The 114,207-nt window shown below is 69.9% G+C and carries 104 protein-coding genes and 1 pseudogene (2 of these 105 running past the window's edge); 47 read left to right on the top strand and 58 right to left on the bottom strand.

Going from position 1 to position 114,207, the window contains the following annotated elements; translation table 11 throughout:
- Positions 1–143: the start of a ferritin-like fold-containing protein gene (locus ACFOY2_RS33635; protein ID WP_379532140.1), read on the bottom strand. Its footprint begins 493 nt before the window's first position; only the first 143 of its 636 coding nucleotides appear in the window; the start codon lies at positions 141–143; the stop codon falls past the left edge of the window.
- A gap of 352 nt (positions 144–495) precedes the next feature.
- Between ACFOY2_RS33635 and ACFOY2_RS33640 the strand changes: the two genes are divergently transcribed.
- The 3 genes from ACFOY2_RS33640 (at position 496) to ACFOY2_RS33650 (ending at position 4,462) form a co-directional block, all read left to right on the top strand.
- Entirely contained in the window at positions 496–2,268 is a 1,773-nt protein-coding gene (locus ACFOY2_RS33640) for a DEAD/DEAH box helicase (protein WP_379532141.1), read from the top strand.
- Positions 2,269–2,646: 378 nt separating this feature from the next.
- Positions 2,647–3,537 carry an alpha/beta fold hydrolase gene (locus ACFOY2_RS33645; protein ID WP_379532142.1) on the top strand — a complete coding sequence of 297 codons (891 nt, stop codon included), beginning with the start codon at positions 2,647–2,649 and terminating at the stop codon, positions 3,535–3,537.
- Positions 3,538–3,550: 13 nt separating this feature from the next.
- Complete coding sequence (locus ACFOY2_RS33650; protein WP_379532143.1) at positions 3,551–4,462, top strand: oxygenase MpaB family protein; 912 nt, start codon at positions 3,551–3,553, stop codon at positions 4,460–4,462.
- On the opposite strand, the gene ACFOY2_RS33655 is transcribed toward ACFOY2_RS33650, so the two are convergent.
- The 4 genes from ACFOY2_RS33655 to ACFOY2_RS33670 form a co-directional block, all read right to left on the bottom strand.
- A complete protein-coding gene (locus tag ACFOY2_RS33655; RefSeq protein WP_379532144.1) occupies positions 4,413–5,597 on the bottom strand; it encodes an MFS transporter in 1,185 nt (394 codons plus the stop codon). The genes ACFOY2_RS33650 and ACFOY2_RS33655 overlap by 50 nt on opposite strands.
- Positions 5,598–5,625: 28 nt before the next feature.
- Complete coding sequence (locus tag ACFOY2_RS33660) at positions 5,626–6,522, bottom strand: RecB family exonuclease (RefSeq protein WP_379532145.1); 897 nt, start codon at positions 6,520–6,522, stop codon at positions 5,626–5,628.
- Positions 6,523–6,618: 96 nt separating this feature from the next.
- Positions 6,619–7,338 (bottom strand): MBL fold metallo-hydrolase, encoded by a 720-nt coding sequence (locus tag ACFOY2_RS33665; RefSeq protein WP_379532146.1) that lies wholly within the window; start codon positions 7,336–7,338, stop codon positions 6,619–6,621.
- Between the two features lie 40 nt (positions 7,339–7,378).
- The gene (locus tag ACFOY2_RS33670; protein ID WP_379532147.1) at positions 7,379–8,005 is read right to left on the bottom strand and encodes a DUF6758 family protein; all 627 of its coding nucleotides are present in this window, start codon (positions 8,003–8,005) and stop codon (positions 7,379–7,381) included.
- A gap of 89 nt (positions 8,006–8,094) precedes the next feature.
- Between ACFOY2_RS33670 and ACFOY2_RS33675 the strand changes: the two genes are divergently transcribed.
- Complete coding sequence (locus tag ACFOY2_RS33675) at positions 8,095–8,475, top strand: NUDIX hydrolase (RefSeq protein ID WP_379532243.1); 381 nt, start codon at positions 8,095–8,097, stop codon at positions 8,473–8,475.
- Positions 8,476–8,495: 20 nt separating this feature from the next.
- Here the strand turns inward: ACFOY2_RS33675 and ACFOY2_RS33680 are convergent, their stop codons facing one another.
- Both ACFOY2_RS33680 and ACFOY2_RS33685 read right to left on the bottom strand, forming a co-directional pair.
- Complete coding sequence (locus tag ACFOY2_RS33680) at positions 8,496–11,354, bottom strand: hypothetical protein (protein WP_379532148.1); 2,859 nt, start codon at positions 11,352–11,354, stop codon at positions 8,496–8,498.
- Positions 11,355–11,761: 407 nt separating this feature from the next.
- Positions 11,762–12,748: a CPBP family intramembrane glutamic endopeptidase gene (locus tag ACFOY2_RS33685; protein WP_379532149.1), complete on the bottom strand. Its 987-nt coding sequence runs from the start codon at positions 12,746–12,748 to the stop codon at positions 11,762–11,764.
- Positions 12,749–12,847: 99 nt separating this feature from the next.
- On the opposite strand from ACFOY2_RS33685, the gene ACFOY2_RS33690 reads away from it, so the two are divergent.
- Positions 12,848–13,546 carry a hypothetical protein gene (locus ACFOY2_RS33690; protein WP_379532150.1) on the top strand — a complete coding sequence of 233 codons (699 nt, stop codon included), beginning with the start codon at positions 12,848–12,850 and terminating at the stop codon, positions 13,544–13,546.
- The gene (locus tag ACFOY2_RS33695) at positions 13,543–14,088 is read left to right on the top strand and encodes a DUF6529 family protein (RefSeq protein WP_379532151.1); all 546 of its coding nucleotides are present in this window, start codon (positions 13,543–13,545) and stop codon (positions 14,086–14,088) included. Before ACFOY2_RS33690 ends, ACFOY2_RS33695 begins: the two co-directional genes overlap by 4 nt.
- On the opposite strand, the gene ACFOY2_RS33700 is transcribed toward ACFOY2_RS33695, so the two are convergent.
- Both ACFOY2_RS33700 and ACFOY2_RS33705 read right to left on the bottom strand, forming a co-directional pair.
- On the bottom strand, positions 14,078–15,010 hold the full coding sequence (locus ACFOY2_RS33700; RefSeq protein WP_379532152.1) for an HpcH/HpaI aldolase/citrate lyase family protein: 933 nt from the start codon (positions 15,008–15,010) through the stop codon (positions 14,078–14,080). The two genes, ACFOY2_RS33695 and ACFOY2_RS33700, sit on opposite strands and share 11 nt — an antisense overlap.
- Before the next feature lie 48 nt (positions 15,011–15,058).
- Positions 15,059–16,195, bottom strand: coding sequence for an Mrp/NBP35 family ATP-binding protein (locus tag ACFOY2_RS33705; RefSeq protein WP_379532153.1), 1,137 nt, complete (start codon positions 16,193–16,195; stop codon positions 15,059–15,061).
- A gap of 160 nt (positions 16,196–16,355) precedes the next feature.
- Here ACFOY2_RS33705 and ACFOY2_RS33710 point away from each other — a divergent pair, with 160 nt between their 5' ends.
- On the top strand, positions 16,356–16,820 hold the full coding sequence (locus ACFOY2_RS33710; protein WP_379532154.1) for a MarR family winged helix-turn-helix transcriptional regulator: 465 nt from the start codon (positions 16,356–16,358) through the stop codon (positions 16,818–16,820).
- Here the strand turns inward: ACFOY2_RS33710 and ACFOY2_RS33715 are convergent.
- Both ACFOY2_RS33715 and ACFOY2_RS33720 read right to left on the bottom strand, forming a co-directional pair.
- A complete protein-coding gene (locus ACFOY2_RS33715; protein ID WP_379532155.1) occupies positions 16,804–17,271 on the bottom strand; it encodes a DUF1003 domain-containing protein in 468 nt (155 codons plus the stop codon). The two genes, ACFOY2_RS33710 and ACFOY2_RS33715, sit on opposite strands and share 17 nt — an antisense overlap.
- Positions 17,261–18,469 (bottom strand): magnesium transporter MgtE N-terminal domain-containing protein, encoded by a 1,209-nt coding sequence (locus ACFOY2_RS33720; RefSeq protein WP_379532156.1) that lies wholly within the window; start codon positions 18,467–18,469, stop codon positions 17,261–17,263. Before ACFOY2_RS33720 ends, ACFOY2_RS33715 begins: the two co-directional genes overlap by 11 nt.
- A gap of 96 nt (positions 18,470–18,565) precedes the next feature.
- Here ACFOY2_RS33720 and ACFOY2_RS33725 point away from each other — a divergent pair, with 96 nt between their 5' ends.
- Positions 18,566–19,519 (top strand): EamA family transporter, encoded by a 954-nt coding sequence (locus tag ACFOY2_RS33725; RefSeq protein ID WP_379532157.1) that lies wholly within the window; start codon positions 18,566–18,568, stop codon positions 19,517–19,519.
- Here the strand turns inward: ACFOY2_RS33725 and ACFOY2_RS33730 are convergent.
- Positions 19,503–19,871: a hypothetical protein gene (locus ACFOY2_RS33730; protein ID WP_379532158.1), complete on the bottom strand. Its 369-nt coding sequence runs from the start codon at positions 19,869–19,871 to the stop codon at positions 19,503–19,505. The two genes, ACFOY2_RS33725 and ACFOY2_RS33730, sit on opposite strands and share 17 nt — an antisense overlap.
- Positions 19,872–19,887: 16 nt before the next feature.
- Positions 19,888–20,244 carry a sec-independent translocase gene (locus ACFOY2_RS33735; RefSeq protein ID WP_379532159.1) on the bottom strand — a complete coding sequence of 119 codons (357 nt, stop codon included), beginning with the start codon at positions 20,242–20,244 and terminating at the stop codon, positions 19,888–19,890.
- Positions 20,245–20,441: 197 nt separating this feature from the next.
- Here ACFOY2_RS33735 and ACFOY2_RS33740 point away from each other — a divergent pair, with 197 nt between their 5' ends.
- Complete coding sequence (locus ACFOY2_RS33740) at positions 20,442–20,591, top strand: hypothetical protein (protein ID WP_379532160.1); 150 nt, start codon at positions 20,442–20,444, stop codon at positions 20,589–20,591.
- Here ACFOY2_RS33740 and ACFOY2_RS33745 read toward each other — a convergent pair.
- The 4 genes and pseudogenes from ACFOY2_RS33745 to sigE all read right to left on the bottom strand — a co-directional run bounded on the left by ACFOY2_RS33745 (position 20,588) and on the right by sigE (position 23,682).
- A complete protein-coding gene (locus tag ACFOY2_RS33745) occupies positions 20,588–22,363 on the bottom strand; it encodes a S1C family serine protease (protein WP_379532161.1) in 1,776 nt (591 codons plus the stop codon). The two genes, ACFOY2_RS33740 and ACFOY2_RS33745, sit on opposite strands and share 4 nt — an antisense overlap.
- A 160-nt stretch (positions 22,364–22,523) precedes the next feature.
- Positions 22,524–22,928, bottom strand: coding sequence for an anti-sigma factor (locus ACFOY2_RS33750; protein WP_379532246.1), 405 nt, complete (start codon positions 22,926–22,928; stop codon positions 22,524–22,526).
- A 27-nt stretch (positions 22,929–22,955) separates the two neighbouring features.
- Positions 22,956–23,066: pseudogene (locus tag ACFOY2_RS33755) on the bottom strand (zf-HC2 domain-containing protein); the annotation flags it as partial.
- Positions 23,050–23,682, bottom strand: a complete 633-nt coding sequence (gene sigE, locus ACFOY2_RS33760) for an RNA polymerase sigma factor SigE (protein ID WP_379532162.1) — start codon at positions 23,680–23,682, stop codon at positions 23,050–23,052. The pseudogene ACFOY2_RS33755 and the gene sigE, both read right to left, overlap by 17 nt.
- 205 nt (positions 23,683–23,887) lie before the next feature.
- Here sigE and ACFOY2_RS33765 point away from each other — a divergent pair, with 205 nt between their 5' ends.
- The gene (locus ACFOY2_RS33765; RefSeq protein ID WP_379532163.1) at positions 23,888–24,526 is read left to right on the top strand and encodes an O-methyltransferase; all 639 of its coding nucleotides are present in this window, start codon (positions 23,888–23,890) and stop codon (positions 24,524–24,526) included.
- 33 nt (positions 24,527–24,559) lie between these two features.
- Here the strand turns inward: ACFOY2_RS33765 and ACFOY2_RS33770 are convergent, their stop codons facing one another.
- Both ACFOY2_RS33770 and ACFOY2_RS33775 read right to left on the bottom strand, forming a co-directional pair.
- On the bottom strand, positions 24,560–25,969 hold the full coding sequence (locus ACFOY2_RS33770; RefSeq protein WP_379532164.1) for a leucyl aminopeptidase: 1,410 nt from the start codon (positions 25,967–25,969) through the stop codon (positions 24,560–24,562).
- Between the two features lie 80 nt (positions 25,970–26,049).
- Positions 26,050–26,217, bottom strand: a complete 168-nt coding sequence (locus ACFOY2_RS33775) for a DUF3117 domain-containing protein (protein WP_020545024.1) — start codon at positions 26,215–26,217, stop codon at positions 26,050–26,052.
- Between the two features lie 181 nt (positions 26,218–26,398).
- Between ACFOY2_RS33775 and ACFOY2_RS33780 the strand changes: the two genes are divergently transcribed.
- From ACFOY2_RS33780 to ACFOY2_RS33790, 3 genes are read left to right on the top strand one after another with little or no spacing between them, the layout of a single operon-like run.
- Entirely contained in the window at positions 26,399–27,175 is a 777-nt protein-coding gene (locus ACFOY2_RS33780) for a PaaX family transcriptional regulator (protein WP_379532165.1), read from the top strand.
- Complete coding sequence (locus tag ACFOY2_RS33785; protein ID WP_379532166.1) at positions 27,172–27,948, top strand: enoyl-CoA hydratase-related protein; 777 nt, start codon at positions 27,172–27,174, stop codon at positions 27,946–27,948. Before ACFOY2_RS33780 ends, ACFOY2_RS33785 begins: the two co-directional genes overlap by 4 nt.
- 26 nt (positions 27,949–27,974) lie before the next feature.
- Positions 27,975–30,224: a polysaccharide lyase 8 family protein gene (locus tag ACFOY2_RS33790; protein ID WP_379532167.1), complete on the top strand. Its 2,250-nt coding sequence runs from the start codon at positions 27,975–27,977 to the stop codon at positions 30,222–30,224.
- Here ACFOY2_RS33790 and ACFOY2_RS33795 read toward each other — a convergent pair.
- The 6 genes from ACFOY2_RS33795 to ACFOY2_RS33820 form a co-directional block, all read right to left on the bottom strand.
- Complete coding sequence (locus ACFOY2_RS33795; RefSeq protein WP_379532244.1) at positions 30,184–30,702, bottom strand: DNA-3-methyladenine glycosylase I; 519 nt, start codon at positions 30,700–30,702, stop codon at positions 30,184–30,186. The genes ACFOY2_RS33790 and ACFOY2_RS33795 overlap by 41 nt on opposite strands.
- Before the next feature lie 29 nt (positions 30,703–30,731).
- A complete protein-coding gene (locus tag ACFOY2_RS33800) occupies positions 30,732–31,403 on the bottom strand; it encodes a hypothetical protein (RefSeq protein ID WP_379532168.1) in 672 nt (223 codons plus the stop codon).
- Positions 31,404–31,517: 114 nt separating this feature from the next.
- Positions 31,518–32,102, bottom strand: coding sequence for an LOG family protein (locus tag ACFOY2_RS33805; RefSeq protein WP_379532169.1), 585 nt, complete (start codon positions 32,100–32,102; stop codon positions 31,518–31,520).
- Positions 32,103–32,113: 11 nt separating this feature from the next.
- On the bottom strand, positions 32,114–32,911 hold the full coding sequence (locus tag ACFOY2_RS33810; RefSeq protein ID WP_379532170.1) for an LOG family protein: 798 nt from the start codon (positions 32,909–32,911) through the stop codon (positions 32,114–32,116).
- Between the two features lie 210 nt (positions 32,912–33,121).
- Positions 33,122–34,177 (bottom strand): succinyl-diaminopimelate desuccinylase, encoded by a 1,056-nt coding sequence (gene dapE, locus ACFOY2_RS33815; RefSeq protein ID WP_379532171.1) that lies wholly within the window; start codon positions 34,175–34,177, stop codon positions 33,122–33,124.
- Positions 34,177–35,010: a 2,3,4,5-tetrahydropyridine-2,6-dicarboxylate N-succinyltransferase gene (locus ACFOY2_RS33820; protein ID WP_379532172.1), complete on the bottom strand. Its 834-nt coding sequence runs from the start codon at positions 35,008–35,010 to the stop codon at positions 34,177–34,179. The genes dapE and ACFOY2_RS33820 overlap by 1 nt, the downstream gene beginning before the upstream one ends.
- Here ACFOY2_RS33820 and ACFOY2_RS33825 point away from each other — a divergent pair.
- Entirely contained in the window at positions 35,009–35,863 is an 855-nt protein-coding gene (locus tag ACFOY2_RS33825) for a hypothetical protein (RefSeq protein ID WP_379532173.1), read from the top strand. The two genes, ACFOY2_RS33820 and ACFOY2_RS33825, sit on opposite strands and share 2 nt — an antisense overlap.
- An 11-nt stretch (positions 35,864–35,874) precedes the next feature.
- Here the strand turns inward: ACFOY2_RS33825 and ACFOY2_RS33830 are convergent, their stop codons facing one another.
- From ACFOY2_RS33830 to fdxA, 3 genes are all read right to left on the bottom strand, one after another.
- The gene (locus ACFOY2_RS33830) at positions 35,875–36,534 is read right to left on the bottom strand and encodes a DUF4178 domain-containing protein (RefSeq protein WP_379532174.1); all 660 of its coding nucleotides are present in this window, start codon (positions 36,532–36,534) and stop codon (positions 35,875–35,877) included.
- 92 nt (positions 36,535–36,626) lie between these two features.
- On the bottom strand, positions 36,627–37,697 hold the full coding sequence (gene dapC / locus ACFOY2_RS33835) for a succinyldiaminopimelate transaminase (protein ID WP_379532175.1): 1,071 nt from the start codon (positions 37,695–37,697) through the stop codon (positions 36,627–36,629).
- Positions 37,698–37,801: 104 nt separating this feature from the next.
- The gene (gene fdxA / locus ACFOY2_RS33840) at positions 37,802–38,128 is read right to left on the bottom strand and encodes a ferredoxin (RefSeq protein ID WP_127936365.1); all 327 of its coding nucleotides are present in this window, start codon (positions 38,126–38,128) and stop codon (positions 37,802–37,804) included.
- Positions 38,129–38,233: 105 nt separating this feature from the next.
- Here fdxA and ACFOY2_RS33845 point away from each other — a divergent pair, with 105 nt between their 5' ends.
- From ACFOY2_RS33845 to ACFOY2_RS33870, 6 genes are all read left to right on the top strand, one after another.
- Positions 38,234–38,464: a putative acetyltransferase gene (locus ACFOY2_RS33845; protein WP_379532176.1), complete on the top strand. Its 231-nt coding sequence runs from the start codon at positions 38,234–38,236 to the stop codon at positions 38,462–38,464.
- A 17-nt stretch (positions 38,465–38,481) separates the two neighbouring features.
- A complete protein-coding gene (locus ACFOY2_RS33850; protein ID WP_379532177.1) occupies positions 38,482–39,555 on the top strand; it encodes an ABC transporter substrate-binding protein in 1,074 nt (357 codons plus the stop codon).
- A 101-nt stretch (positions 39,556–39,656) separates the two neighbouring features.
- Positions 39,657–40,433, top strand: a complete 777-nt coding sequence (locus ACFOY2_RS33855) for a class I SAM-dependent methyltransferase (RefSeq protein ID WP_379532178.1) — start codon at positions 39,657–39,659, stop codon at positions 40,431–40,433.
- Between the two features lie 112 nt (positions 40,434–40,545).
- Positions 40,546–42,663 (top strand): hypothetical protein, encoded by a 2,118-nt coding sequence (locus ACFOY2_RS33860; RefSeq protein ID WP_379532179.1) that lies wholly within the window; start codon positions 40,546–40,548, stop codon positions 42,661–42,663.
- 6 nt (positions 42,664–42,669) lie between these two features.
- Positions 42,670–44,487 carry a UvrD-helicase domain-containing protein gene (locus ACFOY2_RS33865; RefSeq protein ID WP_379532180.1) on the top strand — a complete coding sequence of 606 codons (1,818 nt, stop codon included), beginning with the start codon at positions 42,670–42,672 and terminating at the stop codon, positions 44,485–44,487.
- Positions 44,488–44,534: 47 nt separating this feature from the next.
- Entirely contained in the window at positions 44,535–46,379 is a 1,845-nt protein-coding gene (locus tag ACFOY2_RS33870; protein ID WP_379532181.1) for a sigma factor-like helix-turn-helix DNA-binding protein, read from the top strand.
- Here the strand turns inward: ACFOY2_RS33870 and ACFOY2_RS33875 are convergent.
- Positions 46,376–47,860 carry an alpha/beta fold hydrolase gene (locus ACFOY2_RS33875; protein ID WP_379532182.1) on the bottom strand — a complete coding sequence of 495 codons (1,485 nt, stop codon included), beginning with the start codon at positions 47,858–47,860 and terminating at the stop codon, positions 46,376–46,378. The two genes, ACFOY2_RS33870 and ACFOY2_RS33875, sit on opposite strands and share 4 nt — an antisense overlap.
- Positions 47,861–47,986: 126 nt before the next feature.
- On the opposite strand from ACFOY2_RS33875, the gene cysS reads away from it, so the two are divergent.
- The 3 genes from cysS to ACFOY2_RS33890 all read left to right on the top strand — a co-directional run bounded on the left by cysS (position 47,987) and on the right by ACFOY2_RS33890 (position 53,251).
- Positions 47,987–49,345 (top strand): cysteine--tRNA ligase, encoded by a 1,359-nt coding sequence (cysS, locus tag ACFOY2_RS33880; RefSeq protein ID WP_379532183.1) that lies wholly within the window; start codon positions 47,987–47,989, stop codon positions 49,343–49,345.
- A 273-nt stretch (positions 49,346–49,618) separates the two neighbouring features.
- Entirely contained in the window at positions 49,619–52,114 is a 2,496-nt protein-coding gene (locus ACFOY2_RS33885) for a penicillin acylase family protein (RefSeq protein WP_379532245.1), read from the top strand.
- A gap of 303 nt (positions 52,115–52,417) precedes the next feature.
- Entirely contained in the window at positions 52,418–53,251 is an 834-nt protein-coding gene (locus tag ACFOY2_RS33890) for a hypothetical protein (RefSeq protein ID WP_379532184.1), read from the top strand.
- Between the two features lie 95 nt (positions 53,252–53,346).
- Here ACFOY2_RS33890 and ACFOY2_RS33895 read toward each other — a convergent pair whose 3' ends face one another.
- Positions 53,347–53,940: a hypothetical protein gene (locus ACFOY2_RS33895; protein WP_379532185.1), complete on the bottom strand. Its 594-nt coding sequence runs from the start codon at positions 53,938–53,940 to the stop codon at positions 53,347–53,349.
- Between the two features lie 415 nt (positions 53,941–54,355).
- Complete coding sequence (locus ACFOY2_RS33900; RefSeq protein WP_379532186.1) at positions 54,356–54,778, bottom strand: hypothetical protein; 423 nt, start codon at positions 54,776–54,778, stop codon at positions 54,356–54,358.
- Positions 54,779–54,853: 75 nt separating this feature from the next.
- Here ACFOY2_RS33900 and ACFOY2_RS33905 point away from each other — a divergent pair, with 75 nt between their 5' ends.
- Positions 54,854–55,780 carry a hypothetical protein gene (locus ACFOY2_RS33905; protein WP_379532187.1) on the top strand — a complete coding sequence of 309 codons (927 nt, stop codon included), beginning with the start codon at positions 54,854–54,856 and terminating at the stop codon, positions 55,778–55,780.
- A 231-nt stretch (positions 55,781–56,011) separates the two neighbouring features.
- Here ACFOY2_RS33905 and ACFOY2_RS33910 read toward each other — a convergent pair whose 3' ends face one another.
- Genes ACFOY2_RS33910 through mshB form a run of 3 tightly spaced genes read right to left on the bottom strand, consistent with a single transcriptional unit; the run spans position 56,012 to position 57,850 of the window.
- On the bottom strand, positions 56,012–56,506 hold the full coding sequence (locus tag ACFOY2_RS33910) for a flavin reductase family protein (protein WP_379532188.1): 495 nt from the start codon (positions 56,504–56,506) through the stop codon (positions 56,012–56,014).
- A gap of 10 nt (positions 56,507–56,516) precedes the next feature.
- Positions 56,517–56,933: a DUF6113 family protein gene (locus tag ACFOY2_RS33915; protein ID WP_379532189.1), complete on the bottom strand. Its 417-nt coding sequence runs from the start codon at positions 56,931–56,933 to the stop codon at positions 56,517–56,519.
- Positions 56,934–56,944: 11 nt separating this feature from the next.
- A complete protein-coding gene (mshB, locus tag ACFOY2_RS33920; RefSeq protein WP_379532190.1) occupies positions 56,945–57,850 on the bottom strand; it encodes an N-acetyl-1-D-myo-inositol-2-amino-2-deoxy-alpha-D-glucopyranoside deacetylase in 906 nt (301 codons plus the stop codon).
- A gap of 33 nt (positions 57,851–57,883) precedes the next feature.
- Between mshB and ACFOY2_RS33925 the strand changes: the two genes are divergently transcribed.
- On the top strand, positions 57,884–59,959 hold the full coding sequence (locus tag ACFOY2_RS33925; RefSeq protein ID WP_379532191.1) for a S9 family peptidase: 2,076 nt from the start codon (positions 57,884–57,886) through the stop codon (positions 59,957–59,959).
- Positions 59,960–60,173: 214 nt separating this feature from the next.
- Positions 60,174–61,619: an alpha/beta fold hydrolase gene (locus ACFOY2_RS33930; RefSeq protein WP_379532192.1), complete on the top strand. Its 1,446-nt coding sequence runs from the start codon at positions 60,174–60,176 to the stop codon at positions 61,617–61,619.
- Positions 61,620–61,730: 111 nt separating this feature from the next.
- Here the strand turns inward: ACFOY2_RS33930 and ACFOY2_RS33935 are convergent, their stop codons facing one another.
- Entirely contained in the window at positions 61,731–63,491 is a 1,761-nt protein-coding gene (locus ACFOY2_RS33935; RefSeq protein ID WP_379532193.1) for an ABC transporter ATP-binding protein, read from the bottom strand.
- 150 nt (positions 63,492–63,641) lie between these two features.
- Positions 63,642–65,330 carry an ABC transporter transmembrane domain-containing protein gene (locus ACFOY2_RS33940; RefSeq protein ID WP_379532194.1) on the bottom strand — a complete coding sequence of 563 codons (1,689 nt, stop codon included), beginning with the start codon at positions 65,328–65,330 and terminating at the stop codon, positions 63,642–63,644.
- 529 nt (positions 65,331–65,859) lie between these two features.
- Here ACFOY2_RS33940 and ACFOY2_RS33945 point away from each other — a divergent pair.
- From ACFOY2_RS33945 to ACFOY2_RS33970, 6 genes are all read left to right on the top strand, one after another.
- Positions 65,860–69,354 carry a nitrate reductase subunit alpha gene (locus tag ACFOY2_RS33945; protein WP_379532195.1) on the top strand — a complete coding sequence of 1,165 codons (3,495 nt, stop codon included), beginning with the start codon at positions 65,860–65,862 and terminating at the stop codon, positions 69,352–69,354.
- The gene (narH, locus tag ACFOY2_RS33950) at positions 69,354–70,955 is read left to right on the top strand and encodes a nitrate reductase subunit beta (RefSeq protein ID WP_379532196.1); all 1,602 of its coding nucleotides are present in this window, start codon (positions 69,354–69,356) and stop codon (positions 70,953–70,955) included. Before ACFOY2_RS33945 ends, narH begins: the two co-directional genes overlap by 1 nt.
- On the top strand, positions 70,952–71,515 hold the full coding sequence (gene narJ, locus ACFOY2_RS33955) for a nitrate reductase molybdenum cofactor assembly chaperone (RefSeq protein WP_379532197.1): 564 nt from the start codon (positions 70,952–70,954) through the stop codon (positions 71,513–71,515). The genes narH and narJ overlap by 4 nt, the downstream gene beginning before the upstream one ends.
- A complete protein-coding gene (gene narI, locus ACFOY2_RS33960; protein WP_379532198.1) occupies positions 71,512–72,243 on the top strand; it encodes a respiratory nitrate reductase subunit gamma in 732 nt (243 codons plus the stop codon). Before narJ ends, narI begins: the two co-directional genes overlap by 4 nt.
- Positions 72,240–72,860 carry a phosphotransferase gene (locus ACFOY2_RS33965; protein WP_379532199.1) on the top strand — a complete coding sequence of 207 codons (621 nt, stop codon included), beginning with the start codon at positions 72,240–72,242 and terminating at the stop codon, positions 72,858–72,860. The genes narI and ACFOY2_RS33965 overlap by 4 nt, the downstream gene beginning before the upstream one ends.
- Before the next feature lie 69 nt (positions 72,861–72,929).
- Positions 72,930–73,724, top strand: coding sequence for an SDR family oxidoreductase (locus ACFOY2_RS33970; protein ID WP_379532200.1), 795 nt, complete (start codon positions 72,930–72,932; stop codon positions 73,722–73,724).
- 88 nt (positions 73,725–73,812) lie between these two features.
- Here the strand turns inward: ACFOY2_RS33970 and ACFOY2_RS33975 are convergent, their stop codons facing one another.
- From ACFOY2_RS33975 to ACFOY2_RS33985, 3 genes are read right to left on the bottom strand one after another with little or no spacing between them, the layout of a single operon-like run.
- Positions 73,813–74,475 (bottom strand): phosphotransferase, encoded by a 663-nt coding sequence (locus ACFOY2_RS33975; protein ID WP_379532201.1) that lies wholly within the window; start codon positions 74,473–74,475, stop codon positions 73,813–73,815.
- Between the two features lie 10 nt (positions 74,476–74,485).
- Positions 74,486–75,058 (bottom strand): DUF305 domain-containing protein, encoded by a 573-nt coding sequence (locus ACFOY2_RS33980; RefSeq protein ID WP_379532202.1) that lies wholly within the window; start codon positions 75,056–75,058, stop codon positions 74,486–74,488.
- An 8-nt stretch (positions 75,059–75,066) separates the two neighbouring features.
- Entirely contained in the window at positions 75,067–75,927 is an 861-nt protein-coding gene (locus ACFOY2_RS33985; RefSeq protein WP_379532203.1) for a DUF1996 domain-containing protein, read from the bottom strand.
- Positions 75,928–76,168: 241 nt separating this feature from the next.
- Here ACFOY2_RS33985 and ACFOY2_RS33990 point away from each other — a divergent pair, with 241 nt between their 5' ends.
- Positions 76,169–77,431: a serine hydrolase domain-containing protein gene (locus ACFOY2_RS33990; RefSeq protein ID WP_379532204.1), complete on the top strand. Its 1,263-nt coding sequence runs from the start codon at positions 76,169–76,171 to the stop codon at positions 77,429–77,431.
- 14 nt (positions 77,432–77,445) lie between these two features.
- On the opposite strand, the gene ACFOY2_RS33995 is transcribed toward ACFOY2_RS33990, so the two are convergent.
- The 3 genes from ACFOY2_RS33995 to ACFOY2_RS34005 all read right to left on the bottom strand — a co-directional run bounded on the left by ACFOY2_RS33995 (position 77,446) and on the right by ACFOY2_RS34005 (position 80,101).
- Positions 77,446–77,946: a hypothetical protein gene (locus ACFOY2_RS33995; RefSeq protein WP_379532205.1), complete on the bottom strand. Its 501-nt coding sequence runs from the start codon at positions 77,944–77,946 to the stop codon at positions 77,446–77,448.
- A 253-nt stretch (positions 77,947–78,199) separates the two neighbouring features.
- Entirely contained in the window at positions 78,200–78,724 is a 525-nt protein-coding gene (locus ACFOY2_RS34000) for an NUDIX domain-containing protein (RefSeq protein WP_379532206.1), read from the bottom strand.
- 39 nt (positions 78,725–78,763) lie between these two features.
- Positions 78,764–80,101 (bottom strand): transcriptional regulator, encoded by a 1,338-nt coding sequence (locus tag ACFOY2_RS34005; RefSeq protein ID WP_379532207.1) that lies wholly within the window; start codon positions 80,099–80,101, stop codon positions 78,764–78,766.
- A gap of 183 nt (positions 80,102–80,284) precedes the next feature.
- Here ACFOY2_RS34005 and ACFOY2_RS34010 point away from each other — a divergent pair, with 183 nt between their 5' ends.
- From ACFOY2_RS34010 to ACFOY2_RS34020, 3 genes are all read left to right on the top strand, one after another.
- Positions 80,285–80,635 carry a hypothetical protein gene (locus tag ACFOY2_RS34010; protein ID WP_379532208.1) on the top strand — a complete coding sequence of 117 codons (351 nt, stop codon included), beginning with the start codon at positions 80,285–80,287 and terminating at the stop codon, positions 80,633–80,635.
- A 107-nt stretch (positions 80,636–80,742) separates the two neighbouring features.
- Entirely contained in the window at positions 80,743–81,081 is a 339-nt protein-coding gene (locus ACFOY2_RS34015; RefSeq protein ID WP_379532209.1) for a hypothetical protein, read from the top strand.
- A 104-nt stretch (positions 81,082–81,185) separates the two neighbouring features.
- Positions 81,186–82,340: an RtcB family protein gene (locus tag ACFOY2_RS34020; RefSeq protein ID WP_379532210.1), complete on the top strand. Its 1,155-nt coding sequence runs from the start codon at positions 81,186–81,188 to the stop codon at positions 82,338–82,340.
- On the opposite strand, the gene ACFOY2_RS34025 is transcribed toward ACFOY2_RS34020, so the two are convergent.
- Both ACFOY2_RS34025 and ACFOY2_RS34030 read right to left on the bottom strand, forming a co-directional pair.
- Positions 82,324–83,106: an SDR family NAD(P)-dependent oxidoreductase gene (locus tag ACFOY2_RS34025; protein ID WP_379532211.1), complete on the bottom strand. Its 783-nt coding sequence runs from the start codon at positions 83,104–83,106 to the stop codon at positions 82,324–82,326. The genes ACFOY2_RS34020 and ACFOY2_RS34025 overlap by 17 nt on opposite strands.
- Positions 83,103–84,518, bottom strand: coding sequence for a DHA2 family efflux MFS transporter permease subunit (locus tag ACFOY2_RS34030; RefSeq protein ID WP_379532212.1), 1,416 nt, complete (start codon positions 84,516–84,518; stop codon positions 83,103–83,105). The genes ACFOY2_RS34025 and ACFOY2_RS34030 overlap by 4 nt, the downstream gene beginning before the upstream one ends.
- 79 nt (positions 84,519–84,597) lie before the next feature.
- Between ACFOY2_RS34030 and ACFOY2_RS34035 the strand changes: the two genes are divergently transcribed.
- The 3 genes from ACFOY2_RS34035 to ACFOY2_RS34045 are packed head-to-tail and all read left to right on the top strand — an operon-like array spanning position 84,598 to position 85,941.
- Positions 84,598–85,230, top strand: a complete 633-nt coding sequence (locus ACFOY2_RS34035) for a TetR/AcrR family transcriptional regulator (protein WP_379532213.1) — start codon at positions 84,598–84,600, stop codon at positions 85,228–85,230.
- Between the two features lie 58 nt (positions 85,231–85,288).
- The gene (locus ACFOY2_RS34040; protein ID WP_357822656.1) at positions 85,289–85,537 is read left to right on the top strand and encodes a hypothetical protein; all 249 of its coding nucleotides are present in this window, start codon (positions 85,289–85,291) and stop codon (positions 85,535–85,537) included.
- Complete coding sequence (locus ACFOY2_RS34045; protein WP_357822657.1) at positions 85,534–85,941, top strand: hypothetical protein; 408 nt, start codon at positions 85,534–85,536, stop codon at positions 85,939–85,941. The genes ACFOY2_RS34040 and ACFOY2_RS34045 overlap by 4 nt, the downstream gene beginning before the upstream one ends.
- Before the next feature lie 41 nt (positions 85,942–85,982).
- Here the strand turns inward: ACFOY2_RS34045 and ACFOY2_RS34050 are convergent, their stop codons facing one another.
- Both ACFOY2_RS34050 and ACFOY2_RS34055 read right to left on the bottom strand, forming a co-directional pair.
- A complete protein-coding gene (locus ACFOY2_RS34050) occupies positions 85,983–86,228 on the bottom strand; it encodes a hypothetical protein (protein WP_379532214.1) in 246 nt (81 codons plus the stop codon).
- 224 nt (positions 86,229–86,452) lie between these two features.
- Positions 86,453–87,955 carry an ATP-binding protein gene (locus ACFOY2_RS34055; protein ID WP_379532215.1) on the bottom strand — a complete coding sequence of 501 codons (1,503 nt, stop codon included), beginning with the start codon at positions 87,953–87,955 and terminating at the stop codon, positions 86,453–86,455.
- Between the two features lie 309 nt (positions 87,956–88,264).
- On the opposite strand from ACFOY2_RS34055, the gene ACFOY2_RS34060 reads away from it, so the two are divergent.
- On the top strand, positions 88,265–89,659 hold the full coding sequence (locus tag ACFOY2_RS34060; protein ID WP_379532216.1) for a DNRLRE domain-containing protein: 1,395 nt from the start codon (positions 88,265–88,267) through the stop codon (positions 89,657–89,659).
- A gap of 47 nt (positions 89,660–89,706) precedes the next feature.
- Here the strand turns inward: ACFOY2_RS34060 and ACFOY2_RS34065 are convergent, their stop codons facing one another.
- The 3 genes from ACFOY2_RS34065 to ACFOY2_RS34075 are packed head-to-tail and all read right to left on the bottom strand — an operon-like array spanning position 89,707 to position 93,109.
- Entirely contained in the window at positions 89,707–90,447 is a 741-nt protein-coding gene (locus tag ACFOY2_RS34065; protein ID WP_379532217.1) for a succinate dehydrogenase/fumarate reductase iron-sulfur subunit, read from the bottom strand.
- Positions 90,444–92,369, bottom strand: a complete 1,926-nt coding sequence (locus ACFOY2_RS34070; protein ID WP_379532218.1) for a fumarate reductase/succinate dehydrogenase flavoprotein subunit — start codon at positions 92,367–92,369, stop codon at positions 90,444–90,446. The genes ACFOY2_RS34065 and ACFOY2_RS34070 overlap by 4 nt, the downstream gene beginning before the upstream one ends.
- Complete coding sequence (locus ACFOY2_RS34075; protein WP_379532219.1) at positions 92,366–93,109, bottom strand: succinate dehydrogenase cytochrome b subunit; 744 nt, start codon at positions 93,107–93,109, stop codon at positions 92,366–92,368. The genes ACFOY2_RS34070 and ACFOY2_RS34075 overlap by 4 nt, the downstream gene beginning before the upstream one ends.
- Before the next feature lie 134 nt (positions 93,110–93,243).
- Here ACFOY2_RS34075 and ACFOY2_RS34080 point away from each other — a divergent pair, with 134 nt between their 5' ends.
- The 7 genes from ACFOY2_RS34080 to ACFOY2_RS34110 all read left to right on the top strand — a co-directional run bounded on the left by ACFOY2_RS34080 (position 93,244) and on the right by ACFOY2_RS34110 (position 100,574).
- Complete coding sequence (locus ACFOY2_RS34080; protein ID WP_379532220.1) at positions 93,244–94,173, top strand: LysR family transcriptional regulator; 930 nt, start codon at positions 93,244–93,246, stop codon at positions 94,171–94,173.
- 31 nt (positions 94,174–94,204) lie between these two features.
- Positions 94,205–95,338, top strand: coding sequence for a PP2C family protein-serine/threonine phosphatase (locus ACFOY2_RS34085; protein WP_379532221.1), 1,134 nt, complete (start codon positions 94,205–94,207; stop codon positions 95,336–95,338).
- Positions 95,335–96,480, top strand: coding sequence for a sensor histidine kinase (locus ACFOY2_RS34090; protein ID WP_379532222.1), 1,146 nt, complete (start codon positions 95,335–95,337; stop codon positions 96,478–96,480). Before ACFOY2_RS34085 ends, ACFOY2_RS34090 begins: the two co-directional genes overlap by 4 nt.
- Positions 96,473–96,922, top strand: coding sequence for a response regulator (locus tag ACFOY2_RS34095; protein ID WP_379532223.1), 450 nt, complete (start codon positions 96,473–96,475; stop codon positions 96,920–96,922). The genes ACFOY2_RS34090 and ACFOY2_RS34095 overlap by 8 nt, the downstream gene beginning before the upstream one ends.
- A gap of 191 nt (positions 96,923–97,113) precedes the next feature.
- Positions 97,114–97,902 carry a hypothetical protein gene (locus ACFOY2_RS34100; RefSeq protein ID WP_357822680.1) on the top strand — a complete coding sequence of 263 codons (789 nt, stop codon included), beginning with the start codon at positions 97,114–97,116 and terminating at the stop codon, positions 97,900–97,902.
- 12 nt (positions 97,903–97,914) lie between these two features.
- Positions 97,915–99,816, top strand: coding sequence for a fumarate reductase/succinate dehydrogenase flavoprotein subunit (locus ACFOY2_RS34105; protein ID WP_379532224.1), 1,902 nt, complete (start codon positions 97,915–97,917; stop codon positions 99,814–99,816).
- The gene (locus ACFOY2_RS34110; protein WP_379532225.1) at positions 99,813–100,574 is read left to right on the top strand and encodes a succinate dehydrogenase/fumarate reductase iron-sulfur subunit; all 762 of its coding nucleotides are present in this window, start codon (positions 99,813–99,815) and stop codon (positions 100,572–100,574) included. The genes ACFOY2_RS34105 and ACFOY2_RS34110 overlap by 4 nt, the downstream gene beginning before the upstream one ends.
- A 47-nt stretch (positions 100,575–100,621) precedes the next feature.
- Here ACFOY2_RS34110 and ACFOY2_RS34115 read toward each other — a convergent pair whose 3' ends face one another.
- The 9 genes from ACFOY2_RS34115 to ACFOY2_RS34155 all read right to left on the bottom strand — a co-directional run.
- Positions 100,622–101,944: a hypothetical protein gene (locus ACFOY2_RS34115; RefSeq protein WP_379532226.1), complete on the bottom strand. Its 1,323-nt coding sequence runs from the start codon at positions 101,942–101,944 to the stop codon at positions 100,622–100,624.
- A 74-nt stretch (positions 101,945–102,018) separates the two neighbouring features.
- Complete coding sequence (locus tag ACFOY2_RS34120) at positions 102,019–103,731, bottom strand: hypothetical protein (RefSeq protein WP_379532227.1); 1,713 nt, start codon at positions 103,729–103,731, stop codon at positions 102,019–102,021.
- Positions 103,732–103,853: 122 nt separating this feature from the next.
- Positions 103,854–104,249: a (deoxy)nucleoside triphosphate pyrophosphohydrolase gene (locus ACFOY2_RS34125; RefSeq protein ID WP_379532228.1), complete on the bottom strand. Its 396-nt coding sequence runs from the start codon at positions 104,247–104,249 to the stop codon at positions 103,854–103,856.
- A gap of 13 nt (positions 104,250–104,262) precedes the next feature.
- Positions 104,263–105,357 carry a C40 family peptidase gene (locus ACFOY2_RS34130; protein WP_379532229.1) on the bottom strand — a complete coding sequence of 365 codons (1,095 nt, stop codon included), beginning with the start codon at positions 105,355–105,357 and terminating at the stop codon, positions 104,263–104,265.
- Complete coding sequence (locus ACFOY2_RS34135; RefSeq protein WP_379532230.1) at positions 105,357–105,977, bottom strand: hypothetical protein; 621 nt, start codon at positions 105,975–105,977, stop codon at positions 105,357–105,359. Before ACFOY2_RS34135 ends, ACFOY2_RS34130 begins: the two co-directional genes overlap by 1 nt.
- 2 nt (positions 105,978–105,979) lie before the next feature.
- Positions 105,980–108,244 (bottom strand): type IV secretion system protein, encoded by a 2,265-nt coding sequence (locus tag ACFOY2_RS34140; RefSeq protein ID WP_379532231.1) that lies wholly within the window; start codon positions 108,242–108,244, stop codon positions 105,980–105,982.
- Positions 108,241–110,718, bottom strand: a complete 2,478-nt coding sequence (locus tag ACFOY2_RS34145) for an ATP-binding protein (RefSeq protein ID WP_379532232.1) — start codon at positions 110,716–110,718, stop codon at positions 108,241–108,243. Before ACFOY2_RS34145 ends, ACFOY2_RS34140 begins: the two co-directional genes overlap by 4 nt.
- 47 nt (positions 110,719–110,765) lie before the next feature.
- Complete coding sequence (locus tag ACFOY2_RS34150) at positions 110,766–114,044, bottom strand: TcpE family conjugal transfer membrane protein (protein WP_379532233.1); 3,279 nt, start codon at positions 114,042–114,044, stop codon at positions 110,766–110,768.
- Between the two features lie 54 nt (positions 114,045–114,098).
- Positions 114,099–114,207, bottom strand: the end of a protein-coding gene (locus ACFOY2_RS34155; RefSeq protein ID WP_357822721.1) for a hypothetical protein. Its footprint extends 143 nt past the window's final position; the window shows 109 of its 252 coding nt (coding positions 144–252); its start codon lies off the right edge, out of view — the gene reads right to left on this strand; the stop codon is at positions 114,099–114,101.

Genomic DNA, 114,207 nt, shown 5'->3' on the forward strand with positions numbered 1-114,207 from the left:
GTCACGGCCAGCTCGCTCAGCGCGGCGCGGTCGCCCAGCGAGGGCGCCAGCGTGACGGCGTCCTCGGTCATCCGCGCGTAGGCGCTGAGCTCCGCGTAGGCCAGCACGCCGAGCAGGTCGACGACTCCTGGAGACTCCTTCATGAAAGGCAGCGTACTTCGGGGAATCTTCGGGAACATACGCAAGCTCGGCCAGCGTTGTGGTATCGAGTACACTGCTCTGTGAAAGTGCGACCGCACTGCGTAAATTCGGGGGAATCCCCCGAATAACCCCCGATTCCCCGGGTGGGCGGTCGCTGATGACGCGAGAGGGCTGGCTCTACCGCGAGGACCCACGACACGGGGGCTGTTTTCCGCCCGTCGGTCCCGGCAGGCCCGCCTTCATTTGAGACTGAGGCAGGCCACGCTGACGACTTTCCGAGACCTCGGAGTCACACCAGAGATCGCCGATGCCCTTGAGACCGAGGGCATCGTCACACCGTTCCCCATCCAAGAGATGGCACTCCCGCTCGCCCTGGGCGGCCAGGACCTGATCGGCCAGGCACGCACGGGCACGGGCAAGACCTACGCGTTCGGCATCGCCATGCTGCAGAGCATCGGCAAGCCGCGCAAGAACCGCAAGAAGCCCCGCGGGCTCGTCGTCGTGCCGACCCGTGAGCTGGCCGTGCAGGTGAGCGAGGACCTCGTCACCGCCGCGGGCAAGCTCGGGTCGCGCGTCCTGACCGTTTACGGCGGCCGGGCGTACGAGCCCCAGATCGAGGCGCTCAAGGCCGGCGTCGACGTCATCGTCGGCACCCCCGGCCGTCTGCTCGACCTGATCAAGCAGAAGCACCTCGACCTGAGCCAGGTCACGAGTCTCGTGCTCGACGAGGCCGACCGCATGCTCGACCTGGGTTTCCTGCCCGACATCGAGCGCATCTTCAAGCTGATCCCCGCGCAGCGGCAGACGATGTTGTTCTCGGCGACCATGCCGGGCGAGATCGTCGCGCTGTCGCGCAAGTACCTCAACCGTCCGACCCACGTTCGCGCCGAGCATGACAGCGGCGAGGGCGAGACCACGCCGCAGGTGCGCCAGCTCGTGTGGCGGGCCCACCGGATGGACAAGATCGAGATCGTCGGGCGGCTGCTGCAGGCCAACGGCCGCGGGCTCACCATGGTCTTCTGCGAGACCAAGCGGGCCTGCGACATGGTCGCCGAGCAGCTCGACACGCGTGGCTTCGCGGTCGCGGCCGTGCACGGCGACCTCGGCCAGGGCCAGCGCGAGCAGGCGCTGCGCGCCTTCCGCAACGGCAAGATCGACGTGCTGGTGGCCACCGACGTGGCGGCCCGCGGCATCGACATCGACGACGTCACCCACGTGGTCAACTACGACTGCCCCACCGACGACAAGACCTACGTGCACCGCATCGGCCGCACCGGCCGGGCCGGGCGCACGGGCATCGCGGTCACGTTCGTGGAGTGGGAGGAGCTGACCCGCTGGAAGATGATCAACCAGATGCTCGGGCTGGAGTTCGCCGAGCCCGAGGAGACCTACTCCACCTCTCCCCACGTCTACTCCGAGCTGGACATCCCCGAGGGCACCAAGGGCGTCCTGCCGCACGCCAACCGGTCACGTGCCGGGCTGTCGGCCGAGCGCATCGAGGACCTCGGAGAGACCGGCCGGGTCCGCGGACGCGGTGGCCGTCGCCGTGACGAGCGCGACGAACGCCCCGCCCGCACACCGCGCCAGCGCCGTCGCACCCGTGGCGGCAGGGAGCTGGCCGACAACGCACCCGCAGAGACGCCGGAGGTCGAGCTCGTGGATGCCAAGGCGGAGGAGACTCCCGCGATCTTCACACCCGACGAGATCCAGGCGGCCGCCGCCGAGCCCAGGCGCACCCGTACGCGCAGGGGAGCGGCGTCGTCGGCCATCGAGCAGGCGCTCACCGAGGCCCCTGAGGCACCGGTCAAGACCACCCGCTCTCGACGCACCGCCGACACCGAGGAGGCGCCCATCAAGACCGCCCGCACGCGCAGGACCGTCGCCGAGCCGGTGACCGCGCACGAGCCCGAGGTCGCGGCCGTGGCCGAGCCGGCCTTCACCACGCCGCCGGCCCCGGTCCGCACGGAGTCCGAGCGCATCGTCCCGGCCAGCCCGTTCGCGGTGATCTTCCAGTCGCCCGACCTGGCCACGGACGACGACGACATCGCCCCGTCCGCCGCCAGCGAGCGCCGCCAGCAGCGGCGCCAGTCACGCGGTGGGGGCGGCAACCGGCGCCGAACCGGCTGACATCCTCATCGACGCAGGCGCGCGCCCGAGCCGGGTGCGCGCCTTCCGTATGTCAGGGGCCCGCCGGGACGCGCGACACCCTCTCAACCGGCACCGCGGCCCCATCCTGCCCACGTCCAGCAGGCGTCACAAAGAAGCGCGCGAGCCGTACGCGCTCCTGACGAGCCGCCACAGCGCACCACCCCATCCCGGCACCCCGCCGAGCACGCCAGGACCGCAGGAGCCCGCTCAGCGCCGTCCATGAGGCCCTTGGAGGCCCGCCCGCCGCCCTTCCGGGGGCCCGTGGCCCTCGTCGGGCCCGACAACTCCTCATAACTCGCCCCTGCGTCATGGCCTTGCCGGTGTCGAGGCGCTGACCTCTGGGTATTGTTGCCCCACGTGAGTACGCCGCGATTCCTCGATCTGCCTCCTGGCGTCGCACCACAGAGAATCGAAACGCCACAGGGCACGTTCGCGGCCCTGGAGGCGCTTCCGGTCAGTGGTGTGGTTGAGCGCTGGCCCGCCCTCCTCGTCCCCGGCGTGACGGGCAGCAAAGAGGACTTCATCGCGGTCCTGATGACGCTGGCCCAGTCGGGCCGCCGGGTGGTGGCCGTCGACCTGCGCGGCCAGTTCGAGACGCCCGGCCCCGAGGACCCCGACGCCTACACCTGCGCCGCTCTGGGCGCCGACGTCGACCTGCTCGCCCAGGTGATCGGCGGCGGCGACCCCGTCCACCTGGTCGGCCACTCCTTCGGCGGGCTGGTGGCCAGGGAGGCGGCCGTCGACGGACGCACCAAGTTCGCCTCGCTGACGCTGATGAGCTCCGGGCCCGCGGCCATCAAGGGCAGGCGGGCCCGCAACGGCAGGAAGATCATGGAAGAGGTGCCCGAGCTGGGTCTCGAGCACGTGTGGCACCACAGGCTCGAGCCCGAGGCGCTGGCCAACGACGTCTCCGACGACATCATGGTCTTCCTGCACAAGCGCCTGATCACCAACTCCCCCATCGGTCTGACCCGCATGGCCGAGCAGGTGCTCACCATGCACGACCGCACCGACGAGCTGCGCCAGATCGAGGTGCCCACGCTGGTGTTGTACGGGGAGCACGACGACGGCTGGCCGCCCCAGACGCAGTCGGAGATGGCGGCCAGGCTCGGGGCGGAGTGCGTGGTCGTGCCGGGCGCGGTCCACTCCCCGGCCGTCGAGGCGCCGGAGACGACGGCGGCGGCGCTCGTGCGCTTCTGGAACACGGCTGAGAAGCACTATTTGGACCTTAGATCCACCATGATGTAACTGTTCGCTTACCATGGATGGCATGGAGCACATCGTCGTCCAGCCTCCCGAGAGTGTGACCTGGCAGGTGCACCTCGACCGGTCGATGTGGATCGGCGGCGTCCGCGGCCTCATGCTTCAGGCGCTGCACCCGCTGGCCATGCGCGGCGTCTGGCAGAACTCCAACTTCCAGGAGGACCCGTTCGGACGGCTGCGCCGCACCGCCGACTTCGTGGGGCGGGTGACGTTCGGCAGCCCCGAGGAGGCCGGCGAGATCGGCCGCCGGGTGCGCGGCATCCACAAGGCGCTGCGCATCCACGACCCCGACACCGGCAGGACGCACCGGGTCGACGATCCCGAGCTGCTGCTGTGGGTGCACTGCGCGGAGGTGTCGTCATACCTGGAGGTGGCCAGGCGCGGCGGGCTCGGCCTCACCGAACGCCAGGCCGACCGGTACCTGGACGAGCAGCGCAAGAGCGCCTCCTACGTCGGACTGCACCCCGACGACGTGCCCGGCTCGTGCGCGGAGATGGACGCCTACTTCAAGCGGGTACGCCCCGGCCTGCGGGTGACCGAGGAGGCGGCGGCCACCGTGCGGTTCCTGCTGTGGCCGAGGCTGCCGAGGGAGTTGCGGCTGCTGTCGCCGGGCAAGCCCGCCTACTTCCCGTTCGGCGCGCTGTGCTACTACTCGCTGCCCGACTGGGCCAGGGGGATGTACCGCGCGCTGCCCGAGGTGCCCAGAGCGAGCGTCACCGCGGCGCTGAAGGCGTTCAGGCTGGGCATGAACGCGCTGCCCGAGAACGTGCACGACCACGCGTTCATGCCGGCCACGCGGGCGATGTTGCGGGCGTCCAGAGAGCGTCTGGGCGCGGCCGGATACGACGTCGGCAAGGGGCTCAGGGGCCTGACCGATCCCCGCCGCCGGCCGAAGGCGCGGGCCGCCTGACGGGCAGCAGCGCGCCCGAGGCCAGCACGACGACCGAAACGCCGATCATGATGAGCGCGCTGCCCCGCATGCCGGTGCCGTCGAACAGCACGCCCAGCAGGGACGAGGCCGCTGCGGCCCCCACGTACCTGGAGGACTGGAAGAACCCCACCGCGACCCCGGTGTCGCGGCCGTCGGCGTGCACGAAGACCAGCGAGTTCAACCCGAACTGGCTGAACGCCGACGCCACCCCCAGCAGCGCGGCGGCCACCGGCGCGAGGCCGACGGGCCCGACCGCGAGCAGCACGCAGGAGCCGGCGAGCAGCAGCGCCGCGCTCAGCAGCAGCACGACCCGCATGCCCGCGCGGGCGGCCAGGGCCATGGCGACGGGCGTCGTGACGATCGCCAGGGCGGCCATGGGCAGCACGAGCAGGCCCGCGATGTGCGCGGGCAGGCCGGCCGAGCGCTGCGCCCACAGCGGCAGCACGAAGAACGCCGAGTAGAAGATCACGTTGACGAGCGAGAACTGGGCGCAGGTCGCCAGCAACTGGGGCCTCAGGCGGGGCAGCAGGGCCTGGCCGCGCGCGTCCACGCGCACCCTGGGCAGCCAGCGCAGCGCCACGGCGAACGCGACCGCCGCGAGCGGGACGTTCACCAGGAAGATCGCCCGCCAGCCCCACAACGACACCAGGAACCCGCTGAGCACCGGCCCCGCGGCGGCGCTCGCGGTCAGCACCATCGAGATCATCGCGATGACGCGCGGCGGCGGCCTGCCGTCCTCGCCGGGCATCGCGGCCTGCACGATCGCCATGCCCGCGGGCATCGTCGCGCAGCTCCCGAACGCCTGCAGCAGCCGCACGACCAGCAGCGCCGGGTACGACGGCGCCAGCGCGGCCAGCACGCCCGTGACCGCCATCGTCACCAGCCCTGCGCAGAACACCCGCCTCGGCCCGAACCTGTCGGCCAGTGTCCCCATGACCGGCGGTACCAGGATGCCGGTCAGGTAGAACCCCGCGGCCAGCCAGGTCACGGCGGCGATCCCGACATGGAACTCGGCCTCGATGTGGGCCAGCGCCACGGCGATCATGGATGAGTTGAGGGGATTGAACAGCGCCCCCAACGCCACCGCCGCCGGTAACCGGCCCACATGCTTCACATATGGACCATAACCGCGCTTTACCGACCTAGTCCGATAACGCATCCCACGGTTGACGTTCGGGACCGGCCGCCTGCCCCTGCGGGCAGTGGCGGCGGAAGTCGCACCACGAGCAGATGGGGCCGGGGCTGGGCGCGAACAGCTCGTCGATCTCGCCGGGCACCGCCGCGGGGGCCCGCTCGGCGGACTGCCCGCGCTCGGGCGCGGCCACCGCCGCCCGGTAGCGCTCGTCGGCCTCCGACGCCTCCATCGCCATCTCCTCGGCCCGCGCCAGGTGGCGGGCCAGGGACTCGTCGGTGTGCCGCCACTCAAGGATCTCGCCGGTGGGCAGATGGTGGAGCTCGACCGTGTGGCAGGGCGTGCGCATCATCGTGGAGGCGGCGATGGCGTAGACGGCCAGGGCGAGCGAGGAGCGGGCGTCGTCCTGGGAGAGCGGCCGGCGCCCGGTCTTGTAGTCGACCACGACCAGTTCGTCGCCGCGCCGGTCGAGCCGGTCGATGCGGCCCGACAGGGCGATGACCTTGGTGCGCGTGGCGACCGTGCGCTCGACGCCGACCGGGTCGTCAGCCGGATCCAGAGTCGCGACATATCCGGACACGAGGTCGCGGGCGCGGCCGAGCCACCGCGCCGACTGCTCGGCGTCCCTGAACCCCTCGGTGATCCACCCGTTCGTGACCAGGATGGACGCCGTCAGCGGGGTCCTGCGCTCGTACGGCTCCCGCCACCACCCGGCCAGCGCGTTGTGCACACTCGCCCCGACGCTGTTGTGCGCCCAGGCGGGCCCCTTGGCCGGCTGCGGCCGGTCCAGATAGGTGAACCGGTAGCGGCGGCGGCAGTCGAGCCAGGTGTTCAACCGCGACGGCGTGCACGAATACAGCCGCCGCGGCATCCCCTCCAGCGGAAGCTGACCCCGCACTGCGTTCATGTGACCTCACTCCGTAAAGGCGGGCTCGATCGCCGAACCCTGCCCCGCCGACGTGCGGCGGGGTGGAGAAACGGCAGTGGCGTGCGGAAGACGCGGCTAGTCGTCGTTCGGGTTGAGCCTGATGCCGGAGATCTTGGTGCCGTCGGTCAGAGGGCCCTCGGCCTCGGCGTCGTCACTGTCGGAGCGCGTCAGCGAACCGGACACCCAGTCGTCGAAGTGCGGCTCCAGGTCGCCGACCGTGACCTCGTCGCCGTGGACGGCCAGCACCCGCGTGTCGGCCGGCAGCGTGAACAGCCGGCCGCCGATCGAGGTGAGCTGGTCGGGCAGGGCAGGATATTCGCCGCCGAGCTTGCCGGGGCCGTCGGCCTGCAGGGCCTTGCCGGTGAAGACGGCGGAGAGCGCCTCGCAGTAGAGCGACACGCCGCCGGGCGAGACGCCGGGCGTCTCCATGACGTCGAGCTGGACGTCGGCGACCTCGAAGATGCCGTCGTCCTCCATGTCGATGTCGGGCCAGGTCTCCGACCAGGTCTCCCGCCACAGCGGCTTGTCCTTGGGGTGCAGGGCGACCACGGCCTCGTCTCTGCTGGCCACCTCGATGGCGGCCCCGACGTGGTCGGGCAGCCCCGCCGTGCAGATGACGGCCAGCACTTCGCGCTCGCCCACCTGCTCCAGGATCTTGTCGGCGTCACGCGCCGGGTCGATCACGATCACCTCGTCATCGTCGCCAATGATCCAGGTGTTGTTCTCGACCTTGTGCTCGGTGCCGTCGATCTCCACGACACCATCGGTCACCACTCGCTCGATACGCGCTGTCACGCCTCCGAACTCTAGCCCGTTCCCATGAGAGCGCGAATCGCTAATCCTCCAGCCTGGGTGAGAACGCCCCGAACGGCACGTCCAGCTCATGGTCGCGGGCGTCGAGCAGGGAGAGCTCGGCCAGCGCGATCATGCAGCCGGCGTCGGCGGGCCAGCAGATCGTCCACAGCCAGTTTCCCATCGCCTCACCGGCGTAGACGGCCCGGTCGTCGGGCGCGTCCACGCACCACAGCGCCGTGGGATGGCCAAGAACGTCGATCTTGGCGTTCGGGGGGCCTGAGTCGAATCCCTCGCCCGGGTCGGGCCCGTCGAGCCCGGCCAGGGCCGCGCCGATCCCGACGCCCGGCTCCTCGGCGATGACGAGCAGGTCGGCCGGCCCTTCCAGCAGTGAGGGCCCGGTCAGCGCGACCAGGCTGGCGCGGGCGCCGCTGCGCTGGTCGCCCACCTCCCCGAACCCGGTCACCAGCCAGCCGGTGGGCAGCGGCCATGGCAGCCACACGGGTACCACGGAGCTCTTGCGCATCGCCTCCAGCGCGGTGGAGGTCGGCGGCCACGGCGGTTGATACGGCAGGACGTCACCGTGCGTATCGCATCGATACGCACTCGACCAGGCGCTCGGCGCGTGAAGCGGGCCAAAGCACCGTGGACAGGTTGGAGCCGCTCTCACAACTACCCACGGTGCTTTCTCCGGCGCGGCCCCGTCAAGGCCGCTTCTCGTTGTCCCGTCGTAATCTTGGTCATGTGCGCGTAAATTGTGTGGGCGCGATCATCTTCGACGCCTCTGACCGGCTTCTCCTCATCAAGCGGGGCCATCCACCTGCAATGGGCCTGTGGTCCATCCCCGGGGGCCGCCTGGAACCGGGCGAGACGGACCTCCAGGGGCTGCGACGCGAGGTCCTTGAGGAGACCGGGCTGCGCGTGCAGGTGGGGCGCCTGGCCGGCACGGTGGACCGTCCAGGGCCTGCTGGAGTCACGTACGTGATCCGCGATTACCTCGCCAGAATCTCGTCCGGGGTACCCGTCGCCGGGGACGACGCCGCCGACGTGCGCTGGTGCGACATGGACGAGCTGGTACGGCTGCCGCTGGCGGAGGGCCTGCTCGAAGCGCTCGGCGAGTGGGGCGTGCTGCCGGGCTGAGCGGGTGGCCAGGCCACCCGCTACCGGTTCGCGGTGAGGCTGGAGGTCCAGAGGATCAGGTGGTCGGCGTTGTACGTCGTCGACCGCCCGAGTGCCACGACCTCCGATCCCGACACCGCGACCGCCGACAGCCACTGCGCCCCCTGGCCCGCCAGCCGGTCCTTGGTCAGCGTCATCCGGTTCCACGACAGGCCGTCCTGCGAGGTCCATGCCGCGCTGTCGCCCTCGCCCTGCACGCCGTGCCAGCCGACGGCCACCAGGCCCTCATCGGCCGCCGCCAGGTCGTACACCGAGGCCGCCTGGTCGGCCGGCAGCCAGGCCGTCTCCCAGGTCGTGCCGTCGTCGGCGGAGACGGCCGCGAAGGCGCGCCGGGAGCCGCCCGCGATGGCGGTGCCGATGGCCACCAGCTTGTCCTGATAAGTCATGACGCGGCGGAACCCTGCCGACGTGGCGTCCTGCGGGGCCACCCGCCTGCGCGCGCTCCAGTTCACCCCGTCCTCGGAGTGCCAGACCACGCTGCTCTCCTGGTCGGCGCCGCCGGAGCCGCCCACCGCCAGGTAGCCGTCTCCGGTGGCGACCACGTCGTGGACGCGCACGCCAGAGCCGCCCTGCGGCAGCTTCTTCGACCTGGTGAACTTGCGCAGGTCCGGCGTGAACCACAGGGCGGCGGCGGGCACGCCCGACTGGTCCCTGGTCTCCCCGGCCAGCACGTAACCCTCCTTGCCCGCCGTGACCGCATGGGTCTCCACATACGGATGGTCGGGGTCGTGTGCCAGGTCGCCGGAGACGTTCACCCGCTTCCAGCTCTCGCCGTCCTCCGAGGTGACCAGGAGCGGGTCGGTGAGCGCCGCGCTCGTCTCCGTGCCGCCGACGGCCAGCCAGCCGCGGCTGCCGTGGGCCACGTCCTCCAGTGTCTGCCTGCCGGGTCCGCCGAGGCTCATGGACTTCCAGCTCTGCCAGTTCTTGATCGTCCACAGCCCGGCGTCGCCCGAGGCCGAGCCGACGGCGACGTACCGGCCGCCGTAGCTGGTCAGCGCGGCGGTCTCGCGGGCGATGCGCGTCAGGCCCTCGACCCCGCCGAGCCGCACGCGCGCGGCGGCCCCGCGCGGCGGCGCGGCCATCAGCACGAGCTGGTTGTCGACGTCGGAGGCCGCCTGGTCGCCGCCGGCGAACAGGGTGCCGCCGTCGGAGATCGTGAAGCCGCGCAGCGTGGCGCCCGGCAGGTTGCCGAGGTCGGCCCGTTTGCCCCAGCCGCGCCCGTCCTTCGTGGTCAGCACCGAGTAGAGGCCGAGCCCGGCCTGCGTGATCGCCGCGACGCCCGACTGGTAGGAGATCAGCGACTCGACGCCGACGCTCTGGCCGCTCAGGTTGCCGATGGAGCCGCACTGCGACCACTGCGCGCCCGTCGGCGAGCAGTAGACGCGCACGTTCCCCTCGATCGTCCGCTGCCGCGTCGGCACCAGCACGAACTGCTTGGGCAGGACGGCCAGCGTCCCTGCGCGCGGCTCGGCCTCGGGGAGCTGGAAATCGGTCGCCCGCCAGGTGCGCCCGCCGTCCGACGAGCGCAGCACGCGTGATCCCGCGCCCTCGTCGGGCTGCCCGACGGCCACGGCGGTGTCGCCCTTGGCCACGACCGCCTTGATCTCGCGTACCTCAAGGTTCCTGGCCTCGACGCGCTCCCAGGTCCTGCCGTCGCCCGAGCGCCAGAGCGCCGGGCCCGAGCCGCCGTCGCCCGTCGCGCGTCCCGCGGCGACGAACCCGGACGCCGTCCTGGCGATGTCGTTGATCTGGTCGCCGGCCCTGAACGCGGCCAGCCCGGACGCCTCCACGGCCGTCCAGGTGAACCCGTCGTCGCTCGTCCACAGGCCGCGCTCGCCCGAGACGCCGTCGCCGCCGCTGGCCAGCCAGCGGCCCGCGCCGCCGACGACCCGCTGGACCGTGGGCGTGGAGGCGCCGTTCACCTGGCCGAGCTGCCAGGTCTTGCCCCCGTCGGGGGAGAACAGGAAGAGCGGGCGCGGGGTGGGGCTCGTGGTGTCGCTGCCGACCGCCACGACCGCGCGGCCCACCGAGGTCATGTCGTTGAGCTTCTGGTTGGTGCCGTCGCCCGCGGCGGGGACGGTGAACAGCTCGTCTCCCGAACGTCCGGTGCCCGCCTCCAGGCGCAGGCCGGGACCGTCGCCGTCGCTCCACTGCCACACGAGCACGCCCGCGGCCACCAGGATCACGACGGCGACGACGGCGACCACGGGGGCGGGCCTGCTGCGCGCGCGTACGGGCGTCGACCGGCGGACCGCGGACGGGGCCGGGCCTCTGTGGTGCCTGCCGCCCGACCCGCCGGGGCGCGGCGTGCCCGAGGCGACCAGGAGGTCGGGTCTCGTGGGGCGGCCGGCCGGTGGGCGGCCGACGCGCCGCACCTCCGGCTCCTCGCTTTCGTCAGGCTCGTCGTCCTGCGGCTGGTCCGGGTTCTCAAGGGGGTACACCAGGCGGTACGGAGGCGTCCGCCGAGACGCGGCCTCGCGTTCGCCGGCCTGTGGCTCCTCCCGGGACGTCTCTTCCGGTTCGGGGTCGGCGGGTTCGAGACGCGGGCTCTCCGTCGCGGGCGGCTGCGGATCCGATGTCCAGGGCCGCCGGGTCTCCGGCTCCTCCGCCGGTGGCTGGGGGCGATGGTTCCCCGGCGCGTCGTCCGATGGGGGCTCCGGCGGCGGCTCGGGGCGGAGGGGGCTGCCGGCGACGAGCTTGTCGGGCCGGTTGACGATGCGGCGGGGCCGCCGGCGCGGCTCGACCTCGGGCTCGGCCGTCGGCGAACTGTAGGGCATGCGTCCCTTGGACGGCGGCTCCTGCGGCTCGCCGTCCGTGATCGGAGCGGCGAACGGCGGCATGCCCCAAGGGGAGGTCAGCGGTAAACCTCTCGCCCGATCGTCGGTGGGACCGGGTGGGGAGTGCCGGATCTTGGGCTCTTCAGGGGATTGCGGCTCTGACGCGCCCTCGGGACGGGGGTCGTCGTCACCCGGCGGTCGCCGCGGCGGTTCGCTGGGGCCGGAGGCCACGCGTCGTACCTCCTAGTCGAACTCGTCGTACGGGAACGGCCTCAGAAGGGGGATCGTTCCAGCAAAGTCGATCACATTGGTGCGCTCATCCGAACGAAGTATCACATGCGCGCACCACTACCCCGCCGGACAGAAATGATCACCTCCGGGAACCTCGCCGACCCACAGGTCCAGAGCAGCACGCCCGGGCCGGAATAGCGAGACCTCTCTAGTGAGATTCCTGGCACCTTGCGCCTGATTTATCCCGAAATAGTGGGTATTTTGTGCCTTTTAGCTACATAGCTCACACCAAACGCGTACACCCCGAGTTGCACGACGGTCCCCGCCAACGCCTGCCACGGGACGGGCACCTTCCCCTGGTTCAGGGCGTCATCGAGGTTACCCGCGGCGGCGCTCAGCCCGAAGGCCATCATGTTGTTCATCACGTGCAGCGCGATCGGGGCCTCCAGGCCACCGGTCCGCACCGCCAGCCAGGCCATGACGGCCCCGAACGCGAACACGTCCAGCAACCCCACCCACGAGTACCCGTGCAGCGACGCGAACAGCACGGACCCGATGAGGATGGCCCAGATCGGATTGCGCACGTGCGTCCCGAGGGCCTGCATGAACCAGCCGCGGAAGACGTACTCCTCGGCCGCCGCCTGGAACGGCACCAGCAACACGATCGCGACCAGCGCGGGCAGGAACCCCGCCCACCCACGCCACTCGAACAGGGCGCCGCTCTCGCCCGACATCGACAGGGCCAGCGCCTGCGCGCCCTGGCCGAGCGCCAGCGCCAGCACGGCCAGCCCGGCGCAGATCAGCATCCAGCGCCAGCGCAGCCGCCCGGCCACGGACGACAGCGTGCCCGGTCTGCGCCGCTGGATCAGCGCGGCCGTGCCGAACACCAGCAGCAGCACGGGCGCGATCGACAACAGCACCACGACCAGCCCGAACACCGGGTTGCCGAACAACTGCCCGGTGGGCTCCAGCGGCGCGGGGATGCCGAGGATGTAGGCCACGACGATGCCCGCGTACACCACGACGACGCCGATGACGAAGAACCCGACCGCGATGATCAGCGTGCCCACGACGGCCCGCCACGGCTGGGCGGCCTCGGTGCGGGCGAGATGGTCGTAACGCGCCCCGCGGGGCACCGGGAGGAACCAGGACCGAGGTTGTGGCTGGTAGGGGTAGCCCGGCGGTGGCGTCCCATAGGGAAGATGTGGCCCTGCGTTCTCCTGCATCCATCCATTCTGTCCGCCCGATGCGCAATAGTTCACAGACGGTGGCCCTCTTTAGGCGGATGCTCTTATTCGTAGGCATTTCGACCCTGGGAGCTGTCCATGGCAAGGCTGGGACCTGTCATCACCCTCACGGCGGGCGCGGTGCTCGCCGCGGGGCTGGGTGTGGCCAGCATCAACGCGGCACCGGCGGCGAACACCCCGCCCGCCGGCAACGCGGCGCAGGAGAGCGCCGCGGCGCCGTCCCCATCGCGAGAGGAGCCGGAGAAGACAGAGCCGCAGAGGGTGGAGCCGAAGCCGACGGAGAAGGCCGACTACGGTGGCCGGGTCAAGGGCAACGGCGCGCTCATCGCGGTGTCCATCAGGAACGGCAAGGCCGTCGGCTACTTCTGCGACGGCAGGGCCGAAGCCTGGTTCAAGGGCAGCGAGTCGGCGGGCGAGCTGAACCTGCGGGGCGTCGCGGGCGGCGGCTCCAAGGTCACGGCCCGGCTCGGCGGCGGCCAGGCCAAGGGCTCGGTCTCGGTCGGCGGCAAGAAGTGGAACTTCGTCGCCTCCACGGTGGCCAAGCCGTCGGGCCTGTACCGGGCCACCGCGCTCGTCCGAGGCGCCAAGCTGCGCGCGGGCTGGATCGTGATCAAGAACCCAGACGGCGGCTACGACCAGGTCGGCGCCGCCTTCGCCGGAGAGGAGCAGTTCGACGTCCCGCGACTGGACAACGAGCGGCCCACCTCCCCCGTGACGGTTGACGACACCACCGTCTACCCGAAGGACGTCGACGGCTTCATCGAGGAGATGCAATGACCGCCGTGAACCGGCACGCCTCCCGCGGCCTGCCCCCCTTGCTCGTGCCGCTGCTGGCCGGAGGGCTGGTGGTGCTCGCGCTCGGCGTCTATGGGCGGGTGCACACGCCCACCGGCTTCGCCGTGGGCGTGGCCGGTTTCTCCGCCGCGCTGCCGATGAAGGCGTGGCTGACGACGGGCGCGTTCGTGCTGGCGATCGTCCAGGTCGTCTCGGCCCTGTCGATGTGGGGCAGGCTCGGGATCACCATCCCGCCCGGCGTGCACCGCTGGTCGGGGCGGCTGGCGTTCCTGCTGACGATCCCGGTCGCCTTCCACTGCCTTTACGCCCTGGGCCTGCAGTACGACGTGCCCCGCGTGCTCGCCCACTCGCTGCTCGGCTGCTTCTTCTACGGCGTGTTCACCGCGAAGATGCTGGCCCTGCCCAGGCGGGACGCCCCGGGCTGGACGCTGCCCTTGCTCGGCGGGCTGGCGTTCACCGGGCTCGTCGGGCTCTGGCTGACGTCGTCGTTCTGGTTCTTCACCGTCATCGGCATCAAGGTGTGAACCGCTTCGTCCGCGTGAGCCCGGCCGCCCGCCCCTTGGCCGCGACGACGAGCGCCATCTTCCTGGAGGCCTCGTCGATCATCTCGTCGCCCAGCATGACCGCGCCGCGCTTCTCGACGGTGGTGTAGTAGTCGTACGCCTCCAGGATGAGCTCGGCGTGGTCGTAGTCGTCCTGCGCCGGTGAGAACACCTCGTTGGCCGCGTCGACCTGAGAGGGGTGCAGCACCCACTTGCCGTCGAACCCGAGCGCCGCCGCCCGCCTGGCGACCCGCGTGAAGCCTTCGACGTCCTTGATCTGCAGGTAGGGCCCGTCGATCACCTGCAGGTCGTGCATCCTGGCCGCCATGAGCAGCCGCATCAGGATGTAGTGGTAGGCGTCGCCCTCCAGGTAGCCGGGCGGCTGCTCGCCGACGACGAGCGTGCGCATGTTGATCGAGGCCATGAAGTCGGCCGGGCCGAACACCAGCGTCTCCAGCCTCGGCGACGACCCGGCGATGGCGTCGGCGTTCACCAGGCCGCGGGCGTTCTCGATCTGCGCCTCGATGCCGATGCGCCCCACCTCGTACCCCATGGTCTTCTCGATCTGCGTGAGCAGCGTGTCGAGCCAGATGACCTCGGTGGGGTCCTGCACCTTGGGCAGCATGAGGCAGTCGAGGAACTCCCCCGCCCCCTCGACGATCTCGATCACGTCACGGTAGGTCCACTGCGTCGTGAGGTCGTTGACCCTGACCACCCGCGTCTTGCCGGTCCACTCGCCCTCGCGCAGCGCGGCCACGACGTTCTTGCGCGCCTCCTCCTTGGCCAGGGGCGCGACGGAGTCCTCCAGGTCGAGGAAGACCTCGTCGACGGGCAGGGTCTGGGCCTTGGCCAGGAACCGCGGGTTGCTGCCGGGGACGGCCAGCACCGAACGACGTGAGCGCATGCGCACACGCTAGCGGACCCCGCCCGGCCGGCCGGGCGGGGTGGCAGGTCAGCTGCGGGGGGCCAGGCCGAGTTGCAGGCCCTTGAGGCTGGAGGAGCGCTTGCTGAGAGCGGCCGCGATCTTGCGGAGCTCGGCCGCGCCGGGAGAGTCGGGCTCGGTGATCACCAGCGGCTTGCCTTCGTCGCCGCCCTCACGCAGCCGCAGGTCGATGGGGACCTGGCCGAGGAGCGGCACGCGCGCCCCCAGCGTTCGGGTCAGCGCGTCGGCCACGATCTGGCCGCCGCCCTCGCCGAACACGGCGACGCGCTCGTCGCAGTGGGGGCACGGCAGCCAGGACATGTTCTCGATGACCCCGGCGATCTGCTGGTGGGTCTGGGCGGCGATCGAGCCGGCCCGCTCGGCCACCTCGGCGGCGGCCATCTGCGGCGTGGTGACCACGAGGATCTCCGCCGACGGCAGCCGCTGCGCCACCGAGATCGCGATGTCGCCGGTGCCCGGGGGCAGGTCGAGCAGGAGGACGTCGAGGTCGCCCCAGTAGACGTCGGCCAGGAACTGGTGGAGCGCCCGGTCGAGCATCGGCCCGCGCCACACCACCGGCGTGTTGCCCTCGGGCTTGAACATGCCGACCGAGATGACCTTGATGTCGTGGGCCACCGGCGGCATGATCATGTCCTCGACCTTGGTGGGCCGCTCGGCGGCGCCCAGCATGCGAGGAACGCTGTGGCCGTAGATGTCGGCGTCGACGATGCCGACCTTCATACCGCTCGCGGCCATGGCGGCGGCCAGGTTGACCGTCACCGACGACTTGCCGACCCCGCCCTTGCCGCTGGCCACCGCGAACACGCGCGTCAGCGACCCCGGCTGGTTGAAGGGGATCTCCTTCTCGGGCCCTCGGTTGCCGCGCAGCTTGGTCTGCAGGGTCTTGCGCTGCTCGGTGCTCATGACGTCGAGCTCGATCTGGACGCCGCTCACGCCGTCGATCTTGCCCACGGCGTTCCTGACGTCGCGGGTGATGGTGTCCTTCATCGGACATCCGGACACGGTGAGGTAGACGCCCACGCGCACCGCCCCGTCGGGAGCGATCTCGATGCTCTTGACCATGTCGAGGTCCGTGATCGGGCGACGGATCTCGGGGTCGATGACGGTGGCCAGGGCGGCCGTCACCTGTTCCTGGGTTGGTGCCATCGAAGTCTCGGCACGAGCGAGTGCCGGCCCTCCTTTGTCGGTATATGTGCGGCAGGCGCTGGACGCCAGCGAGGATGCCCCTTCATGGTATGAACCAGAGGGCTCGCTGGATTAATCCACTTTGTTAGATGTCCGTGCAACAACGTCTTAAGGTTACTCCGTGACTCTTCTGCGCGACGAGGGCCTGACCGTCGAGGAGCTGACGGTCTGGCGGATGCTGCAGCGCGCCCAGGTCCGCATCACCCGCCATCTGGAGGCGGAACTGCTCGTCGCCCACGACCTGCCGCTGGCCTCCTACGAGGTGCTCATGCAGCTCGCCGAGGCGCCCGAGCGGCGGCTGCGCATGAATGATCTGGCCGACCGCGTCCTGCTCTCCCGCAGCGGCCTGACCAGGCTCATCGACCGGTTGCAGCGCGACGGACTGGTCACCCGGCAGGCCTGCCCCGACGACGCGCGCGGCCTGTTCGCCGTGCTGACGGAGGCCGGCGCGGCCCGCCTGACCGAGGCGACCCCCGTCTACCTGCGCGGCATCAGGACGCAGTTCCTCGACATGCTGGACGCCGGGGAGATCGGGCAGGTGCGGGCGATGCTCGCCCGGCTGGTCGGCCTCACCGCCGCTCCCTGATCTCCTCCAGCAGGTGGGCGAGCTCTGATCGCAGGTAGTCGCGGGTGGCCACGTCGTTCAGCGCCAGGCGCAGACCGGCGATCTCGCGGGTCAGGTACTCGATCTCGGCCTGGTTCTGGTCGGCGCTCTCGCGGTCCTGCTCGTACTGGATGCGGTCGCGGTCGCCCTGCCGGTTCTGGGCCAGCAGGATGAGCGGCGCGGCGTAGCTGGCCTGCAGCGACAACATCAGCGTCAGGAAGATGAACGGGTAGGGGTCGAACTTGAGCGACGCCGGCACCGCCACATTCCAGATCACCCAGACCGACACGAACACGGTCATGTAAACGATGAACCGCCCCGTCCCGAGGAAGCGGGCGATCTGCTCGGAAAGACGGCCGAACGCCTCGGGATCGTAGTGGGGGCGCAGGGAGCGGCGCAGGGCCCGGGGCTCGTCCAGCCGTTCACTGGTCATGGTCGGCCCTCTCACGCCAGTCTTCGGGCAGCAGGTGATCGAGTACGTCGTCGACCGTGACCGCGCCGACGAGCCGGCCGAGCTCGTCCACGACCGGGGCGGCGACGAGGTTGTAGTTGGCCAGGTAGTAGGTGACCTCGCGCAGCGTGAAGTCCGGCCTGATCGGGTCGATCGAAGGGTCGAGCACGGCGCCGAGCATCGTGGACGGCGGCTCGCGCAGCAGCCGCTGGAAGTGCGAGACCCCGAGGTAGGTGCCCGTCGGCGTCTCCGTGGGCGGCCTGCTCACGTAGACCTGGGCCGCGATGGCGGGCGGCAGGTCCTGCTGCCTGATGTGCGCCAGCGCCTCGGCCACCGTGGCGCTGGGCGGCAGGATCACCGGCTCGCTGGTCATCACGCCGCCCGCGCTGGTCTCGGGGTAGGTCAGCAGGCGCCGCACCGGGGCCGCCTCGCCGGGCTCCATCAGGGCCAGCAGTTCGGCCGCCTGCTCCTCCGGCAGGTCGTGCAGCAGGTCGGCGGCGTCGTCGGGGCCCATCTCCTCCAGCACGTCGGCCGCCCGCTCGGGCTTCAAGGTGCCGAGGATGCCGATCTGGTCGTCGGGCGGCAGTTCCTCCAGGATGTCGGCCAGGCGGTCGTCGTTCAGCGCGTGGGCGATCTCCAGGCGGCGTTTGCTCGGCAGCTCGTGCAGGGCGCTGGCCATGTCGGCGGCCCGCATCGACTCGAACGCGGCGATCAGCCCGGCCGCCCCCTGGTCCTTCTGCAGCTTGTCGAACCCCGACACCTCGTTCCAGTCCACGATCCTGGGCTCGCGCCGCCGGCCCTTGTAGATTGCGACCTTGGTGATCTCCCAGGCGGACGGCTTGATCTCCTCCATTGCCACGTCGTAGACGGTCATGGGCTCGTCGTCGACATACACCTGAAGGTCGAGCATCTCGCCGACCACGAGCGTCTCGGTGGGCCGCTGTTCGAACCTGCGCATGTTGAGACGTCCCGTGAAGACCACGGAACCCGCCTCGATGCGGCGCACGCGGGTGATCGGCAGGAACACCCGGCGGCGCGGCTGCACCTCCACCACCAGGCCGTGCACGTTGGGTCTGCGGGCGATGCGCAGGCCGACCACGACATCCCTGACCCGGCCGATCTGGTCGCCCGCAGGGTCGAAGACCGGGGTCCCCGGCAGCCGGGCCACGAAGATCTGCACGTGGCCAGGCTAACAGTGGTACCCCGTTGCGCCAGGGACGCCGTACATGTCAGTATCAAACCCGCTTAACGGTAATTACTCGCCAGGTGGTGTTCGATGAGATATGCCGGGCTCGCGCTCGCGTTCGTGTCGTCGTGGTGTTTCGCGTTCTCGGGGCCGATGGCCAAATACCTCATCGCGGCGGGGCTGGCGCCGATCGAGGCCGTCTGGACGCGCATGGCGGGCGCGGGGCTGCTGCTCCTGGCCGTGCTCGCCGTCGTACGGCCGCAGGCGCTGCGCATCCCCCGGTCCAGGCTGCCGTTCTTCGGGCTGTACGCGATCATGGCGGTGGCGGGGGTGCAGGCGCTCTACTTCGTCGCGATCACCCGGCTGCCGGTGGGGATCGCGCTGCTGCTGGAGTTCATGGCGCCGGTGATGGTGGTGGCCTGGGTGCGGATCGTCCGCAAGGTACGGCTGGCGCGGGCCGCCTACGTGGGCGCGGTCGTCGCCGTCGTGGGCCTCGCGATCGTCGTCGAGGCGTGGCAGGGGCTGCGACTGGACGCGCTGGGGCTGCTGCTTGGGCTGGCGGCCGGGGCGTGCTGCGCCGGATATTTCCTGATGAACGATAGTTTCGGCGACGACGTGGACCCGCTCGGGCTCATCGCCTGGGGCCTGGCCGGAGCGGCCGTGGTGCTGATCCCGTTCGCCCGCCCGTGGAACATCCCCTGGGACGCCTTCACCGTCTCGGCGACGCCCTCGGCCGGCGGCCAGACACTGCCCGTGGTGGCGGCCTACCTGTGGATGGTGCTGATCGCCACCGTGGCCGCCTACATCATGGGCGTGAACGCCGTCCGGCGCCTGTCGGCCGCGGTGGGCGCCACCGTGGCGTCGCTGGAGGTCATCGGCGGCGCGATCGTGGCCTGGGCGCTGGTCGGCGAGACGCTCGGCCTCTTCCAGATCGTGGGCGGCCTGATCGTGCTCTCCGGCGCGCTGCTCGCCCAGACCGCCACCGCCACCCCCCAGCAGGTGGCGGCCCCCGACCTCGGAGAGACCGTCAGCGCTCAGGCGTGAGGCGCACGACGACGGACTCGCGGGCCCAGCGCTCGGTGAGGTGCTCGCTGTCGGGGGCGTTCAGCCGCTCCTTGGCCAGCACCGCCACGGCCTCGGCCGCCGCCGCCTGATCGACGACCGCGACCTCGGCCTCGAACTCCGTCAGCCTGGCGCCGTTGTCCTTGCTGCGCAGGGTGACGTGGACCCGGTCGAGGGCGTCGAGGCCGGGCAACTGCTGCTCCCCGCCCCCTGACACCAGGTAGATCGCGCCGTCGTGCCAGGCATGCCAGGCCAGGCGCGGACGGTCGAGGGTGACCCAGAGGACGCCCGACTTCTTCGCGCCCTCCTCGATGGCCGCTGTGTTGTCGCTCACAACCCCGACTGTAGTGTCAGGTCGCCTCGGAGTCGTAGGGCGGCAGCTGGCCGTAACCGAGCTCGTCCACCGGCTCGGGCGTGGAGGGGGCCGTCGTGGCCGGCTCCAGCGGCTTCTTGTTCCAGTCGTCCTCGAGGTCGTCGAGGAGGTGCTTGCGCACGAAATTGCGCGGATTCAGGTCGGCCGGATCGAAGTTCGAGAACTCCGGCCCCAGCCCCGCACGCAGGTCGTCGCGCGCGTTGTTGGCCATCCGGCGCAGGTTGCGCAGCGTCCGCCCGGCCTGTGAGGCGGCCTGAGGCAGTTTGTCGGGACCGAAGACGAGGAGCGCGATGACGATCAGCGCCCCGACCTCCATCCACCCGAGTCCGAACACCGTGAGCTCCTACCGCAGTCCAGCCCTTCCGAGAACACCCCCGGCCTATCCACAGACTAAAGGCTCCGGGGGTAAGCTCGGTCGTCCCCCCTAGGACATATCACCAACAACCCAGCAAACGCCATATCTCACACATGAACGCGAGCCCCCGGCCAACGCCGCCAGAATCCAGGCCCGGGGGTAAACGGGGAGCGCCGGTGGCTGACAAGTCAGCCAAGACGCCGGTGCCCGTGCGCCGTTACGGCGGGCCGGCGGTGAGGCTGGTGACCGTCCCCCTGGAGGGCCGGCGACGCACGGCGGCGGGTGGAGCCCACCGTGCGAAGCCGTACAAGAAACTTGATCTTTAAGATGGAGAAGGCGCCGGCGTATCGTCGGCGACCACGGTCACTGTGGCGCTGCGTTCCTGGTTGGAGCGTTGATACTTGATGGTGATCTTGGACCCGGGCGCCTTGCTGCGGATCAGCGCGATCAGCTCGTTGCCGTCCTGCAGCGCCAGCCCGTCGATCTCCAGGATCACGTCCCCCGCCTTCAGCCCCGCCTTCCCCGCGGGCCCGTTGGCGTCCACCGGCTGCTGCCCCTGCGACGGCTCCGAGGCGATGCGGACCCCCTGCCCCCTGTACTCCTTGTCCAGCACGATCCCGATCTTGGACCGCCTGGCCTTGCCGGTGCTGATCAGGTCCTCGGCCACACGCCGGGTCTGGTTGACCGGGATCGCGAAGCCCAGCCCGATGCTGCCGCTCTGGCTGTTCATCGAACGGCTGAGTGTGGCGATGGCCGAGTTCACCCCGATGACCTCGCCCCGGCCGTTCACCAGTGGTCCGCCCGAGTTGCCCGGGTTGATGGCGGCGTCGGTCTGGATGGCGCTGATGTAGGCGGGCTCCTCGCTGCTGGTGCCGGTGTCGTCGCCGGCGATGACCGGCCGGTTGAGCGAGCTGACGATGCCGGTCGTGACCGTGCCCGTCAGGCCCAGCGGCGAGCCGATGGCGATGACAGGGTCGCCGACCACGACCTGGTCGGAGTTGCCGAGGGTGATCTCCGGGGTTCCGAACGTCTCCTCCGGCTTGATCACGGCCAGGTCGGAGCCGGGGTCGCGGCCCACGATGCGGGCCGAGGTGGTCTTGCGGTTGTTGAACATGACCCGGATCTCGCCCGAACTGGCGGCCGCGGCGACCACGTGGTTGTTGGTCACCACGTAGCCGTTCTTGATCAGGAAGCCGGACCCTGTGGCGCCCTCACTGGCGCTGCCGGCCTCGATGGAGACCACGCTGGGCAGCACCCGCGCGGCCACACCCGGCACCGAGTCGGGCGCGCGGCTGGCGGCGCCGGTCGGCACCGGCCCGAGCGAGTAGGAGGGGTCGGTGGCGTTGCCGGAGGACCTGGTGAGCAGGTACGTGCCGACGCTCCCCAGCGTGGACGCCACGACGGCGATGATCAGGGCGACCGCGACCATGGCGCCGGTGCCCGGGCCGCGTCGCTGCGTCTGCCCCTGCATGCCGGGAGGAGGCGGCGGAGCCCAGCCCGAGCCCATGCCGAACGCCTGTCGCGGCGGCGGCGGCGGTGGGGGGCCTCCGAACGACGGCGGCCCCCCGAAGGTCGGCGCTCCGAAAGAGCGCGTCCCCCCGTCAGGGGAACCGAAGGACGGGCTCTCGAAAGAGCCGGTGGAAGATCCCGGGCCGCCGCCGAACGGCGGGCCCTCATAGGGGCGAGCTCCGCTGTCAGGGGAACCGAACGAGAGGGTCTCGTACGTACGGGTCCCGGAATCGGGAGCCCCGGGACCGGAATCGGGCCCGTTGAAAGACGGCGCGAAAGACGGCCCGGACGGTGGCGGCGCGGACGGCCCGGGCACGGACGGCGCGAAAGCGGGCGCGGACGGGGGGCGCTGCGGCCCTGTCTGGCCCTCGGGGCCCGGTGGGCCGTAGGAAGCGGACACCTCGTACGGGGGCGCGCCCGATCCCGTGGGACGGCCCGACGGATCGCCCCACGGCGTGCCGAACGAGGCGGGCGGTTCGGGCCGCCGCCCCTCGGGCGAATCGTCTACGGGCAGGAAGTCCGGCCGCCCCTGTGGCTCGGGGGAGTCCGACGGCGTGCGTCCTTCGTTGGGGCGCGTCTCGTCGGTCATCTAAGTCTCACCACTCCTTGGCTCGGCCACCGCAATCCTGACTCTTGCGGCATACGAGGGTTATAAGGGTTTGGTCACGAATGACAATTCCCGAACCCAGATCGTATGCCCCGCACGCCCTCGACTACGCCAACCCAAGCATCCCTGGCATATGCGGACGTCAAGGTGTGGCAGTCGCAGGGGAGATCGTCGGCGATGGGTGGGCCCGCTCGAACAGCTCGACCGGCGGCGCCGGGTTGTTCTGCCCGATGCCGGTGGCCGCGAAGAAGGTGCCGAGCGCGACGGCCGCGGAGACCACCCCGACCGCGACGTAGGCCGAGCGCCGCCGGCTACCTCGGCCAGGGCCCGAGGCCCCACCAGCGGCGTCCCTGCGCGGGCGGTTGTCCAAGGGAGCGATGCTGTGTGGCCCAGGTATGGGCACTCCCCCGAACGTGCGCGACGGGAAAGGGCGCTCCCTCGGGGGCAGCGGCCCGCCCGGCTCCGCCATCCGGAGCAGGGACATCGTCAGGTCGGCCGGCATGGCCGGGGTCTCCAGCGAGCGCAGGCGCGACTTCAGCGCGCGCACCGACTCGACTTCTCTCCGGCAGTCAGCACAGAAAGTCAGATGGGCGAGCGCACGATCGCGTTCGGTGTGGTTGAGCTCCCCGTCCACAAGCGCGGAGACGCGTTCTCCAAGATGAGCCACTTTAGACTTCCTCCCCACGGGTCACGGTCGGGGGGAGTTGAGAATTACGGGGGGCTCGATGATCGAGCGCCTCCCGCAACTGCGCCCGGCCACGGTGAATCCGGCTTCGGACCGTACCCAGCTTGACGCCGAGCGTGGCCGCGATCTCCTCGTATGACAGGCCCTCGATGTCGCACAGCACGATCGCGGCCCGGAACTCGGGGGCGAGTGCGTCGAGGGCAGCCTGGATGTCGGGCTCCAGATGGGCGTCGTCGAGCGCCTGCGCCGGCGACGGCTCGCGACCGCGCAACCGCTCGGCGGCGTCGTCGGCCAGCCCCTCGAACCTGATGCGCTGCTTGCGCCGCGCCATGTCGAGGAACAGGTTGGTCGTGATCCGGTGCAGCCATCCCTCGAACGTGCCGGGGGTGTAGCTCGACAACGACCTGAAAACCCGGACGAAGACCTCCTGGGTGAGGTCTTCGGCATCGTGGACATTGCCGGTCAGCCGGTACGCGAGCCGATACACGCGGGCGGAGTGAGTCCGCACCACTTCCTCCCACGAGGGAGGCGTCCAGTCAGACGACACGGGAGTATCTGCCTGGTGGTCGCTTTCGTCCACCAGAACTCCTCTCTTTGGGACCACCGCTACCGCCATAGTGCCTGGTTTCGTCCCTTCGTGCGCACTGCCTGCCTTCCGGACCGGCAAAGCCCGTTTAAACCTGCAACGCCTTCGGGGGCTCCTGAGTTCCCGTCCCGGCGCGTCTCCCCTAGGCTGCGATCGGTGCCAATCGCGCGTATACCTTTTGTGACCATTGGCATCATTGCTGAGTAACCAGGACGAAAGTGGGGGGAGGAGGCCGATGACCAGTCCGGTGGAGGCCACTCTGGCCTATGCGGAGCAGTTCCATCACGAGGATGAGATCCTGCACGTGGCGCGGCAGCGCGGGCTGGAGATGGGTGCGACGCCCATGCTCCCCGGCGGCGGCGCGGCATTGTGCTTCCTCGCCACCGCCGTCAACGCCAAGTCCGTGGTCGAGATCGGCACCGGCTGCGGCGTCTCGGGTCTGTGGCTGCTGCGCGGCATGCGCGCCGACGGCACCCTGACCAGCGTCGACGTCGAGCCGGAGCACCAGCGGCTGGCCAGACAGGCGTTCGCGGAGGCCGGGTTCTCCGGCGGGCGGGTGCGGCTGATCTCGGGGCGCGCGCTCGACGTGCTGCCACGGCTGTCCGACGGCGGCTACGACATGGTCTTCGCCGACGGCGCCAAGCAGGAGTACGCCGACTACCTGGCCGAGGCCGTGCGCCTGCTGCGGGTGGGCGGCATCGTGGCCTTCGGCAACATGCTCTGGCACGACCGCGTGGCCGACCCGGCGCAGCGCGACCCCGACACGGTCGCGCTGCGCGAGGTGGGCAAGCTGGTGCAGTCGGACGACCGGCTGCGCTCGGTGCTCATCCCCTTGGGCGACGGCCTCCTGGCCGCCATCAAGGTCGCCGTCTGACGGGCTTTGGAGCCTGAGCGGCAGGCGGCGGGTCTAGCCGCGGGTGAGCCACTCCAGCAGCAGGCGGACGCCGAAGCCGGTGGCGCCCTTGCTGAGCACGCCGTCGTCCACCGTGCTGCGCCCGACCCCGGCGATGTCGAGGTGCGCCCACGGCCGCCGCCCCGCGAACTCCCGCAGGAACAGCGCCGCGGTGATCGACCCCGCCCCGAACCGGGAACCTGCCTCGACGTTGGCCAGGTCGGCGATGGACGACTCCAGCGCCGGCGTGTAGTCCTCGATCAGCGGCATCCGCCACAGCCGGTCGTCGGTGGCCTGCCCCGCCTCGACGAGCTGCTTGGCCAGCGTGTCGTCGGAGGCGTAGACGGCGCCCACGTTGCGCCCGAGCGCCACGGTGATCGCCCCGGTGAGGGTGGCCAGGTCCACGACGGCGTCGGGGTCGAGGACGGCGTCGGCGTAGGCGAGGGCGTCGGCCAGCACGAGCCGGCCCTCGGCGTCGGTGTTGAGCACCTCGACCGTGCGCCCGCCGTAGTGCGTGATGACGTCGCTGGGCCGCTGGGCGGTGCCCGACGGCATGTTCTCCGCGGCGGCGACCAGCCCGGTGACGCGTATGGGGGCTCCCAGCTCGGCCAGCGCGCCGAGCACCGCGATCACCACGGCGCCGCCCGCCATGTCGGTCTTCTGGGTCTTCATGTTGGCGGTCGGCTTGAGCGACAGCCCGCCCGAGTCGAACGTGATGCCCTTGCCCACCAGCACGATGTGCCGATCGACCGGCTCGGCGGGCGTGTAGGAGAGCTGGATGAGCCGAGGCGGGCTGGCCGAGCCGCGCCCGACGGCCAGGATGCCGCCGAACCCGTCGGCCTGCAGTTGCTCTTCGTCCCACACCCGCATGGGCACGCCGCGCTCGGCGGCCCGTTCCGCGAGCCAGGCCGGGTTCTTGACGGAGGAGGGGGTGTTGGCCAGGTCGCGGGCCAGCGACACCGCCCGCGCCACGATCCGGGCCCGCTCCACCTGCGCCTCGTCGGCGCCGGCGAAGGCCAGCGTCCGCACGGCCTTCTTGCCCGCTTTGCCGATCTTGTAGGTGTATGCGGCAAGCAGCGCGGCCTCGGCGAAGGCCTCCTGGTCGCCCTCGGGCACGACCACGGTCAGCGTGTCCCTGCCCTTGGCCTTGCGGGTCAGGGCGGAGGCGGCCTTGCGCAGGGCACGCGGAGAGCCGTCGCCCACGCCGTACAGCAGCACCCTGCCCACGCCGCCGCCCCTGGCCACCGGGACCTCGACGATCTCCCCCGCCTCGCCCTTGGCCTCATAGTGGGCCAGCACGTCGGGCGCGGGCAGGTGCAGCCCGGCCGCGTATGACGGCGTGAGGTCGGAGGTGTAGGGGACGGCAAGCAGCTCGGCGTCGTCGGGAACCTCGGCGACCACCGACACAGTGGTCTCAATCGGCACGCGGAATCTCTCCTCTAACGTCAGCGACCCTGGCGCGGGGCAACGCCAGGGTCGTGGAACAAAAGGTGTCTTTCGGGGGCTCAGCCGACGACGTTCTTCAACGCCTCGCCCAGCGCCTTCGCCTCGTCGGCGGAGATCTCCACGACGAGCCGGCCGCCACCTTCCAGGGGGACCCGCATGACAATGCCCCGCCCTTCCTTGGTGACCTCAAGCGGACCATCGCCGGTCCGCGGCTTCATCGCCGCCATGCGTGCATCCCTTCCTGCCTTGGGCTCCCGCGGCCCGCGATTTCCGACCGCCCGTGGGGGGTGGTCGGCGCATTCACGTCTTCTGTGATGTCCCATTCTCCCGCATCGAGAGCGCTCATGGGTAACGATCTCCTCCCAGAATGCGTTGTCGGCGCAGGCGATGACGTCCAAACTGGACTGCGTGCACGCTCGCGCCGCTCTGTTCGACCTCTATGGAGACCACCTGCGCTCGCGCGGTGGGCAGGCGTCCGTGGCCGCGCTCGTCCGACTCATGAAACCCCTGGAAATAGCCCCTCCGGCGGTGCGGACCGCGGTGTCGCGGATGGTGCGGCAGGGCTGGCTGCGTCCGCTCAGGCTTCCGCAGGGCCCCGGCTACGGGGTGACGCCGAAATGTGTCAGGCGGCTTGATGAGGCCGCACTGAGAATTTACCGAGCTGGGACGCTGACCTGGCACGGCCGCTGGCATGTGATCGTCTTCGGGCCGGTCAAGGAGCGCCCGCGCAGGGAGCGGCTGCGGGCCGATCTGACGTTCCTCGGCTACGCCTCGCTCTCGGAGACCACGTGGATCGGCCCGCGCTCCTCGATCGAGCTGGACAACCTGCTGGAGGGCGAGGGCGTGCGGGCCGACAGGTTCGACGCCGCCCTTGAGGGCGATCCACGCGAGCTGGTCACGCGGGCATGGGATCTGGCCGCCATCGGCGAGGCGTATGAGCACTGGCACGCGGAAGCTGTCACGCTGATCAGCACGCTGCCGGAAAGGGCGGCCGCCGACCAGGTCTTCGCCACCAGAAGCCGGCTCGTGCACGGCTGGCGCAACTTCCTGTTCCGCGACCCCGGCCTGCCGCCCGAACTGCTGCCCGCGGGGTGGCCGGGCGAGAAGGCCAGGGCCTACTTCGAGCAGGAGGCCACCCGGCTGCTGCCCGCAGCCGCCGCGTTCGTCGAAAGGGAGTTGATTTGATCCGCTATGACGTGGCCGACGCCGTCGCCACCATCACCCTCGACCGCCCCGACGCGATGAACTCGCTCACCGCCGAGCTCAAGGACGCCCTCCTTGAGACGCTGCGCAAGGCGGCGGGCGACCGGGGCGTCAGGGCCGTCCTGCTCACCGGCTCGGGGCGGGCCTTCTGCGCCGGCCAGGACCTGCGCGAGCACGCCGACAACCTGGAGGCGGGCCTGGGCCTGGCCGACACCGTGCGCGCCCACTACAACCCGATCGTGGAGCTGATCGCCACCATGGCCAAGCCGGTCGTGGCCGCGGTCAACGGCGTCGCGGCCGGCGCGGGCGCGTCCCTGGCCTTCGCCTGCGACCTGCGGATCGCCTCGGAGAAGGCCAAGTTCGCGCTGGCGTTCGCGGGCATCGGCCTGGCGCCCGACTCCGGCGCGTCGTGGACGCTGCAGCGCCTGATCGGACGGGGCCGCGCCGCCGAGCTGATGCTGCTCGGCGAGCCGCTCGACGCCGCCCGCGCGCTGGAGCTGGGCCTGGTGACACGGGTGGTCCCCGCCGACGACGTGCTGAAGACCGCCCAGGAGCTGACGGTACGCCTCGCGCACGGCCCGACCCTGGCCTACGCGGCCACCAAACGGGCGCTGGCCTACTCCGCGACGAACGCGCTGCCCGACGCGCTGGCCATGGAAGCCGACCTTCAGGACCAATGCGTCGCAACCCGCGACCATCTCGATGCCACCAGAGCCTTCCTGGCCAAAGAACGCCCGGTATTCAACGCGGAGTGAGGCCGGCATGGGGTACTGCTAGCCGCATGCACGCCTCCGACGCCCTGGGCGCCGCCTCCTTCGACGCCCTTCGGACGACCGCCGTGGAGTTGCTCACCGGCGGCGCGATCGACGTCCGCGACCCGGTCTACGCCAGACCGCTGGCCGCGCTGAGCGGCACGGCCGCCGCCTGGCTGGCCGGCCTGGAGCCCGGCGTGCTCTGGCCCGATCTGCCGCTCGAAGACCGGCCGGGCAACGTCACGGGCAGCTACGGCCGCCTGCGGCTGATCGCCACGGCCTGGGCCACGCCGGGCGCGGCGCAGCACGGCGACGACGCGGTGGCGGCCAAGGTGATCGAGGCGCTCGACGTGCTCCACGAGCGTCACTACAACGAGCGCCTGCCGGAGACGGGCAACTGGTGGTTCTGGGAGATCGGCACGCCCGCCGAGCTGTCCCGCGCGTGCGTGCTGCTCGGCGACCGGCTCGACGGCGGCAGGCTGGGGGCGTACCTGGCGGCGATCGACCGGTTCTGCCCCGACGCCGACCGCCGCGCGGGCTATCCCGAGGCGGGCGAGAGCGGCGCGAACCGGGCCGACAAGGCCGCCATCGTGGCCTTCCGCGGCGTGGCCGGGCGCAGCGCGGAAAAGCTGGCGCTGGCCCGCGACGGACTGTCCGACGTGCGCGGCGGCGGCCGGCAGAGCGTGTTCGCCTACGTCGGCTCCGGCGACGGGTTCTACCCCGACGGGTCGTTCATCCAGCACGGCGACGTGGCCTACACGGGCTCGTACGGCCTGTCCCTGCTCATCGCGGTCTCCCAGACGCTGGCGCTGCTGGAGGGCTCGCCCTGGCAGGTGAACGACCCGGGGCGGCGGGTGGTCCTGGACGCGGTCGAGCGCTCCTTCTCCCCTTTCCTCCACGACGGCCTGCTGATGGACACGGTCAGGGGGCGGGCGGCCACGCGGCAGACCTTCTCCGACAGCGTGGCCGGGCACGCCGCGACCGGCGCGGTGCTGCTGCTCGCGCAGGGCGCCCCCGAGCCGTATTCCAGCCGGTTCAAGGAGCTGGCCAAGGGGTGGATCGAGCGCGGCACCACCCGCCCCTACCTGGATCACGCGGACGTGCCCGAGACGCGGCGGGCGGTCGCCGTCCTGGACGACAAGACGGTCGAGGCCGCGTCCGGGCCCGTCGGGCACTTCGTGTTCCCCTCGATGGACCGGGTGGTGCACCGGCGGCCGGCCTGGTCGTTCGCGATCAGCTTGTCCTCCCGCCGCATCGCCGCCTACGAGGCCATCAACGGCGAGAACCCGCACGGCTGGTACACCGGCGACGGCATGACCTACCTCTACACGAGCGACCTCGGCCAGTTCGGCCACGACTTCTGGCCCACGGTCGACCCGTACCGGCTGCCCGGCATCACGGCCGACGACAGGAGGCGCGAGGACCTGTCCTTCCGCGCCTACAGACCGGCCAACGCGATGGCCGGCGGCGCGGTGCTGGAGGGGCGCTTCGGGGCCGCCGCCATGGAGCTGATCGGCGACGGCTGCAGCCTGCGGGCGCGAAAGTCGTGGTTCTGCCTCGACTCCTCCGTGGTGGCGCTCGGCAGCGGCATCAACGCCCACGACGGCCGGCGCGTCGTGACCGTGGTGGAGAACCGGGCCACGGACGCGGACCCGTACCTCGGGGAGGGCTGGGCGTACCTGCCGGGGGTCGGCGGCTACGTGCTGGACGGCGCGTGCAGCCTCGTGGAGACCCGTACGGGCCGCTGGCGCGACATCAACGCGGGCGACGACACCGCCGGTGCGTCCGAGCCCGTCACGCGGCGCTACGCGACGCTCTGGCTCGACCACGGCCGCGACCCCGTCGACGCCTCCTACGCCTACGTGGTGCTGCCGAACGCCACACGCGACCGCACGCGGGCCTTTCGCGGGTCACGCCCGGTGCGAGTGGTCGCCAACACCGCCACGGTCCAGGCCGTGCGGGCGCGCGGGCTGATCGCGGCCGTGTTCTGGGAGGCGGGCGAGGCGGGCGAGCTGCGCGTGGACGCGCCCTGCGTGGTGCTGATGCGGCGCACCAAGGACCGGATCATCCTGGCCGTGGCCGATCCGAGCAGGACCGTGGACGTCGTCACGCTCACGCTCGACCGGCCCGCGCGCGGGATCACCCTGCTGGAGGACACCGTCTCGGCGCGTACGGGGCCGCGGCCCACCCTGACGTTCAAGCTCGGCGGCTCGCTCGGGCGCACCCACACGGCCGAGCTCAGCGTGTACGGGCCACGCAGCCCTCAATATGGTCGTTGACCAGGCCGATGGCCTGCATCAACGCATAAGCCGTGGTCGGGCCGACGAACCTGAAGCCGTGCCCCTTCAGCTCCTTGGCCAGCGCCTTCGAGCCGGGCGTGATGGCGGGCACGTCGGCCATCGTCGCGGGCACGGGCGCGTCGGGGTCGGCGTAGCGCCACACCAGCTCCGACAGGCCGCCGGGCAGGTCCTGGGCGACTCTGGCGTTGCCGATCGCGGCCTCGATCTTGGCCCGGTTGCGGACGATGCCCGTGTCGTCGAGCAGCCGCTCCACGTCGTGCTCGGTGTAGGCGGCGACCTTGGCGATCGAGAAGCCGTCGAAGGCGGCGCGGAAGTTCTCCCGCTTGCGCAGGATCGTCAGCCAGGACAGGCCAGACTGGAACGCCTCCAGCGCGACGCGTTCGAAGACCTCGTCGTCGCCTCTGAGCGGGCGGCCCCACTCCTGGTCGTGGTAGGCGAGGTACATCGGGTCGGCCATGCCGGGCCAGGTGCAGCGGATCGGCTCGGTCACGGGCGCTCATCCCCTTCCTTGACCAGGGGGGCGCCGACGGGTTCTGCCGCGTCCTCGGACTCCTTGGAACCCTTCTCGGACTCCTTGGACTCGGGCTCCTTCGCGTCCTCGGGCTCTTCTGGCTTCTCGGCCTCTTCCGGCTCGTCGTCCTGGGTCTCCTGCGCCGCCACGCGGGTCGGCCGGACCCGCCACTCCGGCTCCTCCGGCCCGTGGCTCAGCTCCTCGGCCGCGTCCCACGCCACCGTGGCCCCGCTGGCCGTCAAGGGGTCGCCCTGCTCCGACAGCTCCCGGGGCGCGGCCGGCGCCTCGGGCTCGTGGTCGGTACGCAGGCCGGAGCCCGGCGCCGCGTAGACCTCCTGGCGCGCGTACAGCCGGCTCGACATCAGCTCGGAGACCCGCTGCTCCAGCACCGCGATCCGGGTGTCGCGCGCGCTGATCGCGTTGGCCGCCCTGCGCAGCGTCTCATCGACGCTCTGCGTGTGGTAGCCGACGAGATTGACCGGCAGTTGGAGCGCCATGAAGTCGACCGCCGTGAGCTGCCCTGCCTCGGGCAGGTTGAGAGGCGGCACATCCGGCGGGAACTCGGTCAGCTCACCGCCCCTACCGAGAGAGACCAACACCACGCAGCCCAGGATGGCGATCGCGGCGATGGCGAGTATGAGCAGCACATTGGCATCGTACTCATACCATCAAGGCACGAGGTGCCGTAGCCACACAGGCCGGTGCGTCTGCCAACGTTGCGGGCACGGCGACCGCGCTGGTCACAGCGTGTGCGGGAGTCGTCATCCTGCGGCTTCGCCGAGTTCGGCGACGCTGGGCCTGACCGGCTGGGCGCGGGCTTCGAGGTGGGCCAGGGCCTCATCGACGGTGGTGGTCCAGGAGATCGCGTCGAAGACGTCCGCCCGGGTGAAACCCTGGTCGTACATGGTGCCGACCAGCGTCTTCAGCGGCTCGTACAGGCCCCAGGGGTCGAGGATCACCAGGGGGCGGTCGTGGATGCCGAGCACCCGCGCGGTCCAGATCTCGAAGAGCTCCTCCAGCGTGCCGATGCCCCCGGGCAGCACGAGGAAGGCGTCGGAGCGGGCGTCCATGACGCCCTTGCGCTCGCGCATGTCCTGGGTGACGACCAGTTCGTCCGACTCCTCGTCGGCGATCTCGATGTCCACCAGGACCTGCGGGATCACGCCTATCGTGCGCCCGCCGGCCGCGCGGGCGGCCGAGGTGACGGCCCCCATGCAGGAGACGGTGGCGCCGCCGCTCACCAGCGTGTGGCCCCGCTTGGCGAGCTCGGCGCCCACGTTCGCGGCAAGGTCGAGGTATTTCCTGTCGATGTTCATGCTGGAGGCGCAGAAGACGCAGATGTTCACATCGAGGAAGCCTATTGGGGCTCGGCGATCTGGGCGGCGGCCGCCTCCAGTTCCTCCTCGCGCTGCTGGGAGCGGGCCCGGTCGGCGTCGAGGATGATGCGCACGGCCTCGTCCACGTCGTCGGTGACGGTGATCAGGTCGAGGTCCTTCGCCGCGATCTTGCCGGTGTCGAGCAGCGTGCTCTTGATCCAGTCGAGCAGGCCGCCCCAGAACTCCGAGCCCATCAGCACGACGGGGAAGGAGGTGACCTTGTGGGTCTGGACCAGCGTGAGCGCCTCGAACAGCTCGTCGAGGGTGCCGAAGCCGCCGGGCAGCGCGATGAAGCCGCACGAGTACTTGACGAACATCGTCTTGCGGACGAAGAAGTAGCGGAACTCGATGCCGAGCTCGACGTAGTCGTTCATGCTCTGCTCGAACGGCAGCTCGATGCCGAGCCCGACCGACACCGAGCCGTCCACGTCGCACGCGCCGCGGTTGGCGGACTCCATGACGCCAGGACCGCCGCCCGTGATCACGGCGTAGCCCGCCTCGGCCAGCGCCCTGCCGAGTTTGCGGCCCGTCTGGTAGTCGGGGGAGTCCTCCCGCGTGCGGGCCGAGCCGAACACCGTCACCGCCGGCGGCAGCTCGGCGAGCTGGCCGAACCCCTCCACGAACTCCGCCTGGATGCGCAGCACCCGCCACGGGTCCATGTGGACCCAGTCGGACGACCCCTGGCGGGCGAGCAGGCGCTGATCGTGGGTGGAGGTGGGGACGAGGCGGCCGCGCACCACCGCCTGCCCTTGGCGGCGTTCCGGACGTGTCTGTTCCATGCGAGTCACGCTAGCCCCCTTGTGTCGCGGACGACCCCAGCAGCACCCTCGAACACCGAAACCCCTGCTCACAGGGCCGATCGGGCCCGCCAAAAAAACTTGAAAAAGTGGGGGAACCGAATTTCGACCCCCTTGCGTCTAACTGGCGAGGGTGCTGCTCGGGACTGAAAGTGGTCTTCCCCGCCAAATGGCCGGCGAGGAAGGCCACTTTCATATTGTGAGCCAGTCCAGCATCGCCCGCTCGCTCTCGACGATTTTCGACAGCGACACGTACTCCCCCTGCTGGTGCGCCAGGTTCGGATCGCCCGGCCCGTAGTTCACGGCGGGGACGCCCAGCGCGGAGAAGCGGGCGACGTCCGTCCAGCCCAGCTTGGCGCGTGGGGTGCCGCCCACGGCCTCGGTGAACGCCGCCGCCACCGGGTGCGTCAGCCCCGGCCTTGCCGCGGGCGCCGCGTCCACGAAGGCCACCTCGAAGCCGTCGAAGACCTCGCGTACGTGCTGCTGCGCCCCCTCGATCGACAGGTCGGGCGCGAAGCGGTAGTTGACGGTCACCACGCACTCGTCCGGGATGACGTTGCCCGCCACGCCGCCGCGCACGCCGACCGCGTTCAGCCCCTCGTGGTATTCGAGCCCGTCGACCACCGGCCGGCGCGCCTCGTAGGCGTTCAGCCTGGCCAGCACCGGCTCGATCCCGTGGATGGCGTTGACCCCGAACCACGAGCGCGCGCTGTGCGCCCGCTTGCCCCGCACGGTGACCTCGGCGCGCAGCGTGCCCTGGCAGCCGCCCTCGATCACGCCGTCGGTGGGCTCCATGAGCACCGCGAAGTCGGCGGCCAGCCAGTCGGGGTGGTCCCTGGCGACGCGGTTGAGGCCGTTGCGCTCGGCTTCGACCTCCTCGCAGTCGTAGAAGACGTACGTGACGTCCTTGCCCGGCGCGGGCACGATGGCGGCCAGCTTGAGCGCCACGGCGACGCCGGCCTTCATGTCGGAGGTGCCGCAGCCGTACAGCAGGTCGCCCTCCACCCGGCTGGGCAGGTTGCCCGCGAGGGGGACGGTGTCGAGGTGGCCGGCGATGAGCACCCGCTCCGAGCGGCCCTGCTGCGTGCGGGCGATGACCGTCTCTCCCGATCTGTCCACCTTCAGGTGCGGCAGTGCGGACAGAGCGCGTTCGACCTCGTCGGCCAGCGCCCGCTCATCTCCGCTCACCGACTCGATGTCCACGATCGCGGCGGTCAGCGCGCGTACGTCCTGTGTCAGGTCCAGCATCAGGCATTCACTCCGTGTTCTCGCAGCACCTCGTTGAGCGCCGCCTTGTCGTGCCGTTGTTCGGGCTCCAGGCGCTTGATCACCAGCACGCAGGGCAGGCCGAACGTGCCGCCGGGGAACTCCTTCTGCCGGGTGCCCCCGACGGCCACGCACCAGTCGGGCACCTGGCCCCTGGCCAGTTCCTCTCCCGTCTGGGCGTCGATGACCGGGATCGAGGCCGAAAGGATCGTTCCGGCTCCGACGACCGCGCCGCGCCCTACTCGGGCGCCCTCGACGATCATCGAGCGGCTGCCGATGTACGCCTCGTCCTCCACGACGACGGGGACCGCGTTGGGCGGCTCCAGCACGCCGCCGATGCCCACCCCGCCCGACAGATGCACATTTTTCCCGATTTGGGCGCATGAACCGACCGTCGCCCAGGTGTCCACCATCGTGCCGGAATCCACGTACGCGCCGATGTTCGTGAACGACGGCATCAACACCACCCCAGGCGCCAGGTACGAACCCCAGCGCGCGATCGCGCCCGGCACCACCCGCACCCCGTCGAAGGAGCTCTTCAGCGGGTGCCTGTCGTGGTGCTGGAAGTCGCCCACCTGCGAGCGGGTCAGGCCGAGCACCTTGAAGCTGAGCAGGATGGCCCGTTTGACGCGCTCGTCCACGACCACCTCGCCGCCGACCAGCCGCGCGGCCCTGGCCTGCCCCTTGTCGATCAGGTCCACCGCCGTCATGACCTGGTGGCGCGCCTCGGCATCGGCCGGCGACAGCTCGGCGCGGCGCTCCCACAACTCGTCCACCACCGGGGACACCGGTGAAGAGGTGCTCACGTGACTCATGGCCACGGAGCCTATCCGGCCAGGTAGGTTCTTCAGGGTGCGCCTGCGCTTCTCCCGTGGAGTCATCACCATCGCGATCATCGTCGTCGTGCTGGCCGTCGGCGTTTCCGTGGTTCTGGTCAACCTGCTCAAGCGCGCCAAGCCGCTGGCCGTGCCCGAAGCCCACTGCACGGTGCGCACACCCGAGGGCACCCGCGGTCTCGACCCGGAGCAGGCCCAGGTCTCGGCCACCATCGCCGCCGTGGCCGCCCGCCGCAAGCTGCCGGAACGGGCCGTGGTCATCGCCTACGCCACGGGAATCCAGGAGTCGAAGCTCTACAACCTCGAAGGCGGCGACCGCGACTCGCTCGGGGTGTTCCAGCAGCGGCCGTCGCAGGGCTGGGGCACCAAGAAGCAGATCATGGACCCGGTCTACGCCACCAACAAGTTCTTCGCCGCCCTGGTCAAGGTGAAGAACTACCAGAAGATCCCGCTGGCGGAGGCGGCCCAGGCCGTGCAGCGCTCCGCCGGCGGTTACGCGTACGCGCCGCACGAAGAAGAGGCAAAGATCCTGGCCGCCGCCTTCACCGGGCGTGTCCCCCAGGCCGTCCACTGCTGGTACCCACCGGGGGCGACCCCCGCGCCGCAGCCCCAGGCGTCGGAGGCCCGCAAGCAGCTCGCGCGGGCGCTCGGGAGCACGGCCATCACCACCAAGAAGCGGGGGTGGCTGGTGGCCGCCTGGTCGGTGGCCTACGCGCAGAAGTACTCGCTGCGCCAGGTGGGTTACGCGGGAGCCACGTGGTCGAACGACATCGAGCTGGAGGGGTGGCAGGCGGGCGGCAAGGCCGGAACCTCCAAGGTCGAGCTCTCCTGATCGGGCCCGGGCTAGGAGGCGCGGCGGACGATGGAGATGGAGCCGGGCGGCAGGGGCTGGGCGTGGCTGGCGGTCCAGGCGTTGCCCTGGATGCGTTCGAAGGACAGCAGCCGCCCGTCCGAGGCGCGGTAGTCGGCGAAGTCCAGGAGCCCCCGGTCGGGGTTGCCGGTGTCGCCCTCGCTGCGGAAGGCGGCCGTGCCGCGTTCGACGGGGAAGAACTCCACGCCCTCCATGATCAGCATGCTCTTGGCGGGCACCATCCCCTGGGTGGGCACCTCCGTCCAGAGCTGCACCTCCAGGTGCGGCGGGTCGTCGGCGTGGAGCTCGACGGACAGCCACTGGTAGCGGCGGGAGGCGTCACGGAGCAGGTATTCGGTCCACTGCATCCCCTGCCAGGAGATGTACATGGCGCCGAGCACGCGCGCCGGCGACCCGTGCACTTCGATCCGGTCCCCCACCTTGATCGTGCGTGGGTCGGTGTAGTCGGTGCCTGCATGCGCCGCCGGGCCGCTCACCGGCGCCGGCAGCGGGGTCTCGACCGGAGTGACCTCAGCCGGTGGCGCGCTCGGACGGCCCTTCCTGTCGGAGCGCAGGGTGGCCAGGAGGACCCCCAGCAACAACAGGACGGTGGCGATGCTCAGCCCGAGTACGACCATGGAGGTCATGCTCATCGATCAGCTCGCTCCACTCGCGGTCTGCCTCGGCAAAAGCCCTTATCAATTTATGCGTGTCAAGCCGGATTGCCCCGCTCTGAGCGGCGATCCTACTGGAGGCGGCGCACCGCCGCATCGATCCGCTCATCAGTGGCGGTAACCGCGATGCGGATGTGCTGCCCACCTGCTGATCCGTAGAACTCGCCCGGCGCGACCAAAATCCCGATTTCGGAGAGCTTGCTTACCTGATCCCAGGTGCCCTGCCCGTTCGACGCCCAGAAGTACAGCCCGGCCGTCGAGTGGTCGATGGCCCATCCCGCCTTCTCCAGCGCGGGACGCAGCGCGGCACGGCGGGCGGCGTAGCGCTCCCGCTGCCGGTCGGCGTGCTCGTCGTCGCCGAGCGCGACCGTCATGGCCGCCTGTACGGGCTGGGGCATGAGCATGCCCGCGTGCTTGCGGATCTCCAGCAGCCGCTTGACCAGGGCGGGGTCGCCCGTCACGAACCCGGCCCTGTAACCGGCCAGGTTGGAGCGCTTGGAGAGCGAGTGGACCGCGAGCAGCCCCTCGTGGGAGCCGCCGCAGACATCGGGGTGGAGGATCGAGATCGGCCGCTCTTCCCAGCCGAGCTCGATGTAGCACTCGTCGGAGGCCACGATCGTGCCGCGTTCGCGCGCCCAGGCCACCACCTTGCGCAGGTGGTCGGCGGGCAGCACCCGGCCCGTCGGGTTGCCGGGAGAATTGACCCAGATGAGGTCGACGCGCTCGGGGCCGGCCGCCAGTGTGCTGTCGGAGGCCGTGCCCACCGCCCCGGCCAGCCTGGCGCCCACGTCGTAGGTGGGATAGGCCAGCTCGGGGAAGATCACGCGCTTGGCGCCCAGGTAGGTGGGCAGCCACGCGACGAACTCCTTGGAGCCGATCAGCGGGAGCACGTCCCGCTGGTCGACGGTGACGCCGTGCCTGCGCCCCAGCCACCCCGCCGCCGCCTCCCGCAGCGCCGCGGTGCCGTGGGTCAAGGGGTAGCCGGGGCTGTTGGCCGCCTGCGTCAGCGCGTCCTGGACGACCTGCGGCACGGGGTCGACGGGCGTTCCGACCGAGAGGTCGACGATGCCGTCGGGGTGTGCCAGCGCGCGTTCCTTGTACGGCTCAAGCCGGTCCCAGGGGAAATCAGGCAGGGTGTTCACAGTTCTCCAGGGTTTCGCATCAGCCGTGCCGGGCGCGGGCGCACGCCGGGCGTACGGGGCGCATCCGGCCTGGATGCCCCCCGTGCGCGGCGTGGCAGGACGCGCTAGTGGTCTTCGCCCTGCGGAGGCAGGACGGACACCACCGGGTGGTCCTTGTCTATCTTGCCCACCTTCGAGGCGCCACCAGGCGAGCCGAGTTCCTCGAAGAACTCAACGTTCGCCTTGTAGAAGTCCTTCCACTGCTCAGGAAGGTCATCTTCGTAGAAAATCGCCTCGACGGGGCATACAGGCTCACACGCGCCGCAGTCCACGCACTCGTCGGGGTGGATGTAAAGCATGCGCTCGCCCTCGTAGATGCAATCGACGGGGCACTCCTCGATGCACGCCTTGTCCAGGACGTCCACGCAAGGCTGCGCGATGACGTAGGTCACCTCGAGCTCCTTCTTCTCCGCACCATGGCATGAGTCTGACCGCGGTTTGCTACGCCCTAGTATTGCCGTGCTTGCCTGCTGGCCGAAACGGAGGGTGGCAAACTCATGGCCGGACGCCTGGTTGTCGCCATCACAAGTCAGGACATAGGCGCACGCATCACCACCCGCAGGCGCGTTCCTGAAGGCTTTCGCGACACGGTCGGCATCCTCGTGTCGTGGGAGGACGGTCTTCTCAAAATTCAGAAAAGGGACGGCACAGTGGTGGAGATCCGGGAGGAGAGCCTGGTCGCCGCCAAAGTCGTTCCGGCCGCGCCTCCTCGACCTGGGCGGATGTAACAGTAAGTATTCATTCCGTGACTGTACGTACCTGCGCCGCCGCAGCAGCCATCATCGCCAGCGCCGGATGCGGCGCGTCGTCCACGGAGTCCACCGCGACCCAGGCCGCCAAGGACCTGCCGCCGATCAACACCGGGGCCGCGTCGCTGCGGGCCGGGTTCGGCACGATGGACCGGCTCGTCGAGGCCGCCAAACACGAAGGCGCGCTCAACGTGATCGCGCTGCCCCGCCAGTGGGTCAACTACGGCGAGGTCATCGACACCTTCGCCGACAAGTACGGGCTCAAGGTCAACGAGCTCGAACCGGGCGCCAGCAGCAAGCGCGAACTCGACGTCGCCACGCAGCTCAAGCCCGACGTGTTCGACCTGACCATGGACATGGCCGTCTACGGGGCCGACCGCTTCGCCCCGTACAAGGTGCAGGGCTGGCAGGACCTTCCCGACGACGTCAAGGACCCGGCCGGCGCCTGGTACGCCGCCTACGGCGGCTACATGTCCATCGGGTACGACCCGCGCGAGGTCAAAGCGCCGGCCTCCTTCGCCGACCTGCTCCAACCCGGCTACCGCGTCGCGCTCGACGGCGACCCGCTGCGTTCCGCGGGGGCGTTCGACGGCGTGATGGCCGCCTCCATGCGCTCGGGCGTGCCGCGTCCCGAGCAGGGGGTCGAGCTGTTCGCCAAGCTCAAGCAGGCCGGCCGGTTCACCGAGCCGGCCAAGGCCAACACGATCGTGGCCTGGGACCACCTGAACGCCGCCCGCGGCGCCCAGCACCCCGACGCGTGGAAGGTGGCGATCCCCCGCGAGACCCCGCTCGGCGGCTACCACGTGCAGGCGATCAACAAGGCGGCCCCGCACCCGGCCGCGGCCAGGCTCTGGCAGGAGTTCGTGTTCTCCGACGAGGGCCAGAACCTGCTCCAGAAGGGGTACGCCCGGCCGGCGCGCGGCGAGGCCATGCTCATGAAGGGCACGCTCGACGCCGAGCAGGCCGCGAAAATGCCCAAGGCGCCCGGCCCGCCGGTGCTGCTGACGATTCCGCAGGCAGACGCGGCGAAGGCGTACCTGAAGCAGGAATGGACGAAGAGTGTGGGATGAGTCCGATGTGACTTGATATGTCGTAGGGACGTTCAGGCTCTAAAGTGAACGGACAGCACGGCCACGGGGGCCCGATGTCTGACGAATGAGAGCTGATCGTCTTGCGATACGACACACCGAGCTTGGAGCGGTGGAACAGTCGTGCCTACGACAGCAGCTTCGGCTACGTCTCCACGCAGGGCGCGCCGCTGGTCGACCTGCTGGATCCGCGCCCTGGAGAGCGCGTGCTCGACCTCGGCTGCGGCACCGGGGTGCTGACCGCCCAGGTCGCCTTCAGGGGCGCGGAAGTCCTCGGCATCGACGGCTCGTCCGCGATGATCGAGAAGGCGCTGGCGCAGTACCCCGGGATCAACTTCATCGTCGGCGACGGGCACGACTTCAACATCGTCAACCCCTACGACGCGGTCTTCTCCAACGCGGCCCTGCACTGGATGAGCCGCGAGCCCAGCACCGTGATCGCCAACGTGCGCGAAGCGCTCAAGCCCGGCGGGCGCTTCGTCGCCGAGATGGGCGGCGCGGGCAACTGCGCGGAGCTGACCGCCGCGATGCTGACCGCCTGGCGCGAGCACGGCCTGCGCGAGCCGGAGCTGCCGTGGTACTTCCCCACGCCCGCCGAGTACGCCAGGCGTCTTGAGCAGGAAGGCTTCGTGGTCCGGCTGCTCGAATACTTCGACCGGCCGACCCCCCTCGACGAGTGCCCCGGCGGGGCCGCCGACTGGGTGCGCATGTTCGCGGCCTCGGTGCTCGAAGGGCTGCCCGCGGAGATCGTGCAACCCCTGCTGAGGCGGGTGAACGAGTTGGCCGCGCCGGCACTTCGCAGGGAGACTGGCTGGATGGCCGACTACGTGCGTCTACGCTTTGCCGCAGTCCGGCGTTGATGCGTCGTGCATGATGCGTAGGGCTGATTTGCCGGACTATGGTCTGTTCCGTGGGCGGCGAGATTATGGCTGCACCGCTGCGGCGGCGTGAGGGGCTGGTGAACGGAACGGGATGAACTTCTGCCTGAGCGACCTCGTACCACCGTTGAGGTGGAGCGACGCGTCCACGATCACGCTACTCACCGGGCAGCCGGATCTGCCGGATGCGTGGTGGCGCAGCCTGCCCATGCCGCGCGTCCTGGCGACGATCGGCCCCGAGTCGCTGGGCGAGCTGCTGACGGAGATCGCCCTGGAGCACTGGCCCGCCGCGTCGGTGGGCGACGTCCTGCCGGCGCTGCACGTGCTCGATCCCGAGGAGGCCGACGAGCCCGCCGTCGCGATCGCGCTCGACCGTGCCGGGTCGTGGGCGGGGCTGCTCGCGCTGACCGGCAGGGAGCTGGTGGACCAGCCCTTCATTCAGGCTCGGCCGGTGCTCAACACGCTGTTCGCCGCAGTCCTGGTACGTCTTTCGCACCCGCCGCACCAGGAGGCCGCCGCCGAACCCGTCGTAGGCGCGCACCCGCGCGTCGCCGCCGAGGCTGAGCCCGTCCGTCGCGAGCCCGAGCCCGCCCCGGCGGCTGAGGAGCCCGTCCAAGAGGCGGTCGCGGCGGAGCGTGCGGCTGAACCCGCCGACGAAGGCGAGGCGCCCGAGGAAGCCGCGCCGGTCCTGAACGCCGACGCCGTGGAGGAGACCCACGAGCCCGAGTCCGTGCCGGACGCCGCCGAGAAGGCCGCACCGAAGGCGGCGGCAGAAGAGGCGGCGCTGAAGGCCGAGGGCCTCGACGAACCGGCCGAAGCGGACCACGTGGACGCCGAGCAGGTCGCCGAGGTCCCAGAAGTCGAAGGGGCGGACGCCGAGGCTCCAGAAGTCAGAGGGGCGGACGCCGAGGCCGAGCCGGCAGAAGCCGAGCACGCCGAAGTGGGCGTTCCCGAAGCGGAGCACGCCGACGCGGGGGTTCCCGAAGCGGAACGTGCTGAAGGGGAACACGCCGAAGCGGCGGACGCCGAGGCGCAGCACGCTGAAGCGGATCGCGGCGCGGAGGCCCCTGACGCGGAGCACGCCGCCCAGCAGGCCGAGGATCAGCAGGTCCAGGAAGAGCACGACGAGCCTGCTGAGCAGCAGGAGCCGGTGGCCGCGTCCGCCGGTGACTCCGCGTCCCAGGACCACCAGCTCACCGACCTCATCGAGGCCGCGTTCGCCGGTCTGGACGACAAGAGCTGGGCCGTGGCCCAGAACCGCGTCTTCACCGACGAGCCCTCCGCCGTGGACCAGCTCGCCAAGCTGTTCGCCGTCCCCCCGGCCGAGATCTCCGCCACCGAGGACGAGCTGCGCGCCCGCCTGGAGGAGTGGCTGGCCAGCGACGAGGCGGCCCCGTACCGCGCCCACCTGGACGAGTTGGGCAGGAAGCTGGGCCCGGCGGTCCCCAAGGATCAGCTCATAGGCGCGGCCGACTGGCACAACGTGGAGATCCGCGCCCTGGAGGTGCCCGCCTGGCAGTTCGTCCTGGCGACCCTCCAGCCCTCGCCCCCGCCCCAAGCTCAGCCGCAGTCGGCGTTCGGCCCGCTGCCGGGGCCCCCGCCCCCGCCGCCCGGTCCCCCGCAGTTCCAGGCGTTCACGCCGTCCGAGCCTCCGGCGCACGAGGCGAACGGCGGTTCCGAGGAGCCGCAGGGCTACCAGCCGCTGAAGGACGTCTCCCAGACCAGTCGCTGCTTCAGGCAGCCGGACGGCCGGTGGTGGCTGCGCATCGACGTGACCGCCGAGCAACTGGCGGGCGGCGAGTGCGCGCTGCCGACGGGGTTCGCCTCGTACCTGGGCCTGTCGCCCGGTGAGGGCAGGGCTGTCAGGAGCGCCGCGGGCGAGCTGACCATGACGTGGCACGGCAGGCCGGTGCTCGAGTCCATCGAACGCCTCCTCGTGGACGTCGGCGCCCGGGAGGGCGGCCACCTGTTCCTGACCCTGTCGGACGAGGGCGTGCTGCGCGCCAGGCATCTCCCGGTCGCCGCCCAGGGGGCCGAGAAGATCACCAAGGCGTTGCGCCTGGTCGGCTACACGGCTCCGGGAGGCACCCGAGATCAGGCCGCCCGGGTGATCGCCACCCGGATAGGGATGACGGGACCGGTCAACCTGCCCGACCTGCTCAACAGGCTCCGCGAACGCGGTGACCGCGACCTGCTCGAACTCTTGGACTGAGCCCCGGTGCCGCGGCTCGCGATCGGCCCTGAGTTTCCCGGGGAGCTCAGCGCACTGGCCCAGCCGGTGCGCAGGGACGCCGTGGTCGCGCTGCGCCGGTTCCTGCTGAACGTGTCGGGCGCTCCGCACCCGGAGAAGGTGCGGGGCGGCCGCGATCCCAGGGTCGCCACGCTGCGCCTGGCGGACGGGCACCGCGGGGTGGTGGTGCGGCAGCGGGACGTGTTCTGGTTGCGGACGGTCCTGCCCGACCCGGACGCCTGGACGTACGCCCAGCGCCACAGGTTCGGCGTCAACCCGGTGATCGGCGTCGTCGAGGAGTGGGACGCCGAGTCTCTGGAGCGCGTCGAGCCCGCGTTACGCCGGTCGGTCAGGTCGCAGGGCCTGTTCGAGGCGATCTGCGACGGCGACCTGATCGCGCTCGGCATCGACGTGCGCGCGCTGCCGCTGTTCCGGCTGATCACGACCGAGGCCGACGTGGCCGCGCTCGAACCTCTGCTGCCGCCCACCCAGCATGTCCCGCTCGCCGTGCTGGCCCGCGGCGGCACGCTGGCGGAGGCGTGGCGGGAGCTGGACGGCTGGCGCGCCTCCGAGGAGGAGACGGGGCCGTTCAACCCCGACGACCTGTACGCGGCGTTGCGGCGCAGCCCCGACCGCGCGGTGTTCGTGGCCGACAAGGTGGCGCTGGACCGGGTGCTGGAGGCGCCTGGCTGGTGCACGTTCCCGCATCCGCCGCAGCACCGGCTGGCCAGGGCCGTCCGCTACGAGCGCCCTGTGCTGGTGCTGGGCGGGGCCGGCACCGGCAAGACGATCACGGCCCTGTACCGGGCGGCCCACCTGGCCGAGCGCGGTTCCGGTCCTGTGCTGCTCGTGACGTTCTCGCAGGGGCTGGCCGAGGATCTGTCCGCGCGGCTGGATCTGCTCATCCAGGACGACGTGCTGCGCAAGCGGGTCGAGGTCGTCAACGCGGAACGCCTGGCGATGCGGATCGTGACCGACGCGGAGGGCCGCCGTCCGACGCTGGTGGGCCCGGGGGCGCGGTCGCTGGCCGAGTTGACCGACGACGCGTTGCGGCTGCTGTCCCTCACGACGGGTGACCTGCTCGACGACGTGGAGCCGGGGCGCAAGCCGTACCGTCACATCGTCGTGGACGAGGCGCAGGACATCAGCCCGGCGCAGTGGCGGCTGCTGCGGGCGGCGGTGCCGCACGCGCACGACGATCTGTTCATCGTGGGCGATCCGCACCAGCGGATCACCGACACGCGGGTGGCGCTCGGCGCGCTCGGCATCCCCACCAGCCAGCACACGCTCAGGCTCTCTTACCGCCTGTCGCAGGAGATGCTGTCCTTCGTGGTACGGCTGCGCGGCGGCCCCGCAGCCGGTCTGGTCAAGGGCATGACCGACATGTACGGCTTCCACTCGACGCACAACGGCGAGCGGCCGACGGTCAGGGAGTACGACACGCCGGAGGCGGAACTGGCCGGGCTGCGCAGCACGGTCGAGTCGTGGCTGGCGGACGACGTCCCGGCGGGCGAGATCGCCGTCGCCGCCCGCAACCAGCGGTTCGTCCGTGCGGCCAGGGCGGCGTTGAGCGGCCTGGACGTGCGGACCTCAACGTTTCAGCAGCTCAAGGGGCTGGAGTTCGAGCGGGTGGCGCTCGTCGGCGTGGCGGAGGGCGTGGTGCCCGAACCGCCGCCCGAGGATCCGCACGCACGGGCTCGTGCCCTGCAACGCGAACGGAGCATACTGTTCGTCGCCTGCACCAGGGCGCGTGCGATGCTCTATATCTCCCATTCCGGAAGAGGCAGCCCATTTTTGTCACTCTGATCACATAGTCTGAACTGCGGAATTTTCCCATTGCCGGTTGGACCTCAATGAACCTCAGCCTGAGCGACCTCGCTCCCCCCCTGCGCTGGACCTCCCCTGGTCAGATCGCGCCGATCGTGGAGGAGCCACAGTTGCCCGAGGCCTGGTGGCAGGCGATTCCCCTCGACCGCGCGTGCGCCATCGTCGGCGCGCAGACGGTGGCAGGCCACCTGGCCGACCTCACCGTGGCCTGCTGGGGCCATCTGATGCTGGGCGACGTCCTGCCGCTCCTGCGTTTCTCCGACCCCGCGGAGTCGGAGAAGACGCCGGAGACGCTCGGCAAGGACGTGGTGCAGAAGCTGTTCATCGGCGTCTTCGAGCGGCTGCTCGAACCCGCGCCGGAGGCCGCGCCCGCCCCGTCCAGACCGGACAGGCCGCTGCCCGAGCTGATCGACGAGCTGTTCGGCGCGATGGACGAGCGGCAGCGGGCCATCGCGCGCGACCGGCTGTACGCGACGCAGCGCGCCACGCTGGACGAGCTGGCGCAGCGCTTCTCGGTGACGCGCGAGCGGATCAGGCAGATCGAACGCGACCTGCGCGACCACGTGGAAGCCTGGCTCGGCAAGCCCGAGGCGGGCGCCCTGGCCGCGCACGTCACCTGGCTGCGCGGCCGGCTGGGCTCCGCGGTGCCCGCCGACGACCTGCAGGCGGCCGTGCCGTGGCACGGCGCCGACCTGCGTTCGCTGGGAATTCCCGCGTGGCGGTTCGTGCGGACGCTGCTGACCGGCTACGAGCAGTCCGACGGCTGGCTCGTCGCGGGCGGGGCCGACGAGCTGAGGGAGAAGACCCGCCAGCTCTTCGCCGACGGACCGCGCCCGCTCGGCGAGGCGGTGACCATGGTCGCCCAGCTCGGCGTGCGCGAGGACGTCGCCGAGCGGTGGATCCTGGCCGTGCCGCAGCTCCGCGTGCTGGGCACGCACGTGGTGCCGTGGCCGCGCAGCATCAACGAGAAGGCCGAGGCGGTGCTGGCGGTGGCGGGCTCGCCGCTGTCACCCGAGGAGATCCAGGAACGCATCGGCGAGGACTACAGCCTGGTCGGCATCCGCAACCAGCTCACCGCCGACGACCGCTTCCTGCGGCTCGACAGGAACAAGTACGGCCTGACCAGGTGGGGTGGCGACGAGTACCTGGGGATCAGGGAGATGATCGCCAGGGAGATCGAGCGGGCCGGCGGCGAGGCCTCGGTGAGCACGATCGTGACGAACCTGACCTCCCGCTACGACGTGAGCGAGAGCTCGGTGCGGGCCTACTCCGGCGGGCCGGGGTTCGAACGGACCCAACGGGGCTGGATCAGGGTGGCGGGCACCTCGCCGAGCGGGGAGGCCGAGCCGTACCAGCCGCGCAAGGACGTGTCGGAGACCCGCCGCAGCTTCCGCTCCCGCGACGGGCGCTGGTGGCACCGGGTGGACATCAACGCCGAGCACCTGCGCGGCTCCGGGTCGCCGCTGCCCACGGGGTTCGCGGCGTACCTGGGGATGGCGCCGGGCGGGCAGCTCACCGCCTCGACGCCGTCCGGCGACGTGGTGATCAGTTGGCACAACCAGCCCACCATGGGGTCGATCAGGAACATACTCGCCGATTTCAAGGCGAACGACGGCGACCACGTGTTCCTGACCGTTTCGGACGCAGGCGAGCTGCTGACCCGCTACCTGCCCGCCGCGCCCGCCGGGATGCCGCCCGTGAACCGGGCGCTGTACCTGCTCGGCTACACCGCTCCGGTGAACTCCGAACTGGAGGGGCTGCGGCTGATCGGGGCCAGGATCGGGCTGTCCGAAGTGGCCTCGAGCGAGGAGGTGCTGGCGCGGCTGCGGGAGCGCGGCGACAGGGACATCCTGGGCTTCCTGGGCGCCTAGTTCTCTGCCGGGCAGGTGGTGCCCGGCTTGGGCAGGGTCAGGTCGGTCAGATATGCGGTGGCGTGCGCGATCGGGCACTTCTTCCCCAGCAGGTACAACGCATGGCCGGGCGCGTCATAGGCGACGGTCACCGACCCGGGGATCATCTTGGTGAAGGTGTCGGTCCACGCGTAGTCGCCCCACGTGCTGCCGACCCCTAGGACCGGCGGCAGGCCGCGGGTCGGCAGCGGGCGGGACGGGTTGACGACCTTCAGCGGCCAGCCGGCGCATCCCAGCGCGTCCTGCGAGGGTGCTCCCCCGAAGTTCGGCGAGAGCTCGCGCGCCTGGGCGCGAAACTTCTGGAGCTGGGCGTAGCCGGTGTACCCGCGGTCGTCCCCGCAGCTCATCGCCAGGACTCCGGGCATGGCCCAGACTCGCGAGTTGCCGAGGATGAAATCGGCGAACCCGGACCCGTCCCCGCGCCTGGCCTTGTTCACCGACTCGGCGAAGGCCAGCCACAGCGAGTTGTCCGGTCCCGGGTCGTTCATGAAGCCCAAGTTCCGCAGTTGCCATCCGGTGAGCTCGCCCTTGCCGAGCTCGGATGAGGTGACCGGGATCGGCTTGCGGTCGGCGTCCCGGGTGAGCTTGCGCCAGACGGCCGCGGCGTCCTGTCCGTGCAGCGCGCAGGCGGGGGTGGCCGCACACCAAGTAGTAAACTTCGAGAACACCCGTTCCCTGCCGGGCAGCGTCCGCAGGGCCTGGTCGGGCCACCCGAGGACCTGATTGACCACCCCGTCGACGTACATGGCGCGGATGCGCTGCGGGAACAGCCGGGCATAGGCGGCGGCAGTCACTCCTCCGTAGGAGTTGGCCATGAAGCTCAGCCGGTCCTCGCCCAGGGCCGCGCGAACCGCCTCCAGGTCCCTGGCCACCGACAGGGAGTCCAAGTGGGCGAACAGACCCGTCTTGTCCGCTTTCTGGCAGGCGTTGAAGGCCTTGGTCATCACCGTGGCCTGGGCCGTGTACTCCTTGCGGTTACGGGGGTCGCGCAGTGTTGTCGCCGACTGCATGCAGGATGGCGGCACCTGATTCAGCCACACCCTGGCGCGAGAGTCGTAGGCGACGATGTCGAACCTGCGCCGCAGTTCGGTGAGGCCGGGCGCGGCGCGCTTCAGATCCTCGATCCCGTCGGCCCCCGGACCGCCGGGCATGCCCATCACGCTGCCGATCCGGCGCGCGGGCTCGGTGGCCGGGAGCCGGGCCAGGTCCAGCTTGATCTTCGGGCCGTCCGGCGCGGCCCAGTCGACGGGCACCTCGATCCCGGCGCACCGCATGCCCGTGAGCGCGCCCTGACCCGCGCAGTCCCGCCAGGTCAGTCCCGTGTCCCGGCCGGCGTCCGCCGCCAGAGCCGGTCCCGCCAGGGGCGGCTCGGCCAGAGCCGTGACCACCGCACCTATGATCAGCCAACTGGTCCTACCGCGCGACTGCTTCGTCTTCATCATGGTGATCACGATGGCGAACCAGGATGGCCCGCCACCACCGGGACGTCCTCCGTCCCTGCTTCGGGATATCCCGGGGGCGGCCCCGGCCTCCCCGGCGGTGACCGCCCCTCGGGCTAGGATCGGGAGATGTTGCGGATCTACGACACGCGCGCCAGGCAGGTCGAGGAGATCGCCGCCGGGCGGGCACTTCGGATGTACGTGTGTGGGCCGACGGTCTACCGCTACGCGCACGTGGGCAATCTCCGTACCTACCTGCTGTCCGACTTGACCAGGCGGGTGCTGGAGCGGCGGCGGACGCGCATGCTGGTCTGCCAGAACATCACCGACGTGGGCCACCTGGCCGACGACGGCGGTGAGGACAAGGTGCTCGCCCAGGCGCGGGCCGAGGGGCGGTCCGTGGCGGAGCTGGCGCGGTTCTACGAGGACGCCTTCGTCCGCGACACCGCCGCGCTCAATCTGCGGCCGCCGGAGCACATGCCTCGGGCGAGCGAGCACATCGACCTGATGATCGAGCTGATCGCCAAGCTGGTCGAGCAGGGGAACGCGTACACGGTTCCGGATGGGTCGGTGTACTTCGACGTACGCACATTTCCGACTTATGGCGAAATTTCTGGAAATCGCCTGGATTCTCTGAAGCCTGCCCATCGCATCGACGCCGTCGACCCACGTAAACGTTTCCACGCCGACTGGGCCCTGTGGAAGCCCGGTACCGGCGAGCTGAGCTGGGACGCCCCCTGGGGACAGGGCTTCCCCGGGTGGCACGTGGAGTGCTCGGCCATGTCGCTGCGCTTCCTCGGGTCGCGCTTCGAGCTCCACACCGGCGGCATCGACCTGCGCTTCCCCCACCACGAGGACGAACGCGCCCAGTCCGACGCCGCCGCGGGCCACGAGGTGGTGCGGCACTGGGTGCACGGGGAACACCTGCTGTTCGACGGGCGCAAGATGGCCAAGTCCACGGGGAACGTGGTGCTGCTGTCCGACGTGACCTCGGCCGGTCTCGACCCGCTGGCGGTACGGATGGCCTTCCTCGAACACCGCTACCGCCAGCAGATGAACCTGACCTGGGACACCCTGCGCGCCGCCGACCGCACGGTGCGGCGCTGGCGGACCCGGGTGGCCGAGTGGTCGGAGTCGCCCAGCGCGCCCATGGCCCTCGACTACGTCAAACGGGTGGAAGCGGCCTTCGACGACGACCTCGACACGCCGTCCGCCCTGCGTGTCCTGCGCGAACTCGAACGGGACGACGGCGTGGCGCCCGGCGCCAAGTTCGAGACGTTCCTTCATGTGGATCAGGTTCTGGGGCTGGATCTGTCCACGGACATCGGAAAGGCCCGGGTGCTGCCGGCCGGGGCCGGGGAACTGCTGGAGGCGCGGGCACGGGCGCGCGAGGCCGAGGACTGGACGGCCGCGGACCGGCTCAGGGACGAGCTGGCCGAGATGGGGGTCCGGGTGTCGGACACCGCCGAGGGACAATCCTGGCAGTAGGGCGCCGCATGCACCCGTCCCCGTGACGTCGCCAAGGACGCCCCACCGCGTGGCAATCCGGGACCTGGCGGCAAACCCCTCCCCCATCCCAATACGGCCTATGAAGGACCTGGGCGAGGTCGTCGTTCTCGCCCGTGATCACATTCCTCCAAGTCCCCTCCCAAGCTGCTGAAGGCGTCCGGAGGAGTGATCGCGGGCTGCCAGACTTAGTTGCCGTTGCGGGCGTAATGCGAGATTTAGGCGGTGGAGGTGTCGGTGAGGCCCTATGCGTGGATGCCGTGGCCGTTGCGGTGGTTCGCTCGGGTGTTGACCGTTGTCCTCGCACTGGCCCTCGTGCTGACAGGAGTCGTCGTCTACACGGTGCGGAAGTCGTTCCCGCAGGTGGACGGATCGCTACGACTGCCCGGATTGAGCGGGAACGTGGAGATTTATCGTGATAAATCCGGAATCCCGCACATCTATGCTGACACCGCCAAAGACCTCTTCATGGCCCAAGGCTTCGTCCACGCCCAGGACCGCTTCTACGAGATGGACGTCCGCCGCCACACCACCGCGGGACGCCTCTCGGAGCTGTTCGGCAAGACCACCCTCTCCAACGACAAAGCGCTCAGAACCATGGGCTGGCGCAAGGTCGCGGAGCAGGAGCTGCCCGAGCTGGCCCAGGAGACCAAGGACTACCTGGACGCGTACGCCAAGGGCGTGAACGCCTGGCTCAGCGCCAACCAGCGGGCCTCCGACCGCAGCCTCGAATACTCCATCCTCAAGCTCCAGAACGGCGACTACCGGCCGGAGCCGTGGACCGCCGTCGACTCCCTGTCCTGGTTGAAGGCGATGGCGTGGGACCTGCGTTCCAACATGGGGGACGAGATCGACCGCGCCCTCTCCCTCACCAAGCTCCCCAAGGAGCGGGTCGACCAGCTCTACCCCGGCTACCCGTACGACCGCCACGCCCCGATCGTCACCGAGGGCGCGATCGACCAGAACCGCTTCGACCAGCGCGCCGCGCCGAGGCTGGGCCCCGGCAGGGGCGAAAGGGCGCTCACGCAGGCGGCCAGGACGCTGGACGCCATCCCGAACACCATGGGCACCGACGACCGCGACGGCATCGGATCGAACTCGTGGGTGGTCTCCGGCGAGCACACCGCCAGCGGCAAGCCGCTGCTCGCCAACGACCCGCACCTGTCCCCGCAGCTGCCGTCCATCTGGTACCAGGCGGGGTTGCACTGCCGGAAGATCACGGAAGATTGCGGGTACGACGTCACGGGGTTCACCTTCTCCGGCTTCCCCGGCGTGATCATCGGAGCGACGGACAAGATCTCGTGGGGCTTCACGAACCTGGGGCCCGACGTGGCCGACCTCTTCCTTGAGCAGGTGGAGGGGGACACGTACCTGTACAAGGGCGAGCAGGTGAAGCTGGAGACCAGGCAGGAGCAGATCAAGGTGGCCGGGGGCGCCACGGTCACGCTCACCGTCAAGAGCACGCGGCACGGCCCGCTGATCAACGAGGTCATCGAGGACGCCAAGCCCAGCGGCGAGGCGAACGCGGTGGCCCTGCAGTGGACCGCGCTGACGCCCGGCAGGACGGCCGACGCCGTGTTCGCGCTGAACAAGGCGGCTGACTGGCAGGAGTTCAAGGCCGCGGCGGCGCTGTTCGACGTACCAGCCCAGAACCTGGTTTATGCCGACACCACGGGCAAGATCGGATACCAGGCGCCCGGTCGCATCCCCGTACGCGAGAAGGGCGACGGCACGTACCCGGTGCCGGGCTGGACGGGCGAGTACGACTGGAATCTCGCCCCCATCCCCTACGACCAACTGCCCTCGGTGGAGGATCCGGCGGAGGGGTTCATCGTCACGGCCAACAACGCCGTCATCGACCCCGAACGCTACCGGCCGCTGCTGACCAAGGACTGGGCGCACGGCTACCGTTCAGAACGCATCCGCGACCTCCTCAGGGCCGCGATCGAGAAGGGGCCGATCGACGCGACGACCATGTCCCGGATCCAGCAGGACACCCGCAACGGCTTCGCGGAGACGCTCGTTCCCGCGCTGATGGGGGTGGACCTGGCCGGGCCGAGCACGCGGGCCAGGGAACTGCTGAAGACATGGGACGGCACGCAGGGCCTCGACTCCGCCCCCGCCGCCTACTTCAACGCGGTGTGGCGTCAGCTGCTCGCGCTGACCTTCCACGACGAGTTGCCGCAGGCCGCCTGGCCCAGTGGCGGGGACCGCTGGTACGAGGTCGTCAGGCGGCTGCTCACCCTTCCTGACGACCCCTTCTGGGATGACGTGACCACGAAGAACCGCAAGGAGACCCGCGACGACATCCTCCGCCAGGCGATGGCCTCGGCGCACCAGGAGCTGGCGGAACGGCTCGGGGACGACGTCAAGGCATGGCGTTGGGGGGACCTGCACCAGTTGGAGCTGGTCAACGGCTCACTGGGGACGTCGGGCATCGGACCGGTGGAGGCCCTGTTCAACCGGGGGCCGCTCGCGGTGCCGGGGAGCAAGGACGCGGTGAACGCCACCGGCTGGAACGTTCAGAGGGGGTACGGGATCAACGCCGTACCGTCGATGCGCATGATCGCCGACCTCTCGGACACGGACAAGTCCCAGTGGATCAACCTGACGGGCGCCTCCGGGCACGCCTTCCACGACAACTACTGGGATCAGTCCGAGGCGTGGGCGAAGGGCAGCCTGCTGCCGATGCACACCAAACAGGAGTCGATCAAGAAGGCCGCCACGCACACCCTCAAACTCACGCCATGACGCTGAAACAACGTCCGACCTGGCCGTACGGGCGTCGAACGTGACATGAGTCGGGTGGGAATCCGGGCCGAAGCATGCACCGGACCGCCCCGGCTTGTCCCTGCGGCGACCTCCTTTTACCGCCGCCCCGGCGTTCCTCAAGCCATCACGCTCATGTACTGATCGTGTTCAGAATCCAAGACGGGCCGGGGCGGCGCACGAGACGGTCACCGGCCGATCTCGGCCCACTACAACCACGGTCGTATTCGCGATCCAAACCTCAGGCTGACGCCTTCCCCCCACCCCACCTGCCAACATGACCGCATGAACCGCCTCTGGTATCTCATCGGAGTCCTGCTGGTGCTGGCGGGCCTCGTCCACCTGGGCGTCCTCGTCGTGGGCGGCGGGCCTTGGGAGGGGGCCGTGTCGTGGCGCAAGCCGTTCACGTTCGGCGTGTCGTTCGGCCTGAGCGTCCTGACGCTGACCTGGGTGGCTCAGTCCGTACGCGTGCGCGGCCGCGCCATCCTCGTCGGCGCCTTCGCCCTGGCGTCCACGGTGGAGGTGGCGCTGATCACCGTACAGGCGTGGAGAGGCGTCCCCTCCCATTTCAACATGGAGACCGCCGTCGACACGGCCATCGCACGCACCCTGGCGGCGGGCGGAGGCGTCCTGATCGCCATCGCGATCACCATGACGATCGCCGCGTTCCGTCCCAACCCCGACCTCACCCCCAGCCACCGCCTGGCCGTCCGCGCGGGCTTCGCCACGTTACTGGTTGCTATGGCCTTCGGCGCGGTCATGATCGCCCGCGGAGTCGTCGAGGTCGTGACAGGCAACCAGCAGCTCGCCTACACGGTGGCCACCACCCTCAAACCGGCCCACGCCGTCTTCATGCACGGCGTCCTGCTCCTGCCGGCCCTGTCCTGGTTCGTCGCCCGCGCCGTGCCCACGGAAGACCTCCGCCTTCGCCTGGTACGCCTGGCAACCTGGGCTTACGTCGCCGTGGCCATCGCCGTCTCGGCGTTGGCCCTGACCGGCATCACCGTCGTGGACCCGTCAACCGCGTCCGTCCTCTGCGCCGGCGCGATCTCCGGCCTGGCCCTGACCGCCCTCGCCCTGGGCCGCATCCAACGCGCGAAACCCATCGAACTCACCTGACGCGTGAATCACCGATACCGATTCTCATCCACATGAGCACGTCCGAGGCGCTGCCAGGTCGCATCCAACGGGTGCATCCAACCCTCAAAAGAACCTCATCCCGCATATCCCGCACTTCGCGCCACTCTCGCCCCAGCCAGCCCCCAACTGATTCGCAGCACGTTCACGGAGGCAAGCACGACTCCGACGGCCACCAGCCCCGCGAGTATCGCATCCGCCCACGCACCCCCGACAAAAACGGCTGGGAAAACGGCCAGGCCAGAACTCCACGCGAGCAGGAGGACCCCCACCGCCCACCAGCCCGTCAAAATGACATCGTCGGCAGCGTGATGACTCGGAAACCTTCCGTGACCATTGCACTGCAACAAGCCGTGCCGGAGCGCATTGAACAATCGACCGACCCGCCCACGACCAGATCCGGGAATCCAGAACCCCACCGCCAGGGCGACCGCGGAATGGGCGCGCGCACAGATGGCCGCCTCGCGCGTGGCGCGGACCAACCGCACGTGCCAGGCCAGGAACACCCCTGCCGCCACCACGGACGCGGCAACCAGAGCGTTGAAGAGCCAGAAAATATGCGGCCTGAAACCGTCGGGATTCGGATCAGTCCAAGTGCTCTGGAGATAAACGAAAAGCAGCCCACTGGCCGCGTTGATCGCCAAGCTGACAGCCACACCGAGACCGCGCATTGAGCACACCCTTCGAGCACGATTATCGGCTTATTTGGATCGCGATACGAAAGTGATCGACTCACCTCTGGCGCATCCTATCAGAGGGATCTCACCGACGATATCCCGCCAATATCTGCCGTTATCCTGCAAGCCATTATCCGAATCAACGCAGCGCAATGAGGAATCCCCTTCATAATTGCCTGAACAAAGGCTCCGGAAAACACACGACGGCCGTCCTATCCCACCTCCCAACAACAAAACATCTCCGCTCCCACCCGATCAGCTGAATTGCTCGAAGACCACCGCCGGACTCGGTAGCGCACGCTGGGTTACCACGACTCGACACACCTGTGCGCACATCGGGATCACTGTGCGCATGTTGCAGTCACCGTGCACTCAGCTACGCACACGGGACCACACCCATCACGACCCGTCACCCACCGCCCCGGAACCGGCGCCACCACGGCGGGATCCGGGGGTAGCCGCCGTCCTCCAGGTTCGCCAAGCGCTCGAAGACGTTGCATGAAGCCTGATGCCCGCAAACGACGACCGACACGAGCATGGCCAGTAGGTAGAGCGGCAGCATCGGCAGGCCGGCGCACCAGGCCCACTGCGTGGCGTGACGGTCCTCGTGGAGGATGAGCCGCTCGCTCAGCGAGTCCCGCTTGGTCAGGACGACGTTCCCCACCGTGAAGGCTCCTGCGATGGGGAACCGGTACCGGTAGCCGAAGGCAAGGATGAGCCCGTTGGGCCCAGATTGCCTGGTCGCGCCGCCGATGACCGAGATCAACAAACCGAGCGGAGTGGCGAGATTGATGTAGTTCGCCGCTCGCCGGAACCGAAACCGCCTGTTCATGCGTCTCAGTCTTGACCAATCTTGACAAGTCGGAATAATGGCCAGGGTCCTGAAATCTCCCACAAGAGCAGGATTATGAGATTCTCCATCCTGGGCGCGCTGCTCGGCACCGTCGCATTGACAGGAGTCGGCGGACTCGCTATCACCCAGACGTCAGCGACCGATCCCCTACGAACCACTGACACCTCCTTTAGCGCCGCGGGTGCACGGGTGGCGTTAACCACCGAACCGACCACGAGTCCCGCTCCGTCGGAGACTCCCACGGTTGGGGAGTACGACGCCACGACGGAGGTAGTGAAGAGGCGAGGCGTCTCGTATCTGAACGTCTCGATCACGTACGGCGAAGCGGCCCTCTTCTCAGTTAAACAGAGGGTGTGCAAGCGCAAGTCCTGTAAGACGACAAGCGTTAACATTCCGGTCACCGCAGGGTCAGGAGAGGCAACAAAGAGACTCGGCTGGGGCACGTTCAAGAAGAAGGGCGAAGCGGACATTGCCGCGGCGCCTCTGCCCACGGCGACCGTGACCGAGACGGTCACCGCCACGGTGACGGCGCCAGGGCCGACGGTGACGTTCACCTGTCAGCCGGCCGTCGAGCCGACGGACGTCCCCACGGAGACGCCCACCGACACGCCGACTGAGACTCCGACCGAAACCCCCACAACCACACCGACCGAGACCCCGACGGAAACCCCGACTCCGACGGCCACCGAGACCCCGACCGAGACGCCGACCGACACACCGACGGAGACTCCCACCGGGACCCCGACGGAAACTCCGACGGAGACCCCGACAGACACTCCGACCGGCACGCCGACCGACGACGTGACGCCGACCGTGGATCCGACGGAGATCCCGACGTGCCCACCGCCGTCGGAGATCCCGCCTGAGACTCCGCCAGAGTCTCCGACGGACACGGTGACACCGACCGACACCAGCGCCCCGACGAATACCGCGACCACCGCGCCGTCGGCGACGCCCAGCACGCCCGTTCCCCCACAGTAACCACCAGAACGACCGATGATCGATCGGGCCAGGCCGCATCGGCCTGGCCCGACTCATGGGCCGGGGTGAAGGCGTCGCGGTCGAACAGTCCGGCCAGAGCCCTTGGTCGAGCTCGCGCCCATCCCCGCGCTCCCGGCCCGCCCCGCTAGATCCCCGCACTCCCGGCACAGCCCGCTAAATCCCCGCACTCCCCGTACCGCCCGCTAATCCCCGCGTTCCCCGTCCGGGCCGCTAAAGGGTCTTGTACTGGCCTTCGTGGTAGAGCAGCGGCGCCCCGTCCGACGGCGTCCCCAGCCCTGTGACCCCGCCCACCACAATCGAGTGATCGCCGCCGTCGTGCACGGCCGTGGTCAGGCATTCCACCGTGGCGATCGCCTCGTCGAACAACGCCACCCCCGACTCACCCCGATGGTGCGGCCGCCGCTGGAGCTGCCCGTTCAACGGCCGCCCCCGATGGGCGAAGAAGCGTGAGGCGTCCTCCATGGAGGCGGGCAGCACGGACACCCCCCACACTCCGGCCTCGATGACGGCGTCGTGGAAGCGGGCCACCTTCTCCGCGCAGAACAGCACGAGCAGCGGGTCCAGGGATACGGAGGTGAAGGAGTTCACGGTCATCGCGTGATCGACGTCGCCCAGCCGGGTCGTCACGATCACGACTCCGGTGGCGAAGCGGCCGACGACCTTGCGATACGTTTCGGTGTCCGAGGGCCGCTCGATAGAATGCACGAACTTTACTTTATGCCGTTACATCGGGTTTTTTGGAAGAGTGATCGTGCAAGAGCCACGATCCCCCGCTCGACGGGGCCGACATCAGATAGGCCGCCAGGAGGGCCGCGAACCCTCCGTACAGGTAGATGTAACCGGGCGCGCCCGTCGCGATCACCAGATCACCCGAGCCCAGCTGCAGGGTGAACGGCATCGTCACCAGCAGCCAGCCGATCGCCGTCACGAGGGCGCCGAGCCGGGTGCGCATGAGCTTGCCCGCGCCCAGGCACACCCCGAACAACGCCAGCACCCAGAGCACCGCCACGATCGGCACGGGCTTGGCAGGATGCGTGAACCCGCCCACGATGCCCATGACGAGCCCCAGCACGAACAGCATGCCGTACGCCGCCCCGCCCAGCGCCGACTCGGCCTGGCTGCGATGTTCCATGGCCAACGAGGTTAGTGGATGCCCGCGAAAAGATCGTTCTCGCGGTTGTGTGGCTCGCCGAGGCCACCGGACTCGACGGGCGGGCCGGGGACGGAGGGCCCGCGTACGCCCATGGCCAGGATGTAGTGCTCGACGCCGAGCGCCTCCTGGCCGATGTTGTTGGACAGGGCGAACCACGGGTCGTCCACGCTGATCTGCGTGGCGTGCGCGCGCATGGCCTCCAGCTTGTTGCCGATCCACGGGCGCGCGTCGATCTCGGTGGTGACGTCCTCGTCGAGGCTGCCGAACGGCATGTCATCGACGTTCTCGGTGATGAACTCCACGTTGGCCGCGTGCAGCGCCTCCGCGGAGCGGCGCATGACGGACTTGGCGGTCGCCGTGTGGTAGAACTTCGCGATCTGCCACGGGTCGCCCTCGCCGAAGTCGGGATTCGCGGCCAGCTCGAACGCTCTGCGCGAAACCCGGTGGGCCTGGATGTGGTCGGGGTGACCGTAGAAGCCGTAGTCGTCGTAGGTGATCAGGACCTGCGGGCGTACCTCGCGGATGACCTTGACCAGCTCGCCCGCCGCCTCGTCGAGGTCGGCCCGCCAGAACGCCTTCGGGTGGTCGTTGGAGGCCACGCCCATCATCCCCGAGTCGCGCCAGCGCCCCCGTTCGCCCAGGAAGCGCTGGTCCTCGACACCGAGCGCCTGGCAGGCGGCGGCGAGCTCCCCGATCCGGTACGGCCCGAGCGCGTCGTCCTGGTCGGCGGCCAGGTGGGCGAGGTCCGCGGGGATGACCTCCCCCTCCTCCCCGAGCGTGCAGGTCACCAGGGTGACGTGGGCCCCCTCTGCGACGTATTTCGCCATCGTCGCGCCCGTGCCGATCGACTCGTCGTCCGGGTGGGCGTGCACGAGCAGAAGCCGTCGGTCAGTCATGGCCATGAGCCTAGCAATGGCAGGATTGGGGCCATGAGCGAGAGCTTCCCGCGTTTGTCTGCCAGGACCCGCCGGTTCACCCTGGGGGTGCCCAGGGGGTTCACGATCTCCCCTGATGGCGGCAGGGTGGTGTTCCTGCGGACGAAGTCGGGCGCCGACCCGGTGACCTGCCTGTGGGAGCTCGACACGGAGACCCACGTCGAACGCCTGGTGGTCGACCCGCGCACGCTCCACGCCGACGACGAGAACCTGCCGCCGGAAGAGCGCGCCAGGCGCGAGCGCAGCCGCGAGGCGGCGGGCGGCGTGGTGGCCTACGCGACCGACTCGACGGTGACGCGGGCGGTGTTCGCCCTGTCCGGCGGCCTTTATGTGGTCGATCTGCCGAGCGGGCAGGTGCGGAGACTGGAAACGCCGGGCGCGGTCATCGATCCCCGCATATCCCCCGACGGGCGAAATGTCGCCTATGTCACTGGCGGGGCGCTCCGCGTCCAGGACCTGGTCACCGGCGACGACCGCGCGCTGGCCACACCCGAGTCCGAGACGGTGACGTACGGGCTGGCCGAGTTCATCGCCGCCGAAGAGATGGACAGGATGCGCGGCCACTGGTGGGCGCCCTCAAGCGACGCCCTGCTGGTCGAACGCGCCGACGAGGCCCCCGTCCACGTCTGGCACATCGCCGACCCGGCCAACCCCGAGCGGCCCGCGACGTCCCAGCGCTACCCGGCCGCCGGCACGCCCAACGCCGTGACCGAGCTGTACGTGCTGGGGCTCGACGGGTCGCGGGTCGCGGTGCCGTACGAGGAGGAATACCTCACCACGGCCTCCTGGGACTCCCACGCGCTGTCGATCGTGACGCTGACCCGCGACCAGAAGACGATGCGGCTGTTCACGGTCGACCCGGCGACCGGGCGCTCCACGCTCGTCCGCGAGGACACCGACCCCGCCTGGGTCGACATCGTCACCGGCGTGCCCGCGCACCTCGACGACGGCTCGCTGGTCTGGGTGGCCGCCTCCGAGGGGGGCCACCGGCTGATCGTCGGCGACCGCGCCGTCACCCCGCCCACCCTGCAAGTTCGGGCCGTGCTCGACGTCGATCACGACAGCGTGCTGTTCAGCGCGAGCGGTGACCCGACCGAGGTCCACCTGTGGACATGGGACGGTCATTCGCTGCTGCCCGTCTCGACCCGTTCCGGGGTGTTCTCCGGGCGGATGGCGGGCGGGGTCGGCGTGCTGACCGAGCAGAGCCTCGACGCGGAAGGCGTCTCGACCACGGTCGTCAGGCGCGACGGCATGGCCGTGCCGATCCCGTCGTTCGCCGAACGTCCAGGGCTGGAGCTGCGGGTCTCGCTCGGACGTTCAGGGCGCCGCGAGCTGGCCACCGCCGTGGTGCTGCCGACCTGGTACGAGCGGGGCTCGGGCAGGCTGCCCGTCCTCATGGACCCGTACGGTGGGCCGCATGCGCAGCGCGTGCTCAACCGGCGGGGCGCGTTCCTTGAGAGCCAGTGGTTCGCCGAGCAGGGCTTCGCCGTGATCGTCGCCGACGGACGCGGCACCCCCGGCAGGGGCACCGACTGGGAACGCGCCGTGCTCAACGACCTGGCGACCCCCGCGCTCGACGACCAGATCGAAGCCCTGCAGGGAGTGGCCGAGCAGCACCCCGACGACCTCGACCTGACGCGGGTGGCCATCCGTGGCTGGTCGTTCGGCGGGTTCCTGTCCGCGCTGGCGGTGCTGCGGCGTCCCGACGTCTTCCACGCGGCGATCGCGGGGGCGCCCGTGACGGACTGGCGGCTGTACGACACCTGCTACACCGAGCGATACCTGGGCCATCCGGACGAGCAACCCGACGTGTACGAGAAGTCGTCGTTGTTCATCGACGCACCCAAGCTCGAACGCCCGCTGCTCCTGATCCACGGCCTGGCCGACGACAACGTCGTGGCCGCCCACACGCTGCGCCTGTCCTCGGCCCTGCTCGCGGCCGGGCGGCAGCACAGCGTGCTCCCGCTCTCGGGCGTGACCCACATGACGCCTCAGGAGGTCGTGGCCGAGAACCTGCTGCTGCTCCAGGTCGACTTCCTGAAGAAGTCACTCGGGGCGAGCGCCGACTAGTCGAGCAGGCACGAGACCGCCAGGCCCAGGACCACCACGAATCCCGTGATCAGGGTGACCAGGGCCGACGGCGGCGGCGGTGACGACATCGGACCGGCGCGACAAGACCCATGTCCGGCCACGGTCTGTCAAACCCTGGTCGGACTTCTCCACCTCCCAAAACCAAACCGTGGTCCGACGCGATCCCGCCCTCCGTTCCACGATGCTGAACGCCATGTTGAAGCCCTTCGCGATCACGCTGGCTTTGCTGGGAGCAAGCACCATCAGCACGGCTGGCGCCGTCAACACCGTTGGCGCCGTCAACACCGTTGGCGCCTTCTCCCACCCGGCCAAAGCCGTCACCGCCGACACCCTGGAGTGGTCTCCCTGCCCCAGCGACAAGATCGGCATGGAATGCGCCGACCTCAAGGTCCCGGTCAACTGGCAGAAACCCGACGGCCGCAAGATCACCCTCAAGCTCGGCCGCCTCAAAGCCACCGGCACCTCGAAAGGCTCGGTGCTGGTCGCCTACGGCGGTCCGGGCGGCCCCGGCATCGCCATCACGCAGGCACGCCCCGAAATCTGGGCCAGCCTCCGCAAAACCATGGACTTCATTACGTGGGACACCCGCGGCTACGGCGAACAGTTCCAGGGCCTCAGCACGGGCCTGCCGTGCGCCTGGACCCGTGTCCCCATCCCCGACGTCCCTCGGAACGACGCCGACTTCGGCCGCCTGTCCGACACCAACCGCGGCTACGCGGAGGCCTGCCGCCTCAAAGACCCTGAGCTGTTCGCCAACATGAGTTCGGCGGACCACGCCAGAGACATGGAGGCGATCAGAAAGGCCCTGGGCGGCGACAAGCTCAACTACTACGGCGCCTCCTACGCCGGTTTCTACGGCCAGGTCTACGCCCGGCTCTTCCCCAACCAGATTCGCACGATGGTCCTGGACGGCACCATGAGCCACAGCTTCGCCGATTGGGAGGCCGAACTGGAGAAGACGGCCAGGGTCAACGAGGAATCCCTGGGGCGCTTCTTCACTTGGTGCGCCAAGAACGACTGCGAGGACGTCCCCGGCCTCTGGCGCAAGGTGATCGCCCGCGCCGACCGCACTCCCGTCCCCACCTCGACGCCCAACGTCGCCTACAAGGCCCGCGACCTGCAGTCCTTCGTCCTGGGCCGCGCCCGCCAGGGCACCCCGGCCTGGCCGGGGCTGGCCGAGGCGATCCGCAAGGCGAGCAAGGGCGACGCCTCCGGCTTCGTCCCGCCCCGCGGCGCCCGTTACCCCGACCAGTCCACAGGCGTCACCGAATGCACCGACTGGCCCCGCTATGCCAACCTCAAAGAGCTCACCGCCGCCACTGCCCGCCTACGCAAGATCGCCCCCAACGCCGGCACAGCCAACACCCTGGCCTCCGCCAGTCTGGGTTGCATCGGCTGGCCCGTCCCGGTGACCAGCGCACCCGCCCCGCTCCCCAAGGGCCTGCCACCCATGCTCGGGGCAGGCGCATGGGGCGAGTCGGACGCGGTGGCAGACGTCCTGACCCAGGTGCCCGGCAGCGCCGTCATCCACCACGACGGCCCCGGCCACACCCTGTACATCGACAACCCATGCGCCCGAAACCACATCGACCGCTACTTCACGGACCGCACCCTGCCCGCCAAGCAAACCCAGTGTTGACCTGAGCTACCGCAGGAAAGCCCTCACGCCACCCGCCGAGCGAACCCAGCGCTGAACAGCTCGCACCCTGCCCACCAAACCAACAACCCAATACCGGCCTCAGCGGCGGAGTTACTGGTGGGTGGCGGGGCTGGGGGTGCCGTGCCAACTGCTCCAGAGGGCCGCGTACGAGCCGCCCTCGGCCACCAGTTCTTCGTGCGACCCCAGCTCGATGATCCGCCCGTCGTCGACCACGGCCACCCGGTCGGCGTCGTGGGCGGTGTAGAGGCGGTGGGCGATGGCGATCACGGTGCGGCCTTCGAGGACGGCCGCCAGCGAACGTTCCAGGTTCCGGGCGGCCCGGGGGTCGATGAGGGAGGTGGCCTCGTCGAGCACCAGAGTGTGGGGGTCGGCGAGGACGAGCCGGGCAAGCGCGAGCTGCTGGGCCTGCGCGGGTGAGACCGCCAGCCCGCCTGAGCCCACCGAGGTGTCGAGGCCGGCGGAGAGGGTCTGGACCCAGTCCAGCGCGTCCACGGCCTCCAGGGCCTTCAGCACGGCGGTGTCGGAGGCGTCGGGACGGGCGATCAGCAGGTTGTCGCGCAGCGTGCCCTTGAAGATGTGGTGTTCCTGGGTGACGAGCGCGACGTGTCCCCGCAGGTCGTCCAGCGGCAGTTCCACCAAGGGCACCCCGCCTACGGCCACCGAGCCGGTACGCGGCCCGTGGATCCCCGCGAGCAACCGCCCAAGGGTCGACTTCCCCGCCCCGGACGGCCCCACCATGGCCAGCCGTTCGCCGGGCCGGACGGTCAGCGACACGCCGTGCAGCACGTCGCGCCCTTCGCGGTAGGCGTAACGGACGTCGGACGCCCGGAGCAGTTCGCCGGAGGGGCGGGAGGAGGAGGCCGTCCGGTCGTCGGGGACGTTCGCCACGCCGAGCAGCCGCGCCATGGCCGCCCCGCCCACCTGCAGTTCGTCGATCCACATCAGGAACCGGTCCAGCGGGTCGATGAGCTGCTGGGCGTAGAGGGTGGCGGCGGTGACCTGCCAGAGGGTCACCCATCCGTTGGTGTAGAACAGGCCGCCCACCAGCAGCGTGGCTACGACGGGGATCACGTAGCCGAGTTCGACGGCGGGGAACCACCTGGTGCGGAGCCCGAGCGTGTACCGCTCGGCCGCGTACGAACGCCGGATGTCCCCGTCGGTACGGGCCCGCCGCCGTTCCTCCAGCCGGAGCGCCTCGACGGCACGGGCGCCTTCGACGGTTTCGGCCAGCCCTTCGGTCATGTCGGCGTAGGCGGCGTTCTCGCGCAGGTACCCGTCGCGCGCCCGCTTCAGGTACCACCGGGTCGAGACCCAGAGCACCGGCCCCGCGATCAGCATCGGCAGCATGAGCAGCGGGCTGACCAGCAGCATCGCGCCAACGGTGATCACGAACGTGACCAGCGCGATCAGCGTCTCCGGCACGGCGTGCCGCACGGTGCGCGACAACGAGTCCACGTCGCGGGAGGTACGGGTGATCAGGTCGCCGGACCCGGCACGTTCCACAGTGGACAGCGGCAGCGCGAGCACCCGGTCCACGAACTCCTCGCGCAGCTCGGCCAGCACCTTCTCGCCGAGCCTGGCGGAGGCCAGCACCGCGTACCGCACGAGCAGGCCCTGCAGCAGCAGGAAGCCGCCGATGGCGGCGGCCACCAGGGCGATGTTGACAGGCAGGCCGTACTGGACGTCCTGGACCAGCGCCCCGAGCTGCCACGGCACGACGAGCCCGGCGACGGCGGCCAGGCCGTGCAGGGCCAGGGCGAACGTGAGGCGGCGCGGGTACTTCAGCGTCAGCCGCCTGGCGTAGGCGCGCACCTGTTTCTGGTCGGCGACCGGGAGGATCTCTCGGGCCATCGGTCAGAACCCCCTCAATCGGATCAGCACCCGAAATCCCGAGTGTTGGCGGGTCAGGAGCGGCGACTCCCCAGGCCGCGTCCACAACCAGGACGGGAGAGGCTCGTCCGGGTGTGTCGGTAAGGGTGGTGTTTCGTGGTGGGGCATCGGTCAGTCCTCTCCGCGGGTCACGGCCGCGGCGTACTGCGGCGACCCGTCCAGCAACTGCCGGTGCGTCCCCTCGGCGAGCACCCGCCCGTCCTCGACGTAGATGACGTGATCGGTACGGTCCAGAACGAGAGGGCTGGTGGTGCAGATCAGCGTGGTTCTGCCGGCCCTGGCCTTGGCAAGGCGTTCGGCGATGCGGGCCTCGCTGTGGGCGTCGACGGCGCTGGTGGGTTCGACGAGGATGAGCACCTCGGGGTCGGCCAGGAGCGCGCGGGCCAGGCGCAGGCGCTGCTGCTGCCCGCCGGAGAACTCACGGCCCGCCTCGTTCACCACAGTGGAGAGCCCGTCGGGCAGGGCCTCGACGATGTCGGTGGCGCAGGCCGCTTCCAGGGCCCAGGTCACCTGTTCGTCGGTGGCGTCGCCGCGTACGTCGAGTTCGTCGCGCAGGCGGCCGGCGAAGAGCCTGGCGCCGTTGTCGGCGACCAGGATCCGGGAGCGGACCTCGGACAGGGGCAGCGTGGACAGGTCGGCGGGGCCGAAGGTGACGTCGCCGCCGGTGTAGCGGCCGAGCCGATCGGCGATGGCGATGGCGTCCTCGGGTGTGTCGGCGGTGACGGCGGTCAGGGCTCCGGGTTGGACGGTGACGCCGCTGTAGGAGTCGCGCAGCACGCCGCCGTCGCTGGTGCCGGTGCCTCCGCCGACTTCGGGCTCCATGGACAGGATGCGGATCACCCGGCCGGCCGCCACGTGTCCTTTGGTGAGTTTGTCGGCGGTCTCGGTCAGGGTGCGCAGGGGGCCGATGAGGAACACGGCGTACAGGTAGAAGGCGACGAGTTGGCCGGTGGGGATCTGGTCGGCGACGGCGAAGGAGGCGCCGATGCCGGTGACGATCGCGATGAGCACGCCGGGCAGGACGATCTGGGCGCCTTCGAGCACCGACTCGACGCCGGCGACGCCCACCCCGGCGTGGCGGACCCGCTGTGACTCCTCGCGGTAGCGGTCGGTGAAGACCTGCTCGCCGCCGATGCCGCGCAGTACCCGCAGCCCGGCCACGATGTCGGCGGCCCTGGTGGACAGTTCGCCGGCCAGCTCGCGCTGTGTGCGCTGGCGCCGGTGCAGGGGCCGTAGCAGCGGCCCGACGGCGACGGCCATGACGGGGACGCCGAACAGGACGAGCAGCCCCAGCGGCAACGAGGTCGAGATGAGGATCACGGTGACGGTGACGATCGCCACGACGGAGCCGGTGCCACGCAGCAGGATGTCCATGGAGTTGCCGATGTGGGCGATGTCGGAGTTGCCGACGCTGACGACCTCACCGGTGGAGAGCCGCTTGGGGAGTGTGGCGCCGAGTCTGGCGGCCTGGCGGGCGGTGACCTGGACGGTGCGGTAGGCGGCGGCCAGCCAGTTGTAGACGGCCATGCGGTGCCGCATGATCCCGGTGAACGCCTGCAGCAGGCCGAGCACGAACAGGACGGACGCCCAGAGCAGCAGGGCCCTGGAGTCCTTGGCGGTGATGGCCTCGATGCCCTGCCCGAGCACGGCCGGCATCAACGCCTGCACCATCCACCACAGGGTGGCGAAGCCGATGCCGGCGAGCAGGGATGGCCCCTGCCGCCGCGCGTTCCACCACAGGTAACGCAGCGGGCTGCGGATGTCGGGCACACCAGGATCGGCCTCAGGAAGGGAGCGCATAGCGTCTTCGGCTCTCTGTGTTTACCTGGGTAAAACGGACATCGGCGTAACCTCGTCGCATCCCGGCTGAGGCTGGGAAGCGATTCGGTGGAAGCCAGCGCCGCGTCCGTCCGGTGAGCCGGGCGGACCGTGGGTGAAAGCCGCGTTGTCGGGGCCTGACTTCGCATTCCTGGATGGAGTGCGGCTCTTGGGCCACCGCCCCGCCGGACGCTGTCCCGTTGGTGCGGACACCAATGGGGGCGGGGACCGGGCGCCAGTCGGGCACCCGGCGGTGACTGAACATTACCACATGATTACCTTGAGTAGCAGCCGACTGGGGCGGCGAACGCCAGCAACGGTTCATAACCCGTCAAGGTTGACAAGGCGCACCCGCGCCCCGCAAACCATTTTCAAAGCGCCCGGAATGCCCGCTTTGCGAAGAAGGGCGGACGAGCGCCGCCACCAGGGCGAGGTTCCGCATCCGACCTTTACGAAGCTCAGACATACACCCTGTGTAACAGAGAGTCACTATGTGTGATGAAGTGGGGGCATGAGCGCCGAAGACCTCCTCCTCAAGACCGGACGCTTCCTCCGCAGGGCCGTCACGAGCGACGACCTGCACACCCTCCACCTCAAAGGGGGCACGGAGGGCGACTTCTTCTACCGTGACCGCTGGAGTCACGACAAGGTGGTCCGTTCGACGCATGGCGTGAACTGCACGGGTTCGTGCTCGTGGAAGGTGTTTGTCAAGGACGGCATCATCACGTGGGAGACGCAGCAGACCGACTACCCGAGCGTGGGCCCCGACCGTCCCGAGTACGAGCCGCGCGGCTGCCCGCGCGGGGCCGCGTTCTCCTGGTACACCTACTCGCCGACCCGGATCCGCTATCCGTACGCCCGGCGTGTTCTGGCCGAGATGTACGCGGAGGCGAAGGAGCGGCTGGGCGACCCGGTGGCCGCCTGGGCCGAAGTCACGACTGACCCGGAGAAAAGGGAGCGGTACCAGAGCGCCCGCGGCCGCGGCGGCCTCGTCCGCGTCCCCTGGAGCCTGGCCACCGAGATGATCGCCGCCGCCCACGTCCACACCATCATGACCTACGGCCCCGACCGCATCGCCGGCTTCTCCCCCATCCCCGCCATGTCGATGGTCTCCCAGGCCATCGGCTCCCGGTTCGTCTCGCTCATCGGCGGCGCGATGCTCTCCTTCTACGACTGGTACGCCGACCTGCCGATCGCCTCGCCCCAGGTGTTCGGCGACCAGACCGACGTGCCGGAGTCGGCGGACTGGTGGGACGCGGCGTACCTGATGATGTGGGGCGCGAACGTCCCGGTCACCCGTACCCCCGACGCCCACTGGATGACCGAGGCCCGTTATCGGGGCCAGAAGGTCGTGGTGGTCGCGCCCGACTACAGTGACGCCGCCACGTTCGCCGACGAGTTCCTGGCCGTGCGTCCCGGCACGGACGGCGCGCTGGCCATGGCCATGGGGCACGTGCTGCTGAAGGAGTTCTTCGTCGAGCGACCGGCGCCCTACTTCACCGACTACGTCAAACGCTTCACCGACCTGCCCTTCCTCGTCCGGCTTGAGCGGCACGAGGACGCGTACGTGCCCGGTCGTTTCCTCACGGCCGCCGACCTGGGTTCGCGGGAGGATGCCGCCGCGTGGAAGACGGTCTTCGTCTCGGAGGAGAGCGGCGAGCCGGTGGTGCCGAACGGCTCGGTCGGCTTCCGCTGGGCCGAGTCCGGCGCGGGCCGCTGGAACCTGCGCCTGGACACCGACCCGAAGCTCACCCTGTACGGGGAGGAACCGGTGGAGGTGCTGCTGCCCCGCTTCGACGGCGGCCATTCGGTACGCAGGAGCGTCCCTGCACGACGCGTCGGCGAGCACCTGGTCACCACGGTGTACGACCTGCTCCTGGCCCAGTACGGGGTGGCACGGCCACAACTCCCGGGAATCTGGCCCACCGGCTACGACGACGCCGCGCAGCCGTACACGCCGGCCTGGCAGGAGCCCATCACGGGCGTGCCCGCGCAGCGCGCCATCAAGATCGTCAGAGAGTTCGCCAGAACGGCGGAGACGACCCGGGGCCGCTGCATGATCATCCTCGGGGCGGGCACCGCGCAGTGGTTCCACGGCGACGCGATGTACCGCGCCTTCCTGACGCTGCTCATCCTGACCGGCTGCCAGGGACGCAACGGCGGCGGCTGGGCCCACTACGTCGGCCAGGAGAAGTGCCGCCCGCAGACCGGCTGGGCGCTGCTGGCGGGCGCCCTCGACTGGTCGCGGCCGCCGCGCCAGGTTCCCGGCACGCCCTACTGGTACCTGCACACCGACCAGTGGCGCTACGAACGTTTCGACGCCGGCGAGCTGACCTCGCCGCTGGCCCCCGGCGCCTTCCGCGGAAAGCACACCGCCGACCTGGTCACCGAGGCCGTCGCCAGGGGCTGGATGCCGATGGCCCCGGCTTTCGACAGGAACCCGCTGGAGCTCGGCGAGGCCGACGACCCCATCGCCTACACCCGCGACGAGTTGCGCGCGGGCAGGCTCGCCTACGCGGCCCAGAACCCGGACGACCCCCGCAACTGGCCCCGGGTGCTCACCCTGTGGCGCTCCAACCTGCTGGGCTCCTCGGCCAAGGGCAACGAGTACTTCCTGCACCACCTGCTGGGCGCCGCCGGGAACCTGTCCGAGGCCGACGAACGGGCCCCGAAGGGCAAGCTGGACCTCCTGCTGACCCTCGACTTCAGGATGACCTCATCGACGGTCTTCTCCGACATCGTGCTGCCCGCCGCCACCTGGTACGAGAAGCACGACCTGTCGGCCACGGACATGCACCCGTTCGTGCACGCGTTCAACCCGGCGATCAATCCCCCGTGGCAGACGAAGACCGATTTCTCCGCCTTCCACGCGATCGCCCGCGCGTTCAGCGCGCTGGCCAAGAAGCACCTCGGCGTGCGCAGGGACGTGGTCGCCACCGCCTACCAGCACGACACGCCCGGCGAGATCGCCCAGGCGGTCGAGCCCGTGCTCCAGGTGGTCGAACGCGACTACGGCGCGGTCGCCGACAAGCTGGCGGCGCTGGGCCCGCTGACGGAAACGCTGGGCCTCCAGGTCAAGGGCGTGACGTTCCTGCCGGACAAGGAGGTTGCCTGGCTCGGCCAGCGCTGCGGCCTGGTGCCGTGGGGCGTCGCCAAGGGCCGTCCTGAGCTGGACACCGACGCCAAGGCGTGCGAGGCGATCCTGGCCCTGTCGGGGGTGAGCAACGGCAGGCTGGCCGCGCAGGGTTTCCGGCAGCTGGCCCACCGCACGGGCGCGGACTTCGACGAGCTGATCAACGAGGACCACCGGATCGTCTTCTCCGACACCCAGGCCAGGCCGGTCCAGGTCGCCGCGAGCCCCGAGTGGTCGGGCAAGGAGGCGCACGACCGCCGCTACTCGCCGTTCACGGTCAACGTCGAGCAGGGCAAGCCGTGGCACACGCTCACCGGGCGCATGCACTTCTTCCTCGACCACGACTGGATGCACGAGTACGGCGAGGCGCTCCCGATCTACCGTCCGCCGCTCGACCTGGCCACGCTGGACGGCCAGAGCGGCGCCCTGCGCTTCCTGACCCCGCACAGCAAGTGGTCGATCCACTCCGAGTTCCAGGACAACCTGCTCATGCTCGCGCTGTCGCGCGGCGGCCCGACGATCTGGATGTCGGTCGAGGACGCGGCCGAGCTCGGGGTGGCCGACAACGACTGGATCGAGGCGGTCAACCGCAACGGCGTGGTCGTGGCCAGGGCTGTCGTCTCCCACCGCATGCCGAAGGGCACCGTCTACATGCACCACGCCGAGGACCGCCTGATCAACGTGCCGAAGACCGAGGCGACCGGCCGCAGGGGCGGCATCCACAACGCCCTGACCAGGCTGCTCATCAAGCCCACGCACCTGATCGGCGCGCACGCCCAGCTCTCCTACGCCTTCAACTACTTCGGTCCCACGGGCAACCAGCGCGACGAGATCACCACCATCCGCCGCCGGTCCCAGGAGGTGACGTACTGATGCGGATCATGGCCCAGGTCGCCATGGTGATGAACCTGGACAAGTGCATCGGCTGCCACACCTGCTCGGTCACCTGCAAGCAGACGTGGACGAACCGGCCGGGGGTCGAGTACGTCTGGTTCAACAACGTCGAGACCCGCCCCGGCCAGGGCTATCCGAGGCGCTATGAGGACCAGGACCGCTGGCGCGGCGGCTGGTCGCTCACCAGGTCGGGCAGGCTCAGGCCCAGGGCGGGCGGCCGGCTCCGCAGGCTCCTCGGCATCTTCGCCAATCCGGTCATGCCCTCCATCGGCGACTACTACGAGCCGTGGACCTACGACTACGAGAACCTGACCAGAGCCCCGCTCTCCGACGACGTCCCCGTGGCGCCGCCCAGGTCGCTGATCAGCAACGAGCCCATGGAGATCCGCTGGAGCGCCAACTGGGACGACGGCCTCGGCGGCGACCCCTCGCCCGACCCCGTTCTGGCCAAGGTGTCCGACGAGGTCAAGCTGGCCTTCGAGCAGGCGTTCCTGTTCTACCTGCCGCGCATCTGCGAGCACTGTCTCAACCCGTCGTGCGTGGCCTCGTGCCCGTCGGGCGCGCTGTACAAGCGGGCCGAGGACGGCATCGTGCTGGTGGACCAGGACAGATGCCGTGGCTGGCGCATGTGCGTGACGGGTTGCCCGTACAAGAAGGTGTACTTCAATCACAAGACCGGCAAGGCCGAGAAGTGCACGTTCTGCTATCCGCGTGTCGAGGTGGGCCTGCCCACGGTCTGTTCGGAGACGTGCGTCGGGAGGTTGCGCTACCTCGGCGTCCTGCTGTACGACGCCGACCGCGTGGCCGAGGCCGCCTCGGTCCCGGACGAACGCGACCTGTACGAGGCGCAACTCGACCTCTTCGTCGACCCGGACGACCCGGCCGTCGCCACCGCGGGGCTCCATCCGGACTGGGTGGACGCGGCCCGCAGATCGCCCGTGTACGCCCTTATCAAGAAATATCGCATAGCGCTGCCGCTCCACCCCGAATACCGGACCCTCCCGATGGTCTGGTACGTCCCCCCGCTCTCCCCCGTCGTCGACGCCCTGTCCACCAGCGGCCACGACGGCGAGGACGCGGGCAACCTGTTCGCCGCCATCGACTCCCTGCGCATCCCCGTCGGTTACCTGGCCGAGCTGTTCACCGCGGGCGACCCGGCGCCCGTGACCACCGCGCTGCGCCGCCTGGCCGCGATGCGCTCGTACATGCGGGCCGTGAACCTGGGCGAGGAGCCGGTCCTGACGGACACGGACCTGGCCGAGGACGACGTCCGCGACCTCTACCGCCTGCTGGCCCTGGCCAGGTACGAGGAGCGCTACGTGATCCCCACCGCCTACGGCAACGTCCCGGGGGTCGTGGAGGAGGGCGGCTGCAGCCTCGACTACGACGGAGGGCCCGGCATGCAGGGGCCGTTCGGCGAGGCGTCCGGCAGGCCGGTCCCGGTCTCGATCGAGAGCTTCCACGGGCTGAAAGAGCGCCAGACCAGCGACGAGACCACCCGCGACCGGGTGAACCTCCTCAACTGGGACGGCCGAGGCACTCCCGCGGGGCTGTTCCCGCCCAAAAGAGGAAAGTCATGAACGTCATGAACAAGGCCGTCATCTGGCAAGCCGCCGCGCACCTGCTCGCCTACCCCGACGAACGTTTCTGGCACCGCCTCCCGCTCATCGAGGAGGCCGCGGAGCCGCATTTCGGGACGTTCCTGCGACTCGCGTCCGACCTCGGCCCCGGCGAGCTGGCCGCGCACTACGTGGAGACGTTCGACCTGCACCGCCGCTGCTGCCTCTACCTGACCTACTACACCGACGGCGACACCCGCCGCCGCGGCGAGTCGCTGGCCGCGCTGAAGGGCCGCTACCGGGCGGCCGGCTGGGAGCTGATGGACGACGAGCTGCCCGACTTCCTGCCGGTGATGCTGGAGTTCGCCGCCCTCGACCCCTCGGGCATGGCCCTGCTGCACGAGCACAGGGCGGGCCTGGAGCTGCTGCAGGCCGCCCTGACCGACCGCCGCTCGCCGTACGCGCACGTGATCGGCACACTGTGCGCGTCCCTGCCGCCGCTCGGCGCCGCGCAGCGGGCGGCGGTGCAGCGCCTGGCCGTCGCAGGCCCGCCCGCCGAGAGCGTCGGAGGCTATCGGTGAGCTGGAGCGAGGGCCTGCTCTGGACGGTCTCGCCGTACGTCGTCCTGGTGATCTTCGTGGGCGGCCTGATCTGGCGCTACAGGTACGACCAGTTCGGCTGGACCACCCGCTCGTCCCAGCTCTACGAAAGCCGGCTGCTGCGCCTGGCCAGCCCGGTGTTCCACTACGGCCTGCTCTTCGTGATCATCGGTCACGTCACCGGCCTGCTCATCCCCGTGAGCTGGACCGACGCCATCGGCATCGGCAACGACGTCTACCACGCCAACGCGCTCGTCTGGGGCGGGCTCGCGGGCCTGGCCACCCTGGCGGCGCTGGTCCTGCTGATCTATCGCCGCCGCGTCAACGGCCCCGTGTTCACGGCGACCACGGCCAACGACAAGACGATGTACGCGGTACTGGCCGCAGCCATCGTCGCCGGCGTGGTGACGACGGTCGCGGGGTTCATGCCCAGCGAGGTCAGTTACCGCACCACGGTCGCGCCCTGGTTCCGCGGCGTCTTCGTCCTCGCCCCGGACGTCGAGGCGATGGGGCAGGCGAGCGCCCTTTACAAGGTGCACACGCTGACCGGGATGGCGCTGATCGTACTTTTCCCGTTCAGCCGCCTGGTGCATGCGCTTTCCGCGCCGTTGGGCTATTTGTTCCGTCCTTACATCGTGTATCGGAGCCGTTCGGACAGCGCGCCGAGGCGCCCGGGACACGTCCGGTTGCGCCAGAATCGACCCTTGTGAAGCACGGGTACACCAACAGCACGATCGGCGACGGCGCCCTGGTCGTGAAGTGCTACCAGGGCCCGGAGGCGGCCTTCCGGCTGAGCACGGAGAGCCGCTACCTGCGGCGGCTGCGCGGCCGGCTGCCCGTCCCCCGCGTCCACCAGGTCACCTCCACGAGCCTGACCACCCGCTTCGTCTCCGGCGCCCACGGCCAGGAGCTGCTCGACGAGGGCCGCGCGGTGGAGGTGCTCACGGAGTGCGGCCGGATCCTGGCGGGCATCCACCGGCTGGGGATCGTGCACGGCGACTACGGCCCGCAGAACATGCTGTTCGACCCGGCCACGTTCGAGGCGACCGCGATCCTCGACTGGGAGTGGGCGCACCCCGGCCGCCCGGTCGAGGACCTGGCCTGGTGCGAGTGGATCATCCGCAGCCACCATCCGGAGCACGTACCCCTGCTGCCGCACTTCTTCGCCGCCTACGACGGCCTCGTCCCCGAATGGGACGAACGCCAGGCCGCCATGGTGGCCCGCTGCCGCGACCTGATCGACTTCTGCGCCCGCTGGGAGCCGGGCGGGGGCGGCGAGAAACTCTGGCACGAACGCCTCGAAACCACCGCCGCCTGGGCGGAGTGAGCTCACGCACCAGCCGCCTTTGACGGGTTCTGTCGGTGCCCTTTGCCCCGTTCAGGGCATGACCCACCCGTGATCCTCGTTCTCGGCGCGACGGGCTCCACCGGGCGGCGCGTGACGGAGTTGCTGCGGGCCGACGGCCATCCCGTCGTGGCCGCCTCAAGGAGCGGCGAGACCAGGTTCGACTGGTCCGACGCCGGCACGTGGCGGCCCGCGGTGGCCGGCGCGTCCGCCCTCTATCTCATGGCGCCCGACGGCACGGCGGTCGATCCCGCGTTCGTCTCCGTGGCGGTCGAGCAGGGCGTGCGGCGCATCGTGCTGCTGTCGAGCTCCGGCATCGAGACCATGGGCGACGGCCGCCTGCCGGCCGCGGAGCGCGCGGTCCGCGACAGCGGCGCCACGTGGACGATCCTGCGGCCGAGCTGGTTCGACCAGAACTTCGACGAAGGCTTCTTCTGGCCCGCGATCATGGCGGGCGAGGTGGTGATCCCGCTGGGCGACGTACGCCAGGCGTTCGTGGACGCGGGCGACGTCGCCGCCGTCGCCGCCGCGGCCCTCACGGAAGACGGCCACGCGGGGCGGACGTACGAGGTGACCGGCCCCGACACGCTGACGTTCGGCGAGGCCGTCGACCTCATCGGCGGGGAGATCGACCGCTGCGTGCGCTATCGCGGCGGCGACGAGGACTACATCGCGGCGCTGGGCTTCTCCGAGGAGGCGATCCGCGACGCCAAGGCGTTCGCCGCCCTGCGCGGCCTCGGCGACCAGCCGATCTCCGACGTGGTGTGCGAGGTGACGGGCCGCCCGCCCAAACCCTTCGCGATGTACGTCCGCGAGGCCGCCGCCGCGGGCGCCTGGCGCCCCTGAGCCGACTTGCCTCGGCCACCTGCGGTCTCCCGCGCTACGCCCGCAAGCCTGGCGCCCCTGAGCCGGCCCGCCGGTTTGCCTTGACCGCCTATGCCCGCACCAGCGCCACCGCCGAGTCCAGCAGGCCGAGCTCTCGCACCGTCATCGTCTGGTCCGCGCCGCGCCGCCGTCTGGCCTGCTCCAGTCCGTCGCCGCAGTCGATGGCCGCGCCGAGCCCCGCCAGCAGCGCCCCGAGCACCAGCCGTGCGGGGGCGGCCAGGTCGCTCTCCTCGTCCACCGCCACCTGGGCGACGATCAGCGCCGACATGGCGCAGTCCTGCCCCGGCGGCCCCTCCCGGGAGTTGCACCAGTCGATCACCATGGGCCCGTCCGGCGTCAGCAGCACGTTGTCCGGATGCAGGTCCAGATGCAGCACCCGGTCATGGGGGTCGCCGGAGGTCCTGGCCGGGATCTCGTGCAGCCGCAGGAGCAGCCGCGCCAGAATCTCGCCCGCCTCTTCTGGCGCGATCTCCCCTGCCATCAGGGCCCGTAACATCGTCGGGCCCGTCAGGCGCCGCATCACCAGGTCGGTGGGCCGCTCGGCCCCCGGATAGACCTCCGGCACCGGGTACCCGTGCGCGCCCACGTACTCCATCACCGCGATCTCGCGCCCGGCATCGACCGGCAGGCGGTAGCGGCGCAGGACCCGGTCGTCGTCGATCGCGTACACGTCCGCGCTGCGCCCCGAGCCCAGCAGTTCCCCGAGCCTCATGCCGCCCAACCTATCCGGCGGCGACGCCGATCCCGTCGAGCGCCGCCAGCTCGGCGACGTGCGCGCGTTCCATCGCGGCGGCCAGTTCGCGCGCCGAGGACGCCCCGCCCGCGCTCTGCTCGCCCCGCGCCACGAGCACGAGCTGGTCCAGGTAGACGCGCAGCAGCGCGGAGAACCGCCGGTCGAAAGCGTCGTTTCTGAGCCCTTTCAGCGCTCGCAGGTCGGCGGCGGTCGGCATGCCGGGCATGTCGTGCGTGGCATGCGGGTTCTCGCCGCCGACGCGGGCCTCGGCGAGCAGGGCGCGAAGCCGGCCGCGTCCCGTCTGGTGTTTCCTGCCGATCCGGACGGCCAGGTCGGCGAGCGGCCGGCTGGCCGTGCGGCCGGGGGCGAGCTCCAGGAGCGGCAGCGCGCGGGTGTGCAGCGCCTCGGCGAGCTGCAACCACGCCACGTCGGTCCCGTTGAACCGCCCGCCCACGGCTGCGCCTGAGCCCGGCCGATGGTGCTCAGGGGCGGGGGCGGCGGCCGTACACCCGGAGACCAGGACGGCCACCAGCACGAACGCCACGAACCGCGGACCGGACACGGACGTCGTCAGGACGGACGCCCGTCGGCGCCGCACTTGATGACCGGCCGGATGCAGTCACGCACCCGCCGCTCCATCTCGGCCGGCGGCCAGGCGTTGAAGAAATCGCCGTGCATCGTGAACCCGCCTCCCGACGCCAGCCGGAAGTGCGACGGGTCCCCGCTCACCGGGTACCTGATCACCTGCCGCAGCTTCGGCACGGGCACCGGATGCGTGCTGGGACAGGCCCCTGCCACCGGGTAGGCCATGTGGCTCTTGTGGTCGGCGGAGTCGAGGTCGCGCCCGTTCCAGCACTGCGGGAAGTCCAGGTACGACTCCAGCATCGTCCCGGACGGGCACGTGACGAAGTCCTTCGAGGCGGGAACCTGCCCCGCGTGCAGGCACGACCACCGGGAGATCGTCGTGTTGTCGGGGCCTGTCGCCTTGGCGTTGCCCGCCACGATCCGCAGCCCCAGCGGCAGCGGCTGGGTTCTGGCGACGATGTCGTCCCGCACTCCCTCGCCGAGGTAGTAGAACGTGATGATGGCCGGCTCCACCGGCGCGCCGTCCCGGTAGAGGGTCGGCACCCAGTAGGACGATCTGTCGACGGCCGGGTTGCAGTTCGTGGCGCCGTTCTGCAGGTCGGTGAGGGTGGTGTGGGCGTTGGTGACGCGGCTGCCGAAGAAGCTGTGCATGTGCGAGGCGCCGGGCAGCCCGGGGAAGACGATCGGGTCGTCGGGCAGGCGGTGGCTGAACGGGCAGTCGGCGAGGAACTCCGCCACCCGTACGGGCTCGGCCGCCGCCGGAGCCGCCGCGGGGACGGCGACCAGGCCGATCAGCACGGCCAACAGGGGGACGAGCATGCGGGCGAGGCTGGGGGGTGAACTCACGACGTCTCCGTCACGACGAGGGGCGATGAATTGGGGGAGCGCTCCCTGACACGGAGGCTCCTCGCGTCCGCAACCCGTGTCAAGGCCCTTGTTAATCGTCGTCATGCAACGCACCAGCCACAGTTCACAAACGTCCAGCCCTCGAACCGTTCCGGAGTGAACACGACAAGTCACCCGTTGAGGGAGCGCTCTCTCACCATGTCGTCCCCAGTGGTGCCACTGATCCACTAGAGATTTGCACATGTCTCAAATCGATCCGCCCCAAAGCCTGAGCAGACGACGGCTGCTGGCGACAGGCGCCGCGACGTTACCCGCGATCGCCCTCGGCTCCCCGCGACCGGCGTTCGCCGCCACGGTCCAGACCTCGGGAGTGGTCCCGGCCGCGCTCGCCCAGTACGACACCGTACTGAAGACCTACATCACCGACCGCAAGATCTCCTGCGCCCAGCTCGCCATCACCAAGAACGGCAAGCTCGTGCTGGCCAGGGGTTACCGCTACAGCGACGACCCGTCCGTGCCGGCCGTGTCGCCGACCTCGCTGTTCCGCATCGCGAGCCTCAGCAAGCACATCACCGCCATGGCGATCATGCGCTTGGCGCAGGACGGCAAGCTCAGTCTGGGCACGTCCGTGGCCACCCTGCTCGGCCTGTCCACCACCGCCGACCCCCGGCTGAAGAACGTGACGGTGTGGCGGCTGCTGCAGCACACCGGCGGCTGGGACCGCGACCTCTCGGGCGACTACCTCTACAGGGACCACGTCATCTCCACGTCCCTCGGCGTCTCCCTGCCGATCACGCGGGACCACATCATCCGGTACGCCGGCGGCCGCCCGCTCGACTTCGCCCCCGGCAGCAAGTTCGCCTACAGCAACTACGGCTACCTGCTGCTCGGTCTGATCGTCGAGAAGGCCTCGGGCATGTCCTACGAGTCGTACGTCAAGCAGCGCATCCTGACCCCCGTGGGCATCACCCGGCTGCGGCTCGGCCGCACCCTCAAGGCGCAGGCCGCAACAGGCGAGGTCATCTACGAATCGGCCGGGACGAGCAAGACCGTCACGGACGCCTCCGGCGCGATCGTGCCATCGCCCTACGGCGGCTTCAGCATGGAGAACCGCGGCCCGGGCGGCGGCTGGCTGGCCTCGGCCGTGGACCTGGTCCGCCTCGCGCGGGTGCTCGACGCGCCCGGCACGGTGCTGAACTCGACCTCCATCGGCAGGATGACGGCCAAGCCCGAGATCGGCGTCTCGCCCGACGGCTCCTGGTACGGCGCCGGCCTGTACGTCCGCCAGGTGACCGGCCACCTCAACACCTGGCACAGCGGCGGGCTGCCCGGCACCTACACCTACCTCGCCCGCCTGCAGAACGGCTTCACCTACGCCGCCCTGTTCAACCGCACGGAGGAGACGGGCACGCCGGACTTCGACGTGCTGAGCTCACTGATCAACAACACGACCGGCAAGATCACCTCCTGGCCGACCACGGACCTCTTCCCCCGCTACTTCTGACCAGCGGGAGGGCGTCAGGCGCGCCCTCCCGCTTGTTTCCCGAGCAATTGGATGAGATCGTCGGCGGTTGGCTTGTCGAGCGTGTTGTAGAGCGTCTTAATGAATTTGGGATCACCCAGCAGCGCACGCTGATGACCCAGCAGGTGCAGATCTGGAGTGACATCACGCCCCAGCCGCCGATGAAGGGCGAAGCTTTGTGCGGCATAGTCGAATCCGATCATCAGATCGTTGATTTCGGTGTGGACCACCCCCAGATTTCGAAGCGCCTGAGCGGCTCCGGCAGTATCGCCGATCTTGTGCGTATGGGCCAAGACCCGGCGATTATATTTAACGATCTTGTTTTGCGGGCCTCTGATTCGAGGGCCCGCGATCAGCATGATGAAAAAGAGAATCATGCCGACAACTGCGATATCAGAAAACAGGGTGCCGGTGCTTAACTCTACGCCGCCGACGGTGACGCTCCACAAGAACAGGAAGCAGACCAGCAGGCCAACGGCGGCTACCGAACGCCTCATAAGACCCTCCGCCAGGACCTCGGTGAATTCTGGAGAGCCGGTCAGGGGAACCAACCCCTCTCCGGCAAGGGCAGGAACATGCTAGGCGGCGGCGCCGGGACCGGTCCCGGGTTATCAACGGCGACTGGCACGACAGCCGACGCGCCGGTCCACACCCGCAAATTCCTCGAACGATCCCGCCTATTCTCAGCTCAAGCTGTCGCGCTAGAAGAGCCACATAGCAATAAGAGCCGGCGGCGCCGGCCAGAGGCCGCTATATCTCCGCAAGAGCGTAAAGCAGAGCATTCATGCTGGTCCCACCGACGATGTCGCGCGTGTCGATCAGGCGGCGGATGTCCGCAAGAGGGACCCACTCGATCCGCTCCGCCTCCCATGCTTCCGTGGGCGAGCCAATGTGCCGGGCGCTGTCGGCGCGGAAGATGTAGTGCTCTGAGTCGGAGATGCCGTTGGTCGGCTGGGTGTAGAGCATGGGCCGCAACGGGCCAGGTCGCCAGCCGGTCTCCTCTTCGACCTCGCGCGCAGCGGCCGCGATCGGCTCCTCGCCCTCGTCGACCTTGCCCATGGGGATCTCCCAGCCCCAGGTGTCGGTGATGAAACGGTGCCGCCAGATGAGCAGTACACGGTTCTGGTCGTCGGTGACGACGGCACCCGCTCCGGGCGCGGTACGAATCAGTCGGTGGTCGAGATGCCTTCCGTCCGGAAGCTCCACGTCAGCCACCCGAACGTCAAGCCAGCGGTCACTGTAGAGCGGCTCTTCCGAGTGAACCTGCCAACGCATGCGGCTGCTCCCGTGGTGGATGCCTGGACCGGCCCCACGCTACAAGGGGATGCCTGCTTGCTGCCTCGCACGAGCGACAAATGACTTGACCGGTTGCGCGTCGTACGCGCTCAGCGCCGTCGTCACCGACTCGATGCGTTCGGCAAGACGCTTGGACTCCATGCCCTCGGTACAGTCGAGCATGCTCTCCGCGGTGGATGCGGCCTGTTCCAGTTCACGCCGTTCGGCAAGGATCAAGGCGAGAGTCGCCTGTCTGTGAGCCTGCCCGCGCAGATGGCACGTACCGGCCAAACGGAGAGCTTCCTCTGCGTACTCCTGGGCAGGTATCAGGTCGCCGAGACGTCGCAGGGCCTCGGCGTGTTGGCACTCAAGCAGACCCGGTTGTACGTAGCCGGTTTCCGGGGGCTCCTCACCTTGTCGGATCTGTCCTGCCTTGACCTCCGACAGCCGCATGTGCGCGTGACAGCTCGCCCGATCACCAACGCGTGCGTACGCCTTCGCCTGGAGAGTGTGCAGGTCCGTCGCAAGAGCGGGACTCAAATGACCCCGCGCTCCCCGCAGAGCCGTCTCGCAATACTGGATGACGCGCCGGTACTTCGCCTGCGCCATCGCCTGGTTCGCCAGCAACGCAATCACGTAGCCGCCGAACGCCCGGTTACCCGACGCCTTGGCCATCCTGAGTGCGTGGAACAGGTAGCGCTGCGACAGCGCCTGCCTATCGGAGTCGTACGCGCAGATGCCCGCGAGCGCGACCAGCCCACCAGCGGCCCGGAACAGTCGCCTGCCGATCTCGTCGTCATGGCTGCCTCTGAGCAGCGGCGTGACACTGGTGTTGAGGAAGGCCACAAGGCGAGGCCGTACCGGGACGCCGCCTACCCTGCGGTACATCTGCTCATAGCGGCCACGCGCGTCCTTGAGCACCTGAACCTCGTCCATCGACACAGGGCACGGTCCTCTCCGCGAGATGTCGATCTCGTGCGGCGGGTTCTCCCACTCGAAGATCGGTGCGATGGCCGCCGGGCCCTCGATCAACGACGCTCCCACGGGGAAGACCTTGTTCCCCAGGTCCCCTCGCCACAGGGCTATGGCCTGGTCAACGGCCTTGGGCAACTCCATCTCACAGTCATCGCCCGTCATCCCGATGTCTGCCAATGTGAGGACCCGCCCGACCTTGAGGCCGATGACCTCGCAGATGATCTCCGGAACGTCACCCCTCGGGATGGCATTGTCTCTGACCCATCGCGCCACGGCCGTGTGGTCGTACCGCGTAGGGCGGCGGGCGGTCGCGGTGGCCTTATTGATCCGTACGGCCAGTCCCGCGTGCGAGATGCCCGCCTCCGCAAGCAACGCATCCAGCAGAATGTTCGGCTCACTCACTTCAGCCCTCCGTCGAGCGACGCCATATCCGGAGTGTAAGCAGAGCGTTACAGTACGGCCAGGCGGCCTGGCGGACGAGCACGTCACAGCTTCATCGCATTCACACGGGGGGTGAACCGACTCCCACCGCCCGTCTCGATCACGCGCTTTTGGCGGCGGTCCCCAGCCGAGTCCACTGGCTCCATGCCCCGGAACCAGCCGAAGATCACAGCCCCGCCGCACCCATTGCGTGCCGCCCGCGACATAGGCCAGGCCCTTGAAGAGCTCGGCATTCCTGCCGACATCCACGACGGATACGGGCTCGCCCTCGTGTCCGTCTGGGTAGGCCTGGTGATCTGGTGCGATGGCGATCGCTATTGGTGGCGTACCGGCTGGGACCCGCACCGTAAGCGGGTCATCTACGCCTACCATCCCGCGCTCGACCCTGAGCGAGCCGCCCGCCGCGTCGCCTCCCGCTACGCCGACCTCCGCAGGAGCCATCCCCTGCCCCAACCGATGAGCTTGCAGACGGGGCCCTCAGGGCCGGTCAGTTGAGCATCGATGCCCGACAGGCAGGAAGCCGCGTCACAATCACGGAACTCCTGCACAGCCACCCAAGAACCCGCGCTCACCGTGCCGGCCTCATCGGACGCAGTGGAACCGTGATCAGCATCCTCAACCACGGAACCAACGCCTTGGTCCGGCTTGAAGGGGACCGCTTCGACCTTCCCGCCGGTATCCGCCGTTGGCCTGTTCATTGGGATGATCTCACCATCGAACCCGTCGCCGATGCGGATACAACGCCCACTCCTGAGTACCGGACGGGCATCTCCGGAAACAGGCAGGACGCCGTACTGCACGCCGTGCTCCCCGGCACATCCACCGGCCTGTGCGCGGAGCCGGTCAGCCCTCTGCCCATCTGCGGCTGGTCTCTGCCGTTCGCGCCGACCTCTCGCCGCGCCTGCGTCCGATGCGTGGCCTTGCTGGTGTCTTCATCTTGAGCACCGACACCTCCTGATCGACTGGCGCCCCTTCGATAAAATGGATAGGAAAATCCTCCTTGGTCACGCCAGACTGATCACGACCCAGTGAGGAGATTCCTTTCATGCCGAACCAGCCCGCACCGAACCTGCTGTCGTGGGCCAGCGAGATCGACGAAGGTGCGATCATGCAGGCCGCACGCGCCGCCCGCCTGCCGTTCGTCTCCGGCCACGTCGCTCTCATGCCCGACGCGCATGTCGGCATCGGTGCGACGGTCGGCTCCGTGATCCCCACCGAGAACGCGATCATCCCGGCCGCCGTCGGAGTGGACATCGGCTGCGGCATGGTCGCCACCGAGACGACGCTCACGGCCGCCGACCTGCCCGAGACCCTCGACGCCCTGATGCCGATGGTGGAGCACCGCATCCCGGCCGGCGTCGGCAAGGGCCACGACGACCCGACGGTCGACCAAGCCCTCAGCGACCTCGGCCTGCCCCACACCAGCCTCGACCCGAAGCAGACCAAGAAGGTGTCCGACCAGTTCGGCACCCTCGGCTCCGGCAACCACTTCGTCGAGGTCTGCCTCGACGAGCGTGACCGGGTGTGGACGGTGCTGCACTCGGGCTCGCGCGGCATCGGCAACCAGCTCGCCCAGATGCACATCACGGGCGCCAAGAAGCTGATGAAGCGGCAGGAGACCAGCCTGGAGGACCCTGACCTGGCCTATCTCGTCCAGAGCACGCCCGAGTTCTCCGCCTACATCGAGGACATGCTGTGGGCGCAGCACTACGCCATGGCCTCGCGGGCCCGGATGGACAGGGTCCTCATCGACGCCCTGTTCCGGGTGGTCGGACAGGGACAGAGGGTACGCACCATCAATTGCCACCACAATTTCACCCAGCAGGAGACCCACTACGGCAAGTCTCTCTGGATCACCCGGAAGGGTGCGATCAAGGCCGACACCGGGGACGAAGGCGTCATCCCCGGCTCGATGGGCACCCAGTCGTACATCGTGCGTGGCCGGGGCAACCCTGAGTCGTACAACTCCTGCTCGCACGGGGCGGGTCGGCGCATGTCCAGGACGAAGGCGAAGAAGGAGCTGTCCGCCGCCTCGCTCACCAAGGCGATGAGCGGCCGTACGTGGAACATGAACCGGGCCGCCGCCCTCGTGGACGAGCACCCGGAGGCGTACAAGCCGATCGACCAGGTCATGGCCGACCAGCGTGATCTGGTGGAGGTCCAGCACACCCTGCACCAGATCTTCAACTACAAGGGCTAGTAACCGCGCCGATCAGTTCCTCGGTCACCTCGTGCAGCCGGGCCGCCGCCGGCGGGTCGAAGGACGGGTGATCGAGGCTGATCCGCTGCTCCAGCACGAAGGCGCTGAGCGGATCGGACGGGGGATCGTCGATGCGGGCGACGATCGGTTTGATCCCCTCCTCGACCGGCCGTCCATACCTCTTGAGCGCGGCCACGTGCGCCAGCGTCGCCGCGTCGTACTCCCCCGCCACGCTCGTGGACACGCTCCCCGGGTGCAGCAGCACGTAGCGGGTACGGCTGCGCCGCGCCGCGAACGCGACCCCGAGCAGGTCGTTCGCCTTCCCCGCCTGGAACTGGGCCGTCATGCCGTCGTAGCGGCGTTCGAGCATGAGATCGTCCCAGTGGACGCGCCCGTCCGGCTGCCCGGGGCCCGACACGTTGACGATGAGGCCGGGCTCTGCGAGCCCGTAGGAGAACAGGAACCGGCTCAGGTAGTCCAGCGCGAACGTGCCTTCCAGGCCCTCGGCGGTGACGAACCTGTGGGTGCGGAAGTACCGCGCGCACAGCACCAGCGCGTCCACGGCCGGGTACGCGGCGTTGATCTCCTTGATCACCCGCCTGTTCTCGCTGATCAGGCTCAGATCGGCGGCGATGAAGGCGGCCCCGTGGGGCGCCTTGCGCCCGTCTCGGCCGACGATGACGACGGTGTCGCCCCGGTCGAGGTAGGTGCGGGCGAGCGCTCTGCCCATGCCGTCGGTGCCGCCGGTGATCACCAGTGTTTTCATGAGATCCTCGCAGGTTCTTCGTCGGGTACGGCCGGCGTGGCAGCCGGTTTGCCGGGCAGGAGCGGGATGCAGGCCAGGACGACCACGATCAGGCCGAAGGCGAACCAGAAGACGCCGTGGACGCCCGTGATCGTGTCGGCCGCCCCCTGGACGATCAGCGTGACGAGGGCGACGCCGAGCGCCGCGCCGAGCTGGTTGAGCATGTAGAGCACCGAGCTGCCCTGGGCGACCATGGCGGGCGGCAGCGTGCGGTAGAGGGACCCCATGGTGGGCGCGCTGAAGCAGCCGCTGCCGAGACCGGTCGTGAACGCCGCCAGCGCCGGCCAGATCTCCGGTGTGTCCGTGCCGACGCGGGTCAGGACCGGCAGGCTGAGCAGGACGACGATCGCGCCCGCGGTGGCCAGCCCGCGCGCGCCGATCCGGTCCGACAGCCGCCCTGCCAGCGGCATGGCGACCGCGCCGCCGAGTCCGACCGGGGCCATCAGCAGCCCGGCCGCGAGCACGCCGTACCCATGGACGTGCTGGTAGTACAGGGGCAGGGCGAACAGGGTGGCGAAGAGCACCAGCCCGCTGAGCCCCATGATGGCCACGCTCGCGCTGAAGCCCCGGTTGGCGAACAGCCGCAGGTCGATCAGGGGTTCAGTACGCCTTCTCAACCCGTAGCCGGCCAGCAGCACGACGCCCGCGGCCAGCGGGATCAGCACCTGCCAGGCGGCGAACGCCCCCTGCTCCCCCGCCTGCGACAGGGCCAGGACGACGGCCGCGAACCCGGGCCCGAGCAGCGCCAGGCCGATGACGTCGAGCCGCGCGGGGGAGGTCCCCCGCTCCTCGTCCGCGGGCAGGGCCCGGATCGCCAGCAGCAGCGCGACCAGCCCGAACGGCACGGTGAGCAGGAACATCCAGCGCCACGAGAGCCCGGCGAGCACTGCGCCTCCGACGATCGGGCCGAGCACAGGACCGAGCGACAGGACCACCCCCATCAGTCCCATCACCCGCCCGGCGCGGCGGGGCCCGGCGGCGCGGGCGAGCAGGATGAGCACCAGCGGATCGAGCAGCCCGGCCCCGAACCCCTGCAGCACGCGGAAGGCGATCAGGCTGCCCACGTTCCAGGCCAGCCCGGCGCCCAGCGAGCCGGCTAGGAAGATCAGCAGCCCGGCCAGCCACAGCCGTTTGCCGCCGACCCGGTCGACGGCCCAGGTCGTGAACGGGATGGTGGCGGTGACGGCCAGCAGGAAGCCGGTGGAGGTCCAGCCGATCGTGCTGAGCGAGGCCTCGAAGGTCGTGGCCAGGGTGGCGGTGGCGACGGCGGCCATCGTGCTGTTGAGGATGCCCAGCAGCCCGCCCAGCAGGATCACGCCGATCATCCCCAGCAGCCGGGGATCCAGTCGATCGTCCGGCGTATTTGAACTCATGGGTTCAAAGTAGTTATCTCATGCGTTCGTATGCAACTCATCTGTCAAACAAGGTGAACCCGCGAGTACAATCGACGGTATGGCGACCATCTCGCGCGGGCGCATCGACAAGCGGCAGGCGATCCTGGAGGGGGCGTTCACGGTGTTCGCCCGGCTGGGCTACGCGCAGGCCTGCGTGCAGGACATCGCCGACGAGGCGGGCGTGGCCAAGCCCACGGTCTACAACCACATGACCGACAAGGCGACCCTGTTCCGCCACGCGCTCGAGGCCGCGGCGCGCACCACGCTGGACGAGCGCCTGGCCGCGCTGGAGCCGCTGTCCGGCCCCGGCGACGACCTGCGCGCCACCCTGGACGGGGTGGCCCACGAGTTGCTGCTCCTGCACACCGACGAGCGCTCGTGCGCGCTGCGCCGCCTGCTCTACTCGGAGATCACGACCTTCCCCGACGTCCTCGACATCGTCGTGGGCAGCGGCCCCCACCGGCTCAACCAGGCGCTGGCCGAGCGGTTCGCCCGGCTCACACTGCTGGGCCGCCTGCGCGCCACCGACCCCGACTCCGCGGCCGAGCAGTTCATGGCCCTGCTCACCGGGCCACTGGAGGCCCGCACCCGGATGGGCACGAGCCCCATCTCCGACGAGGAACTGCGGGAGCTGGCAGAAGCCGCCGTAAGGACGTTCCTGCGGGCCTGGGAGGCCCCCGACACGCCATAGCGGATCATGCCGACAAGGTACCTTGTCGGCGCTAGGCAAGGGATATAGTCTGCCGCGTGTGGTGGAACGAGACGACTACGCGACCATCCGCGATCGGATCATCGGGCTCTCCCACACCCATGGCTTGCGCTGCGACTGGTTCGAGAACACACGACGGCAGCGATTCCTCCTGCTATGGGACGTCGAGGGCCGCGTCGTGGCCCGCGCCATCGTCCCGCTGTACCCGAAGGAGACCCCGCACCTGGTGGACTCCCTCGAACGGGGGCTCGCGCACCTGTTCGGCGACGACTGGCTGGAGGATCGATGACCGCAGACCGCGTTGACGTCCACGTCACGATGGCCGGCAACCTGTGGCTGGCCCAGGTGGACGGCGTGGCCGGCGGCCTGTCCGCCCGCACGCTGAAGGAACTGCACGGCGACGTCGCCGAAGGGCTGCCGTTCCTGTTCGCCGACCGCGCCCGGCCGCCCGCGCCCGTCTTCCACTACGCCCTGCCGGGCCTGTCGGAGCAGGACCTCGACGACTTCGCCGCACTCCAGCGCCAGGCCGCCGCCATCGCCGAGGACTACACGCGCACACTCAAGAAGCGGGTCAAGCACATGCACGAGCTCGGCCTGTCCGACGGCGACATCGGCGAACTGCTCGGCCTCACCAAGCAGCGCATCCAGCAGATCCGCGCCAACACCAACGACGAAGCCCGCCAGAGCGGCTGAACCCGGCCTGACGTCGGTCCAGCCCAGGCGCCCGCGTCGCCTCAGTCCCCGGAATACATCCGATCCAGATCGACGAGCTCCACGTCCGCGCGCCCGCGGGCGGCGGCGACCAGATCGTCGGCGAACCCCGACCGCCCGAACAGCAGCAGTTTGGGCCGCTCATCCACGCGGGCGGCCGGAAGCAGCTCACGCAAATGCTCCAACCGGTGCAGCTGGGAGACGTCCACGGGCGCGAGGGTCCCCTTGGCCTCACCGATGGCGATGATCCGATCGGCGGTCTCCGTCACGACGACATCGAGTTCATGCCCCTGGCGATGCGCACGGCAGGCGACATCGCTGGGCCGCACGGCACTCGCGATCCCGCCCAGCGGGTCACTGGAGGCGTGCAGGAAGCACCATTCACGCGCGAGGTCCTCAAAGTGGGGTCCGTAGATCTTCGAGTTGACCGTGTCGGAATTGGCTCGCCAGACACGGACGAGAATGATAGCTACAACTATGATAGTTGCAGCTATCATTCCGCAGGGGCTACTACCGGTTCACCCGAACCGAGCAGCACCGGCAGGTCCACCAGCAGCACGTCTCCCCTGTGACGTGCGCGCTCCACGAGGTCCGGCTGGAACCCCTCCATGGAGAAGAGCGCCAGGACCGACGACGCGGCGTCATGCCCGTGCTCCACCAGGAGCGCTTTGAGCCGGTCCAGTCGTTCGAGGTCCGCCGCGCTCCGCCGGGTGAGGGTCGCCTTCGCTTCGCCGATGAGGCCGATGTCCGCCCGCCCCGACCGTTTGTCCAGGGCGACGACGTCGATCTCGTGCTTGGCCCGCCCGGTGCTGTCGTTGACGACCGTCGCCGTCACCTGACCGGCGTTTCTTCTCAAAGCGGGGTCGGCCTGGGATCGCAACCACTGTCTCGCACAGCTCTCGAAGTGGGGTCCGAGAACGCGGGAGGCGAAAGTGGGTCGCGAACGACGCCACGCCTCCTGCGAGTGCCCCGTCTCGACGAGGTCGCGCTGCGGCACCGTGATCAGGTTGTGGAAGCGGATGATGGGATCGGCAACGGTGATCACGGGACGTCTCTCCCACAGCGGATCGGCGTCGTATCGGAGGTATCCCGCGCTCACCAGCGCCCCGATGGGCCGGTTCAGCGAGGAACGCGACTGTTCCAGGAGCGCGCCGATCTTCGCCGGACTCGTCGCACCGTTCGCGACCGCGTTGATGATCCCGTAATGCAGGGAACTGCCGGTGAACCTTGGATCCTCGCGCAGCAGGTACTCGGCCTCGCTCCCGGAGAACAGCGCCTGCCGCGGGTCCAGGACGGTGGCGGAAACCCACTCGTCCAGTTCGGCGGAGGTCTGAGGGGGAGGGACGTTCGCGAGATTGCGATAGCCGGGAGCTCCGCCGAGGATCGCGTGTACCCGCAAGGCCGCCGCAGGATCGCCGATTTCCCAGTGACGCGCCGTGGTGGCCAGGTCGAACGGCTCCAGGCGGAGGTCGATCGCCGCGCGTCCGCGTAGCGCCTTCGTCCCGGAGAGCAGCTCGTTCATGACGGACATCGCAGAACCGCAGACGATCAGGCGCCCGCCCGGCGCGCCCTGGCCCGCCTGTGACTGGTCGTAGAGCAATTGGAGCAGGCCGGGCAGCTCTGGAGAGTGGGCGAGCCAGCACGGCAGCTCGTCGATGACGAACACGCCCGAGCCTCCGCGACGGACTGTCAGCTCGATCGCGGTACCGAGAAGGGACTCCCAGCTCGCATCGGCCAGCAGTTCGGGTCCGATGCCCGCGTATCGCGCGATCTCCGCGGCCAGCCGCCGCCGTGCCGGGACAACGCCCTCCTCGGCCACAGCCGTCACATACAGGCCCCCGGCGGCCTCGGCGAGAGCCCGGAGCAGAAAACTCTTCCCCACCCGGCGCCTCCCTGATACGACGCCCAGCCGGAGGCGGGAGTCGGGGTGCTGGACGAACTGCGCCAGCGCGGACCACTCGGCGTCCCGCGAGAGCACTCTCGAAGGTTTCTGCATGATCGCGACCTAACTTGTATGCTTGCAAGCTTACTAATTAGGTTACATGCCAGGGACGCATCGCTGTAACTTGGGTCACAGCTTTTAAATACGTCACTTTTGAGGTGCATTGCCTGTGATATCCCTGTGATCTGACTCGATCTTGTTCGGGCGGGGGTGACGGGGAGTCTGCACATCGGCACGTGGGGACGGCCGAGGGCCGCGGATCGCCCGCTCGACCGGCGGGTCTGTCAACGGGGGAACGAGCACACGCGCGATTGCGGGTGATCCGTGCCCTTACATCTGTCCATTTGTCACGATGGGACGTAAATGCGTATTTCTGCTTCGGTAGGCCGACTGGCACTCGGGTTAACCACGATCGCCACGCTCACCGCCGCCACCGGCCTCACCGCCGGTCCGGCCGTCGCACAGACCCCCGAGGCCGCCGCGTCCGCCCAGGCCGCCGAGACCGGCAAGGCCGTGGACGTGCCCAGCCTGACCGACGAGACCAGCACCACCGTCGCCAACCCCGACGGCAGCTACACCGCGACGATCACCTCGGGCCCGTCCAACATCCGGCAGCCCGACGGGCAGTGGAAGCCCGTCGACACCTCGCTCGAGGTGCAGGGGACGGTGCTGAAGCCGCGGGTCTCGCGCGCGAACGTCGAGGTCTCCAACGGCGGCGACGGCCCCGCGGCCAAGCTGGTCGACGACGCCGGCCGGGTGTTCTCGCTCAAGTGGCCCACCGCCCTGCCCAAGCCGGCGGTCAAGGACAACGTCGCCACCTTCGCCGACGCCGCGGGCCCCGGGGCCGACCTCGTGGTGACGGTGCTGCCGACCGGCTTCCGCCACGACGTGGTGCTGCGCGAGAAGCCCCAGGGCCCGCTGGAGCTGCGCATCCCGGTGCAGACCGAGGGCGTGGACCTGGTGCGGTCCGCCGACGGCGGCCTCCAGCTCAAGAGCGCCGACGGCCAGGTCGTCGCCTCGTCGGCCCAGCCGGTGATGTGGGACTCCAGCCGCCACGGCAAGCCCCGCGGCGACGCCGTCGCCAAGATCGACACCAGGGTCGAGACCCAGAACGGCGCCAAGGTCCTGGTGCTCAAGCCGGACGCCGCGTTCCTGTCCGACCCCGCCAGGGTCTACCCGGTGACCGTCGACCCGACGATCACGCTGCCGTCGGTCGTCACCGACACCGACGTGGCCACCTCCTGGGCGTCCCACCCCGGCGACGTGATGATCATCGCCGGCACCATGCCGTGGGAGAACGGCGAGGGCGGCGACGTCATGCGCAGCCTGGTCACCTTCGACACGGCCAAGCTCAAGGGCAAGCGCGTCATCCTGGCCGGCCTCGGGATGTGGAACCTCGAGACCAACGCCTGCGGCATCAAGGTCGGCTCCGGCCTGACCGCCGAGCGTGTCACGAGCTCGTGGGATGAGAACAACCTCAACTGGGACAACAAGCCCACCACCACGAAGGAAGGCGCCAGCGTCAACCAGATGGGCCGCGGCCGCACCTGGACCGAGCCCTGCGCCGGTGGCGCCGGCTACCTGGCCTGGCCCGTGACCGGCATCGCCAAGGCCTGGGCCTCGGGCGCTCCGAACTACGGCATCCAGCTCAGGGGCACCGACGAGAACGAGAAGACGAACTGGCGGGCCTTCGCCGCGTCCGAGAACAAGGACGCGGGCGTGAAGCCGCCGACCCTCACGGTCATCTACTGGCGCTGACGGAATGAGACAGGCCCCCGCCCGACCGGGCGGGGGCCTGTTCTGGCCTACTTGGCGTTGGCCTTCAGGTAGTCGCTGTTCATCTGCGCGATCGTGTCCAGCGGGATCCCCTTCGGGCACACCGCCGTGCACTCGCCGGTGTTCGTGCAGCCGCCGAACCCCTCCGCGTCCATCTGGTCCACCATCGCCTTGGCCCGCGAGAGCCGTTCGGGCTGCCCCTGGGGCAGAAGGCTCAGGTGGGTGATCTTGGCGGCGGTGAACAGGGAGGCGGAGCCGTTCGGGCAGGCCGCCACGCAGGCGCCGCAGCCGATGCAGGTGGCCGCGTCGAAGGCGTCGTCGGCGTCCTCCTTGCGTACGGGCACGCTGTGCGCGTCGGGGGCCGACCCGGCCGGGACGGAGACGAAGCCGCCGGCCTGGATGATCCGGTCGAAGGCGCTGCGGTCCACGACGAGGTCCTTGACCACGGGGAACGGGGCGGCGCGCCACGGCTCGATGGTGATCGTGGCGCCGTCCTCGAAGTGGCGCATGTGGAGCTGGCAGGTCGTCGTCGCGCGCTGCTCGCCGTGGGCGACGCCGTTGATGACCATGCCGCACATGCCGCAGATGCCCTCGCGGCAGTCGTGGTCGAAGGCGATCGGGTCGTCGCCCTCCAGGATGAGGCGCTCGTTCAGGACGTCCAGCATCTCCAGGAATGACATGTCCGGGGAGACGTCCTCGACCTTGTAGGTCACCATTCGTCCGGAGTCGGAAGGACCGCTCTGCCGCCAGACGCGAAGGGTCAGGTTCACTTGTAGCTCCGCTGGGTCATCTTGACGTATTCGTACTCGAGCGGTTCCTTGTGCAGAACGGGCCCGTCCTGGCCGAACTCCCAGGCCGAGACGTAGGCGAAGTTCTCGTCGTCGCGCAGCGCCTCGCCGTCGGCGTCCTGGGACTCGGCGCGGAAGTGGCCGCCGCAGGACTCCGTGCGGACCAGGGCGTCCAGGCACATGAGCTCGGCCAGGTCGAAGAAGTCGGCGACGCGCCCGGCCTTCTCCAGGACCTGGTTCAGTTCCTCGGCCGTTCCGGTCACCTTGACGTTGTTCCAGAACTCCTCGCGCAGCTCGGGGATGCGCTCCAGCGCCTTGCGCAGCGACTCTTCGGTGCGCTCCATGCCGCAGTAGTCCCACATGAGCTTGCCGAGCTCGCGGTGGAAGGAGTCGGGCGTGCGGGTGCCGTTGACGGCCATGAGCCGGTCGATCCTGTCGCGGACCTTGATCTCGGCCTGGGCCACGGCCTCCTCGTCCACGTCGCCGAACGGGCCGGCGGCCAGGTAGTCGCCGATGGTGGTCGGAAGGACGAAATATCCGTCGGCCAGGCCCTGCATCAGCGCCGACGCGCCGAGCCGGTTGGCCCCGTGGTCGGAGAAGTTGGCCTCGCCGACGACGAAGAGCCCGGGGATCGTCGACTGCAGGTCGTAGTCCACCCACAGCCCGCCCATCGTGTAGTGGACGGCCGGGTAGATGCGCATCGGCACGTCGTACGGGTTCTCCCCGGTGATGCGCTCGTACATCTCGAAGAGGTTGCCGTACTTCTTCTCCACGGCCGCGCGTCCCAGGCGGTTGATGGCGTCCCTGAAGTCCAGGTACACGCCGAGGCCGCCGGGGCCGACGCCGCGGCCCTCGTCGCAGACGTTCTTGGCGGCACGCGAGGCGATGTCCCTGGGGACGAGGTTGCCGAAGGCGGGGTAGATCCGCTCCAGGTAGTAGTCGCGCTCCTCCTCCGGGATGTCCCCGGGGGCGCGGTCGTCGTTCTTGCGCAGCGGCACCCACACACGCCCGTCGTTGCGCAGCGACTCCGACATGAGCGTCAGCTTCGACTGGTACTCGCCGGAGACCGGGATGCAGGTCGGGTGGATCTGCGTGTAGCAGGGGTTGGCGAAGTACGCGCCGCGCTCGTGGGCCCGCCAGATCGCCGTGGTGTTGCAGCCCTTGGCGTTCGTGGACAGGAAGAACACGTTGCCGTAGCCGCCGGTGGCCAGCACCACGGCGTCGGCCAGGTGGCGCTCGATCTCGCCGGTGACCATGTCGCGTACGATGACGCCGCGCGCCCGCCCGTCGGAGACGATCACGTCGAGCATCTCGTGCCGGGTGTGCATGGTCACGGTCCCGGCCGCGATCTGCCGCTCCAGCGCCTGGTAGGCCCCCAGGAGCAGCTGCTGGCCCGTCTGCCCGCGGGCGTAGAAGGTCCGTGAGACCTGGGCGCCGCCGAACGAGCGGGTGTCGAGCAGGCCGCCGTACTCGCGGGCGAACGGCACCCCCTGCGCCACGGCCTGGTCGATGATGTTCACCGAAACCTGGGCCAGGCGGTAGACGTTCGACTCGCGGGCGCGGAAGTCGCCGCCCTTCACGGTGTCGTAGAAGAGCCGGTAGATGCTGTCGCCGTCGCCCCGGTAGTTCTTGGCGGCGTTGATGCCGCCCTGGGCGGCGATGGAGTGGGCGCGGCGCGGCGAGTCCTGGTAGCAGAAGGACGTGACGTTGTAGCCCAGTTCGCCCAGCGTCGCCGCGGCCGAGCCGCCCGCCAGGCCGGTGCCGACCACGATCACGTTGAGCTTGCGCTTGTTGGCGGGGTTGACCAGCTTGGCGCCGAACTTCCGCTTCTCCCACCGCTCCTCGATGGGCCCTTCAGGAGCCTTGGTGTCCTGAATGTCCGGACCTTCGGTGTACCTGCTCATTTCACAACTCCGAACATGATCGCGAGGGGCGGGGCCAGGAAGCCGATCACCAGGACCGCGGAGACCAGGCCGGAGGTCGCGCGCAGGGCCCGGTAGCGGCCGCGGTTGGCCCAGCCGAGCGTCTGGAAGGCGCTCCAGATGCCGTGGCGCAGGTGCAGGCCGACCATGGCGACGGCCACGACGTAGAGGAGCGTCACCCACCATCGGGACGCGTCGAAGCCGGCGATCATGCGGTCGGCAGGAGCGGAGTCGAAGCCCTTGGGGTTCACCACCCCGAAGGTCAGGTCGAGCAGGTGCCAGATGAGGAAGAGCAGGATCGTCAGGCCGCCGAAGCGCATGATGTGCGTCGTGTAGCCGCCGGCCTGCGACTTCTTGGCCACGTACTTCACGGGCCTGGCCTTGCCCGCCCGCCTGGCCAGCGAGATCGCGGCCCACATGTGCAGGACCAACGAAATGACGAGGCCGATCTCGAGGAGCGTCAGCACCGTCCGGTACGGCGCGATGGGCTCCAGGAGCGTGCGCAGCGCGTGCGCGTACTCGTTGAAGGAGTCTCTACCGAAGAAGATCTTGAGGTTGCCGAGCATGTGGGCGACGAGGAAGATCACCATCACGGCCCCCGTGACGGCCATGACGGCTTTCTTGCCGTTCGACGAGCCCATGAAGCCGCCCGGCTTCTTGGGCGCCCGGGTGGGAGGGGGAACCGGCGCGGTGGCGGCACCGCGCTCTATCGTGGCAGTCACGTCTTCAGACGCTAGGTATCCAGCGATGATCCGTCCAAGTCATCACGAGCCTGGTTTCCATAGCCGTCAGCTATAATGCTTGGTTTGTACGGTTGTCGCCGACGATCCGAAGCTGTCGGTGCGAGGAAAATCACATGCAGTTGCAGCAGCTCGCGTACTTCGTGGCCGTGGCGGAGACCCGGCACTTCACCCAGGCCGCCGAACGCATGAGGGTCGCCCAGCCGTCGCTGAGCAAGCAGATCAAGGCCCTTGAGCACGATCTCGGCGCGCCGCTGTTCTCCAGGGCGCGCGGCAACGTCACGCTGACCCCGGCGGGCGAGGCGCTGCTGCCGCTGGCCCGCAGGATCCTGGCCGACGCCGACACCGCCCGGCAGGAGGTGGCCCAGCTCGCGGGGCTCAGGAGGGGCCGGGTGCGGCTCGGGGCCACGCCCTCGCTCTGCGCGGGGCTGCTGGCCGACGCGCTGGCCCGCTTCCACCGCGCCTACCCGGGGATCGAGCTGCTGGTCGAGGAGGGCGGCTCGCGTGACCTGGTCAAGGCGCTGGCCAGGGGGCAGCTCGACCTGTCGCTGATCATCATGCCGCTGCAGAGTGACGACCCGGCGCTGGTGACCGAGGAGATCCTGCGGGAGAACCTCGTGGTCGTCACGCCCTCCCATGAGCGCTCGAAGGGCCCCTACCTGGAGATCGAGGACCTGCGGGGGCGGCCGATGGTGATGTTCAGGCGCGGCTACGACCTGCGGGAGGCGACACTGACAGCGTGCAGGCAGGCGGGGTTCGAGCCGAGGCTCGCGGTGCAGGGCGGGGAGATGGACGCGGTGCTGCGGTTCGTGGAGGCGGGGCTGGGGGTGGCCGTGGTGCCGTCGATGGTGCTCGACGGGCGGCCCGGACTGTCGGGTACGCCGCTCGCGCCGCCCGGCCTCAACCGGACGATCGCGCTGGCCCACCGCAAGGACGTCGAGCCGGCCACGGCCGCGCAGGCCTTCAGGCAGACCCTGCTGTCGTTCGTCGTCGAAGCCGGACACGAGGGCACGCTTCCGCAAGGGGTCGAGCTCATCGCAGAATGAGCAGCAAAGGTCCGACTACGGCGAGGCGGGTGTGACGGAGAACCTCTCAGAAGCGCTGACGCTGCTCCTCATCGAGGACGACGACGGTGACGCCTTCCTCGTGGAGGAGCTGCTGCGCCAGGCCATGGCGCCGCCGAAGATCTTCCGCGCGCGCAGCCTGCGGGAGGCCCTGTCCAAGCTGACCTCCGAGATCCAGTGCGTGCTCGTGGACCTCTCGCTGCCCGACGCCAGCCGGCTGGAGGCGCTGGAGGCGGTGCTGGAGCTGGCGCCGCACACGGCCGTGCTGGTGCTCACCGGGCTGCGGGACACGCACGTGGGCACGGCCGCCGTACAGGCCGGCGCCCAGGACTACCTCGTCAAGCAGGACGTCGACGCGCGGCTGCTGGCCAGGTCCATCAGGTACGCGATGGAGCGCAAGCGGGCCGACCTGGCCCAGCTCCGGCTGATGCAGGCCGAGCTGACGGCCAAGGAGAACGCCAGGCTGCAGAGCGGGCTGCTGCCGGTCAAGCTGTTGCGTACCGACGCCATCGAGTACACCACGCGCTACCTGCCGGGCAGCGGCGGCACCCTGGCCGGCGACTTCCTCGACACCGTGCAGACGCCGGACGGCGCGGTGCACGTGGTGGTCGGCGACGTGTGCGGCCACGGCCCCGACGAGGCCGCGCTCGGCGTGGCGCTGCGCATCGCCTGGCGCACGCTGGTGCTGGCCGGGCAGACCGGCGACACGCTGCTGCGCACGCTCGACGCCCTGCTGCGGGCCGAGCGCAAGGCCCCCGAGATCTTCACCACGCTCTGCATGGCCACGATCGCCCCTGACCTGCGCCACGCCAGGATGCGCGTGGTCGGCCATCCGCCACCGGTGCTGCTGCGCGACGGCACGGTCGACGTGGTCCCCGGCGCCCCGTCAGGACCGCCGCTGGGGATCTTCGCCGAGGCCGAGTGGCCGGCGATCGAGGTGCCGCTGGGTGAGGAGTGGTCGATGATGCTCTACACCGACGGCCTCATCGAGGGGGCCGTGGGTGAGCGGCAGCAGTTGCTCGGCGTGGACGGTCTGGTCAACCTCATACGCGAGCACGGCGGCATCGACCTCGACCGGCTCCTCGACGACGTCGGCACGCTGAGCGACGACCTCGCGGTGGTCCTGATGAGCAGGAGGAGACGATGAGCATCCACCCTCTGCCGCCCCCGAAGGCGCCGACCGGGCTGGGCAGACTGCCCGTCGCCCGCTGGTTCCTGCTCATCGGGGCGCTGGCCGGCGGCGCGTTCGCGGCGGGGGTCGTGGTGATCCTGGCGCTGCTGGCCCAGATCGTCGCGCTGAACCCGCGTGACGACGTGGCCGCGCAGCTCGGGCGGCTGCACGCGGCGCTGATCGTGGTGTTCGCGGTGCTGTTCGGCTGCGGCATCGGCCTGGCGGTCATCCTGCGTTACGCCGTGCTGAAGCCCATCGAGCAGCTCGGCGCGCAGGTCCGCGCGGTCGCGGGCGGCGACTTCGACCACGCGCTGCACGTCGACAGGCCGGCCGAGCTGGCGGAGTTGTCCAGCCACGTCGACTCCATGCGCCGCAGGATCGTCCTGGCCTGGCGCGCGGCCAGCGACCAGGCCGACGAGCTGCGCAGGTCCAACGGCGAGCTGGAGCAGTTCGCCTATGTCGCCAGCCACGACCTGCAGGAGCCGCTGCGCAAGGTCGCGAGCTTCACGCAGATGCTGGAGCAGCGCTACGGCTCGCAGCTCGACGAGCGGGCCAAGCAGTACATCCACTACGCGGTCGACGGCGCCAAACGCATGCAACTGCTGATCAACGACCTGCTCGACTTCTCCAGGGTCGGCCGGGTCACCGGAGACAGGAGTGTGGTCGACTCGGGCGCGGCGCTGGAGACGGCGCTGGAGAACCTGTCGGCCACCATCGCCGACGCCGAGGCCACCGTCACCGGCGGCGAGCTGCCCGAGGTCGTCGGCAACCGGCTGCAGCTCACCCAGCTCTTCCAGAACCTGATCGAGAACGCCCTGAAGTTCCGCTCCGACGAGGCGCCGGTCGTGCGCGTCGAGGCGCGGCGCGACGACGGCTTCTGGGAGTTCAGTTGCTCCGACAACGGCATCGGGGTCGAGCCGAAGTACGCCGACCGCATCTTCCTGATCTTCCAGCGGCTCCATCCGCGCGACGTCTACCCGGGTACTGGCATTGGGCTGGCTCTGTGCCGCAAGATCGTCGAGTATCACGGCGGACAGTTGTGGCTCGACGGCGACGCGGAGGGCCCCGGCGCGACGTTCCGCTGGACGCTGCCCGCGGCTGGAGACGACGATGACTGACTGGCAACCGATCGACGTGCTCCTGGTCGAAGACGACCAGGGCGACATCCTGCTCACCAAGGAGGCCTTCGACCTCAACAAGGTGCGCAACCGGCTCAACGTGGTCAACGACGGCGAGCAGGCGATGGCCTACCTGCGCAAACAGGACAGCTTCTCCGACGCGACACGCCCGGACCTCATCCTGCTCGATCTCAATCTGCCCAGGATGAGCGGCATGGAGGTGCTCCAGGAGGTCAAGGCCGACCCGCTGCTGCGGACGATCCCTGTGGTGATCCTGACGACATCTGAGGCGGAGGAGGACATCCTGCACAGCTACCGGCTGCACGCCAACGCGTATGTGTCCAAGCCGGTGGATTTTGAGCAGTTCATCCGAGTTGTCCAGCAAATCGATGATTTTTTCGTAACCGTGGTTAAGTTGCCGCGAGAAGGGCAGCGCCTCTGACGGGCCTACGTGACAGGAATCACAGCACGTCATCGAAATTGTGAGTGACCCCGCTCACAAATGTCGATGCTGTCGTCGTAACGTATCCCCCACCAATGCGCGCCCGAGCGGATGCAAGCCGTACGCGCGCCCAGCGAAACGAAACCACGGACCCCTGCGCAAAAGGTCCGCGGGAGGTGGAGAGGTCCGCGATGACCCAAACGATGCCCGACGCCCCGCTCAGAAGGCAACGAGCGCAGATCAAGGTGCGCACCCTGCGCACGGATAGATGGTGGCTGGTCCCCCTACTGACATTCCTGGGGCTCAGCTCATTCCTTGTCTACGGTGTATGGGCGATCCTCGATGAGAGCATCTTCATCGACCCGTACATCGCCCCGTTCTCCTCGCCCTGTCTGGCCGAGGCGACGTGCCCGCCGGGCGCGCGGCTGTTCGGCTGGGCGCCGCTCGGCGAGTGGTACACGCTGCCGCCGGGGTTGCTGATCCTCGGTCTGCCAGGCGGGTTCCGGCTGACCTGCTACTACTACCGCAAGTCGTACTACCGCTCGTTCTGGTTGTCGCCGCCGGCCTGCGCGGTGCAGGAGCCGCACGGCAAGTACACCGGTGAGCGCCGCTTCCCGCTCATCATGCAGAACGTCCACAGGTACTTCTTCTACGCGGCCATCCTGATCGGCCTCGTCCTGGCCTACGACGCCGTCCTGGCGCTCATCCACAAGCCGCTCGGCCTGGGCACCTGGATCCTGGTGCTCAACGCCGTCCTGATCAACGCCTACACGCTGTCGTGCCACTCCTGCAGGCACATCACCGCGGGCAGGCTCAACCACTTCTCCCGTCACCCGCTGCGGTACCGGGCCTGGACGTTCGTCTCCAAGCTCAACGCCAAGCACCAACCCCTCGCGTGGGCCTCGATGTTCTCGGTCATGGGCGCCGACCTGTACGTCCGCCTGGTGGCCAAGGGCATCATCGCCTTCCCGTACGCGTAAGGACCAGCTTCAGTGGAAAACTCGCTTAACACAGAGCGCTACGAGTACGACGTCGTCGTCATCGGCGCGGGCGGCGCGGGGCTGCGTGCCGCGATCGAGGCCCGCCAGCAGGGCAAGAGGACGGCGATCGTCTGCAAGTCGCTGTTCGGCAAGGCCCACACGGTCATGGCCGAGGGCGGCGCCGCCGCCGCGATGGGCAACGTGAACCCCGACGACAACTGGATGGTGCACTTCCGTGACACCATGCGGGGCGGTAAGTTCCTCAACAACTGGCGCATGGCCGAACTGCACGCCAAGGAGGCCCCCGACCGCGTCTGGGAGCTGGAGGCCTGGGGCGCGCTGTTCGACCGCACCAAGGACGGCAAGATCAGCCAGCGGAACTTCGGCGGGCACGAGTACCCACGGCTCGCACACGTGGGCGACCGTACCGGGCTGGAGCTGATCCGCACGCTGCAGCAGCGCGTCGTCGCCCTCCAGCAGGAGGACTACGAGACGCACGGCGACCACGAGGCCTACATCAAGGTCTTCGCCGAGTGCACGGTCACCCGGCTGCTGAAGGACGGGGACGCGATCTCGGGCGCGTTCGGCTACTGGCGCGAGTCCGGAAATTTCGTGCTTTTCGATGCGCCCGCTGTGGTCCTGGCCACCGGCGGCATCGGCAAGTCGTACGTCGTCACCTCCAACTCCTGGGAGTACACCGGCGACGGCCACGCCCTGGCCCTGCTCGCCGGCGCGAAGCTGATCAACATGGAGTTCATCCAGTTCCACCCCACCGGGATGGTCTGGCCGCCGTCGGTGCGCGGCATCCTCGTCACCGAGTCCGTCCGCGGTGACGGCGGCGTGCTGCGCAACTCCGAGGGCAAGCGCTTCATGTTCGACTACATCCCCGAGGTGTTCAAGGACAAGTACGCCACCAGCGAGGAAGAGGGCGACCGCTGGTACACCGACCAGGCCAACAACCGGCGCCCGCCGGAGCTGCTGCCGCGTGACGAGGTGGCCCGCGCGATCAACGCCGAGGTGAAGGCCGGGCGCGGATCCCCGCAGGGCGGCGTCTTCCTCGACGTCTCCACCCGGCTGCCCGCCGAGGAGATCAAGAAGCGGCTGCCGTCGATGCACCACCAGTTCAAGGAGCTGGCCGACGTCGACATCACCGCCGAACCCATGCAGGTGGGCCCGACCTGCCACTACATCATGGGCGGCGTCGAGGTGGAGGCCGACACCGGCGCGGCGGCCGTGCCAGGGCTGTTCGCGGCGGGCGAGGTCTCCGGCGGCATGCACGGCTCCAACCGGCTGGGCGGCAACTCGCTGTCCGACCTGCTGGTGTTCGGGCGCCGGGCGGGCGCGGGCGCGGCCGCGTACGTGGACGACCTGCCCTCCAGGCCCAAGATCGCGCCCCAGCTCGTCGAGGAGGCCCGCGAGGAGGCGCTGGCGCCGCTGGGCCGCAGCGGCGAGAACCCCTACGAGGTCCACCACGAGCTCCAGCGGACGATGAACGACCTGGTCGGCATCATCCGCAAGGCCGGAGAGGTCTCCGAGGCGCTGCAGGCCGTGGAGAAGCTCAAGGAGCGCGCGCAACTCGTCGGCGCGGCAGGCTCGCGGATCTACAACCCCGGCTGGCACCTGGCCATCGACCTGCGCAACATGGTGCTCGTGTCGCAGTGCGTGGCCAAGGCCGCCCTGCTGCGCGAGGAGAGCCGCGGCGGGCACACCCGCGACGACTTCCCGGGCATGGACCCGGAGTGGCGCCGCAAGCTGCTCGTCTGCTCCACCGAGGACGGATCGGCTGTTCAGGTCGAGGAGAAGGTCCAGCCGTCCATGCGCGCAGACCTGATCCGCCTCTTCGACCGCGACGAGCTGAAGAAGTACCTCACCGACGAAGAGATCGCCGAGTTCGACGGGATGGCGAAGTCATGAGCTACAAGGCAAAGTTCAAGGTCTGGCGCGGTGAGGGCGGCGAGGGCAAACTCGAGGACTTCACCGTCGAGGTGAACGAGGGCGAGGTCGTCCTCGACATCATCCACAGGCTCCAGGCCACCCAGGCGCCCGATCTGGCGGTGCGCTGGAACTGCAAGGCCGGCAAGTGCGGCTCCTGCAGCATGGAGATCAACGGCAAGCCTCGGCTGGGCTGCATGACCCGGATGTCCACCTTCGAGGAGGACGAGACCATCACGGTCACGCCCATGCGGACGTTCCCGGTCATCAAGGACCTCGTCACCGACGTGTCCTTCAACTACCAGAAGGCCCGCGAGATCCCGTCGTTCACGCCTCCGGCGGACGTGCGGCCCGGCGAGTACCGCATGCAGCAGGTCGATGTCGAGCGCTCCCAGGAGTTCCGCAAGTGCATCGAGTGCTTCATGTGCAACAACGTCTGCCACGTGATCCGCGACCATGAGGAGAACAAGACCAACTTCTCCGGTCCCCGCTTCCTCATGCGGATCGCCGAGCTGGACATGCACCCGTACGACGTGGCGGACCGGCAGCAGGAGGCCCAGGACGAGCACGGGCTCGGCTACTGCAACATCACCAAGTGCTGCACCGAGGTCTGCCCCGAGCACATCAAGATCACTGACAACGCGCTGATCCCGATGAAGGAGCGCGTGGTCGACAGGAAGTACGACCCGCTGGTGTGGCTCGGCAACAAGATCTTCAAGCGGTCGAGCTCCGCCAAGTAGCCGCACGAAAAAAGGGGCCGGATCTCTCCGGCCCCTTTTTTCGTGCCTTACTTGGATCGGCGGAACCGCTTGCGCTTGGCCTCCGGCAGCTCCTTGGTGGGCTCAGGAGAGACCGGCGGCTCCGGCTGTGGATCCGGCTCCGGCTCCGGCTGGGGCGGCAGCGGCTGGACCGCGGTCGCCTCCGAGTCGGCCGCCAGGTAGGGCGGCGGATCGTAGGGCTGGGACGGCGTGAACAGCGGCGCCGAGCCCGAGTCCGGCCGGTTCTGCCAGGGCTCGGAGTCACCCTGCTCCGCCGACGAGGCCGGGCCGAACGGTTGGTCCGGCTTGCCCTCGAACGGGCTGGAACCGCCCGGCGGGATGTCCGACGGAACCTGGGCCGGCTGCACCGCCGGCTCGAACGGGTCCCGGTACTCCTTGCTCGGGGGCGGCTCGTGGTTGAAGGAGTCGAACTCGTCCGGGTGCAGCACCACCGGGGGCTCGGGGGCCTCCTGGGCGTGGCCCTGAGGCGGGTAATGCTGGGGCGGCTCCTGGTAGACGGCGCCGTACTGGACCTGTCCGCTCGGATACGTCTGGACGGGGACGAAGCTGATGATCGGCGCGTACGCCGTGCCGCCCGGGTAACCGGGGGTGGGGAAGCCCGCCGCGGCGTACCCGGGTCCTGCCGGGTAGCCGCCGCCGACCGGAGGCCCTTCGGGGTGGGCCGTCGGCGGACCCGCCTTGCGCACCGCCGCCGCATGGGCCATGCGGCGCAGCCTGCCCTCGAAGATCAGCACGGCGAAGAGCGCGAGCAGGACCAGGACCAGCGCGGGGATGCTGAGCTTCTGCGTCAGGTCCCGCTGGTCGAACTCGGGCTGGGCGGCACGCAGTTCCACCGGGAGCTCCTCCGAGGAGGAGACCGGGCTCTGGCTCGGCTGCGTGGTCGGCGTATCGGTCGGGGCGACGGCCGGCATCTCGACCGACGCCTCAGGGGACGTAGGCGGCGCGCTCGCGCTCGGCACCTCGACGCTCTGCGAGGGCAGCGGCGCGATGTCCTGGGTCGGGGTCTCCTGCGGGGTGCTCGGCGGGGCCTTGGAGGTCTTCGACTGCGACGGGGTCGGACTCTTGCTCTTCTTCGGCGGGGACGCGGTGACGGTCCTGGTGACCGTCGTCTCCGGTTCCTCTTCTTCCTGAGTCGGCGTGGGCAGCGTCGTGGTGACCGTAACCGTGGTTTCGGGCGTCGTGTTGCACTCGCCCACGTCGCAAGGCTCGACGGGCTCGTACGCCGCGGCCGTGGCGCTGGCGCTCTGCACGATGAACGGGGTCACGCCCGCGCCGGTCAGACCCAGCGCAAGGACGATAGCTGACACGGCTGTCGCGCGTGTGCGTGCCACCGGAGCCCTCCGCGTACTCCCGGAACCATGGTCAAGGGAATACTAGTCGGGTAAAAGCAACAGTAAAGACGAAATTACAACACCTTTTTCCGGTTACGGCCTCGTTGTACCGTGCCAATCAGCCACAGCGGCCCCAGCAGCGCCGCGATCCCCCCTGCGACCAGCGGAAATCCCTTGAGGCCCGAAACCGCAGATTCTGCCCGAACTGGCTGAACCCGTTTCGCCGACAAGGTCATCTCCCACGGCAGGGGCACCGCGCCCCCGGCGTCCAGTGGGGTGGGAGTGGCCGAGGGGGACGGCTGGGCGGTCGAGAGAGCCGGGGTGCTCGTGGGCGCCGAAATGTTCGGGATCACCGACGGGATGCTGGGAAACGCCTGCGGCACGACCTGGCCGAACCCCGTGGCTGCAGCCGTCGGCGCCGGGGCCGCCTCCCCCTCGCTCCCCGAACCCCCTGCGACGGTCTCCGCCCCGCCGCCCCCTGGACGCGCCTTGGCGCCACCGCCCTGGACGCGCCCGGTGGCGACCTCGCCGCCCCGCCCGCGTCCCGTGGCGACCCCGCCACCCCGCACTGTGGCGGTTTCACCGTCTCCTACGGGCCCTGTGACGCCCTCGCCGTCCGTGGTGGCCTCGCCGCCCCGCACGCGCCCTTTGGCGCTCTCGTTGCCCCCGGTGTGCACTGTGACGGTCTCGCTCACCGTGACCGTGCTGTCCTCCGTGGAGGGGGTGTGCCGGCCTCTCGCTCCGACACCGGCCTCGGACGCGGCCGGTGTGGCACTGGCCGAGTGGGTGACCCTCCCATGAGGCCGGCCCGCGACACCGTGTCCCCTGCCCGGCAGGCGTGCTGCGTCGATCGTGGCCACACCGTCCACAATCCGGAAGGTGGCGGTCCTGGTCGTGGTGATCTCCTCGGTGCCCATGGTGGCGCGCGTCCTGGCCACCGCCGCGAGCGCCAGCTTCCCCGCGCCCGCGGGCACGGTGAGCGTCACGTCCATCGTCCGCTGCCCGGCAACGTCGCCGAGCGTGCACACCCGCACCCCCGTCAGAACCGCACCCCCGGCCGCGGAGCCCTCGACACCCCCCGTCGTGGACCTGACGCCACCCGAGGCCCCGACCCCACCTGAGGCCCCGGCAGCACCCGAGGGCCTGACACCACCCGAGGGCCTGACACCACCCGAGGACCCCGCAGCACCCGAGGGCCCAACGCCAGTCGAGGACCCGGCACCGCCTGTGGACCCCGCCGCGCTCACGGCACCGGCTCCCCCCGGGCCTTGGGCGTCCCTAGTGGCGTCGGCCTCGCGCAGGATCCCAGCGTCGCTCAACGCCCGCACGGCGAGCGCCTCGGCCGCCGCGGGGCCGACGCGCGTGGTCGTCCCACCGCCACCGGTCGGGAGCGCCCCGGACGTCCAACTCTTCGCCGACGCCTGCGCCCCGCCCGTCGCAGGGGCGTGCGTCGTGGCAGCCGTACCGCCCGTCGGCAGAGCCCCTGGAACGGCGACCGGCCCCGCGACCACCAGTGCGCCACCGCCGGCCCCAGAGGCCGTCCCAGCGGCCTTCAGGGCGCCGGAAGAAGGCACGAGGCTGGACAACGTCTGTGAAGGGACGCAGATCACGTCGGACAGCGCCGTAACCGGGCTGGCCGCTATCGCCACCCTGGCACCCTTGGCCGCCCCGCTGAGCCGCACCCTGAACCGCTGCACATCCCCCGTCCTGACCCATTTGCCCAGTTGGTCGGACCCGCCGTTGACCCGCTCCAGCACCAGTGACACGCCGGCCGCAGCCACGGGCACGGAAGGAACCGCTGCCAAGATCAGTGCACCGGCGATGATCCAGCCACGCCGCATTTCTCCCACTCCCCCGCTGCGACTGACATATCACGCCTAGTAGTCATTGTGTCACAGAGAGGAATGTCCTAATCATGTGGCAGCAGATTCTCCACGGATTTCATGATGGGCAGGTCCGCCCCCAGCCACTCCACGTCGTAGTACTCGCCCGGCCCGAGCCACCGCAGCGCCAGGTGCTCCCGGGGTTCCGGCGTGCCCGAGGCCAGGGTCGCCAGCCACACGCGCAGCACGTACCCATCGGAAAGAGGCCAGTCCCCGCCCACCCGCTCGCCGACCGCGACCTCCACGCCGAGCTCCTCGCGGCACTCCCGGACCAGGGCCTCGACCTCGCCCTCCCCCGGATCGACCTTCCCTCCGGGGAACTCCCACCCGCCGGCCAGCGCCGGCGGTTCCGCGCGCTGGGCGGCGAGCACCCGGCCGCCAGGGGCGACGATCACCGCTGCCACGACCACGACCACGCTCATGCGCTGAATGTCCTCATAGAGAAGGATTCTGCAGCTTCTTCAACTGATCGAGTACGTCGGGGTTCTGCAGCGGACGGGTGAAGCCCATGATCTTGTCGCGCGCCTGGTAGCTGGTGACCTTGATGGGCCCGCACAGCCGGCAGCGCGCCTCCAGCATCTTGCCCTTCGACACGACCAGCCCCACGTGCCCGGGATTGTTGGCGGAGGTGCCGGGACCCGCGTTGAAGAACACCAGGTCCCCCGGCTGCTCCTGGCCCTCTAACACCTTCACCCCGAACGGCCACTGCGTGAACGTCGTGCGCGGGATCCTCAGCCCCGCCGCCTGGTAGGCCGCGTAGATGACACCGGAGCAGTCGAACGCGTCGGGCCCGGTGCCGCCCCACAGGTACGGCTTGCCGCGCTGCGCCAGCGCGTACTTCATGATCTCGGCGACGATGTCGCTCGGCGCGGCCTCCACCAGCGGGTCGTCGCACTCCTCCGAGGACTGCGGCGGCAGCTTGACCGCACCGGACTTGGCGTACCTCCTGGCGATCTCCTCGACCTGGTCGACGTACCACCAGGCGCGGTTGTAGACGAACAGCGCCCGGCGCACGTTCTCGGGGGCGCCGTTGCGCTTGAGCATCTTCGCGGCGCCCAGGATGGCGTCGGCCGGGTTGTAGACGTCGGCCACGCCGTCGCCGTCGCCGTCGGAGGCGTACCCGTTGACCGTCGACGACGCCGGGATCCTGGCCTTGCCGCCCCAAGTGGAGATCAGGAACTGCATCGGCCCGGCCGCGCCGGCGTAGTTGGTGCCGCTCTTGACGCCGGGCAGGTCGGAACGGCCGTGGTCGGTCTCGCGCTTGCCCACGGCGGCCAGGATGTTCCACTGGACGCCGACCTTCTTGCCATTCTTCTGGTAGAGGTCCAGGTATTCGGTTGGAATGTCGGACGTGCCCGAGTCGGAGACCTCCTCCACCTGCGCTTTGTCATCGCAGTCGACGGACGTGCCGTCGTCGTTGAGGAAAGACGGCATCGAGATCAGCAGCATCGGCGACACGATCACGGCCATGAGGAGCAGCGCTCCGGCCAGGCCGATCAGCAGCGCCAAGCGAGTCCGTGAGAGCTTCACTACTCATCTCCGTACTGGCCGTCGGTCGCCGGCAGCACCTCGAAGATCCTCCAGTCGGCCCCCGACTGGCTCACCGTCACCGCGAGCTCATCGTTGACCTGCTTGTTACCGCTCTTGGCGGTGACCTGCCTGGTCGCGGTGACCACGAAGACGATGGAGGACTTCTCGATCTGCCTGATCTCCTTCAGCCTGGCCGTGGCCGTGGAGACGATCTGGTCGTTGCGGTTCTGCTCGATGGTGCCGGCCGAGGTGACCGTCCTGGTCAGGATGTTGCCGAGCTCGGCCGTCGTGTACGCCTTCAACCGGCCCGCGTACGCCGCCGGGTCCTCGTCGTAGCGGTACGTGCCGTACACGGCCGCGAAGCGTTCTGCCAGGTCGGCCGCCGCGGCGAGTTGCTCCTTGCGCATCGGCAGGTAGGAGTAGACGTCGAACGGCGCCGAGCTCGCGGTCGCCAGCGGCGTGCTCGACACGGGGGGTGCGCCGGTGGTCCGGGCGGCCTCCGGCGCGGACGCGGGTTCGTCCGGTGAGTCCGGCCACATCGTCAGGTAGATGCCGACCGCGGCGATGACCACGACGATGGCGGCGAAGGCCACCCCTCGCTTGTCACCTGGCTGCGCCATGTTCAGTCCTTGTCGGAGTTGTTCGGCTTGAGCCAGAACGGCACGGAGGGACTGTCACCTCCGGAGCCGCCGCCGTTGCCGCTGCTGCGCAGCCAGAGCGGGGGCGCCTCCGAGGTACGGGACGAGGGCTCGCCCGAGCCGAAGATCCGGGAGCCGGAGGAGGACGCGCCGGACGGCCTGGGGCTGCCGCCGCCGGAACGCCCGCCGTTCCTGGACCCGCCGCCGGAGCCACCTGACCCGCCCGAGCCGCCTGAGCCGCCGAACAGGCCGCCGCCGGAACGTCCGCGCGTCCCGCCCGACCTGGCGCCGCCCGAGCCGCCGAACCTCGACGTACGCGAGCCGCCGCTCCGGGAGCCGCCGCCGCGCGAGGCCCAGCCGCCGCCCGACCCCCCGCCGAACCAGCCGCCGCCCGAACCCGCAGAACCACCCGAACCGGCCGATCCGCCGGACGCCGCCGAGCCGCCGGAGCCCGAGCCACCCGGGGAGCCCGCCACCCTGGGGCCGCCGCGCGAACGCGTGGTCCCGCTCAGGTTGAGCGGCGGCGCCGTGCCCCTGCGCGGCTCCTGCCCGCTCCGCCCCGCGGCCTTGCCGCCCTGCTGGTCGGTGTCGAGCGGCGCGGCAGTGGCGGGCACCCGGGCGCCTGACGGCATGCCCTCGCCCTCCTCCGCGCGTACGCGGGCCTGGCCGGTCGCCGCCGCGCCCGCGGCCGCCCCCACCGGGTTGGCCATGCCGGCCGCCCTGATGACGGGCTCGGCCTTGCGCAGCCCCCAACGTCCGATCCTGGCCGAGGCGACCGGCGGCAGCGCGCCCGCCGAGCGTTCGAGCACGGAGGAGCTGGCGGCCTCGCCGAGCATGCGGGTGGCGACCGTGTGGCCGCTCATCGAGGCGAACAGGTGCTGGAACGGCCGGCGGTAGAAGAACACCGCGATCGTCAGCAAGGCCATGAACAGCACCTGCAGCCCCCATGGCATGGCCGTGGAGATGATCAGCGCGTACCCGTACACGAGGACGCTGAGGACGAGCGTCAGCACGGCCTGTCTGAGCAGCGTGCCGACGAGCATCTCCACCCAGCGCATGGCGACGATGCGCCCGCTGCCCGGATGCACGCCGATCAGCAGGAACACCGGCCCGAGGATCAGCAGCAGCAGGAAGCCCACCTTCAGCACCAGCAGCGAGACCGCCACCAGGAAGATGAGCGTCCCGGCCACCAGCGCGGCGATGAACGCGCCGACGGCCACGCCGAGCCTGCTCGACCAGTCGCGGCCGGAGAAGACGGTGTAGACGGGGTCGTTCTTGAGCTTGTCGGCCAGCGCGGCGTATTCCGCCTGGCGGGCGCCCCTGTCGGGCGCCGGTTGTCCCTGCACGGCCATCGGGATCGACTGCATCTCCAGCATCTTGCGGCCGAAGTCGCGGACGATGGGCTGCTGCGGATCGGAGGTGCCGAACACGCCGACCAGCCACGGCTTGCAGACCAGCGTGGACCACAGCGCGTCGGCGTTCTGCTCGACTCCCGGCGTGCCGCCCTGGCCGTAGCCGCCCGCCTTGACCTGCGGGCTGGTGTCGCCGGGAGGCGGCAGGCAGGACGCGCCGCCCGCGCCGGGCAGCCCGGAGAAGGCGGAGTTGACGACCTCGCCGGTCTTGTCGGTGACGACCTTGCCCAGGCCGGTGAAGTCGCCCGGCCGGCTGAAGAACCACACCGCCACCGTGACCGCCAGGACCATCCAGATGACGCCCTCGGCGGTCGTGGTGGCGCGCTTGCGGATCAGCCCGTACCAGGCCAGCCAGATCGCGCCGATGATCACGATCGGACGGAGGTAGGGCCAGTACATGGCGGTGGCCAGGTTCGTGACGATGTCGTCGACCACGTCCTTGATCGACTGGAGCGGCCCCTCTGTCGCCGCCGCCTGGTACGTGGTGATCGTCAGCCTGTCGATGGCCTTGGCCGCGGTGAAGACGCCGTTGGCCCACATGTTGCCGAGCACGGCGACGTAGTCGGAGCAGCCCAGGTCATGGGTCTGCCAGAACTGGCCGCTCATCCCGAACTGGCCGTAGTTGGTGGTCGGCGCCTGCGCCCCGCCCTCGGGGGCCGGCGGCTGGATCATGCCGTCCATGCCGCCGCCCACCATCTCGGGGTTGAGCGGCGGCGACAGGTCACACGGGGCCGCGGCGACGGGGGTGGAAAGGCCGCCCACCACGATCGGCACCACGAGCATGCCGGTGATGAGCGCGAACGCCAGCGCGAGCCGTCGAGACAGACGGATCTTCATGACCGTACCTCCTGCGCTCTGCCTACGCCCCCTTGAAGATCATCATGCCCGGTGCCGTCGGGTTTGTCGTGTGTCGGGTTCGTGTCGAGCCAGCGAAGAAGTTCCTCGGAAATCAGGTCTACTCCGATACGGCCCGCCCTGCCATCCAGATCGCGGAACACGCATTCGCCGTTGCCCAGCGAGCGCAGCACCGCCTTGTGCTCCTCCGACGACTCCACGCCCAGCAGCGACATGACGTGGTCCACCTCCACCCGCTCGGTGGACCTGAACGCGAACACCGACGACAGGCAGTTGGTCACCTGCTCGTTCAGCAGGTCCCCCGCGTTCTGCGAGACCAGCACGAGAGCGGTGTTGCGGGACCGGCCCATGCGGCTGACCTCGGGCACCAGCTTGGCGCCCTCGGGCGTGGAGGTGATCGCCCACGCCTCGTCCAGGAAGATCGCCTTCGGGGCACGCCGGTCGAGGCCGTTCATCAGCCTGCGCGCGAACTGGGAGACCAGGTAGAGCAGCGCCACCGACAGCCGCTGCTCGTAGGAGTAGTCGTCCCTGGTCGTCGCCACGTCGGGCAGGGTCAGCCCGCCCAGCGTGAACACCGTCGTCCAGCCCGCGCTGTCGATCTGGTCGCCGCCGGACGGGTCGAAGCAGAGCCTGGCCAGGTGCATCTCCGACATGGAGCGCAGCACCGCGCCGAGGTTCTTGGAGGCCGGGTCCTCGGCCGCCTCCAGGAAGTCGACGACCTTGCCCAGCGACGGATCCGCCCCGTTGGACACCGCGGCCACCGCCTGGATCATCGCCGACTCGCGCTCCTCCGACATGCGGGGCAGCAGCAGGCGCAGCGTCTCGGTGGCCATGGTCTTCTTGGCGGCGATGTCGTCGCCGAACGAGAACGGGTCGAGCAGCCCCGGCGCCGCCGATCCGAGCGGGATGATCCTGGCCTTGCGCTCGCGCTTTTCCAGAAGCCTGACCAGCGACTCCGCATCGCCCTTCGGGTCGATCACCGCGACCGTCACGCCGCGCAGCGCCATCTGGTAGATCATCAGCAGGGCCAGCGTGGTCTTGCCGCCGCCCGGCTCGCCGGTGATCGCGATGGCGGTCGGCCGGTTGCGGGTGGCCGCGAGCAGCGGGTCGAAGTGCACGATGCTGCGGGCCCTGCCGACGGTCTCGCCGATGTACGGGCCGAGCCAGCCCTCGCTCCCGTCGTCCAGCCGGTCGCCGAGGTCGACGGTGGCCGTGGCCATGCCGCCCGCGATCGTCCGCAGCGGCTGACGCTGGGCGTAGGCGTTGACGCCCACCTTCTCGCCCGGCAGCGACTCGCAGAACAGCGAGAACTGGTCGCCGGTCGAGTTCACCACGTCGATGCCCAGGTCGCGGTAGTGCTCGACGACGGCCTCGACACGCTGCACGCAGATGTCCTCGGTCGGGGCCGAAACGATGAGGCGGTGCCAGCCGTACACGAAGGGCAGCCGCTCCTTGGTGATGCCGTGCTCCAGCATGCGGGCCGCGTCGATCTGCTCGGCCAGCGCCAGCGGCGCCTCCGCGCCCGCCTCCCTGATGTGGTGGTCCATGTCGCGGGCGTGCGCCAGCTTGCGCGCCACATCCTTGGACGCCTTGACCGGCGGGATCAGCCGCATCCGCGAGGAGACCTCCACCGGGAACGGGAGCTGGTCGGCGAAGTGCAGCCACGGCTCGCCGTCGGGGAACGGCATCAGGTCGGGGAAACGGGCGAACGACAGGTAGGCGACGTAGGAGTCGCCCTGCGGCTGCACGATCCGCAGCAGCGACCTGCCGTTGTGAATCTCCCCCTCGACCAGCGACTCGATCTCGCCCCTGCCCCAGCGCCGCCTCGGGCTCGCCGACGACGGCGGATCGCCGACCGCGCCCGCGGCCGCGTGCTGGAACAGCCACGCCACCTCGACGGAGGTGGCATGCCGGGCGTAGAGAGCACTCGACGCCAGCGCCCGGCCGAGACGTTCGGCCTGCTCGGTCCAGCGGCCGATCTCACTGTCGGGCACGTGGTCGTCCTCCATGCCCAGCGCCTTCTCGGTCTTCTGGTAGAAGCCGAAAAGCTGGGCGAGCACGCCGCTGCCGAGCTGCTTGCCGCGCGGGCCGAGCCGGACGCCGAGATAGACCTCCTTCGACCAGAAGTCCTTGGCCCAGACGTGGCGGTACATCTCCTCCAGGTAGTCGCGCCAGCCGGACCCCTCATCGGACGTCGCGTTCAGCGCCATCGCCCACTCCGCGGCCGGATACGTGCGGTGCGCGACTCTCAGATGGACCTCGGCGTCGGGCATCCTGATCGCCGCCAGCGCGATCGTGATGTTGGTGGCCAGTGCCAGACGCTCTTCAGGCGTGACGAACTCGTAGCTGACCGTCGGAAGGCGGAAATACGCCCATGCGCTGGTGTCTGTGAGCAGGATGCGGTCGTCGAAATAACGGACCGCGAGGCGCTGGTGCGCTCGGGACGCCCTGCTCATGCCGCCCCCTCGGCGCATGAACGGGTCAGACCTGCTCGCTTGTTCACTTAACGCTCACCGATTCTCGTGCCCGGGGGGTCACTCGCCAACTCCTCTTCGCTTGGTCGGACGGTCTGTGCCTGGGCCGCGAACCCCGCGACCACGACGCCGGCGAGGGCGAGATAAGCCCTCCGCCCGGCCGCGCGCAACTGCCCAGGGTCGACGACCTCCGCCCCTTCCGGCGCCAGGTCGTCCTCCCAGGGGACCCTGACGATGGCCCGGCACCTGCCCCTGGCCACCGACTCCGCCTGCTCGACGTCGGCCATCGAACGCCTGCTCACGCCGTTGACCACCACAACCGCCCGCCTGCGCAGCTCCGCGCAGCCGTGCCCGTCGAGCCACTCGTACGTCATCGCCACCGACTCCGACGCCTCCTCACTCGCCGGCACCACCAGGACGAGCTGGTCCGCGTACGGCAGGATCCGCGCGGCCAGCGCCGCCGCCGGGTCGATGACGGCCAGCTTGTAGTGACGGTCGAGCAGGCGCATGGACTCACCCAGACGGTGGTCGGAGAAGAACGACCGGTCCGCCAGACGTTGCTCCGCGCCCGCGTCGGTATCCGCGCTGATCACCTCCAGCCCCGAAGCCGTCCGGGTCGTGTAGCCCCTCATCGTGAGGTACCCGCTGACCCGGTCCAGCCCGGACAGCAGCGAGGTGAGAGTTTCGGGGGTCTCCGGCTGGATCCTGCTCGTCAGGGTGCTGCCGCCGGTGTTGGCGTCGACGGCCACGACCCTGTCGTCGCGGTAGGTGGCGAAGGTGTGGCCGAGCATGAGCGCCGTCGTGCTCTGACCGGCGCCGCCGGTGCAGCCCAGGACGACGATCCTGCGGCCGCCCCCGAACACGCCCCTGGCCCTGGCCTCGTCGATCTCGGACCCGTCGGTCCGCACACCGCCCCCGCCGACGACCACCTGCGCGATGCGCCGCCACCCGCCGGAGTCCCGGCCGACCACGGACTCGACCCGCCGCACCCGGCCCTCTCCCGGCCTGGGCACGGGCACGGGCCCCACCCGCTCATCCCGCCCGCCCTTCGCCCCACCACGCTCGTACTCCCGAACCGCCTCCCGCCCCTCAGCCACCGACCGCCCCTCAGCCGCCTCCCGACCACCGGCCACCGACCGCTCATCGGGCGCCTCGTACCCCGAGGCGACGCGCTCGCCAGACACCGGCGCATCGGCCGACTCCCGCGCGCCACCGCCGACGGCGTCACCCGCTGCAGCGGCCGCCCATTCCTCAGCACCTTCCGGCACGCCACGCTCGTCCGGCAGGCCGCCGCCTACGCCAAGCTCCTGCGGGACGCCACCGTCCGCGCCACGCTCGCTCGGCACGCCACTACCCACACCACGGTCGCCGCCGACCGCGCCTCGCTCGTCTGGGGCGCTACCGACGGCACGCTCGCCGGGGAGGCCCCCGGTCGCCCCACGCTCGTCCGGCGCACCGCTCGCCGCATCGCGCCCGTTTTGCGTGTCGTCCGCCGCCTGGATGTCCGGCACGTTGCCTGCCACGCCGCGCACGTTCGGCGCGTTGCCTGCCGTGTCGAGCGTCTTTGGCGAGTCACCTGCCACGTCGGGCTGGTCCTGCGGGTCTTCCGCTGTGGCGGGCCGGGGGTGGATGTCGTCCGCCGGGGGCGTTTCGTCTGGGGTGTTGTGTGTTGAGAGCGGCGGAGTGGTGTCGGTTGTGTCTGGGGTGCCAGGCACGGCACCCGTGGTCGTGTCTGGGTGTGCGGGGCCGGGCCGGGGTTGTGGTTTGGCGTCCGGGTTGAGCGGTGGCCAGACCTGCTGCGTGCCGGGGAGCACCAGCGCGGGCCCCAGCCGGGGCGGTTGCCCCTTGCGGTGCTGGTCCCGTGCGACCTCGTCCTCCCTGCGCGCGTTCTCCGCCTCCGGGCCCCCCACCGCGTCGGCGGGCGCGTCGGCGCTCGCCGCGAGCCTCCTCAGCCGTCGCAGCGCCTCGGTGTCGATCGGCTTGCCCGCGGCGGGCTTGCGGCTCTCGGCGGTCCTGAACGGGACGACGGTGGCACGAGCGGCCTCGGCCTCGCCGACGATCTCTCCACGCTCACCAGCGCCTTCACGGAAGTCAGTCACGTCACGGCCGCCCGCGCCGCCAGCGCCTACACGGTCGCCAAGGCCGTCACGGCCACCCACGCCGCCAGGGACGCCGGCACCTGCGCCGTCACCAAAGCCACCGGGGCCGCCGGCACCGTTGCCAAAGCCGTCAGGGCCACCGGCACCTGCACGGTCGTCAGAACCGTCACGAGCACCGGTGTCCGCACGGTCGCCTCGGCCATTGCGGTGGGCGAGGTCGTCAGGGGTGACAGTGCCTGCGCGGTCGGCATGACCGTTGTGGTGGGCGTCGTCAGGGGCGGCAGTGTCCGCACGGTCGCCATGGCCGTTTCGGTGGGTGAGGTCGTCAGGGGTGACAGTGTCCGCGTGGTCGGCGGTCGCTTTGCGGCTCCCGGTGTTCCTGCGCCGCCCGGCGGTGCCGTTTCCGCTGGTCGTTCCATGCTCGGCGGTCGTGGCGCGTTCGCCGGTGAACTCCGGTACGGCTCGTTCCCGGCCCGCGATCCCATGGTCTTGGGCCACGGCGGGAGATGCGGTGTTCGAAGGCCGGGTGGCGGGGTCGGCGGCCGGTTCGTCAACGGCGGGTCGGCGATCGCCCAGGACCCGGTCTCGGGTGACGTTCTCGCGTCTGACCGTCCCGGAGCCTCCCGGCGCGCTCTGGCGTACCTGGGCCTTGAGGGCGGGGGCGGTGCCGCGGCGGGTGCCCCAGCGTGTGGGCGCCGGCTCGGCGACGGGCGCCTGTGAGGCCGCGGCAGCGGCGGCGGCCACGGCGGGGCGCACCTGCCGGGGCCCGGTGACCTGCTGGTCGTCGCGGCGGCGCTGCGGGCGGCGGGCCTTGCGCGCCCCCTTGGCCTTGGCGCGGGCGGGGCTCGTGCGCCACACGCGCCCGGAGAACGTGATCGTCTCGGGCTCGGACATCGGCGAGAGGCGGTACCAGGCCTTCGGCTGCCCGAGGTAGCGAAGCTGGGACTCCAGCAGTTCGGTGAGTCGCTTGCCCTCGATGACGGGGCGCGTCGACAACCACGTCACGATCCCGGGCGGCACCAGGAACAGCACGTGCCACGGCATCTCCACCGGCACGCCGACCAGGACCAGCAGGAGGGACCACGGCACGAACACCCCGACGAAGACACCGATCCAGACGATCGGCAGCGGCATCGGCAGCCGTAGGTCGTACAGCTTGTAGAGCCGTTTCTCGATGCGCCAGATGTTCGTATACGTGGGCAGGTCCACGCGGTCCTCCTCTCCACCCGCTCGTACATGACCGCCACGCGACGGTCTCAACCCTTACCTGATGCCCAGTGCTCCGGCGATTGCCTTCGCGGTCACTTCGATGATGTTGGGAACGTAGAAGATCACTCCGATGGCTACGGCAAGGATCAGGAACTGCACAAAT

The sequence above is a fragment of the Nonomuraea purpurea genome (genome assembly GCF_042650645.1).
Taxonomy (GTDB): domain Bacteria; phylum Actinomycetota; class Actinomycetes; order Streptosporangiales; family Streptosporangiaceae; genus Nonomuraea; species Nonomuraea purpurea.

Excerpts from the sequence above, each read along its gene's own strand:
- ACFOY2_RS33860 (WP_379532179.1), top strand. The coding sequence starts at position 40,546 with ATGAACTTCTGCCTGAGCGACCTCGTACCACCGTTGAGGTGGAGCGAC.
- ACFOY2_RS33870 (WP_379532181.1), top strand. The coding sequence starts at position 44,535 with ATGAACCTCAGCCTGAGCGACCTCGCTCCCCCCCTGCGCTGGACCTCC.
- ACFOY2_RS33930 (WP_379532192.1), top strand. The coding sequence starts at position 60,174 with ATGTTGAAGCCCTTCGCGATCACGCTGGCTTTGCTGGGAGCAAGCACC.
- ACFOY2_RS33915 (WP_379532189.1), bottom strand. The coding sequence starts at position 56,933 with ATGGAACATCGCAGCCAGGCCGAGTCGGCGCTGGGCGGGGCGGCGTAC.
- ACFOY2_RS33830 (WP_379532174.1), bottom strand. The coding sequence starts at position 36,534 with ATGAGCATGACCTCCATGGTCGTACTCGGGCTGAGCATCGCCACCGTC.
- ACFOY2_RS33680 (WP_379532148.1), bottom strand. The coding sequence starts at position 11,354 with ATGCCGCCGTTCGCCGCTCCGATCACGGACGGCGAGCCGCAGGAGCCG.
- ACFOY2_RS33640 (WP_379532141.1), top strand. The coding sequence starts at position 496 with ATGGCACTCCCGCTCGCCCTGGGCGGCCAGGACCTGATCGGCCAGGCA.
- ACFOY2_RS33900 (WP_379532186.1), bottom strand. The coding sequence starts at position 54,778 with ATGAACAGGCGGTTTCGGTTCCGGCGAGCGGCGAACTACATCAATCTC.
- ACFOY2_RS33875 (WP_379532182.1), bottom strand. The coding sequence starts at position 47,860 with ATGATGAAGACGAAGCAGTCGCGCGGTAGGACCAGTTGGCTGATCATA.
- ACFOY2_RS34045 (WP_357822657.1), top strand. The coding sequence starts at position 85,534 with ATGACCGCAGACCGCGTTGACGTCCACGTCACGATGGCCGGCAACCTG.
- ACFOY2_RS34010 (WP_379532208.1), top strand. The coding sequence starts at position 80,285 with ATGCCCCGGAACCAGCCGAAGATCACAGCCCCGCCGCACCCATTGCGT.
- ACFOY2_RS33775 (WP_020545024.1), bottom strand. The coding sequence starts at position 26,217 with ATGGCGGCGATGAAGCCGCGGACCGGCGATGGTCCGCTTGAGGTCACC.
- ACFOY2_RS33695 (WP_379532151.1), top strand. The coding sequence starts at position 13,543 with ATGACCGCCGTGAACCGGCACGCCTCCCGCGGCCTGCCCCCCTTGCTC.
- ACFOY2_RS34145 (WP_379532232.1), bottom strand. The coding sequence starts at position 110,718 with ATGAGCAGGGCGTCCCGAGCGCACCAGCGCCTCGCGGTCCGTTATTTC.
- ACFOY2_RS33715 (WP_379532155.1), bottom strand. The coding sequence starts at position 17,271 with ATGACCAGTGAACGGCTGGACGAGCCCCGGGCCCTGCGCCGCTCCCTG.
- ACFOY2_RS34035 (WP_379532213.1), top strand. The coding sequence starts at position 84,598 with ATGGCGACCATCTCGCGCGGGCGCATCGACAAGCGGCAGGCGATCCTG.
- ACFOY2_RS33690 (WP_379532150.1), top strand. The coding sequence starts at position 12,848 with ATGGCAAGGCTGGGACCTGTCATCACCCTCACGGCGGGCGCGGTGCTC.
- ACFOY2_RS33685 (WP_379532149.1), bottom strand. The coding sequence starts at position 12,748 with ATGCAGGAGAACGCAGGGCCACATCTTCCCTATGGGACGCCACCGCCG.
- ACFOY2_RS34100 (WP_357822680.1), top strand. The coding sequence starts at position 97,114 with ATGACCCAAACGATGCCCGACGCCCCGCTCAGAAGGCAACGAGCGCAG.
- ACFOY2_RS33790 (WP_379532167.1), top strand. The coding sequence starts at position 27,975 with ATGCACGCCTCCGACGCCCTGGGCGCCGCCTCCTTCGACGCCCTTCGG.
- ACFOY2_RS33725 (WP_379532157.1), top strand. The coding sequence starts at position 18,566 with ATGAGATATGCCGGGCTCGCGCTCGCGTTCGTGTCGTCGTGGTGTTTC.
- ACFOY2_RS33995 (WP_379532205.1), bottom strand. The coding sequence starts at position 77,946 with ATGAGGCGTTCGGTAGCCGCCGTTGGCCTGCTGGTCTGCTTCCTGTTC.
- ACFOY2_RS33700 (WP_379532152.1), bottom strand. The coding sequence starts at position 15,010 with ATGCGCTCACGTCGTTCGGTGCTGGCCGTCCCCGGCAGCAACCCGCGG.
- ACFOY2_RS34060 (WP_379532216.1), top strand. The coding sequence starts at position 88,265 with ATGCGTATTTCTGCTTCGGTAGGCCGACTGGCACTCGGGTTAACCACG.
- ACFOY2_RS34095 (WP_379532223.1), top strand. The coding sequence starts at position 96,473 with ATGACTGACTGGCAACCGATCGACGTGCTCCTGGTCGAAGACGACCAG.
- cysS (WP_379532183.1), top strand. The coding sequence starts at position 47,987 with ATGTTGCGGATCTACGACACGCGCGCCAGGCAGGTCGAGGAGATCGCC.
- ACFOY2_RS33765 (WP_379532163.1), top strand. The coding sequence starts at position 23,888 with ATGACCAGTCCGGTGGAGGCCACTCTGGCCTATGCGGAGCAGTTCCAT.
- ACFOY2_RS34080 (WP_379532220.1), top strand. The coding sequence starts at position 93,244 with ATGCAGTTGCAGCAGCTCGCGTACTTCGTGGCCGTGGCGGAGACCCGG.
- narJ (WP_379532197.1), top strand. The coding sequence starts at position 70,952 with ATGAACGTCATGAACAAGGCCGTCATCTGGCAAGCCGCCGCGCACCTG.
- ACFOY2_RS34135 (WP_379532230.1), bottom strand. The coding sequence starts at position 105,977 with ATGGCGCAGCCAGGTGACAAGCGAGGGGTGGCCTTCGCCGCCATCGTC.
- ACFOY2_RS33890 (WP_379532184.1), top strand. The coding sequence starts at position 52,418 with ATGAACCGCCTCTGGTATCTCATCGGAGTCCTGCTGGTGCTGGCGGGC.
- ACFOY2_RS33905 (WP_379532187.1), top strand. The coding sequence starts at position 54,854 with ATGAGATTCTCCATCCTGGGCGCGCTGCTCGGCACCGTCGCATTGACA.
- ACFOY2_RS33825 (WP_379532173.1), top strand. The coding sequence starts at position 35,009 with ATGGCCACGGAGCCTATCCGGCCAGGTAGGTTCTTCAGGGTGCGCCTG.
- ACFOY2_RS33705 (WP_379532153.1), bottom strand. The coding sequence starts at position 16,195 with ATGGCACCAACCCAGGAACAGGTGACGGCCGCCCTGGCCACCGTCATC.
- dapE (WP_379532171.1), bottom strand. The coding sequence starts at position 34,177 with ATGCTGGACCTGACACAGGACGTACGCGCGCTGACCGCCGCGATCGTG.
- ACFOY2_RS33925 (WP_379532191.1), top strand. The coding sequence starts at position 57,884 with ATGAGCGAGAGCTTCCCGCGTTTGTCTGCCAGGACCCGCCGGTTCACC.
- ACFOY2_RS33810 (WP_379532170.1), bottom strand. The coding sequence starts at position 32,911 with ATGGAACAGACACGTCCGGAACGCCGCCAAGGGCAGGCGGTGGTGCGC.
- ACFOY2_RS34140 (WP_379532231.1), bottom strand. The coding sequence starts at position 108,244 with ATGAAGATCCGTCTGTCTCGACGGCTCGCGCTGGCGTTCGCGCTCATC.
- ACFOY2_RS33935 (WP_379532193.1), bottom strand. The coding sequence starts at position 63,491 with ATGGCCCGAGAGATCCTCCCGGTCGCCGACCAGAAACAGGTGCGCGCC.
- ACFOY2_RS34020 (WP_379532210.1), top strand. The coding sequence starts at position 81,186 with ATGCCGAACCAGCCCGCACCGAACCTGCTGTCGTGGGCCAGCGAGATC.
- ACFOY2_RS34000 (WP_379532206.1), bottom strand. The coding sequence starts at position 78,724 with ATGCGTTGGCAGGTTCACTCGGAAGAGCCGCTCTACAGTGACCGCTGG.
- ACFOY2_RS34125 (WP_379532228.1), bottom strand. The coding sequence starts at position 104,249 with ATGAGCGTGGTCGTGGTCGTGGCAGCGGTGATCGTCGCCCCTGGCGGC.
- ACFOY2_RS33885 (WP_379532245.1), top strand. The coding sequence starts at position 49,619 with ATGCCGTGGCCGTTGCGGTGGTTCGCTCGGGTGTTGACCGTTGTCCTC.
- narH (WP_379532196.1), top strand. The coding sequence starts at position 69,354 with ATGCGGATCATGGCCCAGGTCGCCATGGTGATGAACCTGGACAAGTGC.
- mshB (WP_379532190.1), bottom strand. The coding sequence starts at position 57,850 with ATGACTGACCGACGGCTTCTGCTCGTGCACGCCCACCCGGACGACGAG.
- ACFOY2_RS33650 (WP_379532143.1), top strand. The coding sequence starts at position 3,551 with ATGGATGGCATGGAGCACATCGTCGTCCAGCCTCCCGAGAGTGTGACC.
- ACFOY2_RS33990 (WP_379532204.1), top strand. The coding sequence starts at position 76,169 with ATGTCTCAAATCGATCCGCCCCAAAGCCTGAGCAGACGACGGCTGCTG.
- ACFOY2_RS33820 (WP_379532172.1), bottom strand. The coding sequence starts at position 35,010 with ATGAGTCACGTGAGCACCTCTTCACCGGTGTCCCCGGTGGTGGACGAG.
- ACFOY2_RS34025 (WP_379532211.1), bottom strand. The coding sequence starts at position 83,106 with ATGAAAACACTGGTGATCACCGGCGGCACCGACGGCATGGGCAGAGCG.
- ACFOY2_RS33975 (WP_379532201.1), bottom strand. The coding sequence starts at position 74,475 with ATGAGGCTCGGGGAACTGCTGGGCTCGGGGCGCAGCGCGGACGTGTAC.
- ACFOY2_RS33660 (WP_379532145.1), bottom strand. The coding sequence starts at position 6,522 with ATGAACGCAGTGCGGGGTCAGCTTCCGCTGGAGGGGATGCCGCGGCGG.
- ACFOY2_RS34055 (WP_379532215.1), bottom strand. The coding sequence starts at position 87,955 with ATGCAGAAACCTTCGAGAGTGCTCTCGCGGGACGCCGAGTGGTCCGCG.
- ACFOY2_RS34070 (WP_379532218.1), bottom strand. The coding sequence starts at position 92,369 with ATGAGCAGGTACACCGAAGGTCCGGACATTCAGGACACCAAGGCTCCT.
- ACFOY2_RS33895 (WP_379532185.1), bottom strand. The coding sequence starts at position 53,940 with ATGCGCGGTCTCGGTGTGGCTGTCAGCTTGGCGATCAACGCGGCCAGT.
- sigE (WP_379532162.1), bottom strand. The coding sequence starts at position 23,682 with ATGGCGGTAGCGGTGGTCCCAAAGAGAGGAGTTCTGGTGGACGAAAGC.
- ACFOY2_RS33940 (WP_379532194.1), bottom strand. The coding sequence starts at position 65,330 with ATGCGCTCCCTTCCTGAGGCCGATCCTGGTGTGCCCGACATCCGCAGC.
- ACFOY2_RS33795 (WP_379532244.1), bottom strand. The coding sequence starts at position 30,702 with ATGGCCGACCCGATGTACCTCGCCTACCACGACCAGGAGTGGGGCCGC.
- ACFOY2_RS33745 (WP_379532161.1), bottom strand. The coding sequence starts at position 22,363 with ATGACCGACGAGACGCGCCCCAACGAAGGACGCACGCCGTCGGACTCC.
- ACFOY2_RS34110 (WP_379532225.1), top strand. The coding sequence starts at position 99,813 with ATGAGCTACAAGGCAAAGTTCAAGGTCTGGCGCGGTGAGGGCGGCGAG.
- ACFOY2_RS34030 (WP_379532212.1), bottom strand. The coding sequence starts at position 84,518 with ATGAGTTCAAATACGCCGGACGATCGACTGGATCCCCGGCTGCTGGGG.
- ACFOY2_RS33945 (WP_379532195.1), top strand. The coding sequence starts at position 65,860 with ATGAGCGCCGAAGACCTCCTCCTCAAGACCGGACGCTTCCTCCGCAGG.
- ACFOY2_RS34090 (WP_379532222.1), top strand. The coding sequence starts at position 95,335 with ATGAGCATCCACCCTCTGCCGCCCCCGAAGGCGCCGACCGGGCTGGGC.
- ACFOY2_RS33845 (WP_379532176.1), top strand. The coding sequence starts at position 38,234 with ATGGCCGGACGCCTGGTTGTCGCCATCACAAGTCAGGACATAGGCGCA.